Origin of the sequence: Phnomibacter sp., assembly GCF_036803085.1 — a bacterium.
GTDB lineage: Bacteria > Bacteroidota > Bacteroidia > Chitinophagales > Chitinophagaceae > Phnomibacter.
The window spans coordinates 473,263-588,605 of the sequence record NZ_DAIRUZ010000001.1 but is presented as its reverse complement, the minus strand read 5'-3'; the positions used below and the strand labels follow the sequence as shown (position 1 = coordinate 588,605).

Sequence of the window (115,343 nt, the reverse complement as noted above, 5' to 3'; positions counted from 1 at the left end):
GTACAATTTGTATGATAAACCTGATGCTGCGGCCTGACCCGTAATTTGGCTACTCAAAGGAGACAGGTTGCCAGCTGCATCTCGTGCCCGAACCTGGAAGTTGTAGGTCTGGAAACCATTCAGATTGGGTACTGTAAAGTAGTTTGAGCTGGTTGTGTAAGATTTCAGTCCGTCAACAAAGATGTCGTACTTGTCTACACCTACATCATCAGTAGATTCATTCCACTGAAGTGAGATAGAGTTTTGATTTGATGTAGTGATTACTAAGTTCTGAGGTGCATTGGGTGCACTGTCGTCCACCTGTGTTTTGCCTGTAGCTTCTGCACTATTTGCAGATGCACCATTTGCATTTACAGCACGAACGATATAATAGTAGTTGGTATTTGGATTCAAGCCCTGATCGAGGAAAGAAACCTGATCAGCAGCAGTTTTGCCAATCAGTGTGTATGGTCCCCCGGCAGTTGTACTTCTGTACACTTCAAATCCGGTTTCATTATTTACCGGTGTTGGATTATCGCTCCAATCTACCTGCATGGTTGTTTTAGAAGCTCCAAGTGCTAATAGGCCGCCTGCAGCATCAGGCAATCCGGAAACACCGTTTGCATTTACTACAGTATAATCTGCTGAATACTCTGAAGAACAACCGTACAATTCTGTTACCCTCAACCTGTAAGTTCCTGCAGGAGCTTCAAATACTTTTGCAGTTGATACAATAGCATTATCAGACACCCTACGCCATTCGTAACCAGTATAATCTCCGGCTACAGAAAGTGGTACAGTTGTTTTACCATCAGATGCAGGCAGCACATTGCTAAACATGCCTTGAATTTGAATTGGCGGGGTAAGTGTAGTTGGCTTAATACGCACGACTACAGGAGTAGGCGACCATGCAGACCAGTTGCCAGTTGCAGTGCGCCTAAACCTTGCACGATAAGTGCCATAAGTGGTTACTACCAATTTATTGGTAGTAGCACCAGGTATTACCACACCATCTTTCTCCCATTCATAAGCAGCAAATCCTGCTGTCAATCCAAGTGTAGTATTAACAGGATCTCCGGGGCAAAATTCGCTTCTTCCAAAATATACAATAGGGTTTGCTTTGTGAATGTTATTCATGAAAGGAACCCAGGCAGACTCTGCCCATGCGGTATTCCAACACCCGTGACCTTGGGTTGGATAACGGGTATGCACAATACTACCTCCCCTGTTTTTAAAAGAGTCAACCAATGCCACAGCCGTACCAGGTGCAGGGTTATTATCCTTATCACCTGTATACAATCGAATAGGAATTTCGAGGTACTTAGGGATACCAGGAATATAACCTAACGATGCACCACTAATAGGCTGAGCACCAGCAAATACTTTAGGGTACTCTTCAATAAACTTCCAGGCACCCTGGCCTCCAATAGAAAGTCCATGAACCATTACGCGGTCCACATCCACTTTCACATACTTAGCCATTGAATCAACAATCTTGGCCAAGGTGGCAAAATGCGAAGAACCCCAGCCAGAGTTGTTAGCTCCAAACTGTGGGTAAATCAAAAAGCCATCGTAAGTGCCATTATTTACACGGTCTCTAAAAGTCTGACCACCATGGAGCAGCTGATATTCGTTATCAAATGCAGAACCACGTTCGCCCAAGCCATGCAAAAAAACTGTTGCAGGATAAACCTTACCATCAGATACATTGTGCTGATAGGTTTTGGGGAACATAACCCGGAACTGAACACCCTGGAAGATGTAGCTCTTAAACTGAGATGCATCCCAGTTTACACGAGGAGTACGAACCCATTTTGTAATTCTACTCAACGTGGGATTGGGAGGTGGACTTGCGGCATTGTAATTTACAATAGGGTCATTGGGATCAAATACACCAGCCTGACCAAATGTAACCGTGCAAGAAGCAAGGATTGTGAGGAAGAGGATTAAGCGTTTCACTTGAGAAAGGTTTTAATGAAAAAGAGTAAGAAGGTGACTAAGGAACTATTTGAATAAGGAGAAAAAACACATTACACATTTGCATCTTGAAACATCGCTGAAGGGGTTTTGGCCATGATGCGTAAGTCGTAGAAAAAACCGAAATTTCTGGAATATTCAATATCAAGATCTACACGTTCATTCACAGACATATTTGCTTTTCCACGCTTGCTGATCTGCCATAAACCTGTAATACCAGCAGGGGCCAAAAATCTTTCAGCCCATTCATTGCAAGTAAGCGTAGCGGCTTCATAGAGCGGCAAGGGACGATTACCAACCAAAGACATATCTCCCTTCAATACGTTCAATAATTGAGGCAGTTCATCTAAACTGGTTTTACGCAAAAAACAACCCAATCGGGTAACTCTGGGGTCGTTGTCAATTTTAAAAAATTTGGGGCCTTCACAATTGTCTGCATCACCAGCATACTGATTGAGCTTTGCATACTCATCCAGTTTCTGATCTGCGTCTACCACCATGGTTCTGAACTTGTAAAAATTGAACACATCAAATCCACGACCAGCCCTTTTCGAAATGTAAAAAATCGGGCCCCGTGATTCGCAAAAAATGCATAATGCAATCAAAAGCATTAAGGGCATAAGAACCAACAGGGCAACAGAAGAAACAACAATATCTAAAGCTCTTTTAAGCACCAAATCAACATCAAGCTTGTTTTGCGATTTGTGCAATTCTGCAACAGGCGCAGCAGGAACACGCAAGCCAGCTTTCATCTCCTTCATGCTGCGCAAAATTTCTGCACCAGCCATTAAAGTTTGCGCATTTTCATTTTGACTAATGACATCATCAAACAAACGGCACTTTACCATCTCGTACAGTTCATCCTTGGTAAACACACCTTCGCCTACGTAGTGATAAACGAAGGGAATTTTGCGCAGTTCCTTTGTTGCTTCCAGAAAAGCATAAAACTGGCGGAGCTCTGCAAAACGTATCCGGCCCTCATACACGATGATCTTCGGGAGTTTTACACCGGCATGTACCATCTCCAAAAGCATGTTTTTCGATTCTGAAAGAGAGTGCATCACTTTCGATTCCGGAACTATACTCCAATCATCAGAATGAAGTAAGTAACCAGGTAAGCTAATGATGAGTGCATCTAACCCACGAACTGTTTCAGAAACATGAAATGACCGATTGCCAATTGCTTTGAATTGTACCACTGGTGATACCAGCAAATTGGAATGAATGTTGTGTGTAATCATACGTTTAGGGTTTGTTGGAGAAAGAAGAGGGTATTGATGAGTCGTTTGCACACTGAGCTTTTTTTTACTGAAGCGCAGTGCAGGTGTGTTAAGTCTTAGAGATGTTTATGTCAAGGATTCATTTGTTTTTAACTAGCCAGCAAATTCACAATGCAACCACGCAACTTTACCGGATCAAATGGTTTTTCCATGTACATGCTGATGGTTTCTTTCGGCACAAATGATTCGATATTACCAGCATCTTTTGTAAGTACTACTATCGGAATATGCTTAAATACAATACTGTTTTTGATGTACTGCATAAATTGATAGTCTTTAGAGTTTGTCGCCTCAGAAGGATCTATGATGATGACATCGGGTTTACCAACTTCTGAAATTTGATACAATGCGGTAGCACTGTCTGGTACGGTTACTACATCATAATCTTTCTTAAAAAGATTGTACAACAAAAGCCGGATTGGCTTCGAATTGTCGATGAAGAGAATTTTTTTCATGATAGGTAGGGTAAGGGTTTTTCTTAAGCGGAGAGTTTAGTTCGGGCAGATCGTTCCCAAACAGCTGACTGATTATTCTGCAAAAACTTTTTCAATCCGAAATAAACAGCCACGTTCATAAACAAGAAATAGTAGGGTACGTTTAGTATTCTATAACTGATATTCAATCGATTGAAAATCCCACCGGCAATGGCTAAAGAATAAAAAGCCACTTGAGCAATTAATAACAATTGGATAGGTAATGATGGGCTTAATAAAACAAGTAACAAATTACTCAGCAATATAACCGGCAACAAAAAAGGACACAATGCCCAACGCAAAACCCTGTGAGAAACATATTGAAAACTGAGCATTCCAAAACGCAATGGATTCATAAGTGAAGCAAAAATTTGCATGGCTTGAAAACCGCCAGCTGCTATTCTGATTTTTCGCTTCTCTTCTTCCTTTACATTTTGCGAAGGCAATTCCTCTCCGTAAGCAGTAGGTTCGTACTTTACCAAATACCCACGTTCACATACGCCCAACGAAATATAGAAATCATCCAAAATAATGTTGTTGCCTACAGCCTCGTAAAGGCTTTTCCGCACTGAAAAAAGCTCACCAGCAGCACCCACTACAGTGTGCAAATCAGAGTCGAGCTTTTTCAAGAATGATTCATACTTCCAATACAAACCTTCTTCAGCCACAGCACCAACACCAATGGCGGAAACAATACGTTTTTCGCCACTCACACCGCCCACTTTAGGATTGGAGTAATGTTTGGCAATGTTCGCAACTGCATCTTTGTTGAGCATCGTATTCGCATCACTAAAAATCAAAATTTCATTTGATGCATGGGCTACAGCACGATTCAATGCAGCTGTTTTACCCATTCTTGCTGGCTGATGCATGAGCTTGACCCGAGGTTCGAAACCCGAAACAATTGCAGGTGTAGCGTCATCAGAACCATCAGTAATTACTATGATTTCTAATTGTTCAGCTGGATATTGTTGCGATAGCGAATTTTCGATTTTGGCCTGAATGCAATCAGCCTCGTTGTAAGCTGCAATAATCAATGAAACGCTTGGCTGGAAAGGCTTTTCAGATAACTTATTGGCCTCAGTTTTGCCAAAAAATTGCTTTGCCCTTACGAGTAGGTATGTAATAACACCGTAACCGAAGTAGGTGTATATCACAATAGCCAGGCTAGACCAAAGAAGTATGTGAAGAAGTGTGTTCATGCGTTTAAGGGTTGCTTGCGTGGGCCACACCAGGGAAACTATTACCAGTCAGCTCATCAGCAGTAGAAGTGACAACAATAGTCACATCCACTTACGGATGGATGGCAACGTTGGAAACCAGCATTGTGATGTCATGAGTTAAGGGTAGACAACACAATAATTTAACTTGAGTTTTAACTACAAGTAATACTGGATAAAAAGGTAATAGAAAACCGGGTTTGGGAGAATTTTGTTGTTTAAGGGTGTTGGTTTAGGTTTTTTCTTTCGTTTAGGGGGTTTGTGATAAACATAGAAGTTTAACCACAGTTCGAAAGTACATGCAATTTGATAAAAAGCAAATTTTTTTTTGGGTTTCTCTACCAAAGTGGCAAATGAGTATACGAACCAGTCGAAATTCATTTTACGTAGCCTTTCATTCCATATTGATAACTAGGATTTTATATAAAAACTGAATGCATCATTTATTTTTTCTACTATTTTAGCGTGCCGACTTTGTTTTACCCTTAAACCCCTTTTTACAAGTCCGTACAGGACAACCTTTGCATTTTTCTATCATAATGCATCAAAATAATTGTTCAACCTTTAATTATTGTTAGCTTCGATTTCATACCCAATAGCCGGAAACGCTTATTCATTTATCCTATCTGCTTATGACCCACCAACCTCTCCCCTTCATTTCTATAGTCACACTCAATTATAATCAAACACCTATTACCATTGATTTTCTAAAATCAACAGAGTTACTGAAGTTTAGAAACTTTGAAACGTTGGTGTGTGACATGGGCTCCAACATTGACCCAACGGATGAAATTAATGCCTTGAATATTCCCAATACCCGGGTGCTGCGTAGCGAAGAAAACCTAGGCTTTACCGGCGGCAACAATTGGGGCATGCGCCAGGCAAAAGGTGATTATGTGTTTATAGTAAATAATGATACCGAAGTAACGCCCGATTTGCTCGATGAACTGTTGGCACCATTTCATAGTGACCCAACTATTGGCGTCACCTCTCCCAAAATCCGTTTTTACCATCACCCCAATGTGATTCAATATGCCGGGTTTAATGAAATCGATGTCTTTACCGGCAGAGCCTCGGCTGTAGGCAGTAAAGAAGAAGACAAGGGGCAACACGATACATCCGGCTACACTCATGGAGCCCACGGCTGCGCCATGTTGGTAAAAAGAGAAGTGATTGACAAAGTGGGCATGTTTCCAGAGAAGTTCTTTATCTATTACGAAGAATGGGACTGGAGTAGCCGCATAAAAAAAGCCGGATACAAAATTTATTATCAAGCGACGGCACTTATTTACCACAAAGAATCCATCACCATGGGTAAGCAAAGTGCTATCAAGGTTTATTATCATACCCGAAACAGAATATTGTATATGCGCCGTAACTCCAACGCATGGCAATTCCTTTGCTTCTCTTTGTTTTTCGCATTTCTCACCTTTCCAAAAACAGTGCTGCGCTTTATAACCAACGGGCAAAAAGAGCACCTGAAATCTTTCTGGAAAGGCATTGCCTGGAACTTCACAACATCAAAATATTCCCCCACCTAAATCAAACAATCACAATTATGATTACTTCATTAATTACCGGCGGTGCTGGTTTTATTGGATCACACGTTGCAAAGCATTGCATGGATATGGGCCACAAAGTAGTGGTACTCGACGACCTTAGCGGTGGCTTCGAAGACCATATACCCGAAGGTGCTATTTTCGAAAAAGGCAGTGTTGCTGACGCTGCGTTGGTTCAACAGCTTTTCAGCAAATACCAATTCACCTATGTTTACCATTTGGCTGCTTATGCAGCAGAAGGTCTCTCCCATTTTATCCGCAATTTCAACTATACCAATAACCTGATTGGAAGTGTAAACCTGATTAACGAATCGGTAAAGCATAAAGTAAAGTGCTTTGTATTTACGTCGAGCATTGCGGTGTATGGCAAAGGCCAACTGCCCATGACCGAGGAAATGACACCGATACCTGAAGATCCTTACGGCGTATCGAAGTATGCAGTAGAACTCGATTTGAAAGCTGCCCATGAAATGTTTGGCCTGAACTATGTGGTTTTCCGTCCGCACAATGTATATGGCGAAAACCAAAATATTGGCGATAAATACCGGAACGTAATTGGCATTTTCATGAACCAGATTATGCAGGGAAAGCAGCTTACCATTTTTGGCGATGGTACGCAAACCCGTGCCTTCAGCTATATCGACGATGTTGCAATTCCCATTGCTAAATGTGTAGACGTTGAAGCTTCTTACAACGAAACTTTCAATATCGGCGCCGACAAACCTTACACCGTAAATGAACTGGCAGAAGTGGTTTGTGCGGAATTTGGTGTAACACCAAACATTAACTACCTGAGTGCCCGCAATGAAGTGTTGCATGCCTACAGCAGTCATGCTAAAGCACATAAAGTATTTGGCGCAGGCCTCAACCTGTCGTTGAAAGATGGCATTGCTAAAATGGCTTCATGGGCCCGCAGAGTGGGTGCCCGCCAAAGCCAGGAATTTGGCAATATCGAAATCACCGAAAAACTGCCCGACGGCTGGCAGGTGATTACCAAATAAACACTTTCTCAAAAGCATCAAACAACCGGAAAATGAAGACCGGTAGTTTGATGCTTTTGCAACTACACACATGAATCAACCAATCAACATACTGCAATGCATACGCCAGGGACAGGTAGGTGGTGGCGAAACCCACTTGCTCAGCCTGATGGAAAACATTGACAGAAACAAATACAACCCCGTTGTATTGTCGTTTACAGAAGGTCCCATGGTTGACGCACTCCGTAAAATGGGCATACACACCGAAGTCATTTACACCGAAAAGCCATTCGATGTAAGCATTTGGGGTAAAGTGGCGGCATTTGCCAAACCCTATAAGTTTGCCCTTATACATGCACACGGCACCCGAGCTGCTTCCAACCTATTATGGACGGCCAAGAGGCAACACATTCCATTAGTATATACAGTACATGGCTGGTCTTTTCACAAAGAACAATCGCCATTGGTGTTCAATCTTCGGGTGATGGGTGAACGCCTTATTACCAATTTGTCAAGCACCAATATTTCTGTATCCAAAAGCAATCAGGAAAGCGGTCAGCAAGAAATCAGCAGTTTTCAATCAGTTGTCATTAACAATGGTATTGATCAACTCAAATTCAATCCGGCCACAGTTACATCAACTGTTCGGCAAGAACTGAACATACCCGACAACGTAACGCTTATCGGATTTGTGGCACGTTTTACAGAACACAAGCAACCATTGTTGTTGCTCAGGGCTTTTGCAAAAGCCATAGCCCAAAATACTCAACTGCATTTGCTAATGGTGGGCGAAGGCGACCAGCGACAGGAAGGTGAAGCCTTGGCCAAACAATTGGGCATTGACACACATATAACGTTCTCCAATTTCAGATCAGATGTGCCACAGGTGCTGGCAGCCATTGATGTGTATGTACTGCCTTCTATTTGGGAAGGTTTGCCCATTGGTTTGCTCGAAGCCATGGCCATGGCCAAAGCTGTTATTGGCACCAATGTAGATGGCACCCGTGAAATCATCCGGCATACACAAAACGGTTTGTTGGTGCAAGGCGCCGACATTTCAACTTCCCTCGCAGAAAGCATTTGCCAACTGGCTGCACAACCGCAGCTTCGTGATGCATTAGGACAGCAAGCCCGTGCTGATATTATTCATGATTTTAGTGCCGCAGAAATGACCCGCCAAATTGAGCAGGTCTATCAATCACTTATTTCAAAAAACTGAAACATACCCACCCATGAAAAATAATGCGCAATATGAATTCTCCCGTTACGCAGATATAAAACGCCTTCATTTTATATTGGATGCTATTCGCAAAAACATTGGCGATAGCGGCACCGTGCTCGATGTAGGTTGTGGCAATGGCGTTATCAGTCGCTTTATTGGCAGCCACGGATATAATGTATTGGGCGTAGACGTAAGCGATAAAACCATTGCCAAAGCATCGGCTTTAAACAAACTGCCAAACGTACAGTTTATGGTAAAAAGTGCAGAAGCGCTGACTGCCGAGGGCAAAACATACGACGTGGTAATTTGCAGTGAAGTGCTGGAGCACCTGAGTGAACCGACAAAGTTGCTCGCTGTGCTACACGAAGCCATTAAAGACAATGGCATTTTGGTGGTAACCGTGCCCAATGGCATGGGCCCCAGAGAAGTGTTGGTTACAAAACCTGTCATCAACATGCAGAAAAAACAGAATGCTACCTGGCGGTTTACCAACCGGGTAAAGAAACTACTTGGCTATAGTGGCACTACCACACAATCCAGCGCCGACAACCTTGATCACATTCAGTTTTTCACCCAAAAAGATTTGGAAAAAATGGCTGCCGAAACTGGCTTTGCCATCACTGCTTTTGGCAACAGCAATTTTATTGATGATGTATTTCCATTTTCATTGGTGACCAAAAAATCGGGATTGCTGCAAAAAGTAGATGGCAAGCTGGCCGACTATCTGCCACATGCTTTGGCAGGTGGTTTTTTCACTGTCTGGAAAAAACAATCCGCAGCTTAAGACGACAACCTCCTCATGCATATTTTACAACAGGTACTTCTTTGGCTTCTTTACCTTGTGCAAGGGCTGCTGGCCTTTTATTTGGTCACACCATTGTTCATGCTGGCTGTGTATTGGGTAAGAAGAATCGTGCTGGGTAAAAACTACCGCCATCCTTTGCCCGTGTTGCACAATCGTGATTTTTCTTTTGGACTTATTATTACGGCACATCAGGACACCCGATTTATAGACCCGCTTGTAGATTCCATTCTCAAGCAAACGCATCCTCATTTCAAAGCGTATGTAGTAGCCGATGATTGTGATATCAGCAACCTGCACTTTACTGATGAAAGAGTACAAGTACTTCGCCCCGCTCCTGCCCTGCATGCAAAAATTAAATCCATTCAATACGCATTAGATCATTTTGATGACAGCCTCGATGCTGTGATTATTTTGGATGTAGACAGCTTGTTGCACCCCAATTTTCTGGCAGAACTGAACCGCTTTTTTCAGGCGGGCTATCTGGCTGTGCAGGCCAATTTTAAAGCCAAAAACACCAATACATCTTTTGCTAAAATGGATGCCATTGGCGACATATTCAACTTCTTCCTCGAACGCAAAATGCGTATGGACATTGGCTTTTCGGCCGCCATTTGGGGTTCGGGCGTAGCGGTACACATTCCTTTGTACAAAGAAGTAGAGTACAAACATTTTCTTGGCGGCTTTGATAAAAAACTACAAGCCCATTTGGTGCAACGGGTACCACAAATTGGTTTTGCAGAACACGCTATTATTTATGATGAAAAAATAACGGATGGCAAGGCCTTGGAAAAACAACGTACCCGCTGGATTCATGCACAGTTTAAGTACATGAAATATGGATGGGAAGTGTTGATGACCGGCATGAAGCGATTAAATGCAAACCTCATCTACTTTGCATTGATGCTGTTGCGACCTCCTTTGTTTATGGTGGTTGGTGCTGGCTTATTCCTGACTGCCATAGCCGCATTTGTCAGCTGGACGATGTTTTTTGTGTGGGCTTCAATCATGCTGGCATTTTTTGTGGGCATTGCCGGCATTGTAGCCACACATACCAGTAACAGTGCCATGCGTAGGCATGTTTGGATGCTTCCTGCCTTTGCTTTTCGTCAGCTGCTTTCGTTGTTGAAAATAAAGCGGGCTTCTAAAAGTTTTTTGAAAACAGAACACACCAATGTAGTGTACATAGAAGAAGTGCTTGCTGCAGAAAAGCAACAAGCACTTTAAATGTTATTCGCCACCAGAAACGGCGTATCGTTTCAGTGTTGTCAAACTCAACGACTCATCTTTTACCGACACTTCTTTGTATTCTCTGTATACTCCGTCCTGATCATAAAAGCCAAGGATGCAACTGTATTCAGATTTGCCGGGTTTTATCTCCACTCTCGGCTCTTTGCCCAGGTTGGGAATGCGAAGTGTATCCTCTCCTTTTACTTCCTGATACTGCATCGACAGCTTGTATTGAAAGCGATTGGGTGTTTCATACAACTGCACCCTGAAGTACCAATTGTTCAATTCGTTCGGAATCTTTTTCTCGAAACTGGCAACAGGCTTTGGATTGACGTTGTCTCTAACGAGTGACAGCGCCGTTTCGCTGGGTGCGTTGGTAGAATCAGCTATATCCGCTGATCCGGATTGACTATTGCCGCCGCATGCAGCACAAACAATAGCAAACACAAATGGGATGGTGAGTTTCTTCATGTCTCAAAAAAAATAAAAAAACATGAAGTGCATCAGAGATTAACAATTCAGCACACACTGCTCAGGATGTGCATCGGCAAATCGAAACAACATGGCTCTTATGTATTCATTATCGGAACAGATATGCCAGTTGAAAGCTGTACGATCAATGGGCACTATATGCTGCGGAATGGTAGCCCATCCTGTAAACAATCCTTTTTCGATGGAATACAACACCGTGGCGGGTTCGCCTTTTTCTGTTTCGCCCCACTCGTACATCACGCAGGTGGGCAACTGCTCTTGCAAAAAATCAATGGCTGCTTCCATCTTGCCGTTGTGTTGTTCGTAATGTTCTGCCGGCTCTTGTACTTGCCCGGTTACAAACAAGAGTTGCTCGTTGATATCAAATTGCTGCATGAGTTTTCGGCCCAACATATAGCCTTCTTCAGAACGGTGAAAACTAGCAATGGCAGGTAAATTCTTTTTGCGTTTTTCTACGGCCAACCGCATAAATCCACGCTGGTCATGCAGGGCATACAAGCCATAGAGTTGCACCGGTCTTTTTTGGCTGCGGTTGTACAATGGCCAAATTCTTTTGATCTCCAGTTCTTCCAGCACCAATGCATGCATTTCAGTAAGGCAGGCTTTGTATTCAATGTTGTGGATGAGCCGGATGAAATCCTGCTTGCGTTTGCTACCGCTGTTGTTGGCAAAATGGCTGCGTACCCGGTATTTCAAATTTTTAGCCTTGCCTACATACACCACTTTGCCCTGCTGGTCTTTGAAATAATATACGCCGGGACAAAATGGCAACTGATGCAATTGCTCTGCGGGCACATGCATGGGCAAATACGTATCGGGTGTTTTGCCTTTCAGAAAATGTTGCAAATGCTTTTGCTCTGGGTCGTTGGCCAGCAAATGTTCGAACAGTTCTACCGTGGCCATGGCATCACCACCGGCACGGTGTCGGTTGCTGATGTCGATACCTACACTCCGGCACAAATTGCCCAAACTATACGATGGCAAACCCGGTACCACTTTGCGGGCATAGCGAACGGTACACAGCTTTTTTGCCTGCCACTGATAGCCGTTCATTTGTAAATGATGGTGCAGAAAAGAAAAATCGAAATTGACATTGTGTGCCACAAACACCCGCCCTTGCAACAAACGAAAAATGCGGTCGGCTACTTCGGGAAATGTCGGTGCATCGGCCAGCATGTAATTGCTGATGCCGGTAAGTGCTGTAATGTAAGCCGGTATGTGTTGCTCTGGATTGATGAGGGTTTCAAACCGGCCTTCTACCTCGAGGCCGTTGTGCAATACGATGGCTACTTCGGTAATACCGCCACTACTGGCATTGCCTCCGGTGGTTTCAATATCTACTATGGCATACATGTGCCACGAAGATAATGCTAAAGGTTTTAGTTTGTGGCTTATGCGTAGGATGAATAAATGGGGACGCAGATAATGGGACGCGGATTGAAAGGATGTAATGGATTTACGCAGATGAAAAATAAACTTCGAGCCCTCTGTGTCCTCTGTGCGAAATTGTTGCCATAAAGCGATGCAGATGAAGGGAGTGACACAACTTGGACGCCACAGGGCTCAACTGCTCGTACCCAAAAAAACTAAGCTTGCTTTTGCAGCCAGTACACTTGTGAGCTGCAGGTGCCGGGGTGGCGATACGCATGCCACACGCTGCGCAATCCCGCCAAAAATGCGGCGGGCAAATTGCCTTTGCCCTGCTGGTATTGTTCGCTGAGCATGGCGATGTAAAAAGCATCAAGCCACATGGGCTGTATTTTTTTTACCACAAAACCATGCTGACGAGCCAGCACTTCAATACTGGCTGGGGTAAAATGATAGAGGTGACGCGGCACATCGTAAGCAGCCCAATGGCGGCCATATTGCTGTGCGTCTTTACTGAGGTAGTTGGGCACGGCAATCATGAGGGTTCCATCGGCTTTGAGGCAATGCTGAAAAGCATTGAGATAGCCATGCAAATCATGAATGTGTTCGAGCACATGCCACATGGTGATGGCATCAAACTGCTGCGCCGGCATGTGGTACAATGCTGCTGGATCTTGCGGCTGCAGCTGGTATAAGCGTTGAGCATTGGCCCTTGCGGTGGCATCGGGCTCCAGACCGGTAACCTGCCAACCCGCCTGCTGCATGGCATGCAAAAAAGCACCGGTACCGCAGCCCACATCCAGCAATTGGCCGGTGCGCCGCTGTGTCGCCCGTTGTACATCTTTCCGTTTTTTGGCCAGTGTGTAAGTACGGGCCAGCTTGTAGAGTTTGCTGATGAGGCCTTTGTCGGTATCGCTGTGCGAAATGTAACTGTCGGATTGGTAGTAAGGACCGATATGCGCAGCATCGGGTACGGACTGCGTAAACCGCACGGTACAATCGGCACATGCTGCAATGGAAAACTGCTCGCCACTCACGGTGTAATCCTTGCAGGACATAACATGGGCAATGCGGCTGCTGCCACACACCGGACAAGAAGTATACTCAACTACAGATACAGACATGGTGCGCAAATGTAGGATTTGAGAGCACAGAAAAAGGCAATGGCCACAGGCAAATAATGTGCGGAATTGTACAAGCCAATTTGTTGCTTACACAACAGCAGGTTTTTACATTTTATTTGTGTGTATTTGGTGTATTGCGGGCATCTGTTGCAACGACTAACGTAGTATTTTGCGTACGCAATATTTATGAACCATCCCACCTGGCGCCAGCGCCTGTCATACTTCTCCCTTTTTGTACCGGTACGGCTCTATCTGTTGCTGTTTGTATTGGCCACGGCCATAGCCTGGTGGTGGCTGCAACGCCAGTTACCTACCGATCCATCTTTTACCGGCTCCTTGTTGCAACTGCTCATTAAAGCAGCTTTTAGTGCCGTGTTAGTGCTCATTGCTTTTTGCCTCACCACTACACTGCTGCCGTTTTTGTGGCTGGCATGGCACATCAAAAAAAGGCGGGTGCAGGTAAACATTGCCCATGCCGAAGATGGCGACGATTATGGTGGCCGTAAAATCACGATTCAAATTCAACCCTTATGGCAGCCGCTGTTTGGTTTTTTGAGATACCGTTTGTTGTACGATGGCATCAAATTGTCGCCCAAATTTTCGCTGGTGAGCAATAGCCAGCAAAAGGGTTGGTTTACTTCGCAAAAAGCCGGTTGGTATTATTGGCCTTTGCCCGCCATTCGGGAGTATGATATTGAGCAAATGCTGGTGTACTTCGAAGACCTGTTTCAGTTTTTCAGTTTCAGTTTGCGGATACCGGTGAAGCAATCTTTTTACACCAAACCCCGCCAGCGGGAGCAGGAAACAGCCATGGTGTCGCCACAGCGAACCGAGCAGGAAAACGTGCGGATAGAAGAACTGAAACGCATAGAAGGCGAATACATCAACTACAAAAACTTTGAAGACAACGACGATGTACGGCGCATTGTGTGGAAGATTTACGCCAAAAACAAAGAGCTCGTGGTACGCATACCCGAGATACTCGACCCATACGCTTCGCACATTTACATGTACACCAGTTTTTTTGACAGCCTTGGTATGGATGATAACTACCTCGTCAATACACGTGGGTTAGATCATTTCAAAATCAGCTGCTGGAGCCTGTACAGCCAGTTGCAAAAAGCGGGGCGTTTGGTAAAACTCATTCCCGACCAACTGCTGCCCAACCGCAATTTTGCGAATGCGCAGCAAGCCACGGAGTACAATTTATCGGCCAGCAACTGGCACCACGAATACGACCTGTTGAGTGTGGTACCTTCCAAAGGCCATGCATTGATTTGTTTTTCAAGCCTGAGCAGCCCGCAACAGCTGGACCAACTGCTGCAACGCCAACAACAAAAAGCGACGCTGGTGTTTGTAGAGTTGAGCAAAGGCATGCCCAAGCGGCAAATAGGCAAATGGTTGCGCTGGATTTTTATTAAACCAGAAGGCAATTTTGAGAAACAAGGTTTTACAGAAATTGGGAAATACAGTACGCTGAAACAACTAAAAGACAATGAAGCACTGCTGCTGCAAATACTGCAAAAGCATGGTGCCGATGCATTGAGAATTGGATAAGGCATGATGCAACTGAAACAATACACGTTTAGAAAAGAAGCTGCCCTGTACCTGCTGCTTGGCCTGCCGACAATTGCGGTAGTGGGCTATGCCATTTTCGAAGCCAACCAATATTTTTCTTTTTTGCAAAATGGCTGGCGCATGCAAACACTCGAGTTTGCATTGGGCATGCTGGCGGCCTTCTCTTTGTTCCTCCGCAGGTTTCGTTTTTTACCCATCAGCTTGGTATTGCTGGCCATTGTAGCCGGCACCGGCTTGCTGGTAGAAACCCAACTCACCGGCGAAATGGACGCGTATTTCTGGAGTGTAAAATTTTATACTGCAGCATTGTTTTTTGGTACGGGCTGGATAGCAGGATACGGTTTTGCCAGGGCCCGTTTTTTCAGCGTTGTGTGGTCGGTTTTGCTGTTGGCTGCAATGGCTGTGGTAGTAGCAACCACTGCATCATTGCAAAGCAACATGGTGATAGCCTTGTATGCCCCTACTTTGGCATATAGCTTTTACATCATTTACATCAGTGAGTTGCTGCGCAACATCAACACCCGAGAGCCGGCACTGTTTTGGAAAGTGGCCCGCCGCATGTTGGGTTTTATGGCCTTAATGATATTGCTGATAGCCGGTTTGCTCTATTGGCTGAAGCCGCAATATGAAGGCGTAGAAAAAGAATGGAGCCAGCAACAACCCAAAGAAGGCAACAACAAAGGCAGTGGCATGACGCACAACGATGGCAGCGGCACCACCACCAACCAAGGCATGGGATTGTCGGCTTTCAACAACAAAGCCAATAAAGACTCAGTGGTGTTTGTAGCCAAACTCGACAACTTTTTTGTAGATGGCAAAACACCCAACCCGCTGTATTTCATCACCGATTACTACAGCAAGTTTGATATAGAAACGCAAACTTTTGAAGTAGATAGCCTGCGGCCTTTCAATGACTTGTTTAGTCCGGATGTAAGCCAGATTCCGCTGTTCTTTACCAAGCAAGACACCAGCGTTTTGTACTCCGCAAACAATGGCAGAATGCGCCGCACAGCTACTGTTGAAGTGTACAAAAAACAACTCAGTGCCAGATTGTTTACCGCTCCATCCACCGCCTATTTTGTGCAGCCGATTTCGGTACCCGATGAAAACAAAGATGTGTACCGCAGTGCCTATCGGGCCAAGATGATGGTGAGTGAACTGAACAGCGCCTACTTTGTGTACAACCCCGCCGGTGCTCAATGGCTGGAGCAGTTTCAGGAAGAACGCTTCCGCATACTGCGGGAAGCGCCAGACTACAGCCAAACGAATGCTGCATTTATGCAGTATTATACCAGCATGCCCTATGGCGAAGAATACGACAGCATAAGAGCTCTGGCAGCAAGCATTGTAACTGAAACCGGTGCCAACACAACCGTTGATAAAGCCATTGCTATCCGTGACTTCTTTATGCGCAAAGACGAAAACGGCCAGCCAACTTTTAAATACTCCGACAACCCCGGCGTACCCGGCATTCCGAGTGCCAACAAACTCACCTACTTTTTATTCGACAATAAGAAAGGTTACTGTGCTTATTATGCAGGTGCCACGTTGTTTCTCTTGCGTTCACTCGGCATACCCAGCCGCATTGCTACCGGCTTTATGACCATTGACCGAAGCAATAAAAATCCTGGCTGGTATTGGTTTTATGAAGACCAGGCGCATGCCTGGGTGCAGGTTTATTTTCCGGGTTATGGCTGGATAGATTTTGATACCACCGTGCCCGATGCCGAACAACAACAGGCACCACAACCCGACCAAACACCACCACTGGCTACGCAAACCGCTTGGCTGGTAGCCAACGGCACTGTAGTGAGCAAAGATACTGCAGCTAAAAAAGTAACCATGCAATTGGAGAAGATGTTGTACTGGGACCAGCCCTACGAACTAAACCCCACACAGCCCTGGCTGATGGATGTGAGTATGGCAAAAATTACCCACGACACCGGTGTAGTGAGCCTGAGTGCATTGGAAAAAGGCCAACAGATTGTTGCGGTTTCTTATGCCAACACGTTCAAAGAAATTGAACCAACAGAAGCGGATAACGCAACTACATTGCTGCAACGTTTTCCGACACCAGCACCGATTGATGAAATCAAAATCATGCTGACAGAAGAAGAAAAAGCAGCGCTGGATAAACAAGCTGTGCCAGATAAACCCACCGACTGGAATGCCGTTTGGCGCAACCTTGCCATTGGCACCGTTGCCGCGATTGTATTGTTGCTGGCATTTCCCTGGCTCATTTTCCGATACCTGCGTTTGAGAGCAGCCACAGCCGGCAAGCCAGCCACTCAACAATACTGGCGTTACCTCAGCATGATGTATTACCTGCATCAAATGGGAATTGAAAAAACAGGTTTGTCACCCGTGCAGTTTGCCCGCCAACAAGTAGATGCACAATTTGGCACACAGCTCGAAAGCTTCATGCAGGTATATCAAAAATTGAAATACAGCAAGCAAGCACTCAACAGCCGCGACCTGGAAATAGCAGCAGCTTGCTATCCTTCTACCCTTCACACAGTGAGCAAACAATTGCCATTCAAGCATCGTTTCTCACACATGCTCAACCTGCGCCGAAGCATCAGTTTCTTTAGTAAACCATCATTATACGCATCATAACCACCCGCCAATAAAACACAACACCATGGAGCAAACTCAGGCAACCGAAATGGCCATGCAGCACCTGCAACAATTGGTTGATAATATTGAAACTGTTATAAGAGGCAAACGCAACCAAATCAAATACATCTTGACTGCCTTGCTGGCGAAGGGCCATATTTTAATGGAAGACAATCCCGGCACGGGGAAAACCGTAATGGCCAAAACGCTGGCACAAAGCATCAGCGGTGCTATGGGTGGCGATAGCAGCGTGGGTTTTAAACGCATTCAGTTTACCCCCGACCTGCTGCCGATGGACCTTATCGGTTCGCACATTTACGACGAAGACAAAAAAGAGTTCGTCTTCAAAAAAGGACCATTGTTTACCAACGTACTGCTGGCCGATGAAATCAACCGGGCATCACCCAAAGTGCAATCGGCATTGCTGGAGTGTATGGCTGAAAATCAAATCACCATTGGCGACACCACTTACAAACTCAATAAGCTGTTCTTCACCATTGCTACTCAAAACCCGGTAGAAATGGAAGGCACTTATCCGTTGCCTGCTGCACAACTGGACCGCTTCTCTATCAAAATTATTTTTGGTTATGTAGATGAAACAACAGAGTTGGAAATCTACAATAACTACTTAGGCATTGCCAACAACCTGCAGCACATTCAGCAAGTGCTGAGCATGCAAGAAATTTTGAATTTGCAAGAGCAGGCAGAGCAGGTAACGATTCACGAAGAGTTGGTGAAAGCCGTACGCAATATTGTGTGGGAAACACGCCGTCATCCCGAGATTATTCTCGGTGCTTCTACCCGAAGCGGCATCAACTTTTTGAAATGCCTGAAAGCATACGCATTGGTCAACGGCCGCACATTTGTGACCGAAGATGACATCTTCGACCTCACGATTCCGGTGCTGGACCACCGCCTGATGTATCGCAACAAAGAAGCCAAAGCCAATGCGTTGCCCGGCATCTTGAAAACAGAAATGGATCGTTTACATAAACTGCGCATTACACAGTAACGTACTTATTATGAAGTTGCTCATTCGTTACATATTCACTTTACAACTGCTGATGCTTATACTGAACAGCCATGCACAAAATGCTGCTGCCCGGTATGAGATAGATGCGAAGCGAATGGGCGTATCGCCAACGGAAAAAGATGCGTTGCCCAGAGGCAAGGAGTTTGTGCGCCTCGACAGCACGTATTATGTAGGCTGGATGTTTCAGGGCATGTATCTGCACGACAGATCGGCAGATGTGAGTGGTTTGCAAAAAGCATTGCCCATTTTGCGCAAATCGTTTTACCTGATAGAAAAAGATTACGGCGGTTTGCTGGCTACCATTTACAACGACCCGTACACGTACACGGTCAATAATTTGCGCTATGCCGATTATTTGAACATTGCTGGTGCACTACGAGAAGTGTATGAAAACCTTGAAATGCCTGATAGTGCATGGTGGGTTATACAACGGGTACAAACGAAAGATTTTCGAAAAGACCATTACAGTTTATTGTACAGCCGCATGTCGTGGCTGGTGCATCGCAATCGTTTTTATACCAAAAAGCAGTTTGCATTTTTACGCAATAGCGTGGCTGAAAATGAACAACTGGCTTTGCAGTTATGCTACGACGGTTTAGGTTTTATTGACCGCAATAAACCTAACAATGACCTTTGGTTTGGCGACTATCAAAGCATACCAGACAAACTGAGTATTTACCACAACTTATCGTTGATACATTCCTATCTGAAGAACTACGATAGCAGTGCCTATTATTATGAGCAACTGGCTGCAAACGGAAGTGTAAGCTGGAATAACTACGGCAGTTTAAAAACAGAAATGGGTGAGTTTGCGGCTGCTACTGAAATGTACAACCGTGATAAATACAAATACGGCGGCATCAAGTATTTGATGGAGCCCTACTACTACCTGCCCACACTCCAGATATATGCAGGCAAAACCGTTGCCGCCATGGATATTGCCCGGGAAGCCATTCAATATTCCAATTCATCGCCGGGCTTTGGTTGGTACAATATTGCACTGGCAAGAAGTTATTTGTACAACGGGCAACTGGACAGCGCATGGCTCACCTTAGATAAAGCGGCACATTTTAAAGAGATTCACATTGGCACTACCCTTACACAACCTCAATATGAGTTTACCATTGGTGTATTGAAACTGATCTGGTTCGAAAAACAAATAGCAGCCACCAAGTTTCTCCACCCCAATTGGTGGTACCATCCCAAGTGGTTGTACGAAGTAGCATCGCTGCAGGCACAGCAATATGTGCATGAATATTTACTCGCCAATCAGTTGATTTTAAATCCTGAAAGAAGCCGCATTATTTACGATTTGTTTTGTGGTGAAAGCACGGTGAGTTACGATGAAGTTTTTTCACTCATGCACCGGTTTAGTCCAAGGTATTTCGGCAAGCTCATGCATGAGTATGCCAGCCTGGACCCACGGGAAAAAATCAAGCCTTACTTTAAACTATACGAAGGCCGGTTGCTATGGACGCAAAAAAAATACCAGCAAGCTGCAGATACATACAAAACACTCACCAGTGCTGTAGTAGACACTGCCCATGAAAAACTGTTTATGGCCAGGTTGTACGAGGGGCTGTGGGAACAGGCTGTTCGTGACAATGACGAAGCAAAAGCCATTCAGTTTCAACAGCTGCTGTTTGAGCATTATCCAACCCTTATTCCATTCAGTAACCTGCCATTTAGCATGCAGGTTCAATTCAGTGGTTTAGCAGATAAAGTAACCAACCAGGTGCAAGCAGATATCCGACAGTGTAATATTACTTCCAATGACAACAGCAGCATTCCAAAAGCCGTAGTGCAATTCAGCAAAAAAGGGAGCAAGTACTCGGCCAATATTGATGTGTACAATCAAAAGGGCATTATTCTCTTTAGCAGAAAGCTGTTGTTTTCAACGGCCGAAAATGTGGGGGCCCAAATTGCGTTTAGCTTCTTTGGTACAGAAATTCCGCTGGAGATAGATGCCCCGGCTACTCAGGAAGCAACTACCACGCCGTAAGCTTTCGACGTAAATGCCTTTCGCATTCGTTATTTTTGCGCCCCGCTGCCCGGCAGCTTACATTATATAGATATGGAACTGAGCAAAAACTTTGACCACCAACAAGCCGAAGCCAAGTGGTATCAGCACTGGCTGAACAAGCAATATTTTCACAGCACCCCCGACCATCGGGAGCCGTATACTATAGTTATTCCGCCGCCTAATGTGACCGGTGTGTTGCACATGGGCCACTGCCTCAACAATACTATTCAGGACATTCTCATTCGCCGGGCTCGCATGCAGGGCAAAAATGCCTGCTGGGTGCCGGGCACCGACCATGCCAGCATTGCTACCGAAGCCAAAGTGGTGGGCATGCTCCGCGAAAGAGGCATTGCCAAATCTTCGCTCAGCCGCGATGAGTTTTTGAAATACGCCTGGGAGTGGAAAGAGAAATATGGCGGTATCATTTTACAACAACTCAAAAAACTGGGTTGCAGTCTCGATTGGGACCGCACCAGTTTTACCATGGACCCCGACTATTATCAGTCGGTAATTAAAGTATTCATCGACCTGTACAACAAAGGACTGATTTACCGCGGCAAACGCATGGTAAACTGGGACCCTGTTGGTTTGACCGCCTTGAGTGATGAAGAAGTCATCTTCAAAGAAATTGACAGCAAGCTGTACTACGTTACCTATCCTTTTGCCGATGGTACACCCGGTGGCATTACGGTGGCTACCACCCGCCCCGAAACCATTTTGGGCGATGTGGCCATTTGTGTAAACCCAACTGACGAACGCTATACTGCATTTGTCGGCAAAGAAGTTATCGTGCCCATCATCAACCGCCGCATTCCCATTATTGCAGATGAATACGTGGATGCTGAGTTTGGTACCGGTGCATTAAAAATTACACCGGCACACGATAAGAACGACAACATGCTCGGCCTCAAACACCAGCTGAAAGCCATCGATACCCTCGATGCATCGGGCAAGTTTACCACCGCCGAATTGATGGAAGAAAATCCTTCGGCACAAGTGCAGGCCTACAACGGTATGGACCGTTTTGAGCTGCGCAAAAAAATTGCTCAAGACATAGCTGCACTGGGCCAATTGGTAAAAGAAGAAGATTACCGCGGACAGGTTGGCACCAGCGAACGTACCGGCGCCATTATTGAAAGCAAACTGAGTTTGCAGTGGTTCATCAACATGACTGCGTTCATGGAGAAGAACCCGCAGGTGCTGGAAGATGTGTTGAACGACACTATTCAATTTCACCCGGAGAAACTGAAGAATACCTACCGCCACTGGTTGAGCAACATCAAAGATTGGTGTATCAGCCGCCAGCTGTGGTGGGGCCAGCGCATACCGGCTTGGTACGATGCTGACGGCAATTTTGTAGTAGCCGCTACAGCAGAAGAAGCAGAATCTGCCTATCAATCACAATTCGGTCGTTCGTCGTCGGAAAGCGGTGGTCTTTCACAAGATGAAGACGTACTCGACACCTGGTTCAGCAGCTGGCTCTGGCCCATGGAAGTGTTTAAGGGCATCAGCAATCCCGGCAACGCCGATGCGAAATATTACTACCCTTCTACCACGCTGGTAACGGGTCAGGATATCATTTTCTTTTGGGTAGCCCGTATGATTATGGCCGGCTACGAATACGAAGGAAAACGTCCTTTTAAAGATGTGTACTTCACCGGCATGGTGCGGGATAAGCAGGGCCGCAAAATGAGCAAGCAGTTGGGCAATAGCCCCGACCTGCTGGGCCTTATTGATAAATATGGCGCCGATGCTGTTCGCTTTGGCATCCTCATTGCATCGCCTGCCGGCAACGATTTGCTGTTTGATGAAAGCTCACTGGAACAGGGCCGCAATTTCAACAACAAGTTGTGGAATGCCATGAAGCTGGTGAAAATGTGGGAAGGCCGCCAGGCAGACAATGCCGCACAATTGGCCGACAGCCAGTTTGCGGTGGATTGGTTTGGTGCCCGCTTGCAACAGGTGAGGCAAGAGCTCGACGGCCTCATGAGCCAGTTCCGCCTGAGCGAAGCTTTGAAAACCGTGTACTCCTTGATTTGGGATGATTTCTGCAGCTGGTACCTCGAGTGGGTGAAGCCCGGTTTTGAGCAACCCATTAGTGCTGAAGTGTACAACAAAACCGTACAATATTTTGATGAGCTGTTGGAATTGTTGCATCCCTTCATGCCTTTCATTACCGAAGAATTGTACCACAACCTTGCACAACGCACCGACGATTTGTGCACTCATTTGTGGTCGCCTGCAGGTACCCCCAATGCTGCACTATTGCAGCAGGGCGAACTGCTGAAGCAAGTGATTTCTACCCTGCGAGAAGCAAGGGTGAAAAACAACATCAAACCCAAAGATCCCATCAAGCTGCACATTCAAACGGCAGTACAATCGAACTACGAAAGCATTGCTTCGGTATTGAAAAAGCAGGTGAATGCCACCGATCTTTTTTATACACAAGAAGCCGTGGCCAACACTGTGGTGGTTGCCATCGAAAGCGAAAAGTTTTTCATTGAATCGGAAAGGGAAATTGATACCGCTGCGCTGAAAGCAGAACTGCTCAAAGACCTGGCTTACCAGCAAGGCTTTTTGGATACGGTAATGAAGAAACTGGGCAACGAACGTTTTGTAGCCAATGCCAAACCCGAAGTGGTGGCCATTGAGCAAAAAAAGAAAGCCGATGCCGAAGCCCGTATCAAAACAATAGAAGAAAGTTTGGCAGCGTTAGGCTAAGCAAATACGAATCGCATGAAGCATTTCACGTTATGGATGTTCCTGATAGCTGTGCTGGGTGCTACCGGTTTGGCACAAACCAAGCCGGCAGCAAAACCCAAGCCCGCAACTGCAACGACTAAGCTCACTGCTGCCGATACCGCTATGCCCAAAATGCAGGTACGGTTTGGTCCTTACAAAAAAGGGATGCCTGTGCTCATCAGCGATTGGAAGCTGGCGTTAAATGCTCCCTTAGTAGTAACGGACACAGCCACGGGCACCGACATGCAGGTGGTGAGTTTCCGGTTTGGCTGGCGCAAAAAAGAAGCCTCCGATGATATCAAAACCGGCAAGCGAAAAATCATTGCCAACTTTCAGGCAGTAGATGTGTACGATAGCCCACGCATACCCGAAGCATGGCAGGCCGAAATGAAAGAGTACGTGCAAACGAAAGAAGAGCTGCTCTTTGAAGCCATTATTGTACAGCATCCCAAAACGAAAAAATTATACCAGGCACCTCCCCTGTTTTTGAAGTTGTTGTAAGCCATGCACATCCGACCTGCTACCACTGCCGACATTGCCAGCATCCAGCATTTGGCAGCCCTTGTATGGCCCACTGCCTACGCCGATATTTTATCGCCACGGCAAATGCAATACATGCTCCACATGATGTATAGTGAGGAAGTATTGCGGCGCCAAATGACGGAAGAAGGGCATCAGTTTTTGATAGCAGAAGAAGACGGAAAAGCCATTGGCTTTGCGGGTTTTGGCCCGGTGGAGGGCAGCGAATGGAAACTGCACAAATTGTATGTGCTTCCTTTTTTGCAACAAAAAGGTGCGGGTAAAACACTGATTACAGAGGTAGAAAATTTGGCAAAATCGCAAGGCGCCAAATCCCTCATTTTAAACGTGAATCGTAATAACAATGCGGTTGGTTTTTACCAACACCTCGGTTACCAGATTTACGACCAGGGCGACTACCCCATTGGTGCGGGGTTTTATATGAATGATTACAAAATGAGGAAAGCAATTAGCTGATGTGCTAATGATATAAGCAGGCTTCTATGTATGGCCTCAGCCTTAACCTTAACCTTAACCTTGACCTTAACTTTCCCCTTTCTTCCTCTCGACCTTAGCCTTTCTCTTCTGTCTTCTTTGGTTTCTCATTCATACTCATCATACCAATGATCAAATTGAGAATGGAAGCCAGCAGCATGATGTAAATGCCGGGTTGTTTTTCGGGCAGGTAGCCATCGTATGAGCTGGTAAACAGCAGAAATGTGCGGATGGCAAATGCCATGGCCAACCCCGAAGCAACCAGATTGAGGCGGTACAACCAAATTTTCCGGAGAGCATGTGCAGCCAGGCCAATCAATGCCATGGAAATGAGAAAATAGGCTGGCTTGCCGTAATAGTTTTTCTCTGTGAAAAAGCCCGTGAAGAATTTTTCAATATCCGGATACCAGGTCCAGTGCATAAAGCAGGAACCAATAATGGCCAGCGATGCTGCCAATCCGAGCCAGTTTCTCCAGGTACGTTGCATAATGTTTTGTCGTTTTTAGGCGGTTTGCCAAACAAGCAACACGCAGATATAAAAAATGATTACCCGGAGGTAATCATTTTCATTTTTAAAGCTTGAGGTACCGAGCGGATTCAAACCGCTGTACGAGCTTTTGCAGAGCTCTGCCTAGTCTCTCGGCCACGGTACCTTATTGTCAATTTCCCCACAGGTATCCCTGTTTTGGGATTGCGAAATTAGGGGAAACAAACTTTATGAAAAATTGAAAATTCAAAGTGCCGTTGTTTGCGGATATTGCAGTCGCAAAAATGGTGCACACACGGTATTCTTTTTTACCCAACGGGCACTTACTTTTTACCCCTTTGATTACTTAAAATGCCCAGTGGGTTTACACATGAAACGTATTGCTGAAAGTGAACTGATTATCAACAGCCGTGGCGCTTTGTACCATATCGATTTACGGCCCGAAGAACTGGCCGGCACCGTGATTACCGTGGGCGACCCCGACCGAGTGGCTGTGGTAAGCCGCTATTTCGATACCATTGAAGTAAGTCGTCAGCACCGCGAATTTGTATCTGCCACCGGTACTTATAAAGGCAAACGCATCACCGTTATCAGCAGCGGCATTGGTACCGACAATATTGATATTGTATTGAACGAACTGGATGCGCTGGTGAACATTGACCTGAATACACGAGAAGAAAAACCAGAAAAGACTTCCCTCAACATCATTCGGTTGGGCACTTGTGGTTCGTTGCAAGCCGACATTCCCGTGGATAGCTGGGTGGCAGGTACACATGGCCTCGGCATCGACAACCTGTTGCATTATTACGCTTTTGAACAAACCGAAGAAGAAGTGGGCCTGCTGCAGCAATTTGTAACGCAAACGCAGTTTGGCAGCCAGTTTTCGCAGCCCTACCTCGCAGCCTGCAGTGTGCAGCTGCTCAAGCATTTTGTAGAAGGCTATCATCAAGGCATCACCGTTACCTGTCCGGGTTTTTACGGACCGCAGGGCCGGGTGTTGCGCCTTGGACTGCGCAATCCGGGATTGATTGAAGCCTTTACCCATTTCAGCAGCGGTGCCCATCGCATTGCCAATTTTGAAATGGAAACCAGCGCCATTTATAGCCTCGGCCGTTTGCTGGGCCACCACTGCCTCAGCCTCAATGCCGTGGTAGCCAACCGGGTAAGCAAAACTTTCTCGTCAGATGGCGGCAAAGCCGTCACCAACCTGATTGAAAATGCGCTGGATAAAATAGCCGCCATCGACTGACCGATGTCAGGCTTTGCCCGGCAAACATTTCATCCTTTTGTGGTTCAGATTGACTGAGCCATTTGAAAAACTGAACGACAAGCTTTTCATGAACATTCATTTTTACAAGTACCACGGCACCGGCAACGATTTTGTGCTGGTTGATAACCGTGACGAAAAAATACAACTGACGACCGAGCAGGTAGCCTTTTTGTGCCGCAGGCATTTTGGCATTGGCGCCGATGGATTGATGGAACTACGCAATGCGCCTGGCTACGATTTCCGCATGGTGTACTACAATGCCGACGGCAAGGAAGGCAGCATGTGTGGCAATGGCGGCCGCTGCCTGGTGAAGTTTGCTCACCACATGGGCATTCACAAAAGTGAATTCAAATTCATAGCCATTGATGGCGAACACTACGCTTCTATTGAACTGAACGGTTGGGTACGCTTGAAAATGAAAAATGTGAGCAGCCTCGAACGCAATGGCAACTATGACCTACTCGATACCGGCTCTCCGCATTTTGTAAAAAGTGTAGACCGAATCACCGAACTGGATGTGGTAAGCGAAGGCCGCAGCATCCGCTACAGCGACCGCTTTAAAGCCGACGGTGTAAACGTAAATTTTGTAGAACCTCTGAGCAGTACCAAGCTCTATGTACGCACCTACGAACGGGGCGTGGAAGACGAAACCAACAGTTGCGGCACCGGCGTTACGGCAGCGGCTATCGCCAATGCCCACAACGACCGCGGCTTCAACCATGTAGACATTCGCACCAAGGGCGGCAAGCTCTATGTAGAATTTGACCGCAAAGACGATGATGTGTTTGAAGACGTATGGCTGGCAGGCCCTGCCGAAAAAGTGTTTGATGGTTTTATTGAGCTGAAATAGGCAAAAGTTCGGGGGCCGCAGATTCACAGATTATCCGGATAATAATTGCCATCCCCATCTGTGAATTCGTGGCTTATCAAAAAATTTCTTTACAGTGAATCCCTGCGTAAGCGGGGATTTTTTTTGGCCATTTGCCAAACACTTTAACAGCTTGTGTGTACTGGATAGCAACACAATCATCGTCCGATACAGCATGTTTTTTCAAATGACGCATTTTCACTCCCGCTCCATCGTTAGCCGCCGTTGGTTTTTCCTGTTTGTAATGTTGTGTAGCAGCCTGTTGGCCGTGGCTCAAAAACAAACCGTACTGGTAAGTGGTACGGTGAAAGGTAGCAATGGCAAACCACTGGAAGCCGCCACGGTGTCGGTGTACACACTTGTAAAAAATGAAACCAAGACTGATACCTTTTTTGCCGTAGGTATCAGTAATAAATTGGGTGAGTTTACGGTAAAAGCCGTGGCTTCCGAAGCCATGCAAATAGAAATCAGCCTCATTGGTTTTACCACGGTGCTCGAACCCATTGTGTGGCTCACGGGCAGCGGCCAGCTAAAAGCCGGCAGCTACACCCTTACCGAAGCCAGCAACCAATTGGGCAATGTGGTGGTAACCGCCAAAAAGCCGTTCATGCAGCTGGGCGTAGACCGCCGCATTTTTAATGCCGAAGCCAGCATTGTGAGCAAAGGCGGAACCGCTGTGGATTTGATGCGTACCATACCCGGCCTGAATGTGGATGTGAATGGCAACGTGCAACTGCGCAACAGCTCACCACAAATTTTTGTAGATGGCCGCCCCACTATTCTCACACTGGAGCAAATACCCAGCGACGATATTGAAAAAGTGGAAGTCATCACCAACCCATCAGCCAAGTACGATGCTGGCAGCACTGGTGGCATCATTAATGTGGTATTGAAAAAGAGCCGGCGCAATGGCATGAACGGCACAGCTTCTATTGGTGGCGGTGTTCCCAAAGTGTTCAACAGCAATGTGAGCATCAACTACCGCCAGGGCAAGCTCAACTTTTTTGCCAGCGGCAGTTACAACCGTAGCGGTGGTACTGCCATCAGCAAGGCCGACCGTACGAACAAGCAAAACGGACAAGCCAGCTCCTACTTCAACCAGCGTACCGAAAGTGACCGCAGCCGCAGGTTTACCTCCGGCCGCTTCGGGCTCGATTATTTCATGGATGATATGAACTCTATCAGTGTGAGCCAGGGTTTTGTAGATGGTCGTTTTGGTTTTGAAGAAATACAAGACCAAAACTACTACGATGCCAACCGGCAATTGACACAAACAGGCATCCGTTATAACAATGATTACTTTGGTTTTAAACGCCAAAACACACAGGTGAACTACCGCCGCACTTTTGCCAAAGAAGGAAAAGAATGGACGGCCGATTTCACCTACAACGGCGGTACCAATGGCGGCGCCAACGACATCAGCAACCAACTTTATTTTGCCGATGGCAATGCCAATGGCGCAGCAGTGCTGGTACGCAACGAAGGTGTGGGCAATGGCCGGCAGTACACGTTTCAAACAGACTATGTCAATCCCATCAGCGAAAACAGCAAACTGGAACTGGGAGCCCGCAGCTATCACAACATCAGCAACGATAAACTGGATGTATTTAGCGTAGCCAACAGTGGCAATACCAAACTGCCGCTGAGCAACAATTATGGTTTTAAAGAAATGATTAATGCCGTATATGGCAACTACAGCAATGCCTTGGGCAAACGCTGGAAATACCAGGCTGGTCTGCGTTTTGAATATTCAAAGTTTGATGGCGAACTGAAAGACAGTGCCCAAAAATTTGGCTATACCTATCCCAACAAAAGCAGCGGTATCTGGAATGCTTTCTTCCCCAGTTTGTACCTCACGTACCAACTGAAAGAAGGTCACGATTTGCAAATCAATTTCAGCCGCCGCATTCGCCGGCCCAATTTCTGGCAAATCAATCCGTACACCGATATCAGCGATCCGCAAAACATTCGCAAAGGCAACCCGGCATTGCGTCCAGAGTTTACCAACAGCTTTGAAGTAAACTACAACCGGGTGTATGAGAAAGGCAACTTTTTAATTTCGGCTTATTATAGAAACAACACAGAAGACATCACACAATACACCGACACCATTAGTGCTGATTTATTGTCGCAATTGGGCAGCGCAGGCATCACGCCAACTGCATTGGTGTCAACTTTTATCAATGCCGACCGCACCAACCGCAGCGGCCTCGAACTCACCTGGCAGCACAAGTTTACACCGGCCTTCGACATTTCGCCGAACCTCAATTTTCAGTACCGCGATGTAAAGGCAATTGTGAACAACCTGAACCTGAGCAATTATGGTTTTAACTGGAATGCCCGCCTGACCATGAACTATAAAATTGTGAAGCCGGAAAGTAAACTGCTCAACAATATTTCCTTTCAACTGATGGGCGAATATGAGAGCCCACGGGTGATACCCCAAGGCCGCATGAAAGCGCAGCAATCCATGGACTTTGCTATTCGCAAAGATTTCCTGAAGAATAACGCAGGCACATTGACGTTCAATGTGCAGGATGTATTCAACAGTCGCATTATGGGTACCATTACCGATACCGACCGTTTTTACCAAGACTCTTTTCGTCGTTGGAATGTGCGGACTATCCGCCTGACATTTAGCTATCGCTTTGGCAACAAAGACCTGCAGATTTTCAAACGCAAAGAAGGTGGCGATGGTGAAGGCAGGGAAGGATAGATTTGATGGGACGCGGATTTGCAGGATTAATAAGGATTTTCACGGATTATTTTTAGGTAGTTGTAAAGAATATAACGTGACTTACATAAAAAAAGATAGTCCCGTAAATTGCGAGGCTATCTTTTTTTAGTGCTCATGCAAAAATCATTGGTAGCGTCAATATTCAATGTTCATTTACTGCTTTACAACCCTCGCCTGCCAATGCTGTACACCATTGGTAATGGTTACAAAATAAGTACCGGCTGCAAGGCTTCGCACATCCAGTACAGGTTGGGCTGATGAGGTGGCGAAAACGAATTTTCCGCCAGCATCGTACACGGAAAACACCAACTTCTGATTACTGGCCGGAATAGCAAACCGCACCTGATGGCTGGCCGGATTGGGCATGGCTTGCAGGTTTGTGTTCGCTTGTGTATTTGCCAGTATCACCACATTGCTATACACAAATGCGCCATCCTCATCCAATTGCTTCAACCGGTAGTAACGTACACCAGCCTGTGCACTTTCATCAATAAACTGATATTGTCTTTTTTGCACACTATTACCTGCTGCAGGCACTTTACCAACCCGCTGATAATGGATAGCATCGGCACTTCTTTCAATGTCAAAATACCGGCTGTTGGTTTCGGTAAGTGTATGCCAGGTGAGCAATGCCTGTTTGTTTTGCCAGCTGGCTTGCAGTGTCATGCCAGTTACGGGCAATGCATTGTTCACCGTAAAAGTATCCATGGCATACATGCTCCAGCGTTGCTGCTCATCCTTCACCCGAACAAACAAAAAATGTTGTCCGTTTGAAAGCACTGCTGGAACAGCAACAGCAAAATTGCCGACAATGGTTGGTGTAGGTGCAGGCACTGGTAAATTAGCCGCCAAGCCAATTCCGGGGTCGGTATCAATAAAATATTCGGCAGCCACAATATTGCCCGTAGCCAAGGCCGATGGCGTAATGTAAAACAGCCGCTGTGAGTACGCACCCCATACACCGTCGGCATTTTTAAAACGCAAAGCCAGCGTATGAAAGCCTTCCGACAAACCTGCCACAGGAACATCGATTAACGTAGCCACTGTAGTACCAGGCGTAATGGTTACAGCTACAGGTGTAGCAATGCTTACTCCGGGGTCAGCATCTATCAGGTATTCACCTGCAACAATATTGGCTGCCGTGTTTGCATTGGTAGCCACATAAAACATCCGCTGTGAATACAACGCCCATTTTCCCGTGGCATCTTTAAACCGGATAGCCAGCGTATGAAACCCTTCACTCAAACCATTGAGTGAAATATTTAATAACGTGCTTACAGTGCTGCCGTTGCTTATAGCAAAGCTTTGTCCATTGCCCGAGCCTGGATCATTATCAATAAAATATTCTGCGGCTGCAAGATTGCTCACGGATGAACTACCTGTAGCTAACACGTACACCAACCGCTGTGTGTATTGTCCCCAGTGGCCGGCATTGGTTTTAAACCGCATGCTCAAACTGTGAAAGCCTTCTGGCAATGCTCCGATGGGCACACTTACTTGCTGATTGATTTGTGCAGCAGCAGTTACACTCACCGGCACGGCATTGCCCACTCCCGGATCTTGATCGAAAAAAAACTCACCGCCGACAATGGTTTGGGCTTGAGCAGTGCCTGTCCATAACAACAGCAGACACATGCTAATCCATTTATATTTCATCCTCAAAAATTGATGTGTGAAAAATGGATTAGTTGCTCACTTTGGCTTCTACCTGCACATTGAGTGTACCATTGGGTGCTACTGTAGGATTGAGAATATTCATTTTTGTAACCCTCGGTAATCGGCTGTTGCGGCTGTTGGCCCAGTTGGCTGTACCTGTAGCATCAAACAACAGGCCCATGTCTTTGCCATCGCTACCGCTGGCATTGGCAGGACCCGCTGCTATGGTAAAATCTAACACCGGATTATCGACCCCGTTATTAATATTGGTTTGATCGGCCATTTGCGGGTCGAGGTTGCTGACATTGCCGCCACCATCAACGTTGTTGTTTACCGCCCAGGGCGTATTGTTGGGGGTATTAAAAGTGAGGTTGTTGTTGAATACACTGTTGCTGGCTCCTGCTGCGTTTGATTTCAGAAATACATTATTCGTTACAAGAAAATTAGAACAGGTTACAAAAACAGTCAATGATGAATTGGATGTGTAAAACAGATTGTGATCAACCAACATGTTGGCTGTATTTTCAAAAAATCCGAAACAGCGACCATTGAGAGCATTGCGGAAAACATTGTTGCGCCAGATAAAATTGCTGAAGGTGCTACCCGACTGATTACCGTTGTCGACTCCAGAACCATTGAAGTAGTTGCCTTCGAATAAGTAGTTGCCATAGCCACCGCCAGCAGACCCAATTCGTAAAGTGCTTTTAAATTCACAGCGTTGAATCAGCAGGTTATTAACGGGCTGCGAACCTGAAAATCCATCGGACACATTAAGTTGTCCTGTCAGCACCAATCCATTTAGTTCTGTGCCACTAGAAGAGCCATCGGCGGCTGTATTGCGGATGGTAATGCCGGCAATTTTTGCGGTTGCTGTCAACTCTTTATCGGGGGCAAAACCCGGCCCTATAATTGCCAGCTTTTTATCGGCCCAGGTAACACCTGTGTAAATAGTAGGCGAACCATGTACAAAAAGCGTATCGCCGGAAGCGGCTGCATCTATTGCCGTTTGCAGATTACTGAATTGGGCTACTGTGGCAGGATCGTTGCTTACTGTATGCACCGTGGCCAGCGCAGTGGCGGCCATTCCAAAAAAAGAAAGTGAGAGGAGAATTGCTTTCATGAGGGAAGGAATATTTAGATGGCTAAAGTACCCTCACCCCTACTCCCCAACAATACGCCATTGGGGGTATAAAAGCATTCGATATTTCAGTTCAACTTATTCTTGATGAGATGCTTCCTACGTTAGCATGACTTCACAGGTAAGCTATAAACTTTGGAACTTGTAAACCTGTGAACTTCCCAACCTACCAACTCTCGCCTACACCAACCGGTGCGTTTGCTTAATAACCCCCATCACAAATACGCTTTGAATATTGCCCATGTTGTCTATTTCGCCCAACTTGTTTACATGGAAGTCGTAGTAGCTGTTCATATTTTCTGCCACAATCTTGAGCATGAAGTCGAACTCGCCGCTGATATTGTAGCACTCCACCACTTCGGGCATTTGTAAAATGGATTGAATGAATTTGCTACCAGCTTCTTTACTGTGTTGCTTTAAGCTTACATAGCAAATAACGGTCAGGCCTTTACGCACTTTTTCTGCATCCAGCAGGGTTACGTATTGGCGGATAACGCCGCTTTCTTCCATGCGTTTGATGCGTTCGTGCACGGGGGTGGTACTCAGGTGTATTTTCTCCGAAATTTCCTTTACAGTAATGCGGGCATTGTCTTGCAGCAACTGCAAAATGGCCAGGTCTTTGGCATCGAGCACTACGCTGTTAGTGGAATTTTCTGTTTTGTGGTTGATTGGCATATAAAACAGGTCAATTGTCCTGTAAATATCCGTTTCTAAACGCATATTGCCTTTATTATTCTACATCGTTGGAATATTATTCTACCAAATGTACTTTTGCAACACTAATTTAAAAACTATGTCAAGTTTAGCTTCTACTATTGACTTCAGCCTTCCGTACAAGGTGAAAGATATTAGCCTCGCAGAGTGGGGCCGCAAAGAAATCCGTTTGGCTGAGGCCGAAATGCCCGGTCTGATGGCCATCCGCGAAGAGTATGGCGCCAGCCAGCCGCTCAAAGGTGCCCGCATTGCCGGTTGCCTGCACATGACCATCCAAACTGCTGTACTCATCGAAACCCTGGTAGCCCTGGGTGCCGAAGTAAAGTGGAGCAGCTGTAACATCTTCTCTACACAAGATCAGGCTGCTGCGGCAATTGCTGCTGCCGGCGTGGGTGTATTTGCCTGGAAAGGTCAAACCATTGAAGAAGCCGATTGGTGTATTGAGCAAACCCTGTTTTTTGGTGGTGCCGATCGTCCGTTGAACATGATTCTGGATGATGGTGGCGACCTCACCAACATGGTGTTCGACAAATACCCTGAGCTCGTTGCCAACATCAAAGGCCTGAGCGAAGAAACCACAACAGGTGTACACCGCCTGTACGAACGTATGGCCAAAGGCACTTTGCCTATTCCTGCCATCAACGTAAACGACAGCGTAACCAAGAGCAAGTTCGACAACAAATACGGTTGCCAGGAAAGTCTGGTAGATGCTATCCGTCGTGCCACTGACGTAATGATGGCGGGTAAAGTAGCCGTTGTAGGCGGCTATGGCGACGTAGGTAAAGGTTCTGCCCTGTCGCTGCGTGGTGCCGGTGCCCGTGTTATCGTTACCGAAATCGACCCCATTTGCGCCCTGCAGGCTGCCATGGACGGTTTTGAAGTGAAGAAGATGAAGGATGCTGTAAAAGAAGCCGACATTGTAGTAACTGCTTCTGGCTGCCGCGACCTCATTACCGGCGAACATTTCAAAGCCATGAAGGACAAGACCATTGTGTGTAACATTGGCCACTTCGATATTGAAATTGATGTAGCCTGGTTGAATACCAACTACGGTCATACCAAAGACACCATCAAGCCACAGGTAGACCTGTACAATGTGGATGGTAAAGACATCATTTTGCTGGCAGAAGGCCGCCTGGTAAACCTGGGTTGCGCTACCGGTCACCCATCGTTTGTTATGAGCAACAGCTTTAGCAACCAAACACTGGCGCAAATTGAACTGTGGACCAACCACGCCAACTACGAAAACAAAGTGTATGTGCTGCCCAAGCACCTCGACGAGAAAGTAGCCCGCCTGCACCTGGCCAAAGTGGGTGCTGAGCTGGACGAATTGACCGACGCTCAAGCCGAATACCTCGGTATCAGCAAGGTTGGTCCTTTCAAATCAGACATGTACCGTTACTAAGCTAATTATCAGCTACAATCAAAGCCCGTTACTTTTTTGGTAACGGGCTTTTTGCTTTTAGACTGGTGCAAGAAGAGGTTAAGACAACGCATTACTTCGGTAGGCTATTTGAAGTAGAAATGCATACTTTTAAGTGGTCATCACTACCGTTCCTTATGAAAAAGTCTTCCATTATCGTTTTGGTAAACCTGCTGCTTGGCTTAATTGCCCAAGGTCAATTTAAGTATGGTTTAAAAGCAGGCCTGAATGTGGCGAATCAAACGAAGAACATGTCCATTCCTCAAGTGCCGAACACCATTCAAAATACCAAACCAATGCCGGGTTATCAATTGGGCGGTTTCGTAAAAGCAACGCTTTCAAAACACTTATCGCTTTCTGCCGAACCTGCATTTTCTGTTGTTGGCGCAGGTATGACTTTGCTAGACGACAATTTGAAAAGCTATAATGTTCGTGAAAAAATCGGGTATATAGAATTGCCATTAATTCTTCAATACAAATTGCAGCAACTCTATTTCGGAGCAGGTCCGAGTGTTGGTGTCAAAGTCTTTTCCAAATTATCAGGTTTTGAAAACCGCAGTTTTGATATTACCCATTACAAGGCTTTCGATGCAGCGGGTAATGTGGTGGTTGGTTATGCCTTATCAAAAAAAGTTGACCTGAATGCCCGGTACAGCCATGGTTTTACAAACTTGATCAAAGACCCGGGTAATGCAACCACCAAAAACAGGTTTTTCAATCTTTCGGTTTTCTTTTATCTGCAATAACCATTTCTATTTTCTTGATGCCGTTGCACCTATTTCACTGGCAACTCCTAAAGAATTTTGAAGTAAGTTCATAGTCCTCCAAACTACCCATAATCATTCGGCAGTTACTCACTTACCTTTAGGTAATAAAGCAATTGTATGCACATTCGCCCCGGTCAGTTTTTGCTGAGTACGCCCTTGCTCGATGATACTTTTTTTGAGCAAACTATATTGGTCATTACAGAAGTGAATGACGATGGATGCATTGGTTTCATCATCAACCAGCTGCATGGCCGTATGCTCAACGAGTTGGCTGAATTTCGGCAGGGCCCGGCACAACCCTTGTACAATGGTGGCCCTGTACAAAGCGACATGCTGTATTGCCTTCACTCCCGCCCCGATGTCGTGGCCAACAGTTTTACCATTTGTGAAGGTCTGGCTACGGGTGGCGATTTTGCAACCGTTGTTTCTTTACTAAAGGCGGGCAAACTCAGTAGCCACGAAGTAAAATGTTTGATTGGCTATTGTGGCTGGGATGCTGGCGAACTGGAAGCCGAAATTGCCGAAGGCAGTTGGCTATTAATTGAGGCCCCTGTTGCCAAAACATTTGCCAACGACGTACAAACTATATGGCAGCTATGGCAGTCCCAATATCGCTAAAACCCTTGTGTGCATTAAGTTTCCATTAATTACTCACTGTAATGATTTGCGGGGTATTTGGTGCAAAAAGGCGGGGTATATTCACCGCACCTTAATTTAAATACCCTCCTATGAGAAAACCTTTACTTTTTGTGATGGCACTTAGCTTGCTGTCTTCTTTGAGCTTTGCACAATCTATTTCCTTGCTGGCCGGCAGTACGTACACGCAAAATTTTGATGCGTTATCCAACACTGCTGGTTCTACTACAAACAATCTTACCATCAATGGTTGGTATATGACCGAAACAGGTGGCGGTGCCCGGGATAATGAACAATATGCAGTAGATGCAGGCGGATCAAACACTGGCGACACTTACAGTTATGGTGCTGCCGGCACTACAGAAAGAGCACTTGGCGGCTTAAGAAGTGGAACGCTGATACCAGTTATCGGCGCTTCTTTTACCAACAACACAGGCATTACCCTTACCTCTATTACCATTAACTACACCGGTGAGCTTTGGCGTTTGGGAACTGCTTCCCGTACCGATCAATTAGATTTTAGCCTTAGTTTAGATGCATCATCACTTAGCACAGGCACTTGGCCTGACATCAACAATCTTGATTTTGTAACCCCAAATACTGCAACTGCTGGTGCCAAAGATGGCAATGCCGCAGGCAACCGTACTGCCATCAGCTTTACCATTACCGGTTTGAGTATTGCCAATGGTGCAACTTTCTGGATTCGCTGGTCGGATGCAGACGCTACTTCAGCCGATGATGGTTTGGCGGTAGATGATTTCAGCCTTTCCACCAACGCTTCTATTTTACCGGTGAGCCTCAGCCATTTTGCTGTAGCCCGTGAGAAGCAAACGTATTAGCCAACTGGGCCACCACTACCGAAAGCAACAGCAAGCAGTTTGAATTGCAGCGCAGCAGCAATGGCAGCAGCAACTGGAACACCGTAAGCACGGTAGCAGCCAGTGGCAACAGCAATACTTTACGCAGCTACAAAGCGGTAGATGCTACACCAATTAATGGTACAAATTTCTATCGTCTGAAAAGTGTAGACCTTGATGGCAGCTTTACATACTCTGCTGTGCAGCAGGTACAGTTTGCAGCAACTACGGCATTGTGGGTGCGTATTTACCCCAACCCTGCCAGCCATACTCTGCAAGTACAGCTTGGACAGCAAGAAGGTTTCAACGGCCGCATACAAATTAGCAATGCTGCAGGTCAGGTACTCATTAGCCGCCAAATGAATAGCAGCAATGGCAACTTAGCAATTCCTATTCAGCAGTTGCGTGCCGGCTTATACACTTTGCAAGTGCAAGATGGCATGCAGGCAAAACCTACCACACTAAACTTTGTGGTACAATAAGCAGCATCAATCATTAGGATTTGGCAAAAGGGTATTGGTACATGGTGCCAAAACCCTTTTGCTTTTTGTGCTTGAACCTATTGCTACGCAACACAATGCCGTTCATCAAAGCATTCCAGGCAAGAGCAATGAAATGAGGATTGAAGTATGGCTGCTGACTGAGATCAACACAAAACCGCTTACGCATACGATTGCGCAAATAAAGTAGTGTTTTGACCGAAGGATTTTTTACCCGCATCAATGTGGCTCCGCGGCATTAAAACCCAATGTTTTAGGGCGTTTTAGAAAATTTGTTTTACTATATTTTCTTATTAATTACAGTACGGTGCAGGACAGTGTAGGAAAAGGCCGTTTTTACTTTAACATTCGATTTTAACCCAACACAACTGCCGTATGAAAAAAATTCCGTCTGCACGATGGGGGTTCCTCCTCTGCATGCTGGTGGGGAACTTTGCACCTGCATTGTATCCCTTCTCCACTGCACAAGCGCAAGAAGCTACCCAACAAACTATTTCGGGCAAAGTAGCCGATGAAACAGGAAAGCCGTTACAAGGCGTAACCATTACCATTAAGGGAAGTACCAAGGGTACACAAACAGATGCTTCGGGCCTGTTTACACTTACTGGCCTCACTGGTACTGAAACACTAATGTTTTCATACGTAGGCTTTGCTGCACAAGAAGTATCTATCGCCGGTAAAACCTCTCTTACTATTTCGCTGTTGCAAGATGCCTCAGCACTGAATGATGTGGTGGTTGTAGGGTATGGTACCCGTAAGCGTACAGAAGTTACAGGTGCTACTTCATCGCTTACCGGCGAAAAACTGCGTTCTGTTCCTTCTACCAATATCACACAAGCCCTGCAGGGCCAGGTGCCGGGTGTATTGGCTACTGCCAACTCATTTCGGCCGGGTGCAGGCAGCACCATTCGCATACGGGGCAACCGTTCGCTGAGTGCATCAAACGAGCCGCTGTATGTGGTAGATGGATTTCCGGTGAGCTACACCATCGACGACATGAACCCGGCAGATATTGAAAACATTGATGTGTTGAAAGATGCATCAGCAACTGCTATTTATGGTGTGCGTGGTGCTAACGGTGTTATTCAAATTACCACCCGCAAAGGCAAGGCGGGTAAAACATCTGTTAACTATCAAGGCAGCCGCTCTGTAGAACAAATCATTCGTCCATTACCCATTTTTAACGGTGCAGAGATTGCTGACTCTTGGCGGCAGGCGTTTTTTGCCGACAGAAGCTATACCCGTACCCGTGGTGTAGCCACTGCATCCAATCCATTATTTTACTACCCCACTGCTCTCAATGACATTGCGTTGTTCAGAGATCGTTTTGGTAGTATAGAGCAATGGAACGGCATAAAAGATGCTTACACATGGCGGGTGTACGACCCTGCTAATAACGTGTTTATTGCGCAGCGCCGGGCAACCACTGCAGAAGAACGTGCCTTGATGACCAACCTGGGTATTACATCTCAGATAGACAGTATAGACATGTACGATCCGTCGAAAGTACGTAGCTACGACTGGCAAAATAATGTTGGCCTTCGCCACGGCACAACCGATAACCACAGCGTAAGTGTAACCGGTGGAACAGACAAATTCAAATCGTCGCTCAACCTTGGGTATTTTAAGCAAAAAGGCATTGAGTATGCACAAGACTATACCCGATATACTGCGGGCACCAGTGTTGATTTTAAGCCTACCAAGTTTTTAAACTTTGGTACCAGCATGAGCTACATACATGCTATTACCAACAGTAGCACCAGCTCCTATGCCAATGCTTCTGGCATGATTCCATTGGTAGAACCATATGACAGTAACGGTAACTGGATTATGTTTCCCAACCGCGACCAGCAAATCATCAACGCTATTAACGACCGCAACACCGTGTTTGACCAAACAACAGCCAACCGGGTGTTTGGTAACATTTACGCAGAGCTTACACTGCTGAAAGGATTGAAGTTTAAAACCATGTTTGGTTTAGACAGAAGAAATTCTATCCGTGGTCAGTTCAACGGCGCACAATCATCGATAAGATTGGGTAGTGCGGCCAATGCTACACAAACCACCAACGAAGCCAGCTCATGGGTGTATGATAATATTTTAACTTACAACACCCGTATTAAAGATGACCACAGCATCAATGTAACCTTGTTGCAGGAGCTACAAAGTCTCAACCGCAGCAGCTCACTTACCATGTCGGCCAACAATCTGATTTTTGAACAACAAAAATGGTACTCGCTGCAGCGCAATACAGATGCCACTGTTACAGGCAATGGCACCTACTCTGCATCTCAATACCTGTCGTACATGGGCCGTGTAGAGTATGGTTACAAAGGAAAATATCTGGTAACCCTCAGCAATCGCTACGATAATTCATCAGTACTGGCCGAAGGCAACAAGGGAGCGTGGTTCCCATCGGCATCAATAGCGTGGCAGGTAGACCGTGAAAGTTTTTTCATGAACCAAAACCTGTTTAGCAGTGCCCGTTTCCGTATGGGTTATGGCCGAGTGGGCAATGCATCAATCGATCCTTATCAAACAGCAGGACCACTTGGATTTACCAACTACAACTGGGGAAACGGAACAGCTGCCATAGGCTCTGCTCCTACTACGTTTGCTACACCTAACCTTACCTGGGAAAAAACAGCTACCACTAATATCGGGTTGGAATTTGGTTTGCTGAAAGGTCGCATCAGTGGTGTGATTGATATGTACAGTTCTAAAACAACCGATCAGTTGCAAAACCGCACCATACCAGCAGCCAATGGGGTAAGCAATGTGTACTTCAACCTGGGCGAAGTAAGCAACAAGGGCATTGAAATTGCGCTGACAACTCAGAACATTATCCGGCCTAATTTTCGCTGGACAACCGACTGGATGTTTACCGCCAACAAAGAAAAAATTGTTGACATAGACGGAAGTGGAAACAGCAACTTTGCCAACCTGTGGATATTGGGTCAGCCATTACAAGTGTATTGGGGCTTTCAAAAAGATGGCATATTCCAATACACGGATACAGCAGCCAAAGGTTCACTGCCTTCTATTTACTGGGCCAAAAATGGTCGTAACAACAACAACTACCAGCCGGGAAGAATTAAGATTGTGGATGCCAATGGCGACAGCTCATTCAGCCCAGCCGACCGTATCATACTGGGCTCACACAATCCAAAATTCATAGCCAGTATCGGAAATACATTTACGTATAAAAACTGGGAGCTGAATTTTCTGGTGTACTTCCGTGTAGGTGGTATGTATCGTGTGCCACGTCCGGGTTTGGTTGGTCGTTATCAGTCGAACAAAGTAAATTACTGGACACCTTCTAACCCAAGTAATGAATACCAGCAGCCAACACAAACAAGTGATATACCGCTCAATTGGGAAGCCCTCACTTACCGTGAAGCAACACATGCACGGGTAAAGAATATTACGCTTACCTATCGCTTACCACGTGCTGTAGCCCAAAAGGTATTTATGAATAATGCGGCTGTGTATTTCAGTGCAGTGAATCCCATTTTATTTCATGGTGCCTCAGATTACGATCCGGAAACAGTGCCGTACCGTGAGTTTCCCGGTACCACTACCAATCAGGTTGGACCTACTTCATACAGCTTCAGAAGTTATGTAGTAGGTGTAAGGGTTGATCTGTAAGCAAACCTTCTAAATTAATTTTCATGAAAAAGCATTTGAAATATACCTCCTACATGTTGGTTGGCGCAGCATTGCTCGTCTTTACCTCTTGCAAAAAATTTATTGAAGAAGAACTGGTAACAACGCTTACCGAAGACTACTACAAAACCGACAACGGACTGGAAGATTTGGTAAAATCCGCCTACGCTCCTTTGCAATGGAAGTTTACTGGTGAACAATCGTACTGCATGTACAATTTTGGTACCGATGAATTTCGGGAGGGCGACCAGTTTAACAACGTTCGTTACAACGATTATGATGCCAACCTTAATGCCAATGATGCCTTTGTAAATGGATTGTGGATCAACAACTATTCAGGCATTCGTCGTTGCAATCAGGGCATTGATTTAATCAGCAAGTTTGATGACCCTACGTCAATAGTATTAGGCACTACTGCTCAAAAAAATCTGCGTATTGCAGAGTTGAAAGCCCTTCGTGCATTTTACTACCTGCAGTTGGTGCAGCAGTTGGGCGGTGTGCCATTGGTCACTACTGTTCCTACCGATCCACAGTACGAATTTCCAAGAGCAAGCATCGAGCAGGTGTACAATCAAATCATGACCGATTTTAAAGAAGCTGGTCCTGCTTTGCCCTGGCGGTACACCGGCGCCGACCGTGGCAGAGCTACCCGTGCCATGGCCTATCATTTTATGGCCAAAGCCTACCTTACCCGTGGCAGTGCTGTAACCGATAAGCGTGGCCAAAAGCCAACAGATATGGACAGTGCCGTGTACTATGCAAATGAAGTAATCACCAGCAGTGGCCATGCACTGGAAGCCGATTATGGCAACTTGTTTAATGCATCATATCCCGACGGGGTTATTCCACAATTGGGTGAAAACGGATCTGCTCCTTTGAGCAGTAAAGCTAAACTTGATGCCAACAATGCCAGCAATGAAATCATTTTTGCTGCACAGTTTAGCAGCAACCTGAACCTGGCCACCAATACCAACAACCAAACGCATTTGTTTTATCCTACACAGTACGATGCTGGTATGCCAGGCATGACCCGTGATTTTTTCAATGGCCGTCCTTTCCGCAGGTTACGCCCTACAGATTACAGCATCGATATTTTTGATAAGGTAAATGACTCTCGTTTTTTCAAAACATTTCAAACGGTGTTTTACAGAAACGTAGCTTCCAACACAGGCCTTGCTGTATGGACTGCTGCTAATGCCCCTACACCAAGTTTAGTAGGAAGACCACGTGTAGGTATTGGTGATACAGCTGCGTTGTTTATTGTAAATCCGAGGTCGAATCCTGTGTTGACAACCGACATCAGCAGAATGCGTTTCTATGCCATTTATGCCCGCTATAAAACTACCGCTCCCGGTGGCGCAATTACCGAAGATTTCTCAAACAACAAGTACCTAACCATGTGGAAGTTTGCGGATCCTGTACGCTTAACCAACACCAACAACGAAGCCCGTGGTATACGCAATGGTACATTTGCCCGCCTTGGCGAAACGTATCTGATAATTGCAGAAGCACATGGCAGAAAAGGCGATTATTCCACTGCACTCACATATGTAAATGCATTGCGCAATCGTGCAGCATACAAAACCAACGAAGCCCGCAGTCCGCAAATATGGCAATACCTCGGTGGTGCCAATACACTTAATGCAACGGCTGCCAGCAATCAGGCCACAACTGATTTGTTTACTACCAATGCAGCCAGCGAAATGTATCCTGCAAATGTGACATCAACTCCAGACAGGTTCATTCATTTTATATTGAATGAAAGAACCCGTGAGTTATGCGGCGAATTTTATCGTTGGGAAGATTTGGCCCGTACAGAAACCTTGTTCGACAGAACAAAACTGTACAATCCAGATATCAGTCCATCGTTTGCAACATTCCATAAACTAAGGCCAATTCCTTACTTGCAAATGATTGCACAAACAGTAAACGGCAAGCCTATGTCAGCTGCAGATATGGCGGCCTATCAGAACCCCGGATATTGATAGAGGTTTTTTTCTCATACATGCAAGAAGTTGTCTCTCCGGAGGCAACTTTTTTTATTTAACCAAATGGCTATAAGACAGAAAAGAAGAATTTAAAAAAGAAAACAGCGCACATTTATGCTACAGATGAATTCCATTTCACAAAGCATCACAACACCATTTCAATACCATCTTTCGCATTTGCCCAAAAGGCATCTAAAGCAATTAATCGTGGTTTAAAAAAAGAAATAATGGCAGGCCAATCTTCTTTTTTAAAAACATTTACCGCTGGCAGTACTATAAATATTCTTGACTGCTCAATACCGTATTGGTTGCTGTAGTTTGCTTCCCAGTTCCATGGTTCTCCTGTTTCAGCTTCCAGCATTTTTTTCATCATCAGTACTTGTTCAAATACTAGCTGACGGATGACTTCATCTGGAAAAGCGATTTCAATACCAATTGACGCTTCACTTTTGCTGGCATGCATTCGTATGAATACATCCTTGATGCCGGTTTTGTAGTTGAGCCAATTTACTTTCTCCTTCCATATACTGGGCACAGGTTTCATGTACTGGCCAAAACTTGTCCAGAAAGCGGTTGTAATAGCAGAAGCTTCTTGTTTGGTGTACATGGTTTAAAAAATAGACAGCTCGTTTTACGGATGCAAAAAGCCGGCACAATGGTGTCGGCTTTTTGCAGCAATGATGTGACATATTCACATTACCTGCAATAGAAAATAATTGCGTTTTCCTTTTTGTACCAACAGGTATTTGTTGTGCAGCAGTTTATCCATTCCTATAATCGCATCGGGGCCGTCAAGTTTTTGTTTGTTAATGCTTACACCACCACCCTGTAAGGTTTTGCGGGCCTCGCCCCTGCTGGGGAAAATGCCCGAATCGGCCAGCAAACTCACGGCATCAATACCGGCTTCTACTTTGGCTCTTGCTATTTCGTGGGCTGGTACACCTTCCATTACTTGCAGCAGTTGTGTTTCAGACAACGACAAGATGACTTCTGTTGTAGCGTTGCCAAACAAAATTTCAGAAGCCTGTACTGCAAAGTCATACTCCTGGCGGCCATGCACCAACACGGTAATTTCTTCTGCCAGCTTTTTTTGCAGCAGGCGCTGGTGCGGTGCTTCGGTATGTGCTGCAGTCAGGCTTTCAATCTCTTCCTTGGGTAAAAAGGTAAAAATTTTAATCCAGCGAACGGCGTCTTCATCGCTGGCGTTGAGCCAAAACTGATAAAACTGATACGGACTGGTACGGCCGGCATCCAGCCACACGTTGCCTTTTTCCGTTTTACCAAACTTGCCGCCGTCGGCCTTGGTAATGAGGGGGCAGGTAAAGGCAAAAGCTTCGCCTTCGCCATTGGTCATGCGGCGAATGAGCTCCGTACCGGTGGTGATATTGCCCCACTGATCGCTGCCGCCAAACTGTAGTTTGCAGCCTTCATTTTTGTACAAATGGTAAAAATCGTAGCCCTGCATCAGTTGGTAAGCAAACTCGGTGTAGCTGATGCCGGTTTCACCTTCGATGCGTTTACGAACACTGTCTTTAGCCATCATGTAGTTTACCGTCAGGTATTTGCCTACATCTCTCAAAAAACCAATAAAGCTGATGTCTTTAAACCAATCGTAGTTATTTACTAGCTTGGCAGCGTTTGCCTGTGTAGCATCGAAGTGTAAAAAACGGCTGAGTTGTGCTTTGATGCCCGCTATGTTTCGCTGCAATGTTGCTTCGTCCAGCAGGTTACGTTCATCACTTTTACCCGATGGATCGCCCACCATACCGGTAGCACCGCCAATGAGTGCCACGGGTGTATGGCCGGCCCTTTGCATGTGCATGAGCAATAAAATGGGTACCAGGCTTCCTATGTGCAGGCTTTCGGCTGTGGGGTCGAATCCTACATACCCCGTGGTGGGTTCTTTCAGCAGTTGTGCTTCGGTACCAGGGGTAATATCGGCCAGCATGCCTCTCCAGCGCAGTTCTTCTATCAAATTCATGAGCTAAATCTCTTTTTTAAATGGTAGGCAAAAATAGCCGATGCATGGCATTGGCACTAAGAAATTGATTATTAAGGAAAAACAATGTTCAACGGTTAATTCGATCCACACATATTACAGTTACTCGTAAAGCCACCGTATCTTTATAATCTGTTCTCAATTCTCATGAGGAAATTTTACTGCATACTAACCCTCTGGTGCTTAGTCACCACGGTGAATGGTCAGTCTTTTCGGAACGAATGGATAGACTATAATAAAACTTATTTCAAATTTCCGGTGGCTGAAACCCGGTTGTACCGCATACCACAGGCTGCTTTGGCTGCTTCAGGTTTGGGAAGTGTACCAGCACAGGATTTTCAGCTGTGGCGAAATGGAGAGGAAGTGCCATTGTACACCACACAGGCTTCGGGCCCGCTTGCCGCCGATGGCTACATCGAGTTTTATGGCAAAATGAACGACGGCTACCCCGACACTGAGCTTTTTGCCAGCCCTGCTGATCAGGTTGATCTTGACCGGAGTTACTTTTCTGATACAGCTTGGCTTTACCTTACTGTAAATGCGGGTAAACCGAACTTGCGCCTATTAGCTGCCCCCAACAATGTTGTTGGTACAAATCTGCCTGTTGAAGCTTTTTTTATACATCAGCAAAAGTTTCATTCAGATTATCAATGGAACCATGGCGCTGCTTCCGTTGTTGCAGGTCAAGCAGTCAGAGGATCGTTATTAAACGGAGGTGAAGGCTGGGCTTCTCCATCGTTTAACAATTACTATGTACAAAATTTTACTGTTGCAATACCTCAACTTCAAACTTCATTACCCGGAAATACAATTGAATTTTCCTACTCAATGTCGGGTAATTACCACAAAGACAGAAAGGCCTATGTACTATTGAATGATTCGCTGGTAGCCCGACCATTTCTTAGTGGTTACCAAATGATTTGGGACACTGTTAAAGGTATTTCTTCATCGGTTATCAGAAACAATGCGCTGGCATTTACAATGGCAAGCGATAATGGAGATTTTTGGGATAACTGCATCCTTAACATGGCAGTTGTAAAATATCCAAGAAAGTTCACTTTCGAGAATGATTTCATCTTTCAATTTGAATTACCGGCTAATATTGCTGGCAATCACCTCAGAATGAAGGGTTTCCGGTCGAATGGTAACAACGTAGTATTATATGATTTAAAAAATCTAAAAAGATACCAGTCTATTCAACAATCCGATAGTAGCTTGTTTCTACTGCAGCCTTCCGCAACTACACGACAGTTGGTAATAGCCGCACAGGGAAACGATATCCGGCTGGTAAATAATCTCGCAAGAAAGACTTTTACTAATCTTACGCTTAGCCAGCATCAGGGATCATTCGTGATTATTTCCAGTGATTTATTTTTATCAACGCCCGGCAATGCAGTTGAAAAATATGCTCAATACAGAAGTTCGCCAGAAGGAGGCAACTTTAAAGTAAAAATTTGGAACATAGAAGAATTAGCAGAACAATTTGCGTTTGGACAACCCCGTAGCCCTCTGGCTATCAGAAATTTTGTTAGGTATTCATATTACAAACAGCAGGAAGCTGCCAAATTTATTTTCCTGATCGGAAGATCTACATCCTATGCCGGATTACGCGTTACTGGCAATTTACCTCAAAACAGAATCATTGGCTCACTTCCAACTTTTGGCTCCCCCTCATCAGATAACCTTTTGGCCGCCGACTATTCAAACAACCCGATTCCGCTTGTACCAATTGGTCGCTTGAGTGCCATTAACAATGACGAGGTTGGAAATTATTTGGAAAAAGTAAAACAATACGAAAGCCTTATTGCCTCTAAAACTGCTACAGCTGCAGACAAGGACTGGAAAAAGGAAGCTATTCATCTGATAGGTGGCGATGAAGTTTTTCTGGCCAACATTATCAATAATTTCTTTAACCGTTACAGGCTCAGTATAGTAGATACAGCAATAGGAGGTTCAGTTAAAACATATAAGAGAATAAATAATCCTGCATTTGCCACTGATATGGCTGAAATAAAAAGCAGCTTAGATAAAGGCGTTGGGTTAATTACCTATTTCGGCCACTCATCAGCCAGTGGTATAGATTTCAACTTAAGTAATCCTCAGGAGTATAGCAACACAGCTGGTAAATACCCAATTTTTATTGCCAATGGATGCAGAGCAGGAAATATTTTCGATTTCAATTTTGATCGCCAATTCTCAACCAAATTGAGTATTTCCGAGAACTTCATTTTCGCTAAAAATAAAGGTGCTATCTCGTTCATTTCCAATTCAGATCTTGGGGTAATTAACTACATGCACCTTTTTACCAATGAGTTTTACAAGCATTTTGGCAGGCTCAGTTATGGTAAATCTATTGGTGAAATTCAACAGGAAGCCATTAAAAGCACCTGGGCAGTAACAGGGCCAAATGATCCGCTCAACAGATACAATCTGGAGCAGGTTATCCTCCACAGCGACCCTGCTGTTGTTCCCTACCCCTTTCCTACACCTGACTATACTACCAGCGAAGACATGGTAAGCTTTTTACCTGTTTCGCCCGATGTAAGCAACGACTCAATTTGGGTAAAAGTGAAGTTTGCCAACATTGCCCGTGCTGTAAAAGAAACAGTTGATGTTGCCATTTACCACGAAGCCAATGACGGCAAACGGACACTGCTCCTGCGCACCAGTTTCTCGAACCTTTTAAAAATGGACAGCATACAAGTGAAGCTGGGGTTAAAAGGTATGTTTTCGGCTGGTACCAACTATGTGGTAGCCACCATTGACCCCGACGGAAGTATTGCTGAATTTTCGGAGCAAAATAATACTGCCCGAAAGGCATTTGACTTGAACAGCAACGTGCTCATTCCTACTTACCCATACCATCTTTCTATTGTACAGGAGCCTGTGGTGAAACTCAGTGGCTCTACCGCAAACCCGGCCGCCAAACTGGCTACTTATCGCATACAGGTAGATACTTCAGCATACTTCAACTCTCCTTCTTTGGTAAGTAAAGACACCAGCTGTGTTGGTGGTTCTATCAGCTTTACACCTGCCGTTAGTTGGAAGGCAAATACAGTGTATTACTGGCGCTTGTCACCCGTAAGTATGGGCGTAGCTACCGATTGGAAGCAAGCTTCATTTCTGTATCAGCCTGCATTGGGCACCGGCTCCAATCAATCGCATTTTTTCCAGCACCAACAGTCGGCATTTACCAAACTTAAAATAGAAGAACCCACCCGTCAGTTGCAGTTTGTAGATGTGCCGCAAAACCTTTACGCAGAGCATGGCGTGTATCCAACAAGTGCTACAGAAGAAACGCATTTCAGCATTGTGGTAAATGGCCTTCGCAGTATTCGAAGTGCCTGTATTGGCAGCTCCATTATATTTAACGTGTTTGACGGACAGACATTTAAACCCTGGGATAACAGCACCGGAGGAAAATATGGCAGCGGCTATTACTGCGGTCCTGGCAGGGAATACAACTTCGAATTTTACTATTACAGCCATACCAACCGCAAGCTCATTATGGACTTTTTGAACCAGATTCCGAAAGGCCATTATGTAGCAGCCCGTTTGGTACTCGACCCGCCACACGACAGCAGCTTTGCACAATACTGGCAGCGAGATACCGTAATATATGGTAAAGGAAATTCCCTTTATCATGCGTTGGTAAATCAAGGGTTTCAAAATCTTGATTCGCTGAATAAACCCCGCACTTTCGCCTTCTTTTTTAAGAAAGATGACACCGTTAGTTTCAAACCCATCACTGTATTTAGCGAGGGTTTGTACGACCGTATTCAAACATCACAAAACCTCTTCACCAGCGATACCAGCGGTTACATTACTTCGCCCGATTTTGGACCGGCAAGTGCATGGCGTACCCTCACCTGGGCCAGCCAAAAAGACCTTGACCCGAACAGCAAAGGCACATCATACCTGCAACTGTATGCCAAAAACAATGCGGGCAATTACACCCTCATTCGTACCATGCCTGCTACCGAAACCAATGTAGATATCAGCGGGTTGAGCCCCGCCATTTACCCATACGTGCAATTGCGTATGTACAGCAGCGATACAGCCAAAGCAAAATCGGTACAGCTGAACCACTGGCGGGTAGCCTATGAGCCCGTGCCCGATGGAGCTCTCAGTGCCGCCGACTACTGGCGTTGGACTGCTGATACATTGATAGCCCTGAAAGATTCTTTGAAAATGGGCATTGCATTCAAAAACATTAGTAAGCAGCAACTGGGTGCTACCAGCTACAAGCTTACCATGGGCAATGCCAATGGACAGGAAATAACCCTCAAATCAGGCACTTTGAAAAGCATGGCTGCCGGCGATACAGCCCGTATTTATTTTGCTGGCAAAGCCGATACACTGTTTGGCCGGTACTACCTGCGCCTTGTGGTAAATGAACAACGCAACCCCGTAGAACAGGCATATTTCAACAATCTGGCCTACCTGCCATTTGTAGTAGATACATTGAAAGATGCCGTACAACTTGTCAACTTCAAAGCTGCCCCTTCACTAAATCAGGTAGCAGCCAGCTGGCAAGTGGCGTATGAATTAAAAGTGAAGCAATACGATGTACTGTTTGGAACCGATAGCAGCAACATGCAAGTGGTACTAACACAACTGCCGGTAAATAATGCGCAGCCATCGCAGCTATACCTGCTGGCACACGGCAACCCGGTGATTGGAAATAACTATTATCGTCTCCGCATCACAGATATCTACGGAAATGTAATTACAACGCCTGCCATTGAAATAAAGGTTCGGTTGATGGATTACAGCATGACCCCATCGGGCAATGCACTTTTACACAACTGGTCGTTTGAGCACGAAATGAAACTCAACAGCTACCGCATTGAGCATTCATTAAATGCTACAGGCACCTGGGCTACCGTGGGCACCCGCTCAGCCTCCAATACAGGAGCTCCATTATCAAGTTATACATACACCCACCTGCGGCCGTCATTGGGCACCAATAAATACCGACTTGCTTATAGCGATGTGTATGGCAATAACTACCTGAGTACAGAAAAAACGATTGACATCCAGTTGGTGAATTTTTCTGCCAACGCCACCAATAAAACTGTTGATCTGGCCTGGAACTTCAGCAATGAAATCAACATAGCAGATTATGTGATTGAATCTGGACAGGATTCTACCAAGCTTTCTGCTATTGCCACGCAACTGCCTACGGGCAATGGCGCCGGCTTGTTTGCTTATACATATCAGCACACTACGGCTCCGTTGGGATACAATTTTTACCGCCTTCGGGTAAAAGATGGCAACGGTAATATTGTATACTCTCCTACTTACAAGGTATTTGTAGGCGATGCAGCTACAGTTATTGTGTACCCTAATCCGTTTACCAATGAAATACGTATTGTAACAGGCGACCTTACCAACAGCTGGCAGGTAGAACTGATAGATGCGCTGGGGCGTGTGCTGGTAAGCAAAACGGCTATAGGCTCACTCAACATACCAGCGGGCACATTGCCACCAGGTATGTACTTCATTCGTTATAAAAAAGGCGATCAACAATTCACCCAGAAAATGCAGAAACAATAACCCACATTTGCAGTTATTATTACCTTAAATTCTATGCGGAGCAGTGATATGAGAAAGACAGGTCACCGGACCTGCGCAAGGCATCAATACATAGGCAAAAATATCTTCCACAATATCACCAGCCTGTTTGGGCTGGTGCTGTTGTTATGGATAATGAGCAATACCGCCAGTGCTCAATCTTTCAGAAACGAATGGATTAACTACAACAAAACCTACTACCGTTTTGCAGTAACGCCTACCAATACTGTTACTGGTGTTGCCAACAACCATACTCAGAAAGCCGACTACAATTTACTCCACCGCATTCCGTATGCAACACTCTTAGCCAGTGGATTGGCTAGCAGTCCGGTGGAGCATTTTCAACTCATTCGCAACGGCGTTGAAGTTCCCATGTATACTTATCCGGCTTCTGGCATTATGAGTAACGATGGCTACCTTGAATTTTGGGGAAAAGCCAACGATGGACAAACCGACAAAGATTTGTTTCGGAATACGGCTAACCAGCTCAACGACAGATGGAGCATGTTTAGCGATACAGCCTATTATTACCTTACAGTAAATTCAGAGACCGTTAATCAACGTATCATTTCTGTAGCACACAATCCGCTGGCATCTTCACTCACTCCCGACTCATTTTTCATGCACAGCATTTTGGTGAATCCGCGGTCGTCCCGCAACCTAGGGTTTGCCATTAATATTCAGGGGAAAGATGTACGTTCTTCCTCATTTGAAGCCGGTGAAGGATGGGCTGATGTACGCTTTGGTTCGGCACCTTTCAACCTTGGCTTGGGTAAACTTTTTGCCTTTAAAAATACCACTGAAAAAATATCGGCCAGTTACTGGGCTCAGGGCTTGAGTAATGTAAACAAGACCTACGAAATGCGCCTGAATGATTCTATTTTAGGCACCAGAGGATTCAGGAGATACAACCCCGATTCAGCCTTTTACAGCAATATTCCGCTCAGCCGTATCAATGCCAACGATTCTACTAACATCACTATACGGTTAAATGCATTGGATGGCGGTTACCGTCATGCCATTAGTAAAGTTCGTTTTACGTATCCCCGAAAATTTGAGTTCGATAAAACGACTGCTGCATTTGTGTTTTCATTACCGGCAAGTGCTGGCAACAAACTGTTGAAATGGGTAAATTTTGATACCAGCAACACAGAAAAAATATTGATTGATGAAACCAATAAGCAGCGGTATGTAGGTGTAAGAGTGGCCGATACTTTATGGTTTGAAATATTGCCTTCTGCCATCGAACGTCAACTTATTTTAACGAGTGTAGATGTAACACCTGCAAAAAACGTTGTACGAGAAATTGCAACCCTCACCCCACGCAATTTTATCTCTTATGCTAATGTAGCCAACCAGGGCGACTACCTTATTATTAGCAATAGTCGTTTGCATAACTACAACGGAAGTGACCCGGTAGAGGCATACAGAGCTTACCGGTCAACTCTGGCAGGTGGTGGTTACAATGCCAAAGTGTATGCCATAGAGGACCTTACCGAACAGTTTGGGTTTAATATTTACAAGCACCCACTGGCAATACGTAATTTTTTACGCTACAGCCGTTACGAATTTGGCATTCAGCCAAAAGCGATATTGCTCATGGGCCGCGGTTCCACTTACGATTACAGCTACACAGATACCAACATTGCAAGGCTCAATCTCGTTCCTACCTGGGGCCAGCCTGCCTCAGACAATCTGTTGGCTGCACCCGATAACGAAACCATTACGCCGGCTACACCCATTGGCCGCATTGCAGCTATTACGGGAGAAGAAGTACAAGATTATTTGAATAAAGTAGTTGCTTTTGAAACAGCACAGGCCGACGACAATCAATCGCAACTTTGGCAAAAAGAAACGCTGCATCTCATTGGTGGTAACGATCCTTTTATTGTAGACCCTATAAAAGGCTACATGCAGAAATACGAGAATCGTATTAAGGACACACTCATTGGTTCGAGGGTTCAAAATTTCATTCGTCTGAACGACCCAAACACTTCTGCCAACAATGTAGCTATACAGCAAAGTGTACAAGCTGGTACAGGTATCATTTCTTATTTTGGTCACTCATCGGCTACCAGTTTCGATTTTAACCTCAACGACCCCACCACGTTGAATTACACCCCGGGCCGCCTGCCGGTATTTTTGGCAAATGGTTGTAAAGCATCAGAATTTTTTGACCTCAATCCACGCCGATACAATCAGTCGCAACTCACCCTTAGCGAACGATTTGTAATCACAAAAGAAAAAGGCTCCATTGCATTTATCTCCAGCACCCACTATGGCATTTTGCAGTACCTCGATGTATTTACTGAAAAATGGTATGATGCCTTAGCTACTACTCACTATGGCAAATCAATAGGTGAAATACACAAGCAGGCTATTCAGAAAATGCTGGAAACAACCACGCTTTCTGACCCTGCTGCAAGATTAACTGCCGAAGAATATCACCTGCATGGCGACCCCGTATTGCGCATTCACACACAGTTGAAACCCGATTATAAAATTGATTCTAACAGCATCATTATTTCTCCTGCAGTTACAACTGCCAATACCGATTCTGTTTCGCTTCAATTTACAGTAGACAATCAGGGTATGGCTACTACTGATACTGCTAAGGTGAGTGTGTATCGCCGCTTTGCCGACAATCGTGAAATGAAAGTGGCCGACACATTACTCATTAACCTCAGCAATAGTAAGCAGCTGCAATTTCGCCTGCCGGTTGGCGGCAAAGGCGAAGCCGGCAACAATGCGTTTGTTATCAGAATTGATGAACCCAATGTTATCGACGAAGCATTGGAAACAAACAACAATGCCAGCAAACATTTTATAGTTGCCAATGAAGGCATGCAACCAATTTGGCCACTCAATTACGGTATTGTAAATACATGGCCTACTGCATTGTTTGCTTCTCCTTTCGATATCACTGCCGACTCTGCAACCTATCGCTTACAAATAGACACAACCACAGCATTCAACTCGCCAATCTTGTATCAATTGGATACGACCAGCCGTAATGGTGCTGTTCAGTTTTTGCCAGCAAATACACTACAAGCAGGCAAGGTGTATTACTGGCGTACTACTGTTGTAACCAATGGCAATCCTGGTATTTGGTCACAGGCATCATTCACTTACTTGCCAGGCAGTGGCGTTGGTTTCAACCAGGGGCATTATTACCAGCAGCTTCGCTCGTCTTACAACAATATGCTGCTCAATGCAAATCGTCAATACAAGTACGTTAATAAATTTAACAACCTGTACATTACGCATGGTATTTATCCGTACAGCGCTACAGAAGATTTGCATTTGAGCATTACGCCAAATGGCAATTCTAATATTTACAGTGCCTGTATTGGTCAAAGTATAATTGTGAATATTTTTGATTCACTGAGCTTCATACCCTACACCAACCCGGCACAGGTAAATTCAACTGTTGGTGGTTGTGCTCCCAATTATCCGGGCAGAACGTACAACTATGAATTCAAATATTTTCCTGCAGCCAACCGCAAACGCATCATGGATTTTATCGACAGTATTCCAACCGGACAGTTCGTTGCGGTTCGTTTGGTAGTCGATCCTCCCTACGATTCAATCAAAGTTGATTTTTGGAAAAGAGATACCACTCTTTATGGATCTGGCAATTCATTGTACCACACACTGCTGCGTCAAGGCTTTACAGAGTTAGACAGCCTCAATCGTACACGCACCTTTAGCTTTGTATTTAAGAAAAACGACTCCGTTGCATTCAAACCAACCTATCTGTTTTCTGAAGGGCTGAACGACCTGCCGGTACTCAGTGTTGACCTGCCTATGACCGATACTTTGGGCAGTATTACTTCGCCATGGTTTGGCCCCGCCAGCAGTTGGGATAGTTTGTTTTGGGCGGGGTTGAATATACCAGAACCAAACGGGCAGCAATCCGACACCGTTACCACTTCTGTCATCGGCAGAAAAAAAGATGGCACTACGCAACTCTTATTTACACTCAACAACACCCAACAGACACATGCCTTAATAGCTGCCAAAAGTATTGACGCGGCTGTGTACCCTTACATACAGTTGCGCCAAACTACTGCAGATAGTGACAATGCCACCCCCTATCCGTTGGATTACTGGCGGGTAATTTTCAATCCTGCTCCGGAAGGTGTAATGCAAACCGGCGAATATTTCAACTTTACCAAGGATGCGCAAACCGAATTGTTTAAAGACACATTGCTCACCAATATAGATACGTTACGTTTTGGCGTTGCCTTCCGCAACATAAGCACCGGCAGTTACACCGATAGCCTTGTAGCCCGTATTCATTTGGAAGACAGCCTTGGCAACAAAATGCAGCTGCTGCAGCAAAAGCTGAAACCACTGGCCGCTGGCGACAGTTTACACCTGTTTTTTGAAAGCCCTTTAGAAAATATTACCGGCCCATGGAAATTGTACGCCAGCATCAATGCTGATGGTGCACAATCTGAAATAAGCCTCGACAACAACTTTGTGTACCTGCCCTTTTATGCAAAATATGTATCGGTAGTACCGGGCAACTCAAGGGTGTTTGAAGGCACAGGCAACTGGAGCGATTCTGCCAGATGGACGCCTTATGGTTTGCCACAATGCAATGAAAAAGTGTACATCCGGGGCAACTGCGTAGTAGATATTGCCAATGCGGTTTCTGATTCTTTATTTATTGAAAAAACAGGCAGGCTCGAATTTGCCACTGGCAGCGCCATGCTCAATGTAGGCTGCAGTGCTGATGGTGGTGGTAAGTTGGCCACAATAAAAGGTACTCTGGTTGCAAGCGATGGTTTATTCCACATCAATGGTGGCTTATTGTTTGCCGACAGCAGCAGGTTTTACCAAAGTGGTGGTCGTATTGTGCTTGACCCTAACAATGGCGACGCTGCCACTTCTATGCGTTTTGGCAACCAGTTTGATGCACTCAACCGTGAACCTTTGGCGGTGCTTTCATTTGGCGGCCTGAGTGCTGATACCTCTGCTTACAAACCCTACGTGCAGGGCATCATTGAAGCTACAGGTGGCAGTATCGAAATCATTGATCCTCCCTTGTACGATTCCATGTTTACATTCTTCTTTTCGAATGTGGATGTAAACAACATCACATTCGATAGTGCCCACCAACTTGTGCTGGGTAGTACCAATGTCGCCATTACCGACAGCAGCCGCATAAACCAGTTCTTGATGCAGCTGGATGAAATGGGTGGCGATGGCTATGTGGCTTTTGGCAAACTCATCATTAAAGCCAATGCAATGCCCGGCAGAAAAGTGGTGCTGCGTGGCCCTACCGGAATTTTCCTCCGCATCAGGGGCGGACTAAGGCTGGAAGATGGCGCAATACTGGAACTGAAAGACGGACTGGAACTGAAACTGGAATACGAATAATCAACAAGTGCCCAAGGGCTGTGTATTGATATCGGGCAACGGGTAAAATAGTTGCCCGATATTTACGTTTATAAAGCAGCCGCATTGGCTGTTCAAACCACCATCACTTCTGCATGAACCGCATCGTTTTTATTACGATATCCACGCTGTTGCTCTGCCATTTTTCGGCAAGGGCACAGTTTCGCAAATACTCCAATGAATTTTTAAATATTGGTGCCGGAGCCCGTTCGCTGGGTATGGGTGGTGCCAGCATAGCCACTGCCGATGGTGCCACCGCCGGTTATTGGAACCCTGCTCGTCTGGCCGCCGTGAGAGACAACCCTCAACTCTCCCTCATGCATGCCGAATATTTTTCGGGCATCGGCAAATATGATTTTGCAGGCATTGCAATTCCCATGCAAGACAACCGTCGTACACTTGGCATTTCTTTACTACGCTTTGGTATTGATGACATTCCTAATACCTTGTTTTTGGTAGAGCCCGACGGCCGACCCAACTACAACAATATCGAAACATTTTCGTCGGCCGATTATGCATTGATGGTGGGCATGAACCAAATGCTGTACGAAACCGACGACCGTGAGTTATCCATTGGGGGCAATGTAAAAATCATTCACCGCAATGTGGGCAGTTTTGCCAAAGCCTGGGGCTTTGGTATAGATGCCGGTATAAACTATCGTGCCGAAAGGTGGTCGGTGGGTGCCGTGCTCCGCGATGCTACCAGCACCTTCAACATGTGGAGCTTTCGTTTTACAGAAAGAGAAAAACAAGCCCTCTATCTTACCAGAAACGATATACCACAAACATCAACCGAACTTACTGCTCCACGCCTGCTCATTGGCGGTGCATACGGTTTTATGCTTACAGAAAAAATAGAACTACTGGCAGAGTTGCAACTCGACAATACGTTTGATGGAAAACGCAACACCGTTATCAGTACAGATTTTATCAGTATCGATCCGCGGCTTGGCCTCGAACTGAATGTAGGCGAAGTATTTTCTGTACGTGGCGGTGTCAGCAATTTTCAGCAGGCACTCAAAGACGGCGACAGTACCAACACACAAAAAACATGGATTTTTCAACCGGCGCTGGGTGCTGGCTTTAAAATCAAAAACGTGAAAATTGATTATGCCTTTACCAACCTGGCCAACCAAACATCGCCGCTCTACACCCACATTATTTCTTTATCTGTTGACCTGAAAAGAAAGGAGAACTAATGAAAACATGGAAGGTCATACTCAGCATTTTCTGCATTACACTATTACACAGTTGGAGCATTACTCCGGCTGCTGCGCAGTACAACAACGAATGGATTAATTACAACAGAACGTACTATAAATTCACGATTGCCTCACCGGGCATTTACCGCATTACAAAAGCCACGCTGGATGCTGCAGGTTTAGGCAATGCACAGGCTCAACATTTTCAACTATGGCGCAACGGGCAAGAAGTGCCCCTGTTCACAAGCGTTACCACAGGCACATTTGGTGTAAGTGATTACCTCGAGTTTTTTGCCAACAGAAATGATGGCCTTGCTGATAAACCTTTGTATCGTACACAAACCGATCATTTAGACAACCGCAGAAGTTTGTTTACGGATACCGCTGCGTATTTTTTAACCATCAATACTAATGGCAGCAACCTCCGTGTCAATGCCATCAACAATGCTGCTGCAGGTTCAGCGCTTACGCCGGCAGCTTATGTATGGCACAATGCCCGGTTCGAGTATCAGAGTTTGGCTACGGGCACTCCACGCCCCTATGTCAATCGTGGCTTTGCTATCAACTTTGGAGAGTACGTGTATTCATCCGCATACGACCGTGGTGAAATGATGTCGTCGAACGATATTTTTCCTGATCAAAACAGTGTTGACTTTACAGACCGTACTGCCAAATTCAACAACCTGCTACCCTACACAGGTGCCGGTGTGCAAGCAAAAGTAAAAGTATCCATAGCGGGCAGTGCTCCCAATACCAGAACGGTTCGCATATTACTGAACAACATTACCCTCTATGACAGAAGCTATTCGCAGTTTGATGCCCGTATTGATTCTGTTACAACCGTAAGCCCTTCATTACTTAATGCCAGCATTACAGAAATTGGCATTAAGAACCTCAGCACCAATCCAAACGATCGTATAGTGGCGGGCTTTGCCGAAATAGATTACCCTCGCCTGCCCGATGCCGGCAATGCAACCTCGCTCAGTTTTTACCTGCCAGCCACTGGCAATAGTACGTTACTCGAAATCAGTGGGCTCAATCATGGTGGTATTACGCCATTATTATACAACCTTAGCAGCAATACACAAATGCCCGGCATTATTCAGGGCGATGGTAAAGTAAGATTCCTGCTGCCAGCTGCGGAACAATCAGAGCAGTTTTGGCTGACAGCCAATAACCCACAGGCTATCAGAAATGTAACCACACTTACGGCACGCAATTTTGTAAACTATGCGCAGCAAGCCAATCAGGGCAATTACATGATTGTAACCAATAAGCTGCTGCTGGGTGGTGCCAACAACCCGGTAGAAGCATATCGCCAATACCGTAGCAGTGCAGCAGGCGGTAGCTTCAATGCAAAGATCGTTACCATTGATGAGTTGGTCGATCAGTTTGCCTTTGGCATAAAAATGCATCCATCCTCTATCAAAAACTTCTTACGCTATGCCCGCAATTCTTTTTCACTTGGCATATCGCATTGCTTCCTCATTGGTAAGGGTGTAACCTATGATGAAATGCGGACCTACGAAAGCCATCCGCAGGCAAGCAGCTTGTTTTTATTACCAACATGGGGCTATCCCGCATCCGATATTATGCTGGCAACCGATGGCTTAAATACAAGCAACATTCCGGTAAATATTGGCCGCTTAAATGTGATACGCACCAGCGAAGTAACCGACTACCTGAACAAAGTAAAAGAATACGAAAACAGATACACACAAGCACAAACAACCACTGGAATACTGCAGCAAGACAAAGCCTGGATGAAAAATGTAGTGCATGTAGTGGGTGCCAATGATGCCGCCATTGAGCAACTGATTGGCCCGTACATGAATAATTATAAGCGAACCATTGAAGATACTTTGTTTGGTGGAAAGGTAACTACTTTCAATAAATTCAGCAGTACCACTGGTGCTGTTATCGAAAATGAACTGCTGGAAAAGCTGTTTGAGCAAGGCTTTAGTTTGCTCACCTACTTTGGTCACTCATCGGCTACAGCGTTAGATTACAACCTCGATGATCCTTCCCGATACAACAACCCCGGCAAGTATCCTGTGTTTTTGCTGAATGGTTGTAACGCAGGCAATTTTTACACTTTTGATACCACCCGTTTAACAAACATCAACACCATTTCTGAAAAATACATTCTGGCACCAAACCGTGGTGCCATTGCCATGATAGCCAGCACACACTTTGGCATAGTAAACGGTTTGAATGTTTACTCCACCGGTTTTTACAGATCAATGAGTGCCCTCAACTATCGCCAGAGTATTGGCCAAAATATGCGTGATGCCATCAACTATCAAAACACTCTGTGGGGCATCAACGATTACCTGGCCCGCATTCATACTGAGCAGCAAACCCTACATGGCGACCCTGCAGTAAAAGCCTACTCTTTCGATTTACCAGACTACAGTGTTGAACCAGCAAACATCAACATCAACCCCACTTTTTTATCCATTGCCGAAACGAATTTTAAAACCAAGGTTTTTTATTACAACCTCGGCAAAGCCATCAACGATTCTATTACAATCAACGTAACCCGCCAATACCCTCAGAGCAGCATTTATCCCAATGGCTTTACTGAAGTGGTTTTCAGCAGAAAAGTAAAAGCCCCACTGGCCATTGATTCGTTTGAAATAAGCCTGCCCATTTTTGCTGAAAGAGATAAAGGCAGCAATCGGATAACCGTTACACTCGATACAGAAAATAAAATAACCGAACTAACGGAGCAAAACAACAGCGCCATTCGTGACATTGTGATTTTTGAAGATGAACTGCGGCCGGTATATCCGTACAATTTTGCCATCGTTAATAAAGCCAACATCAAGCTGATGGCTTCTACCTCCAATCCGTTTAGCGAAGTGAAAAACTACCGCATGGAACTGGACACCACCGAATTGTTTAGCTCTGCGTTTAAGGTTGTTCGCAATGTATCAGCCAAAGGTGGCCTCATTGAGTTTGACCCCGGCACTACTTTACAGGATAGCACGGTGTACTACTGGCGGCTCGGCATTGTAAATAGTGCCGGCGAAGTGCCCCGCTGGAACAACGCCTCATTTGTGTACCTCAATGGTACGCAAACCGGTTTCAACCAAAGCCATTTTTACCAGCATACTAAAAGCGGTACCGAACGCTTGTACATTGATACTACCAGCCGTAGCTGGAAATACAACACCCGCTTAAACAACCTGTTCGTTAACCATTCTATCTTCCCCATTACAGGTACTGCCGATGGCGATTTCAGTATCAGTGTCAACAACAGCATCATTTCAGCCAGCTTTTGCGTGGGGCATTCTATAGCTATCAATGTGTTTGATCCCGTCACCTTCAAACCCATGCGCAACTATCCCGGTGGTTTGTACGGCAGTGGTATGAACAATTGTGTGCCCTTCCCCAACCTGAGCCGCCAATTCAATTTTGAGTGGGACGACCGCGATACCGGCAACCGCCGCAAAATTCTCAACTTCATGGACAACGGCATACCCAACGGTTCGTATGTGCTGGTGCGCAAAGTATTGGACGCACCTTATGACCAGGAAACCTTTGCCGAAACACTCAAAAATGATGAGCAGTTTTTTGGCGCCGGCAACAGCATTTACCATCGCCTGAAAACAGCAGGCTTCAATGAAATTGATTCTTTCAAACGGGCACGTATTTATATTTTCCTCTACAAAAAAGGCGACCCCACTTTTATCCCCGTGTTACGGATGAGTGAAGGCTTGTACGACCGCATTCAAATGAATGCCAACGCCCCTACTCCAGACTCGTTAGGTTTTATCACTTCTCCATTGTTTGGGCCTGCCAAAAGTTGGAAAGAAGTAAAATGGCGTGGCCGTGGCATTGACGCTGTACCCAGCGACATACCCATTGTAGATGTGATTGGTGTAGATGGCAGCGGCAATGAAACACTGCTGCGCAAATTGGCACTCAACCAACAAGACAACGACATTTCGAACGTGAGTGCCACTGCTTATCCTTATATCAAACTGCGAATGGAAAACATGGATCAGCTGAATGGTACGCCGTATCAACTGAGGTGGTGGCGCTTGTATTACACACCGGTACCCGAAGGTGCACTGGCACCCAATGTGCTGTTGCATTTCAAAGATTCGCTGACACTGGGCGAACCACTCGACTTTAAAATAGCGTTCAAAAACATCAGCGAATCGGCATTCGACAGCCTGCGGTTGAAAGTGTATGTGGTAGACAAAAACAATGTGCAGCACGACATTGTATTGCCCCGCAAAAAGCCACTCATCAGCGGCGATACCACTACCGTTTCCTTTACCATTGATACCAGAAATTACGGCGGCATCAATACGTTGTACGTGGCCGTAAACCCCGACAACGATCAGCCGGAGCAATACTTCTTCAACAACTTTTTGTTCAAAACATTTTATGTAGAAGAAGACAAATACAACCCGCTGCTCGATGTAACTTTTGATGGCGTTCGCATACTCAACCGCGACATCGTTTCGTCCAAACCGCAAATACAAATCAAGCTGAAAGATGAGAACCCCTTCCTCGCATTGAACGATACCGCCGGCGTTACCATTCGCCTGAAATATCCGCAGGAAAGCGTGGCCCGCACTTACCGCTGGAATACGGATACCCTCCGCTTCACCCCTGCCAATGTGAGTGGTGGCGACAACACAGCTACCATCGACTTTACGCCCACTTTGAACCAAGACACGGAAGGCAGCGAATACGAACTGACCGTAACGGGTAAGGACCGCAACAACAACCGGGCGGGCAACCTCGAATACCGGGTGACTTTCCAGGTGTTCAACAAACCCATGATCAGCAACCTGCTGAACTACCCCAACCCTTTCAGTACCAGCACCGCCTTTGTATTTACGATTACCGGTCAGGAAGTACCGCAGGAGTTTAAGATTCAGATACTCACCATCACCGGTAAAATAGTGCGGGAAATAACCCGGCAAGAACTTGGCCCCCTGCACATTGGCACCAACATTACCGAGTACAAATGGGATGGCACCGATACCTATGGCCAAAAGCTGGCCAATGGCGTGTACCTGTACCGGGTGGTAAGCAGCCTCAACGGCAGCCGCATGGAGCAGTTTAAACTCAACGACACTTTCGACCAAAACAGCCAGGACATCACCGATAAGTTCTTCAACAAGGGCTATGGCAAAATGGTGATTTTGAGGTAGGAAGAAAGACCGGAAGTCGGGAAGTCCGAAAGATAGGTGATGAAGCCCTGATCCCGATAGCTATCGGGATCTCGAAGGGCGGGAAGACGGGAAGTCCGAAAGTCCAGAGTCCGTAGACCGTAGAAGAGCAACCATAGACAACCACACTACTCTACGTCACCTCTCCTATGGAGAGGACGGGTGAGGTTGATAAATTCGAAAGACCGGAGTCGGTAGTCCGGAGACGGGTTTCTCCCCTCCTTGGAGAGCCTGCCCCGCTGCAAGCGGGGGGTGGCCTTCAGGCCGGGGTGGGCAATAAGTCCGAAAGTCTGGTCGTCGGTAGTCAGCCGTCCGTCCTCCCCACTCATTACCGCATTTCGAAAACCTTTTACGCATACTAAACACCCTGCTAGCTCAGGGTGTTTTACTTTTGCGCCCTTCTCAATAGTAAAAGCAACACAGTAGTATGGCAAAAATTGGCATCAACATAGCAACCGGTAGTTTACAACAGGCAGAAATGATTGTGGGTATCGACCTTGGCACCACCAACAGTTTGGTGGCCATCATTCACCCCGAAAGCGGCCGCCCCGTTGCCCTGAAAGAACACGACAGCAGTTCGCTGGTGCCATCCGTAGTGCATTTCGATGCTTTTGGCAATGCCAGCGTGGGCGAAAAAGCCCGCCAGTTTCTGGAAACAGAACCGCAAAACACCATCTTTAGTGCCAAGCGCCTCATGGGCAAAAGCTACAAAGACGTGCAGCAGCATGCCGACTTTTTTACCTACAAAGTGATAGACGACGACACCGAAAGCCTGGTGAAAGTGCAGGTAGGCGACCGTTTCTTCTCACCCATTGAGCTTTCTTCTTTTATACTGAAAGAACTGAAAAACCGGGCTGAGCACATCTTGAAAACGCCCGTTACCAAGGCCGTGATTACCGTGCCCGCTTACTTCAACGATGCCCAGCGCCAGGCTACCCGTGATGCGGGCAAGCTGGCTGGCCTTGATGTGCTGCGCATTGTAAACGAACCTACCGCTGCCAGCCTTGCCTACGGCATTGGCATCGACCCCACCGAAGAAAAAACCATTGCCGTGTACGACCTCGGCGGTGGCACTTTCGATATCTCCATTTTACGCATCAGTCAGGGTGTGTTTGAGGTGCTGAGCACCAATGGCAACACCTACCTCGGCGGCGACGATTTTGACCGGGCCATTGTGCAGCACTGGGTGCAGCAGAGCGGCCTCGATATGCAGGAAGTACAAGCCAACAAGCAGTTGCTGCAAAGCCTGCGCCTGGCGGCAGAAAGCGCCAAGAAACACCTGAGCAAGGCCGACCATTATCATGCCGATGTAAACGGCGATGTACTGAGCATTACCCGTGCCGAATTTGATGCGCTGATTGCGCCACTTATTGACGCCAGCATCCACTGCTGCACTCAAGCCATGAAAGATGCTGGTCTGCAGCCCAGCGATATACAGGAAGTGGTGATGGTGGGAGGCAGCACCCGTGTGCCTGCGGTAAAAGCCGCCGTGAGTGCCTTCTTTGGCCGCCCTGTGCACGACGAAGAAAACCCCGACGAAGTGGTGGCCCTCGGTGCTGCGGTGCAAGCCGATATTTTGGCGGGCAACAACAAAGACGTATTGCTGCTGGATGTAACGCCGCTGAGCCTGGGCATTGAAACCATGGGCGGTCTGATGGATGTGCTCATCCCCCGCAACAGCAAAATACCCACTGGCGCCGGCCGCCAGTACACCACGCAAAAAGATGGCCAGAGTGGTATGCGCATCAGCGTGTACCAGGGCGAACGTGACCTGGTGCAGGACAACCGCAAGCTAGCAGAGTTTAACCTCACCGGCATACCCGCCATGCCTGCCGGACTGCCCAAGGTGGACATTCGTTTTCTCATTAATGCCGACGGCATATTGCAGGTAAAAGCGAAGGAACTGCGCAGCGGCGTGGAAACCGCCATTGAAGTGCAGCCGCAGTACGGCCTTACCGATGCAGAAGTAGAACGCATGTTACTCGAAAGCATTACGCATGCCAAAGATGATATTGCTACCCGTGCCCTGGTAGAAGCCCGCACCGAAGGGCAGCAACTGCTGGAAACCACGGAGAAGTTTATTGGCAAACATGCCGCTCACCTCACAGTGGAAGAACTCACTGCTACTGCCGCTGCCATGCAGGCACTGCAGCTGGCGCTTACCATGAGCGACAAAGACCTGCTGCACAAAAAAATGGAAGAACTGAACGACATTAGCCGCCCCTACGCCGAACGGGTGATGGACATTGCCATTAGCCAAAGCATGAAGGGCCAGAAAATATAACCGCTTCTACCCCAACGGTAAAACGAGAACGGTCTTGCAGTGATGCAAGGCCGTTTTTGGTTTTGCACGTCTACATGAGGATTCCGGCGGCAGTGCCAAAGGGAGTTTATTGTAGCAAGCGGTGTTTTTTTCCAGCAACGTCTCCCGCAGGGGACGTTGCGTCAAATAAAAGCCAAGGTTAATTTTTACCTATCTGAAAAAACTTCGATACGCAACGTCCCTAAAGGAGACGTTGCTGGCAAACCAGTACATTTCAATTCGCATTTATAATTCATCATTCATCATTCAAAAAAAAGCCGCCGGCAATCGATGAGGATTCCGGCGGCAGTGCCAAAGGGAGTGTATTGTAGCAAGCGGTCTTTTAGAGTGGAATGTTCCCGTGTTTTTTACGGGGGCGCTTTACTACTTTATTTTCCAGCATGGCAAATGCTTTTATCAACTTGCGGCGTGTTTCTTTCGGTTCTATTACTTCATCTATAAAGCCTCTTTCTGCCGCCTGGTAAGGGTTGGCAAACAAGGCCGCATATTCAGCTTCTTTTTCCAACAATTTTTGTGCGGGGTCTTCGGCTTCCGAAATATCTTTTTTGAAAATGATTTCACTGGCGCCCTTGGCTCCCATCACGGCTATTTCGGCAGTGGGCCACGCATAGTTCATGTCGGCACCAATGTGTTTGCTGTTCATTACATCGTAGGCGCCGCCATAGGCTTTGCGGGTAATTACGGTACATCTCGGCACGGTTGCTTCGCTGAGAGCATACAGCAATTTGGCCCCGTTGGTAATAATGCCGTGCCACTCCTGATCGGTTCCCGGCAAAAAGCCCGGCACATCTACCAACACCAATAAAGGTATGTTGAAACAATCGCAAAAACGAGTAAACCGGGCACCTTTTCTCGAACTTTCTATATCGAGCACACCGGCCAAACTCATGGGCTGATTGGCCACTATGCCAATGCTGCGACCAGCCAGCAAAGCAAAGCCCACCACAATGTTGTCGGCGTAATCTTTCTGCACTTCAAAAAAGCTATCGGTATCGCAAATGCCGGCTATCACCTGCCGCATGTCGTAGGGCTGGTTGGCACTCTCGGGCACCACGGTTTCCAATTCTTCCCGCAGTTCATTGCCCAATTCATACGGATATTTTGGTGCAACATCTTCACAGTTTTGCGGCATGTATAGCAACAATCGTTTCACCTGATTGATGCAATCCTGATCGTTCATAGCTGTAAGGTGCGTTACACCCGATTTGGTGCTGTGCGTAGAAGCACCGCCCAACTCTTCGGCACTCACTTCTTCGTTGGTCACGGTCTTCACTACATTGGGGCCGGTTACAAACATGTAGCTGGTGTTTTCTACCATGATGGTAAAATCCGTCATGGCTGGTGAGTACACGGCACCACCGGCGCATGGCCCCATAATGGCGCTGATTTGTGGTATCACACCACTGCTCTGCACATTGCGGTAAAAAATATCGGCATAGCCACCCAGCGAACGAACTCCTTCTTGTATACGGGCCCCACCACTATCGTTGAGGCCAATCATGGGCGCACCGGTTTTCATGGCAGCATCCATCACCTTGCAAATTTTTTCGGCATGGGTTTCGCTCAGCGCACCGCCAAACACGGTAAAGTCTTGTGCAAATACATACACCAGCCGGCCATGCACAGTACCGTAGCCCGTTACTACACCATCGCCGTAATACTGTTGGTCTTCCATGCCAAACTCTTTGGTGCGGTGTGTTACCAATGCACCTATTTCTTCAAAGCTGCCGGGGTCCATCAGCAGGCTGATTCTTTCCCTGGCGGTGAGCTTTCCTTTTTTGTGTTGGGTAGCAATGCGGGCCTCGCCACCACCCAGTTTGCCTTGGGCAATTTTATCTCTCAGTATGTCTGCTTTCGATTTCATGTATGTTGTATTTATGCAGGAAAATAAATCAATGTGCCAGGCGGCGTTTCCAGCTGGTGGTTTTGTTATTTACCGGTTGCAATACCTGCTGCTGTTGTAGATAATGATGCAGCGCAATAATAGCCGCCAGCTTGGCATCGGCTTCTTGCCTCTCTTTCAGCAGGTAGGGTGTGTAGTAGTTTTTTACAAAATGTGTATCGAAGTTGCCAGAGAAAAACGCATCATGCTCAAACACAAATGTGCCGAATGGCAGCGTGGTGCTCACCCCTTCTATTTTGTATTGTTTAATGGCATCCAGCATTTTGGTGATGGCTTCAGTCCGGGTTTTGCCATGCACTACCAGCTTGGCTATCATGGGGTCGTAGTAAATGGGAATGCTCATGCCTTCTTCGTAGCCGTCATCTACCCGTATGCCTTCGCCCACGGGCTTTTGGTAGCGGGTAAGCGTACCAATAGAAGGCATAAAATTATTGAGCGGATCTTCGGCATACACCCTCAGTTCTATGGCATGTCCGTTGGCTTTGATATCCTCTTGCGAAATGCCCAACACTTCGCCCCGGGCTATGCGTATTTGTTGCTCCACCAAATCGAGTCCGATAATCATTTCACTCACCGGGTGCTCTACCTGCAGGCGGGTGTTCATTTCAAGAAAATAAAAATTGCGTTGGTCATCTACCAAAAACTCTACGGTGCCAGTGCTAACATAGTTGCAACTCTTGGCCACCATCACCGCAGCCTGTCCTATTTTTTCCCGCATCTCTGGGGTAACAATAGCACTTGGTGTTTCTTCCACCACTTTTTGGTGGCGTCGTTGTATGCTGCACTCCCGTTCGAGTCCGTGAATCACATTGCCGTATTTATCGGCCACCACCTGCACTTCTATGTGGCGGGGTGAGCTTACATATTTTTCAATAAACACTGAGCCATCGCCAAATGAAGACGTGGCCTCGCTGATGGCCCGTTCCATTTGCTCCTGCATGTCTTCGGGGCGTTCTACAATGCGCATGCCCTTGCCACCACCACCAGCCGAAGCTTTGATGAGAATAGGATAGCCAATCTTTGCGGCTACTTCTATGGCGAGGTTCACATCTTCAATGGCTTTATCGATGCCGGGCACCATGGGTATGTTGTATTGCTTCACACTTTCTTTGGCGGCCAGCTTGCTACCCATAATGCGCATGGCTTCGGGCGTAGGGCCAATGAACTCAATGCCTGCTTCTGTTACCTTTTGGGCGAAGTCGGCATTTTCACTCAAAAAACCATAGCCGGGGTGAATGCCATCTACACCGAGCTCTTTGCAAATGGCAATGATTTTATCGCCGTTGAGGTACGATTGATTGCTGGGTGCGGGGCCCAAACAAACCGCTTCATCAGCATAGCGTACATGCGGACTATTACGGTCGGCTTCGGAGTATACGGCTACAGCTTTGATGCCCATTTTACGAATGGTACGCATGATGCGCAGAGCAATTTCGCCACGGTTGGCTACAAGTATTTTTCGCATGCAAAATGTTTTTGCGTCAATGAAAGAAACGTTATTCGAGCACTACGAGAACCTGCCCTTTGTCTACGGCTTGTCCGGCTTTTACCAATACTGATTTGATGGTGGCTGCAGCATGTATCATGATGCTGTTTTCCATTTTCATGGCTTCGAGTATCAGCAGGCGGTCGCCTTCCTGCACTTGCTGGCCGGCTTCAACCGACACACTCAATACGAGGCCCGGCATGGGTGCTTTTACTTCTTTGATGTGCTTGCTGCCGGCAGCGCTGTACCCCATGCTGTCGAGCATTTGGTCGAGGCTGTCTTTGATGTTCACATCGTAAGTATTGCCGTGCACTTCTACCTGCATGGTTTTGTGGTCGGCAGCGGCATCCAGCACTTTGCCATTCACCGACTGATGCTGGTATATAAGATGGTACACATGGTTAGCTTCCGCCACAATATCGGCTTGTGCCATGTCGCTTTCGGTAAGCGTAAATACAAATCCGTTGGCCTTTACCAGAAAGGCCTGTTGTTGGTCAGACATAAGCGGGGTGATTTGAATAAATGATGCGACTGCTTGCTGTGCAGCAGGCGGTTTTCCGACAGGTCATGGCAATCGTTGCAAGTGTGATGGTGAACACGATGTTGCAGTATTAAAATTGGTACAATCTCACCGCTGTCTGTATGACAACAATCATGCGGATGCGTGGCAGAAAATCGTACCATTTACTTAGGCCTAAACAAGATACAGCCCTTGCGGGGCAAATGCAATGGGACGCGAAAAACAGGACGCGGATGCAAACGGATGGGTTCGGATTTTCACGGATGCATAGCTGTCGCAGGCCTCCCGGCCTGTGACGGTGCGTTACTAATGCAGCAAAACCAAGAAGGCAAAATACATTAGCCGCAGATGCACAGATTTTTTCGGAATCGAACAGCTGTCGCAGGCCTCCCGGCCTGTGACGGTGCGTTACTAATGCAACAAAACCAAGAAGGTAAAATACATTAGCGCTGATGCACAGATTTTTTGGTTACTGATTGACAAAGAGAGTAACCCTTTGTCACAGGCCGGGAGGCCTGCGACAGAAAATGCAAACCAACAAGGCAAAATAGATTAGCCACAGATACACAGATTATTTAGGTTAATCGTTGACTACAATTAGAGAGCAACTTTTTTGTCACAGGCCGGGAGGCCTGCAACAGAAAATGCTGCCCACATCAGACATCCTACATCTCCTCCTATCTTCGCCCTCCTAAAAAATGGTTGTATGATGCGTCGTGGTTTGTATGGGTTGCTTTTTCTGGCAGTGTTGACATTGGGTTGCAGCAGCAGCCGCAAGAGCAGCAACACGCCGGCTGATTTTTTTCAATACCAACCAGGTAAAGCAGCAGCCATTAGTGCCCACCGCGGTGGCGGCGATTACAAAGGCTACCCTGAAAACTGCATCGAATCGTTTGCCTGGCTGGCAGCACAAATGCCCGTGACCATTGAATGCGACATCAGCATGAGCAAAGACAGCGTACTGCTGATGATGCACGACGACAGCTACAACCGCACTACCACCGGCAGCGGTAAAATCAGCGACTCCCTGTTTGCCTACAGCCAAACCCTGCTGCTGAAAGACAACATGGGCAACCTCACCAACTTTCGCATTCCTACATTGGAACAAGTGCTGGCATGGGGCAGCAACAAAGTGACGTACACTCTCGATGTAAAACGCAGTGTGCCGTTTGAAAAAGTGGTGGCGCTGGTACAGCAATACAAAGCCCATCGCTATGCAGCCATCATTACCTACAATGCACAGGATGCAGCCAAAGTGCACCAGCTGGATAAAGACGTGATGATATCCGTAACCATCCGCAACGAAGAGGAATACAACCGCCACAAAGCATTGGGCATACCCGACAACCGCATGATTGCTTTTGTGGGTACCCGAGAGCCCAACAGTGTATGGCTGCAAACACTGCACAGCAAAGGCATCCGCTGTATACTCGGCACCTTGGGCAACCTCGACAAAATGGCTGCTGCCAAAAGCGACACCCTCTACCAAACATGGTACAAAGCCGGTGCCGACATGATGAGCACCGACCGGCCACTGGAGGCATGGAAAGCCCTGCAGCAATAACCAAAATACCCGCTACACGGTATGCGGCTACTAAGTAAAATCCATTTTATTTGAACCTCATTCAACCGACTTTACTGTATTTGACATGCACTAAGTAATGCATTAATGCATACACCTAATTGACCTGACCCCTACACCCACCATGAACAGCGGAGCCCTTCGGGGCTCTGTTTTTTTGAGGGATCAATATCCCTTGTTTATTCCATCGAAAAAATGAGCAATTGCTACACATGCAGGTTATTTAAACTTAACTTAGAGCAAACACTTTATATCCCCTTTTTCGAATGTTTTTTTTGAGTGCTTGACATTCCTGATGCAGTTTTTTTATTGAAGTAAGTAGCCACGGTAACCCCCTAAACCTTCATACCAATGTCTAACACATTTTACCTGCAACAGCAGAACCCCAACCAGTTCAATCCGGCTGAACATCCGGCAGTGTTCACAGAAATTGGCAGACTCTTTCGTAGCTTATTTCCGTTTGCTGCCCAAAACAAAGCCAGCCTGCTGGCCCGGTTTCTTCGCCACCATTCCATTAACAGGATGATTGCCAGCACCAATCCGCCGCTGTTTCACAACATTGTGAATGGCACTACGAGTACTTCGGCCACAGAGTCGCTGTTTGCGGTGAATGAAGGCAACCAATCTTTTTGCAACGATTTGGAAGCATACATTGGCAGACTCCTTCGCTAAGGCATTGCGCAGCATATTCTTCTGGCAAAAACTTTACATTCGCCGCCAGAAAAAATAACCAACAGTTATGAAGCCAGAAGCCGTAGCGCAGCAGCGCAGCCAGGGAAAATGTGAGATGTGTGCCGCCAGCAGCCCGCTGAAATTGTACGAAGTGCCGCCGCAAGACATTCCTTCGGCCGACACCGTGATGATGATTTGCGACACGTGCCTACAGCAAATAGAACAAAAAGCTGAACTGGACCACAACCACTGGCAATGCCTGAGCACCAGCATGTGGAGCGAAGTGCCTGCCGTGCAGGTAGTAAGCTGGCGTATGCTCAACCGGCTGCGCAACGAAAGCTGGGCCGCCGACCTGCTTGACATGCTCTACCTCACTGATGAATGGCTGGCCTTTGCCAAAGCCACCGGCGACCACGAAAGCGATGGCACCGTAAACCTGCACCGCGACTGCAACGGTGCCCAACTCTTTGGCGGCGATACCGTGGTACTCACCAAAAGCCTCGATGTAAAAGGCAGCACCGTGAATGCCCGGGTTGGCACCGTTATCCGCAACATTCGCCTGGTACCTGATAATGTAAACCAGATTGAAGGCCGTATCGAAAACCAGCAAATTGTGATTTTGACGCAGTACCTGCGGAGGCAGCATAGTTAGGGTTGGTAGGTTGGTAGGTTGGAAAGTTGACGAGTTGACGAGTTGATGGGTTGACGAGTTAATTGGTTGATTGGTTGATTCGTTAATTAGGTTTCACATTCAACTAACAGGCTCCAACTTGTGAACTCGTGAACTCTTAAACTAGTCCACTCGTAACCACGTGAACCAGTCACCTCGTCAACTTGTTTCATCTACCTTTATCGCCTCCATTTTTACAAATAACTATGATTAAGACTTCCGCTTTTGCCAGCCTGGCATTGGTTTTTGCAATGGCATGTACCGCCCAGCCCAAGCCAGCAGCCCCCGGCGCACCGGTAGAAACCGGCAAAGCCAACAGCAACTACAAACCTGCATTTGAAGGCCAAACCCGTGGCCCCGGCATGACCTCCGCCACTGCTTACGAAGCCGTGAAACTGGCCGAAGGACTCGGCCGCCCCTGGGCCGTGGTGCCCCTGCCCGATGGCCGCTTGTTGCTCACCATCAAATCGGGCTACATGGAAATTCGCGGTACGGATGGTCAGCTGCAACATAAGATCACCGGTCTGCCCGCCGTAGCCGATCGTGGTCAGGGTGGCCTGCTAGATGTAGTGCCCGATCCTGATTTCGCCAGCAACAAAACCCTTTACTGGGCATACAGCGAGCAGCAGGGCGACTCCAACCTCACGGCCGTGGCAAAAGGCCAGTTGGCCTCCGATGAAAACAGTATTCAAAACATCAGCGTTATTTTTCGGGCTACGCCCAAACTCAAAAGCAGCCTGCACTTTGGCTCTCGCCTGCTGTTTAGCAAAGAAGGTTATTTGTTTGTAACTACCGGCGAACGCAGCAACCTCGATGGCCGCAAACAATCGCAGTGGCTCAACAGTGGTTTGGGTAAAGTATTTCGCATCACCAAAGAAGGCAAACCCGCTCCCGGCAATCCCTTTATCGGTAAGGCCGATGTAATGCCCGAAATATGGAGCTATGGCCACCGCAACCCGCAAAGCCTCGACATGCACCCTGTAACCGGCGAATTGTGGGAAGCCGAATTTGGCCCCCGTGGTGGCGATGAACTCAACCTCATTAAGCCCGGCAAAAACTATGGCTGGCCCATTATTACCTACGGTATTGAATACGGTGGCCCAGCCATTGGCGACGCCATTCAGCAAAAAGATGGCATGGAGCAACCCGTGTATTATTGGGACCCCGTGATATCGCCCAGTGGCATGACTTTTTACAAAGGCAATACCATACCTGAGTGGGAAAACAACCTCATTATTGCCTGCCTGAGCGGCATGCACCTCAACCGCCTGAAACTGGAAAATGGTCGTGTGGCTGGTGAAGAACGTTTACTCTCTAACCTGAATGAACGCTTTCGTGATGTGGCTTACCTCGATGGTAAGTTGTACACGGTTACCGACTCGGGCAAGTTGTATGTGGTAAAAAAGAAATAACGCTTGTGCAGTTGCGCAGCATAAAAAAGGGAGCCGTTTGGTTCCCTTTTTTTATTCGTTATCGCTTTCTGTTGTTCAACTCATCATCAATAGGTCTGAGTTGCGAAGCATTGAAAAGTAAAGCTGGCAAAAGGGCGAAGAGGGCAACAAAACTGGAAGAAAACAACCGCTCCACCACCGACAGGTACAACACCGAAGCCAAGATGGCCAACGCAAAAGCAATGCAAACACCAAGCATGGTTTTGTGCAATTGCTTCTTTTTGAGCAAGGCTTGTGTAGTGAGTTGCGAAAAGTCCTGATGCGTTGTCATGACTGAAGTATTGAGCAGTGAAAACGGGTGTGTGATTTGTGGTAAAACTAATCTGGGATAGCATTTCATAACAGGTCTTTGGGCTAAATGGTTCTAAAACATGTCGGATTTGTACCACCAACTGGCTAAGCGGTTGTTGCATTTTAGCGGTATCAAATCCATCCGTCATGAAACGCAAACAATTTTTACTCAACAGCCTGCTGGCCGTGCCGGCATTGGCCCTTGCCAAAACGGGCACCACAGAAAACCCGCCTGCTTCCAACCCCAAACCCTTTGTTGTACGCAGCGGCCAATCGAGGTTTGGCGATGTGGTGAAGTTTTTGGGCGTTCACCCTAACGATTTAAAAATCAGCAGCAAAGACACCGGCGGCCAGCTCAGCATGTTCGACTACACAGGCCTGGGCAAAGTAGGCCCCATGCTACACATTCACTTTAGGCAAGATGAAATTTTTACCGTAATTGAAGGTGAATACCGATTTGTGGTGGGCAGCGAAACGCATGTACTCGGCCCCGGCCAAACCATTTTTCTGCCCCGTGGCATTCCGCATACCTGGATACAACTGAGCGACAAAGGCCGCCTCATTTACCTGCTGCAACCAGCCGGCAAAATGGAAGAGTTTTTCCAAATCATGAACAAGATGACTACCCGCCCCACGCCCGAAGAAATGGACCGCATACATGCCGAACACGACATGAAAGTGGTTGGCCCACCCCTCACTTTGTAACACGCTTACCCTGATGGTTTGGCAGTTGGCTGCATAATTTTCATATCAGCTTTCTGCCAAACTTTTTATCTTCCTCATTGCATCCATCGCCCTTGCTACTGAAAGATTTTATACCTGCCCCCGATGTGCAACAGTTTGTACAACTGTACCGCATAGTACACCTCCGTTTTGAGGCCGGGCACCCCATACCACCAAAGGCTTACCCACCCCGCCCCGAGCATTGCCTCGCCTTTTATCCATTCGATACAGAAACCGTATTGTTCGATCAGCAGGGCACCATGCAGCAACATTTGCCCGTGGTGCTCTATGGCCAGCTTTCTGAAGTAACGCACCGCATCATCGGGCACAACTTCCTTGTATTTCAGATTATCTTTTACCCCGGTGCCTTGTACAACCTCACGGGTATGCCTGCCTCCGAAATTTGCAATCAATACCTGTCGGCACAGCATTTTTTTTCCATCGATGTATTGCAGGTGAATGAACAACTGCGGGAAGCAGACTGCTACGCCAGTATGCTGGATATCGCCAACGATTTTGTTCGCCAGCTCATACGCCGGCAGCGGCGCAGTTTGCTACCGGTAGACGATGCCTGCCGCTGGCTACTCCAGCAAAACGGTTTGGTATCGGTAGATGCCTTGGCCAAAGCAGCCTGCCTCAGCAGCCGACAACTGGAAAGGTGTTTTGCCGAACGCACCGGCATCAATCCAAAAACGTACGAACGAATCATTCGCTTTGATAAAGCATTCCGGCTACGCAACAGCAAGCCGCAATACAGCTGGTTGCGCATTGCGCTGGAAAGTCATTTTCACGACTACCAGCATTTGGCCAAAGCCTACAAAACTTTTACAGGATTATCACCCAACGCCTTTCACGCCATTGAAAACAATGCGCCAGAAAGGCAATTTGGTTTGAGTGAAGGGTTCTACCAAAACTCGCTGGCCTGAGCCAGACAGCGTATTCCCTAACAATTATCCATTGTAAAATTGGCCGCTGCCAACGGGCGTACATTTTAGCTACATTGCGGCCCTATCTATTAACTGCCCGCACATGAGCATACACATAACCGCCCCCGAAGGAAGCATTGCTCCCGTAGTACTGATGCCCGGCGATCCGCTGAGGGCCAAACTCATAGCCACCGAATTTTTAACCGATGCTGCACTGGTAAGCAGCACCCGCAACATATTTTACTTCACCGGTTTGTACAAAGGCCAGCGCATCAGCGTAGGTGCCAGCGGCATGGGTTGCCCCTCTATCGGTATTTACAGTTATGAACTGTATAGCAATTACGATGTGCAACACATCATTCGCATTGGCACCTGTGGTGCATACCACAACAACCTGCAGTTGTTCGATATCATCAACGTGAACAAAGCGGCTAGCGAAAGCACATTTGCCAAAGAAGCATGGGGCTATGCAGAAGAAGTGATGCTGCCGCAAGGCAACGCATATACAGTCATTAATGAAACAGCTGCTGCACGTCAGCAAGCTGTGCACGATACGGCCGTACATACCAGCGATTATTTTTACCGGGCCAACCCAGAACTGCCCGCAATTGCAGCAGCACACAAGTGTGAAGTGGTAGAAATGGAATCCTTTGCGCTGTTTGCCAATGCCCGCTATCTGGGCAAATCGGCCGCCTGTCTGCTCACTGTGTCCGACATTATTCCAACGCAGCAAAAAATATCGCCCAACCAACGGGAGCAATCGCTGTTGCCCATGATTGAGCTGGCGCTGGAAGCAGGTATAAGGTTATAAGAATTCAACTGTTGTGCTGTTTAGAGATGTACTATTTAGCCAACTATTGCAACAATTGAAAAGGCTTAAGACAATGTGGATTGCCTTAAAAAAAAGATTGGTTATCAATGCGGAAAATGTGGCGAGTGTCGTCTATTTTTGAGTTATGTGCAACCCTAGCGACAACCTCATAACTTAAAGCTAACTAAGTAATAAAACTTAACTTTATACCACTAAAGACAAATAAACACTAGACAAATGGACCGTTACAGAGAAATAGAAGTTAAACTTGCCGAAAAGCATGGCGCCGTTGCCAAAGGAACTAGAAAATCAATAGGTGACTTCTTGTTAAATAATGATCCACAGAAACCTGTTAATGTTAAAAGTACCAATTTGGCTAATAATAACTATTCGCCGAACATTATATCAGCCATGAGATTAATCAAATGGCTAAAACAAGATGGGAATGAGCTATATTTTATCTTCGTAGATTACAACGTAACTAAAGCTGGACTTGAAATCGTCAAAGATTCTGGCATAGTGGCTGTTCATAATATAAGTTGGAATTGCTTAACTATCGAAGCTCAAGGTTGGGGAGTCATACAAATGTGTAAGCCTTTAGAAGTAGATTTGAAGCAGGATTTAAAAGGGTTCTTAAAAGGGATGAAAAACGCCTATGAAATTTACATGCGTAAAGAGGCGAAGAAGGTAGAAATTATAAAGGAAATGATAAAAGATTTTTAACTTCATGTACTCAAACATTGTAGATATAATAAACTAAAAAAGTGATGAAAGTATTTGAGGCAAATATTTCAATTCAGGTTTCGAATTTCTTTCGCACCAAATTGAATAGGACAACTACACTGTCAACAGCCAATCAAAAAATGTTTGATGCCTGCGGCATCAAACATTTTTTTGAGTCTGAGGAAGAGTTTGAAGCATTGAAAGAAGCAATTTACTTTAGTGAAAATTTAGTCGAAGAACCCGACAGAGCCGAATATGGTGACTTTCAAACTAATTTTGATTTAGCAACTAAAGTTTCTAATTTTTTAAAACAAGGCTTATCCAATCCAAAAATTATTGTTGAGCCAACTTGCGGAAAAGGAAATTTTATTGTTGCGTGTCTAAGCACTTTTAAAGAAATTAAAAAAATATTCGGAGTCGAAATCTATAAGCCTTATGTGTGGGAAACTAAGTTTAATATTATTGAATTCTTTATTAAAAATCCTAAAACTAGAAAACCTGAAATCGAAATCAATCATTTCAATGTTTTTGATTTCGATTTCAGCAAAATATCTAAGGAACATTCCTTAGAAGAAATTTTAGTTATTGGAAACCCGCCGTGGGTTACAAATTCTAAACTTAGCAGTTTATCATCAGGCAACCTGCCAACAAAATCTAACTTTAAAAAACACAGTGGTCTAGATGCAATGACAGGTAAAGGGAACTTTGACATTAGCGAGTATATAACACTTATGATGTTTGATGCCTTCCAAAATTCTAAAGGACACTTTGCATTCCTTGTAAAAAACTCTGTAATAAAAAATGTTGTGTACGACCAACGGCAACGTAATTATAAAATTGCCGATCTACAAAAACTAACAATAGACAGCAAAAAAGAATTCAATGTATCAGTTGAAGCATCTTTACTGTACTGCAAACTTAACCAAACCGCTGAATTCGAATGTGAGGAATTTGATTTTTATAACCCTTTAAAATTAGTTAACCGATTTGGATGGGTTAATGAAAAATTTGTTTCCAGCATTGAACTTTATAAACTCAGCAACGACATTGACGGAGTTTCTCCTTTCATGTGGCGGCAAGGAATTAAGCATGACTGTTCTTCAATTATGGAGTTTGACAGAGAGAACGGACATTTTATAAATGGACTTCAACACAAAGTTAATTTAGAGGAAGATTTAGTTTACGGTTTATTGAAAAGCTCAGATCTCAAAGAAACCGTAATCGACAAGACTAGAAAATTTACAATCATCACTCAGAAAAAAGTTGGGCAAGACACCTCTTTTATCAAAAAAGAATTTCCTAAAACTTTTACCTACCTATACAAGAACAAGAGCCAATTCGATTTACGCAAATCGAGTATTTATAACAATAAGCCCGATTATTCAATTTTTGGAATTGGTGATTATTCTTTTACTCCCTTTAAGGTTGCGATTTCAGGCTTATACAAAAACTACTCTTTCAATTTAGTTTTGCCTCAAAATGACAAACCAATAATGCTTGACGACACTTGTTATTTGTTGGGCTTTGACAATTTGGAATTTGCTGCTTATACTCTTATTCTTTTAAACTCTGAAAAATCAAAAGAACTTTTACAAGCTATTACTTTCTCTGATGCAAAACGAACTTTCACAAAAGACATTCTAATGCGAATTGACCTTTTAAAACTTGCTTTGCAATTTCCAGAGCGAACAATGCAGAGCGAACTTAACAAAATCAACAAGCAATTCAAATTGAATATTAAACTTGATAAGTTCAACGAATTCATTAAAGCAATGAAGCCAGTTAATTCACAACAGTTGACCCTTCTAGAACCAGAAGTAAAATATAAAAAACAAAGAAAGCAAATTTTAATACCTGCATAACATAGGCTGACACAACTTCAACTTAACCGGGCTGCACATAACAAAAGGTTTGCCGCAAGGCTGGCGGACGGAATAACAATCGGCAGTTGTACTACTATCAGCTAATATCGGGCTTGACCTAATTCTATTTGGCTTTTAGTTATTAAATTCATCATCAGTTTTTCAATCGGCTTCAGTTGCCGGGCTGACACAGCAACAATTCCAGCCCTGCGGCAAGCCTCGAACGTTAGCTTTTCATTTTTCCCATCAGTGTTTAGGCCACATCTCCGGCCCAATGGCCGGGTTGGGGAAATGGCTTCCATGCTTATCCTGTTACTCCCGTCATTTCTGGCATAACATTTTCGTTTCTAGTATCAGCAGCTGCATCGCTTTCGCTTTGGTCTTCCCGGCTCCGTTTCATCCGTTACCCCCAACGCTGCGGTCGGGGCATGTAGCTTCGTTTCTCAGCATGCCTTTACCCACCAACACAAAAAAAGCTGAAGGCGAAAACCTTCAGCTTTGTTGGCGGAACATATCACCCGCCGATGTACAGGGTTTTATCCCTTCTGTTGATGTACTAAAGTTACTACCGCCCCGGGTGTAACCACAAGTATTTGCATCAAATTATTTTTGCACACAACTTAGCTGTGCAAACGGTCTTTTTTCGCCATCAGTTCGTCTACTGCTTCTACATACGCTTCGTCGGGTACGCAGCAGTCTACAGGGCACACTGCAGCACACTGTGGCTCTTCGTGAAAACCCTGGCACTCGGTGCACTTGTTGGGTACAATGTAGTAAGTATCGGTGCTGATGGGTTCATTTTTCTGATTGGCATCCATGGTGCTACCATCGAGCAGGGTAAACGTACCGCTTACAGTAGTACCATCGGCCAGTGCCCATTCCACACCGCCTTCGTAAATCGCATTGTTCGGACATTCAGGTTCGCAGGCACCACAGTTGATGCATTCTTCGGTTATTTTAATTGCCATGATGAGAACTGTTTAGTTTCGTTTCAAATTAGTTTTGTCCCTTCAAAAATAACGACCAATCCGTGAATCTACATCAACGCATAGAAATACTTGTAAAGCTGGGTGAATATCTTTTATCGGACGACGCAGCATGGCAGGAAGCCAAGACAAAAGCCGGTATTGAAAACGGCTGGTTTGTGCCCCAATTTGTAGATGCTGCAGCTGCAGGAATTGCCCACGGTTTTTTGCAGCCCGATGCGCTGAAAGCCTTTGCCCATCAGTATTTGCCGCAAGGCATTACCTATGCCCCACAGCGCCTCGGCATAGTAATGGCAGGCAATATTCCCATGGTGGGTTTTCATGATATGCTGTGCGGTATTTTGGCCGGTCATCAGCTGGTTTTAAAGCCTTCCTCAAAGGATGAAACACTGATGAAACACATTGTAACCACCCTGCAACAATGGGCGCCTGATTTTGGTCATGAAATTATTTTTGCAGAACAGCTAAAAGGCTGCGATGCCTACATAGCTACCGGCAGCAACAACAGCAGCCGCTACTTCGATTATTATTTCCGTAACTATCCCAGCATCATCCGGCGCAACCGCACTTCGGTAGCCGTGCTCGATGGCAGCGAAGATGCCGCCACCCTCGAACTACTGGCCGATGATATGATGCTGTACTTTGGATTGGGCTGCCGCAACGTATCGAAGCTCTACGTGCCCCGCAACTATGATTTTGTGCCGCTGCTGCGTGCCCTCGATAAATACAGTTGGATGGCCGATCATTTTAAATTTAAAAACAACTACGATTACAACCTGAGTATCCTTTTGCTTAACAACAAGTTTTACATGACCAACGGCACCGTACTGCTCACGGAAAACGAAGGTTTGTTTTCGCCCATCAGCCAGGTACACTACAGCTTTTACGACAGTATAGATGAAGCTGCCCTGCTTCAAGAACAGGCCGACAACCTGCAATGCCTGTGTAGCAAGCAGCACATTCCTTTTGGCCGGGCTCAGCAGCCAGCCCTCAGCGATTTTGCCGACGGTGTAGACACGATGCAGTTTCTGACAACATTGCCGCAAAAGCAGTAAGCAGTGCTGTGCAATTGTCAGCCGGCTGCTGTCAAAACATCAGCCACAACCAAGCGGCACATCTATTGTTATTGCTGTTAAACGGCGGTTAAACAAAATGGTATTTGCATTTTCTTCACCACAAGTGAGTGGCATTTACTATTAGATTTACGAATCATTTCGTTTGAACATAAACAGAAAAAGAAAAGCTATGAATTGGAAGTCCGTATTTGCGATTGCAGGCGTTAGCGTCGTTACCTCGGTGCTGAGCGTTTGGGGTCTGGGAAAAATCTACAGTAGCAGCAACTCAAACGGTTACCAGGAAACTGGAAAAATGCCTGCCAACTATGCCTCTTTTGTAGAAGGCAACGGGGTGCAGGGCAATACCCCGGTTGATTTTTCGGCGGCAGCCGGTGCAGCTACCCCAGCAGTGGTACACATCAAAACCAAAATAAATGCCCGTCAGGTAACCACCCAACGGCAGCGCAGCCCTTTTGCCGATTTGTTTGGCGATGATTTCTTTGGCGACATGTTTGGTGGCGGCGGCTCTCGCAGCATGACCATTCCTGAGCAGCGGGCCAGTGGCTCCGGCGTTATCATTACCAAAGACGGTTACATAGTAACAAACAACCATGTTATTGAAAATGCCGATGAAATAAACGTGACCATGCCCAATAAAAAATCGTACAAGGCCGAGCTCATTGGCGCCGACCCCAGCAGCGATTTGGCAGTGTTGAAAATCACCGGCGAAAACCTGCCCTACATTGTTTGGGGCAATAGCGATGATGTAAAACTCGGTCAGTGGGTACTGGCCATTGGCTACCCCTGGAGCCTTGACGTAACTGTAACAGCAGGTATTGTGAGTGCTAAAGCCCGTTCGCTTGGCCTCAACAGCCGCAAGAGCAATACGCCTATTGAAAGCTTTATACAAACCGATGCTGCCGTAAACCAGGGCAACAGCGGTGGCGCCCTGGTAGATGCCGAAGGCAAACTGATTGGCATCAACTCGGCCATTGCTTCGCAAACAGGTTCTTACGCTGGTTACAGTTATGCCATTCCTGTAAACATTGTTCGCAAAATAACCGGCGACCTCATTAAGTATGGTGCTGTGCAGCGGGCTTACCTTGGCATTACTTACATGCCAGATGATGCACCCGAAGAAGAATTCCGCAAGGCAGGTATAACACAGGGCGAAGGCGTGTATGTGCGGGAAGTGCCCGAAGGTGGTGCAGCCGCTGCAGCAGGCATTAAGCCCGGCGATTATATCACTGCCATCAACGGAGTGAAAGTAACCAGCGGTTCAGAAATGGTGGAGCAGGTAGCCAACTACAAGCCCGGCGATAAAGTCACCATCAGTTTTAAAAGAGATGGTGCCGCCAAATCGACCACCGTTACCTTGAAAAACCGTGCCGGTAATACCGATGTGGTGAAGAATGATGCCAACGCCGATCTGAAAGAAAAACTGGGTGGTCAGCTGGAAACAGTATCGAAAAAAGACGCAGAAAAATTTGGTATAGCCGGTGGTGTAAAAGTGAAAGAACTGGGTGAAGGCCTGCTGAGCAATACCCGCATGCAAAAAGACTTTGTAATTACGAGTGTGAACAGCCAGCCTGTGAAATCGGTAGAAGAACTAATGAAACTGTTGGGCAGTGCCCGCGGTACCGTTCGCCTTGAGGGTGTTTATCCCGGTTTTGAAGGCGTGTACGGTTATCCGCTCAACCTGAACCCACAGCAGGAAAACGGCGGCGGAAGACAGTAATCAAATAATTGGATGAATTTTTAAAAGACGGCACCTCAAACAGGTGTCGTCTTTTTTTGAGGCAGCCCCCTGGCCCCCGGTGGGGAATGAAAAACTGTTGCAAGCCTACCGGCCTTTGTTAGCCCGTTACTCCTCTTAAACTTCAACCAATGAAATGATGGCACCCCTTCTGGGCTTGGTACATCTTTCTGGTATTGTATACCAAAGGCGTTGCCAGTGGCTGATGGATTTTCGCCCTTTCAGGGCTAAACGGGTTAGCAATTTGGATTCCCGCAATTTATCTGGCCGGCTTTCCGGCTATGTACAAAAAACCACCCCGCCCAAAAGGGCACCCCACAAAGGGGAGAAAACTTACTGTCTTTCGGTCTTCCCGACATTCCAACTATCCGACTATATTAACCTATCCCACCCTCTCCAAAGGAGAGGGAACGTAGAGTGATGTGGTACATATTGGCATTTTTCTACTGACTTCCGGCTTCCCGTCTTTCGGACTTTCTCCCGACTCCCCGACTCCGGACTCCCGACTCCCCGACTCCGGACTCCCAACTTTCAGTCTTTCGGTCTTTCGGTCTTCCCGACATTCCAACTCACACCACCCAACATCCCGCTATTTTCCCTGATATTTGGAAGCACTACATTTTGATATTGCTTATGAAGAAGATACTTAGCCATTTGGCTCCTGCTTTTCTGTTGGTTGGTTTTTGTGTTGCATTTGCACTGCCTGCTGCGGCACAGCCCAATGGGTACAAATACCAGTTGGTAAAACAGGCCGAGTACAGCAAAGCGGCGGTGAGCAGTGCACATCCGCTGGCCAGTGAGGCTGGTATGTATGTAATGCAACACGGCGGTAATGCAGTTGATGCAGCCATTGCCACCCAGTGGGCGTTGGCTGTGGTGTACCCAACGGCGGGCAATATTGGTGGTGGCGGTTTTTTGGTGGCCCGCTTGTCGTCGGGCAAAAATATTTCCATCGACTACCGCGAAATGGCGCCCGGCAAAGCCACCGAAAACATGTATGTAGATCCGAAAACGGGCAAGGCCAATACCAGACTATCGCAAAGCGGCCACCTGGCCAGTGGTGTACCCGGCACACCGGCTGGCTTGTTTGCCTCTTTGAAGTATGCCAAACTGCCCATGAAAAAATTGATTCAACCGGCTATTGATTTGGCAGAAAAAGGATTTGCCATTACAGAAAGAGAAGCCAACCGCCTCAATAATTTACAGCAGCAATTGGAAAGGGTAAACACCAGCCTCCCCGTTTTTTACAGAGAAAAAAAATGGCAAGCCGGCGATACCTTGATACAACCCGATTTGGCCAACACACTGAAACGCATCAGAGACAAGGGCCAGCCGGGTTTTTACGAAGGAGAAACTGCCGACTTGATTGTGAATGAAATGGAACGTGGCGGTGGTATCATCAGCAAAGCCGATTTGAAAAATTACAAAGCAGTAGAAAGAACGCCTGTTGTATTTATGTACAAAGGCTATGAGATAATTTCTATGCCACCCCCCAGCAGCGGCGGCATACTCATTCATCAAATGCTGAAGATGCTGGAAAACCGGCCACTGGCCAGCTATGGTTTTCAAACGGCAAAAAGTGTACAGCTTATTACCGAAGTTGAACGCCGTGCCTATGCCGACCGTGCAGAACACTTAGGCGATCCTGATTATTACAAAGTGCCGATGAAAGGCTTGGTGGCACCGGCTTATCTGCAGCAGCGCATGGCCGATTACGACAGCACCAAAGCATCGGTGAGCACCAACATTACACCCGGTGTAATAAAAGAAAGCATGGAAACCACCCACCTGAGTGTGATGGATACCGATGGCAATGCCGTAAGTGTAACCACTACCCTCAACGGCGGCTACGGAAGTAAAGTGGTTGTGGGCGGCGCCGGCTTTTTCCTCAACAACGAAATGGATGATTTTAGCGTTCAACCCGGTGTACCCAACATGTTTGGTGCCATTGGTGGCGTGGCCAATGCTATTGCCCCCGGCAAGCGTATGCTCAGCAGTATGACGCCCACCGTAGTGCTCAAAAACAACAAACCTTTTATGGTGGTAGGTACACCCGGTGGCACCACCATTATTACATCAGTATTGCAAAGCATTATTAATGTGGTGGACTACAACATGAATGCTTTTGATGCAGTGAACAAACCAAAATTTCACCACCAGTGGCAGCCCGATGAAGTGCGGGTGGAAAAAGATTTTCCCATGGATGTACGCAAACAGCTGGAAGCGATGGGCTACAAAATAGTGGAAAACGGGGCCTGGAGTGCTACCGAAATGATACTGGTAAAACCCAATGGCAAACTGGAAGTAGTGGGTGATAAACGTGGCGATGATAGTGTGGCTGGCTGGTAAGTGTCGAGCCGCTATAAATTATCCGCCATACAGCATTTCCACTTCCCGTACATACCCTTCCATTTCGGCATCTTCGCCGGTGGGGTCGTAAGGTTGCTTGAGGCTGCTGCCAAATACAAACGCCACCGTTTGCCACAGCCGGGCATTGGCGCCGCCTTTGTATTCTTTTAAAATAGCGTACACATCGGCACCGGTTTGGCGGTTGATGAGTTTCATGAGCACTTTGCCCTGGTACACACTCAGGCTGGTAATTTTATCGCCAAAGGCTTCTTTGAGTTGCTTTTCCTGCGATTTGATAAACTGCCTGCGGGCACTTTCATCTTTCATGCCTGCCATGCGGCGGTTCATAAAGTTGATGATGCGACTGGCCTCCCGTGCATAAGGATAGGTAACGTACACAGCATTTTTAAGCCGGGTCATTTTCTTTTGTTGCCTGGCCAGGTGGCGGGGCATTTTGCCCAGCACTTCTACCGGCAGCAGCCACGAGGTGGGCACCAGTGTACCATCTTCCATCACCGTGGCATACACTACCAGTGTATCATTTACTCCATAGTCGGGGTGCTTTACCACCGGCGGCTGGGTTTGTGCCGCAGCCAGTAAGCTGCTGCAACAAATGATAGTTATGATGAGGATGCGCTGCATTGTAAGCATGAATATACTTACCAAAAACGAAAGACCCGGTTATTCATTGTATCGTTTGGCGGCTTTGCGGCGCTGAAACATACTCATGATAAAACCAATTACCGTAACCACAATACCCAACCACAGCACATTGATGGCAGGAAATTCATACGCCTTCAGCGTTACAAAATCCAGAATGGCGTTGCTTTCTTTCAGGCCTATTTCCACTTCCCGCTTCTCCATATCGCCAGGCTTATTAATGGTAAATACGAGGCTCTGACTCATCACCGTATCGGTAATGATATCGAGGGTATTGTTTTTGAGTCGAAATGCCGGCCGGGCTTTGTAAATACGGCCGTCTTTGGCAATCACCGAAATATCGGCAGCCAGCAAAGTGTCGCCTTTGTAGGCAGCAAACTTTTCATCGGGCGGGTTTACTTCAATCTGGTTTACCGTCCACATGCCATTGCTGTAAAAACTGGTATCGCCAATCACCACCATTTTTTTTGCAAACTGCGTAGTGTCTTTTTGCTTGGCGGTGGGGTCGCTCAAAAAGGTGAGATAAATAAAAATATCCTTGTTCCAATAGTGCTTGGCATCGGGGTTGGGTGTAAGGCCTTCCCCACCCTTGTTGTTTTCAATTACGTCGGGATAGAGTTTGAAATTTTCCTTGGTTTGCTTGTGCTGAAAATCAATTTCAAAATACCGCTTCTGGTCACGGGGGCTCAGCGTGTCTTTGGTGTAAGTCACCATGTATTTACCCATATCAGTTGCCACGCCTTTTATCAGGGTCAGGTTTTCCTGCGGGTTGTTGTTTACATCGCTGGCATCTTTCATTTGCAATGGAGAAATACCGGTGGTATTGTAGCTCAGTGTAACCTTATTGCTGGCAGAAATGAGGATGCCCAACAGCACCATACCAAAGCCAATGTGGGCAACAGAAGCACCCGCCAGTTTCAGTTTGCCCTTCATACCCGACCAAATGTAACCAGCGTTGGCCACAATGGCGTACACTGCAGCAGTAATGGCGATGTGCAGGGCCAGCCAAAAGCCGGGACCTTTTTTATCGTAAGCCACCCCTACAAAATAGCTGATGCACAAACCAATGGCCAGCGAAATAGCCGTAGGCCACAGCAGCTTGCTGTAAAATGTTTTCTTCGGCGTGTCTTTGTATTTCAGGTATTGGGTTACAGCGGTAAGCAGCCCCACAATAATAGCCACCCATACCTGAATTTGGTTGTGGCTATACTCCACATCCTGAGGCGGGGCTATACTGGTGCCAAATATTTTATTGAATACCGGCAGTGATGTTTTACCAATAATTACCAGCGACGAAAAGAAAAACACCAGCGAACCGATAAACATCCAAAACTCACGGCTGTACAGGTTTTCTTCTTTTTGAATGCTGGGTATTTGCTTGTACTGACGGGCAAACATAAAGCCGGCAGGTATCAGAAATGCAAAGATGAACAGCAGCAGCTGCACATTCATACCCGAGCCGGTAAAGGAGTGTACAGAAGTATCGCCGAGCACACCGCTACGGGTAAGGAAGGTGCTGTATAAAATGAGCAAAAACGTAAGGATGTAAAACAAATACGTAGCCCGGAGCGAATAGCCGCTGCTTTTGTAAATAAGATTGGTGTGCAAACCGCTGATAAGGATAAGCCAAGGCACAAGGCTGGCATTTTCCACCGGATCCCATGCCCAATAGCCACCAAAAGTGAGGCTCTCATAAGCCCATGCTGCACCCATCATAATACCAAGGCCAAGGGCGGCGGCACTAAACGATGCCCAAGGCAAAGCAGGTGCGGTCCAGCCTTTGTGGTCTTTGGTAAGCAGGCCACCTACAGCATATGCAAACGGTACAATGGTAGAAGCAAAACCTAAAAACAATACCGGCGGGTGAATCACCATCCAATAGTTCTGCAGCAGGGCATTGAGGCCGTTACCATCCGTCACAAATTCGAGGTAGTTAGGCGTACTGAAAATGGGTGCATCCATTTCGTTGCGCAGCAGCACAAAGGGACTACTGCCTACTTTTTGGCCAAAGAAATAAACGCCGAGTACCATAGTAGCCAGCGCAAACTGTGCAAAGCTGATAACCGACATCACCGGGCCTTCCCACTTGCCGCTACGGGCTATAATAAACCAGCCCAGCACGGCATGCCAAAAGCTCCAGAGCAAAAAACTACCCTCCTGGCCTTCCCAAAAACAGCTGAGCAAATACTCCATGGGCAGGGCCTTGCTGCTGTGCTGCCATACATATTTGTACTCAAATAAATGGTTGTTGATGATGTGGTACAAAATGTAAAACGACACCAGTACCGAAATGCTTTGCACCGCAAAACCAATGCGGGCCAGCTTCATCCAGGTGGGGCGGCTGCTTGCATCGGCAGCCTTAAAACCCATGTAAAAACTAACGCTGGCAAACAGGGCCGACATCAGCGACAACACAATCATGAAGTGCCCAATCTGACCGGGCAACAAATTTTCTCCTACAAATTCCATACTGCTGGCAGTTTGCAATTATTTGGTTGCAAAGCGTGGCAAAAGTACGGGTATGCACCTCATGGCAATGAAACGTGAAAGCACTGTTTGTTGGGGAAATGCGAAAAAAGAATCACTTTAAACACGAATGATACGAATAAAGCGAATGACACGAATTAAACGGATTGCTTGAATGGAATCATTTGAGTTTGATGCCAACAAAAAGCGACACCCGTTTGGATGTCGCTTTGTATTGGTAAATATCGATTTCTTATCCTTCTTGCTTGCTGCCCGGGTGGCGGAGGCCCTTGGCTTGTTCATCTTTATACTTGCTGGGGCACTTCAGCAGTATGTCGTCGCAATGAAAACCGTCTTCTTTCATGCGACCTTTCAGCACTACCCTTTCACTCATTTCCAAATCGGCCGGCTTGGGTTTGTTGCTGATGACTTTGGTAACCGAGCCCAAAGAATCTACCACTGTAAAAGAACAATAATTGGGATTGGTTAATGGATTGTACTCAATAGGCTGAGCCTTATCCAGCTTGGCTATCAGGTGTACGTAGGTTCCTTCTTTTTGCTTTGCAGAAGCAATGGTATCATACGTGGTAAGATCGGTGGTGAAACTAATCATCACGGCTATGGCCACTGCCACACCAACCAGCAAAAAAATGTGCATCTTTTTCATTCGCTACTCCGGTGATTTTGGGCAAATGTACAGCGATTGCGCTGCAGACGCTGCATTGCTGCATTGTTAAATAAAACAGCGTATCCACATTTTTTCATTGAAAATCAGGCCGCTGTTTACAGCATAAAGCTTTGTGGCGAGGCATGCCTGCACAGCAGGGTGGTTGCGTGTAGAATGTTTGTACTTTCGCCACCCTTTATACAAAGCCACATGGCCGATTTATCAACTTTCGACGTAAACAGTGCAGGCAATCCCAACAACAATATTTTTGGATTGCCCTTTTCTGAAACCGATGCCCAATTAGTAATTGTACCAGTACCATGGGAGGTTACGGTAAGCTCCACAGCAGGCACCGCCCGGGCTTCAGAGCAGGTGTTCAAAGCTTCTTTGCAGGTAGACATTTTTGATTTGGATACCCCCGACGCCTGGAAGAAAGGGTTTTACATGCGCCCCATCGACAGAAAGCTGCTGCTCAAAAGCGACTTTTTGCGCAAAGAAGCCGAGCTCTTTATCGACTTCATTTCCAGAGGCGAAGACATAAAGGCCAACCGCTTTATGTGCAAGAGCATTAAAGACATCAACGAGGGATCGGACCATATGAACAGCTGGGTGTACGAGCAAACCAGCGACCTGCTAAAAGCAGGTAAACAGGTGGGGCTGCTCGGTGGCGACCACAGCACATCGCTGGGCTATTGGAAAGCACAGGCCGAACAACACGAATCGTTTGGCATATTGCAGATAGATGCCCACTGCGACCTGCGCCCTTCTTACGAGTTTTTTAAATATAGCCACGCCAGTGTGGTATACAATGGTTTGGAAGAAATACCACAGCTGGAAAAAGTGGTGCAAATTGGTGTTCGTGATTTTAGCCAGGGCGAATGGGAATACCTGCAACAGCACAAGAACCGCATCCATTGTTTCTTCGACCGTGACCTGAAAAGGCGCCGCTTTGAAGGCGACAACTGGCAGCAGATTTGCGACGACATTATTGCACAGCTGCCACAAAAAGTACACCTCAGCTACGATATAGACGGCCTCAACCCCAAGCTTTGCCCCCGCACCGGCACTCCGGTGGATGGCGGTTTTGAATCCGAAGAAATCATTTACCTGCTTCGGCGCCTGCTGGCCAGCGGCCGCCAGCTTATTGGTTTCGATTTGGTAGAAATAGGCATTGGCGAAAGCGGTTGGGATGCTAACGTGGGGGCCCGTCAGCTTTGGAAAATTTGCAACATGATGGTAAGCCAACCGAAGGCGTAATCTGTTGGTATAGCAGGTACATTTGCAACCTTATGCAGCAAGAGGAAACCGCAACAGCATCATCGGGCGACTTTGACTACGTCATCACCCTCAAATCGCCGGGGTACAAACATGTGAACATCGTGAGTCAGGTGTTGCTGCTCATTTTCTTGACAGCCTACTTTTACTATCTCATAAGGCTGGGCATGTTTGGCACCAACCTTTGGCTGGTAGTGATTCCCCTACTTATTATTGGTTTGTGGTTGTACGGCTGGGTGCGCAGCGCCGACAAATCTTTTCAGGTAAACTACCGCATGGAACTGATGGTGGCTGCCATGGCCTGGATGCTGCTGCCGTTGGCCAAATATCATGTGTGGTTTGGCGTGGGTTACGCCATCATGTCGGTAATAGAGCGTTGGGTAAAATTTCCTGACGAGATAGGATTTACAAAAGAAAAAGTGGTGCGCAATTCTTTTCCCAAAAAGAAATACGAATGGTTTGAAATTGATAACGTGATGATCAGGGACAACATTTTTACCCTCGACCTGCGCAACAACCACATCATTCAAAAAGAATTAGACGAACCTGTTTCAGCAGAACTAATTGCAGAGTTTAATGCGTATTGCAAAGAGCAATTGCATTTTCGTATATAACCCCTTTTTTTGAACCATAAAGCACACACTAAGGAGCACAAAGGGTTTGCTATTACTTAATAACCCATTGCCTAATTATTCATTTCCCATTCAATTTTTCATATGACTCCATATTTACTATACAGCGACGGCAACGGCAACATTTTTGAAGACCAAACCCTCTACGCCATTGGCCGTAGTGGATGGGATGCGTTTGAAGTGCCCGAAGAAAGCTGGATTGTATTGCCCGATGGCGGCAACCTATACGAACTGCCCGGCCGCAAAGGCATTGGCATAGATGTGGAAACGGGAGAAATGCGCCTCTGCGACAAAGGCTGGGCGGTAGCGGCTTTCATTCCGCCGGCACATACCAACCTGTTTTTGGCCGCTTACGAAACCGCACCCGATGCACCAACACTACCCTTGTTTTGCTACACGGCAGCCGGTTGGTACAATGATCAGTTTTATGTTACAGCTGTACGGGTAGAAAGAGATGTGCGTCAGGAATGTGCGGGATACGATGATGATACCATTGCCAATGGTGCCACGCATTTGATGGAAGCATATTCGCACAACAGACTGGTAAAGCACCTGATGGAAAACTGTTGCAATACCTACAACTGCCCCGCTGCCCGCAACATGGCCATGGGCCGTTGGGAATGCCCCGTGCCAAGCTCTCCTGCCTGCAATGCCAACTGCGTAGGTTGTGTAAGCTTTCAGCCGGAAGATGAAACCATTACCAGCCCGCAAGACCGCCTCACTTTTAAGCCCACGCCTGAAGAGATTGTGGAGTTTACCGTACCGCATCTGGAAACTGCTCCCTACCCCATCATCAGCTTTGGGCAAGGCTGCGAAGGTGAGCCGCTGCTGATGTGGGAAACCATCCGCGATGCTATCATCGAAATTCGGAAGCATACCAAAAAAGGCTCTATCAATATCAACACCAACGGTAGCAAGCCGGCTGCGGTAGAAGCCTTGTGCCAGGCGGGTTTAGACAGTATTCGGGTAAGTACCAACAGTGCCCGAAGCGAAATTTATACGCCCTACTATCGCCCCAATAATTACCAGTTTGAAGACATAGTTGAAAGCCTGAAAGTAGCCCGAAAATATGGTGTGTGGACGAGCATCAACTACTTCGTTTTCCCCGGCATGACGGATAGCGAAGCAGAATACGAAGCGCTGCGCAAACTGATAAAGGAAACAGATTTATGCATGATTCAGTGGCGTAATTTCAATATTGACCCCGATTGGTATTTGGGTAAAATAAATGTAGCCGATGCCGGCGAATGCATGGGCGTACAGCAAATGATGAACCTGATTCATGAAGAGTTTCCAAACTTGAAATTCGGCTACTTCAATCCGCCTATCGAACGCATCAAAGGCGATTACAACAACGACTTCGCCCATTGGAAAGAAGAGTTGGGAGGCTATGTTGTAACAAATGAAGTATGAGCTTATGAATGATGAATTGGGAATGATGAATGATGAATGATGAATGATGAATGATGAAATTCATCATTCATCATAAGATGCAGCCCCAATCAACTCATTAACCAATCAACTAATCAACCTCTCCACTCCATCCTTTGGCCAGTTCTCTTATTATCGTTTGCATAGCAGCATTTGCCGCCGGCTTTATTGATGCTGTGGTAGGGGGTGGCGGACTGGTGCAAACACCGGCCATGCTCATCACTTTTCCCAATGCACCGGTGGCTACCCTGCTGGGTACGGTAAAGATTCCATCCTTTTGTGGTACGGCGGTATCGGCGTATCAATACAGCAAACGCATCGACATCCGCTGGAAGCTGATTCTATGGGTAGCACTGGCAGCATTTAGTGCGGCCATGTTTGGCTCGTACATGGTGAGTGTGCTCAACAATGGCATTCTCAAACCCATTATACTGTGTGTGCTGGTGTTGGTGGCATTGTTTACCTACACCCGCAAAACCCTGGGGCAGCAGCATGACGAAATCCCGTATACAGAAGCGTTATGGAAAGGGATTGTTGCTGGTTTGCTCATTGGTTTTTACGATGGCTTTATTGGCCCCGGTACCGGTAGCTTTTTGGTATTGGTGTTCATCACCATTATTGGTCATGATTTTATGCATGCCAGTGCCCATGCCAAAATGATTAACCTTGCTACCAATCTGGCATCCATTATTTATTTTTCATTTACGGGCAATATCATGTTTGAGCTGGCCATCCCCATGGCCATTTGCAATATGGCCGGCGGTTGGGCTGGCACCAAAATGGCCCTGCTCAAAGGCAACCGCTTCATCCGTATTTTCTTTTTACTGGTGGTGACTGGTACCATCATTCGCTTTGCGTATGATATTTTCTTTCGGTAAAAGCACAGCAAACCTTCCTGTACATTTGCCAGCGTTTTGAGCAACAAGCAACATACTATTGAAGGCATTGGATTGGCTGTATTGGCCACGCTGGTGTGGAGTGGCAACTTCATTGTGGCCCGTGCCATCAATCAGGATATACCTCCTTTTATGCTGGCTTTTTTGCGTTGGGGTACGGCGTCCATCATCATGTTGCCCATTGGCTGGGCGGCTTTCCGGCAAGATTGGGCGGCCATTAAAAAAGCCTTGCCCATTGTTACGTTTGCAGCATTCACGGGCATCAGTTTGTTCAACACCTTTATTTATGTGGCAGGACATTTTTCTTCTGCCATTAGCCTGGCGTTGATTGGCACCACTTCTTCTCCTGTATTTTCATTTATACTGGCCCGTATTTTTTTAAAAGAAAGAATACCGGCATGGCGCATGCTGGGCCTGCTCATTTGCATCAGCGGCATTTTGCTGTTGCTCAGCCAGGGCAGTTTGGAAGTGCTGTTGCATTTCAGGTTTACACAAGGCGACTGGTGGATTTTAGCAGCAGCATTATCCTTTGCCTTGTACAATATTGCCACCCGCAAAAAGCCAGCCACCATTTCACCCAAAGCCTATCTCTTCAGCACCTTTTGGATAGGCACCATCATACTGCTACCCTTTGCATTATTAGAGGTGGGCATGGGGGCCACAATAAACTGGAGCTGGTCTTTGGCAGGTATCGTGCTCTACCTTGGTGCAGGTGCTTCTGTTATTTCATTCTTGTGCTGGAACATAGCCATAGCAAGGCTTGGCGCAGCCCGCACCGCTATTTTCGGCAATCTCATTCCTGTATTCAGCAGCATTGAAGCCGTGCTGATTTTACACGAAAAAATTACCTGGATTCACATCCTCGGCATGACGGTGGTAATTGTTGGCCTCATCATTGCCAACCTCCGTGCAACTGCAGCAATCCCCAAGCGTTAGCTCAGGGCTGCTGTATCTTTTTCTGTAGGTATTTCTTTTATTTCGCTAATGGCGGTGAAGCCACCCAATACATTCCGCACATTGTGCAGGCCCTGGCGCTTAATGAGCGAAGCAGCAATAACACTGCGATAACCAGCAGCACAATGCAGGTAAATATTTGCTTCTTCGGGCAGCGTAGCAATGCGCATAGTGTCGTTCATTTCGCTGAGTGCAAGATGGGTGGCACCTACAATATGACCTTCCGAAAATTCAACTTCGTTGCGTACGTCTACTACCAATAATTTATCGTCGTGTGGTAAGTCCATGGCCAGTTCATCGGCTTCAATATCGATGATAATATCGAGTTGCTTTCCTGCATTTAGCCAGCTATCAAAACCACCTGCCAAATGACCGGCAAATTGCTCAAAACCAACACGGGCAAGCCTTGTAACAGATTCTTCTTCTTTACCGGGTTCGGTAATCAACACGATTGGTTGATCGAAGGGTAGCATACTACCAGCCCATTCTGCGAATCGACCTTCGAGGCCAATGCTCACCGAACCAGGGATAAAGCCATTGGTAAAAACAGTAGCCGCTCTGGTATCCAGTAAAATGGTATTTCCTTCTTCCATCAACGCTTCTACTTCGGCCACAGTCAGGGCTTTCATGCCTTTGTCCAACACTTCTTCAAATGGTGCATAGCCTTTTTGATTGATGGCTGCATTCACCGCGAAATATACAGGTGCATCTTTCAAACCTGTAGTAACGGCTGTAACGAAAGCAGCTTTGCTTTCAGCCTGTAGCGCATAATTGGTTTGCTTTTGCTGACCAATGGTGCTGAAGGTTTCGGGGCCAAGATTTTTGCCGCAGGCGCTACCGGGGCCATGGGCAGGATACACCAATACCTCATTGGGCAGGGTGGCCAGTTTTTGTTGCAACGAATCGTAGAGCATGCCCGCCAGTTCTTCGCTGCTCAGGTTGCCGCTGCTGAGGTCGGGGCGGCCTACATCACCAATAAACAACGTATCGCCGGTGAACACAGCATGTGCACTACCATCTGCATTGCGCAGCAACCAACAAGTGCTTTCCAAGGTGTGGCCGGGTGTATGCAGGGCTTCTATGCTGAGTTCACCCAGTTGAAAACTTTCGCCATCTTTTGCTATTTGCACCGGATAGCGGGTTTGAGTACCGGGACCATACACAATGGGGGCACCGGTAGCTTTCGATAAGTCGATGTGTCCACTAACGAAGTCGGCATGAAAATGCGTTTCGAAAATGTATTTGATGCTAGCCTTGCGATCGGCTGCCAACTGCGTGTAGGTTTGATAGTCACGCAGTGGGTCGATGATGGCGGCTTCGCCATTGCTTTCAATATAATAAGCGGCCTCACTCAGGCAGCTGGTGTACAATTGCTGGATATACATGCGTATAAATATTAGGCTGCAAAAGAATGACGAAAAATGTTTATTAAATACTAATGCAGGCCTTGAGGACCTGCATTAGCCAAATTATTGCTAGAGATAGCTTATTATCGAGAACAAGTGCTTTTAGAACTTGCCGACCAACGATTTTGAAATCTTGAAAATTTCTTCGATGCGGGCAGCACTCACGGAGTAAAAAATAAACTTTCCTTCACGACGGGTTTCTACAATACCTGCCCGGCGCAACAGTGCCAGGTGCTGCGAAGCAACTGACTGCTCCAACCGCAGCTTTACATAAATTTCAGTAACGGTCAATTCCTCTTTGTCGTGCAACAACCGGATGATTTGTAAGCGAAGCTTATGGTTCAATGCCCGGATGATTAAATCTGCTTTTTTTAGTGTGAGTAACTCTACAGTAATTTCTTTTCGAGTGCCAGAGAAAAGCACCAGATGGTGTTGATTGCTTGTCGCCATGTTTCTTTCGTGATTAAAGTGTAAAATGCAGTGAGTGGGGAGTGAATTCCATTTACCTGAAACAGCTGCAAATTACTTTTTTATCGCATCCATCTTTTACCACATATATAAAAAAAGCCTAAATCTATTTATAAATAAAATGAACAATACTCCTTTAAATTAGCCTTTGTTCACAAAGGATTGCAAGGTTATATACAAATGTTAAGCTACTGCTGAAATAAAGGCGAACAGCCGGTCTTGACTTAAACAACAGTTCGAACTGGCTGATAGAAAGCTTTGCAATAAAAAGGCTCTGCATAGGCTACATCTGCAAAATGCTCTTGCTGAAATATCTGAGTAGAAATACGGGCAAAAGCTTGCAACAAACTATCAGTTGATAATACTATTTCATCGGTGCTACTAATCAGTTGCACCCACTTGGCAGCACCAGAGCCAGCAAAACAAATGGCCGAAGACGCTCTTTCTTGTTGAAGCCATTCTGGAGTAAGCAACACTGCAGTATCTGGCAAAACCGATTGCAGTTGAGCGTTGTACAACCCCGCAAAAACTTCCATTCTGCGGGCATCTATCATGGGGCAAAACAAAGTAGCTGTTGGTTGCTGTAACTGCATAGCAGTAGCCATCAATTGCAAAGTCGACAGAGTAATCAACGGTATTTGCAAGGCAAAGCAGAGTCCTTTTGCTGCAGCCAAACCTACCCGCAAACCGGTATAACTTCCTGGCCCGTTGCTTACCGCCACAGCACACAATTCTTTCAATGAAATGTTTTCTTGCTTCAATATGTCAGCAATGGCAGGTTGTAAAAATGAAGCATGGGTTTGTTGCTCATGGTTTACCCTTTGTGCAAGCAGTGCGCCATTTTTTACCAACCCTACCAAACCAATTTCGGTGGCGGTATCAATACACAAAATATAACTCATGAGGCAACACTTTTTTGCAGTAAAGGGTGTGGCAAATATCGCTTGTCGGCTTCACTCATTTTTTGCAGCAATGCCCATACGTTATACGCTCCAATTGTATCCAACCATTCCCAAGGTCCTTTGGGATAATTGGTGCCGAGTTTCATGGCAATATCCATGTCATCCGCCGAACTGATATGATCTGCCAAACCATAAAATGCTTCATTAATAATGCTGCATACCACCCTTGGTGCCACTAACCCCGGCTGTGCTGCCACCTGTGTGAGTTGCTTGCCCAGCAAGGTTTGAAGGTGTTGCATTTCTTCGGAATGAATGGCTTCGGATTGGTCTGTACTGATTTCCCACAAAGGCCGTTGCCAAAAACTATTCCATCCGCAAAAGCGGGCATGTGTGGGCTGATGTTTCAGTGCATAATCACCCAATGGATCATTAACCAATACCCAACTACGTAAATGAGCAATGGGCACAGGAGGAATTTCCATGCAAATCAACAATGCCGCAATTTCCAGCGGAATGGAGTGCCAATCTGCACTCACCTTCCAATGCGCAGGCACATCGGCAAGGGGCTGCAGCAGGCCATGAGGATCGTAAGCATAAACAATATCAGACATGTTGGCAAAATTGAAGGATTGCAGTCAAAGAGCTACATTCGTTTTTCTTCAAACTGAACTAGTAGTATGAACAAAAAAGTAATAGAAACCAATGCAGCCCCTGCTCCCATTGGTCCTTACAGCCAAGCCGTAATGGCCGGCAACCTGTTGTTTCTGAGTGGTCAGGTTTGTTTTGACCCCACAACTGGCGAACTGAAAAACACCGATGTAACAGAAGAAACGCACCAGGTAATGGCCAACCTGAAAGCGGTGCTGGCCGAAGCCGGTATGACCTTCGACAATGTGGTGAAGACAACGATTTTTCTGAGTGATATGTCGTTGTTTGCAACGGTAAATGAAGCATACAGCCAATATTTCAGCAGTGCTTTTCCTGCCCGTGAAACCGTGGCTGTAAAAGGCCTGCCCCGCAGTGTGAATGTGGAGATAAGCATGATAGCAACCGCATAACTTTTTGCGTAGTTGATTTGTTAAAGGCATCCAACCCGCCCGATGTGTGAACTAAGGCAGGTTGGATGCTTTATTTTTGCCCCCCTAAAATTGTTGCTGCCTGCCATGACTGATATTCAACCCAAGATCAGAATAGTTACTGCTGCCAGTTTGTTCGACGGACACGATGCAGCCATCAATATTATGCGCCGCATTTTGCAATCGAAAGGCGCAGAAATCATTCACCTCGGCCACAACCGGAGCGTTCACGAAATTGTAGAAGCCGCTATTGAAGAAGATGCCCACGGCATTGCTATTACGAGCTATCAAGGGGGTCATGTGGAGTTTTTCAAATACATGAAAGACCTGCTCGATCAGAGCGGTTGTGGTCACATCCGCATTTTTGGCGGCGGTGGCGGCACCATTTTGCCCGAAGAAATTGCGGAGCTTCATGCCTACGGTATTACCCGTATTTACAGCCCCGATGATGGCCGCGAAATGGGCCTCGAAGGCATGATTGAAGATTTGCTGGAGAAGTCGAAAGCCCCCAATTATTTCAATAGCACAAATGATACACTGAACTTTTGGAGTGCAGAAAAAAACTGGAACGGCCATACTCCTTTGAGTAAAGCCCAAGACATCAGGAAAGTGGCGAGAGCTATCACAAAAGCGGAACTGGGTTTGGTAATTGAATCCGAAAAAGTTACCTCCTCATCCTCCCCCTCCGGGCCATTGGCACCGGCCGAAGCGTCGGTGGGCCGGGGGGCTGTCCTCGGCATCACCGGTGTAGGCGGAGCAGGCAAGTCTTCTGTAACTGATGAAATTGTACGACGCTATCTCAGCCTTACCGAAAACAGTGGTCAAACCATTGCGGTTATTTCGGTAGATCCTTCTAAAAAGAAAACCGGTGGTGCCTTGTTGGGCGACCGCATTCGCATGAACAGCATTGCCCACCCACGGGCATACATGCGTAGCCTGGCTACCCGTGAAGACAATGCCGCCCTCAGCCAACATGTGCAGGATGCCATTGATGTGTGCAAAAATGCAGGGTATGATTTCATCATTCTCGAAAGTGCTGGTACGGGTCAAAGCGATGCATCGATTCTGGATTACTGCAACCTGAGTTTGTACGTAATGACGCCGGAATATGGAGCCGCATCGCAGTTGGAAAAAATCAATATGCTCGACTATGCCGACATCATTTCCATCAACAAGTTTGACAAAGCCGGTGCTTTGGATGCACTGGCCGATGTACGCAAGCAGTACAAACGCAACCACGGTTTGTGGACGGCCAAAGATGAGGAGCTACCCATTGTAGGTACCATGGCCAGCAAGTTCAACGATGAAGGCATGAACCACCTCTTCGACAAACTGCTACACAGCCTGCAAACCAAACTGGGCGTAAGCTTTGGTGATGCTCAGTTTGGCCAAACAGCGAAGATTTCTCAAGCCGTTATTCCCCCATCCAGAGTACGTTATCTCAGCGAAATAGCCGACAACAACCGCCAGTACGATGCCTGGGCCAAAGAACAAGCCAACATTGCTACCAAATTGTATCAACTGAATGGTGTGTTGCAAGATGCGCCTGATAATGCAGCACTGCTACAACTACAGCAGCAGTATCAGGATAAGCTGAGCAAAGAATGCCACAAGCTGTTGATCGATTGGCCCAATATGGTGAAGAAATACAGTAACGAGTTTTTTGAATATCAGGTTCGGGACAAAGTCATTAAACAAGCCATGACCACTACTTCGTTGAGTGGCACATCTATTAAAAAAGTAGTGCTGCCCAAGTACAAAGACTGGGGCGATGTGTTACAATGGCAATTGCAAGAAAACGTACCGGGCGAATTTCCGTACACTGCTGGTGTGTTTGAATTGAAACGTGCCGGCGAAGATCCTACCCGCATGTTTGCCGGCGAGGGCTGCCCCGAACGCACCAACAAACGCTTTCACTATGTAAGCCACGACCAACCAGCCAAGCGTTTGAGTACAGCGTTTGATAGCGTCACACTCTACGGCGAAGATCCGGATGCCCGCCCCGACATCTATGGCAAAATTGGCAACAGCGGTGTAAGCATTGCAACAGTTGATGATGCAAAGAAATTGTACAGCGGTTTCGACTTGTGCGACCCACGCACTTCTGTCAGCATGACCATCAATGGCCCGGCGCCCATGCTGCTGGCGTTTTTCATGAATGCAGCTATCGATCAGCAGTGCGAAAAATGGATTACGGAAAACAACCAATGGGAAAAGGTGCAAGCCTATGCAGCGGAGAAATACCGACACGTGCCCCGTCCGCAATACATACATGATAATGCCGCAGGTCATTTGCCAGCAGGCAATAACGGACTTGGATTGCAGCTGCTTGGCCTGAGTGGCGATGAAGTGCTACCTGCAGAGGCGTATGCACAATGCAAGCAAACGGCCTTGCAACAAGTGCGTGGTACCGTGCAGGCAGATATTCTGAAAGAAGACCAGGCCCAAAACACCTGTATTTTCAGTACTGAATTTGCGCTGAAATTGATGGGCGATGTGCAGGAATATTTTATTGAAAACAAGGTGCGGAATTTTTACAGTGTGAGCATCAGTGGCTACCACATTGCCGAAGCAGGCGCCAACCCCATTACGCAGCTGGCATTTACACTGGCCAATGGTTTTACCTATGTAGAATACTACCTGAGCCGCGGCATGCACATCGATGATTTTGCACCCAACCTCAGTTTCTTTTTCAGTAATGGCATGGATCCCGAATACAGTGTGATTGGCCGTGTGGCCCGCCGCATTTGGGCCAAGGCCATGAAGTATAAATACAAGGGCAACGAACGCAGCCAAAAGTTGAAATACCACATTCAAACCAGTGGCCGCAGCCTGCATGCACAGGAAATAGATTTCAACGATATACGTACCACGCTACAGGCATTGTATGCCATTTACGACAACTGCAACAGCCTGCATACCAATGCGTATGATGAAGCCATTACAACACCTACAGAAGAGAGTGTACGCCGGGCCATGGCCATACAACTCATCATCAACCGTGAGTTGGGAAGTGCGAACACAGAAAACTTCATTCAGGGCTCATTCATCATTGAAGAACTGACTGATTTGGTGGAAGCCGCCGTACTGAAAGAGTTCGACCGCATCAGCGAACGTGGCGGTGTATTGGGTGCTATGGAACGCATGTATCAGCGCAATAAAATACAGGAAGAAAGCCTGCATTATGAAATGCTGAAACATACCGGTGAGTTGCCCATTGTAGGTGTAAATACCTTCCTCAACAAGCAAGGCAGCCCTACACAAATACCCGGTGAAGTCATCCGTAGCACTACAAAAGAGAAGGAACAACAAATCACGAACCTGCAAGCGTTTTGGCTGCGCAACGAAGACAAGAGTAAAGCTGCTTTGCAACAATTGAAACAAGTAGCCATCAATAATGGCAACCTGTTTGAAGCGCTGATGGAAACCGTGAAGTATTGTTCATTGGGACAAATCACCAAAGCCTTGTATGAAGTGGGTGGCCAATACCGGCGCAATATGTAAAAATCAATCTGCATTAAGATAAGCAAGGGAGCCACTATGGCCCCCTTGCAGTTTGTCCACACACGCATCACTCCACAGCTATTGCTGCACCACCGCATTGTAACGGTTGATGTACATTGTTTTTTCGCCTTTCATTACTTTGGCTACACCATCGCTGAAATAATCAGCGTAGTGGTATATAAAAGGAATCACCAATTTACCATCAGTATCTATAAAGCCCCAGTAACCTTTGGCGTTAGAAACAGCCGCCAATTTTTCTCTGAAGCCACGGGCATTGTCATACATCATAGGAATCACTTCTTTTCCATCATAATTAATGTAGCCCCATTTTCCATTTTGTTTTACTGCAGCAAGGCCATCGTGATAGCACAATGCATCTTCATATTTTGGTTCAATGGTTACTTTTCCAAGACTATCTACATAGCCCCAGGCATTGCCAGTTCTTACAGGTGCATAGCCCTCACTCATGGTAGAAGATTCATCATACTGAAGCGCCACCACTACTTTACCATCTTTATTGACGAAGCCGTATTTACCGTTCTTTTTTACAAGACTTACACCATTGGATAAATCGTTGACGAAATCGTAATCTTTAGCCCATTTTTGTGCAAATACCGGCATGAAAACAGGCAACATCAAAATGAGGAATAGCTTTTTCATGGCAAGAAAATTTAAAAATGAATTCAATGAACTGACTCCTGTTAAGTTACCATAAAAAGTAGCCGGTAAACATGACCAAAGTCACTGATAGCGGGGTCTGATGCACCGCATTATTATCGCCGGAAAAAGCCTGCACATTGACTTAAAAGATTATTTTGACAAGCCCCTGCAATCCTTACCTTGAGCGGGCAACTTTTTCACCGCTTTATTTTGATTGTATGCTGAGGTTAGAAAATCAATACTTGTCGATTGGTATAAAACCAATGGGAGCAGAACTCTGTAGCGTACGCCACACCAATGGTATAGAATACATGTGGCAGGCAGAAGCGGCATGGCCCAAGCATTCACCGGTGTTATTTCCCATAGTGGGCACACTGGTTAATAACACCTATTATTACCAGCAGCAAGCTTATCATTTACCCCGGCATGGCTTTGCCCGAGAAATGAGATTTATGCCCACCTTGCTCAGCGAAACAGAAGCGCTGTTTACACTTTGCAGCAATGCAAACACGTTAGCTGTTTATCCCTTTCATTTTCGTTTGCATTTGCACTACCACTTGCACCACGATACACTCGCCTGTACGTATATGGTGGAAAATACGAGTGACACAGAAATGTATTTTTCGATAGGCGGACATCCGGCATTTGCAGTTCCATTGCTATCAACAGAGCAATACAGCGATTATCAATTGAGGTTTAGTGAAACAGAACCATTGCTACGCTGGAAACTCAACAATGGCTTACTGCGTAACGATACTGAACCCGTGACCGGTCAGGTGGGCAATTCATTGCCACTGCAACCATCTCTTTTTTATGAAGATGCCATTGTATTGAAAGACTTGCAAAGCGACATTGTAAGCCTGTTGAATACCGACGCATCACATGGCATTGATTTTCGCATCAAAGAATTTCCGCACCTTGGTATTTGGGGCGCAAAAGACGCTCCATTTGTATGCATAGAGCCGTGGTGCGGTCATGCCGACCCGGTCAATCATGCGCAAGACATTACACAAAAGCCAGGCATTGAAAAACTGGAAGCCAATGGTTTTTGGCAACGCGGTTGGACGGCTCGTTTTTTCTAATAAACTATCGCTTAAAATCGAGCACTGCAGTAGTGCCATATTCTGTATGGCTGGCCATGGCAATACCTACTTTTTTGTAGTTGCCCAACAGCATGGTTCGGTGCCCGAGTGAAGGCACATCTTTATCAATCAATAAACTTGTAACGATGTCAATGGCATTGTTGTATCCGTAGTGGCAGCTTTCTGCATCAAACTGTTCCACCTTTTCACAATCAGCAGTAATACGTTCGTGGCCTACAAAACCCGCTTGCCCGCTACTAATGGCATGACAACGGGCACTTACCCAACTCAACGAATCTGGCTGAAGTACAGGCATAGGTTTCATGCTCATCAGCGTAGCATACAAACTTTTATACTCAGCAGATTGAGCTATATCAAACTGATGAGAACGCTTGGGAAATTGTGGCAAGACAGTGGTTGCATACAATACCGGATTCATGCGGACAAGATTGAGCACCTGCAATATTTCTTTCTCTATTTTATTGAGGTAAATGGCTTTTGCGCCAGTATTTGCTTTTGTATACAAAGCAGCACTCCACGATTTTGAAAATGCTGTAAAGGGATTGGCAGGAGGTGCAGCTACAACGGGTTTAAGCAGCAATACAATGCTGCAAAGCAATGAGATAAATATTCGTTGCATACAGGTTGGGTTTTGTGCACAAACGCATAACCTGATAATGCTATTGCAAATGGTAAAACAAAAAAAGGGCCAGGCGAAGAATCGCCCGGCCATTCAATTGTGATTTGATTTATAAATACACCATTGTCGCCTTAGTGAACTACCACAAACTGCTTGTTGATTTGCAGGTGGCCGCTGTGCAATTGTATGAAGTAAACACCTGCAGGGAGCTGGGTTACGTCTACCAATTGCTGATTTTGTCCTTTGTATATCTGAACGGGTTTATTACTGATGACTTTACCGGTTGCACTGGTAATAGTCACGGTTGCTTTTTCTTCTATCGTACTCTCAAATCGCAAACTCATGTTTTTGCTGGCGGGGTTGGGGTAAACGGTTGTACCGTTGATGTTTTCATCACCAGCCATAGCAGCACCCAACTGAGGAGCCCATGCGGTGGCATTTGTTTCGGCCATTAAACCGTAGCAACTGCTATTGTTGTAGCGGCTGTCTTTACCAGCAATTTTTACGTAGTACGTAACCCGCTTGTTTATTGAGTTGAAAATGATGACATCATTGTTGTTTCCGGTGTTGGTAGAAGCGCCCACCATACGGAAGTTTTTATCATATAGGTACATATCGTAATCATCTGGCAGCTGTGACAGGGTGATACGAACATTTGTCAAATTATCATTACCCACAGTAAACTTGAACCAATCTTCATCGGTGCTGGTACTTATTCCGGCAGTTATAGCAGTACCCGGAGTAATCAGTTTGGCTTGTTTAGAGCTGTTACTTGGTTCGTAATTATCGTTGCAAACTATTGGCGCTGCTGTTGAAAACTGAGCTTCGCTATAGCTGCTGATTGCACCGGCAGTACAATTTGTTTTTACCCGCCAGCTGTACGCAGTAGCAGCAGTAAGACCAGACAGCATATGAGATGTAGTGGTAGTAGCCGCCGGTACAGTAATCCAGTTTGTAGCAGTTGTTTCTTTGTAAGCTACTTCATAACTCTGTGCACCGATAACGGCTGTCCAGCTAATGGTAGCGGTGGTGGTGGTAATATTGCTGCTTGCCAAACCTGTAGGTGCATTGCAGCTTACCAGTGATTGAAACTGACTAGCAGAAAAAGTACCGGTAGTGCCGCCGCAAATAGCAGCTACCCGCCAATTGTAGTTGGTACCAGATTGCAGGTTGGCCATATTTACAGAAGTAGCAGCGAGGTTGCTGGCAGCTACACTCCAAGTGCTGGCACCGGCTACCTGAAACTCTACAGTATAAGCACTGGCGCCATTTACAGCATCCCAAGATACCGTAGCAGATGTAGTGGTAACAGCTGTGACGGTTAAATTAGCCGGAGTACCGCAGCTTTCAGCCACGGCACCAATCAATGTACGTTCCCAAACGCCTCTGCCGTAAGTAGCCACTCTCAGCAATTGTCCTTGTTGGTGAATTTTTACATCGTTTACAGCAGTAAGCGGCAAATTGTTGGTAATGTCTACCCAACCTGTAGTGGTATTGCTTTTGTAGAAAAGCCCAATATTCATACCTACATAGATAGTTTCATCACTGTTGTCATCAACAGCGATGGATCGGGCTATTACACTTGGCAGGTTGTCGGAAATGTTGGTAAAAGAAACACCGGCATTGGTTGATACGAATACGCGATTAAAAGTACTGTTACAAGCTACATATACTTTTGTGGGATCTACAGGACTTACTTCAATGTCGTTGATAGCGGCAGGCAATGTAGTTGTAGCCCATGTAGTGCCACCATCTGTGGTTCTGAAAAGTGTTGTTCCTTTTGAAGCATAAATGTAATTAGCGTTAGTGGATGCTACATCCATAGCAGTAAGGCTAACATTAATACTGCTTCCTGAAATCTTTGTCCATGTGTCACCGTTATTTGTGCTTTTGAAAATGCCAGTCCAGCCACCATACATGGTACCGGTTGCATCATCAATATCCAATGGAGTTACCCATTCGCCAGCAGAAGGTCTGTTGAGTGTGGTATAACTTAAACCACCATTGCTACTGCGGTAGATAGATCCGTTTTGGCTGGTACCAATCATCAGGTTGGCATTGGCAGTAGAAATAATGCCGTCCATACCATCAGCACCCAGCCAATCAGTCCATGCGCCATTGTTAAATACACTTGAGCCGTTGTCTTGTGCACCACCAGTAAAAACTTGAGCGTTTGTTTTGCTATTGGCAATGCGGTAAAACTGCCGGATGCCAAGGCCTGCACTCAAATCAATCCAATTATCAGCAAAATCTACTGATTTAAAAATACCGCCATCACTACCAGAGTAAATAGTGCTGCGAGACCACTCCATAGCATGCACATCGGCATGGTTGTAACCAATGCTATTGGGGTAAGACCACGCAGTTACAGGTGCAAAGGTTTTGCCGGCATCGGTCGATTTGAATACGATGATTCCTGCAAGATAAATTTCGTTTGCATTTGAGGGATTGGCCACCAACGCCATGTCATAGCCAGCTTGTCCACCAGTACCGCAACCAGTTGTTTCATAACCAAAAAAGTTTGTACAACCGGCAGACGAACCTTCTACAGCAACAGTGAAGGAAATACCGGCGTCGTTAGAAATGTATAATTTACCAAATTCGTTGCCATTTGCTTGTGCTATATATACTCTTTCAGGATTGGCAGCAGATACTGCAACCAAGCTACGGCCACTGGCAGTAATACCCTGAGTAGTAGATAAAGTCGTCCATGTAAGTCCTGCATCTGCACTGCGCAACACTACTGAACTACTGGTTGCATAAATAACAGATGAGTTACCGGGTTTAAATTCCAAATCTTCCATTGCAGTGCCGGTAAAAGTTCTGGTCCATGCACCACCACCGTTGGTACTACGCCAAATACCGTTTGCTGCGCAAACAAATACATTGTTTGAGTTAGCGGGGTCAACTACAATTTTGCGGATGATACCAGTCATGCCGGTATTAATGGGTGCCCATGTAGCACCAGCATCCAATGATTTTATAACGACGTTTGCATTGCTGCCAGCGTAAATAGTGTTGGGATTGTTTGGATCAATTGTAACAGCAAACATGTTCATCCACAAACTATTGAAGTCTGTAAGTGGATACCAGCTACCACCACCTGTGATTGTTTTCCATATACCACCACCGGGAGATGCTATGTAAATTGTATTTGTATCTGTAGGATGAACCGCTAAAGAAGTAATGCGGCCTACACCAGGGTTCCAACCACTGGTTCTGTTCCAATTGTGAGGTCCTTTTTCAATCCATGGTCCTGCATTGGCAGGTACAGTTGCGTTGGCACTGGTAGCACCATTGTTGGTATTAGTTTGAAAACTTTTGTAGGCAATCCAATCATGCTCCGGTGCTAAGCGGAAACCATTTTCATCAAGGTGATATTGTACCTCATATAACCAACGCTGGTATTGCTTGTAGCCGGTACCACGTTCGGTACCCGTACTATCAAAGTATTTTTTTGCTAATTGTTGAATTTGCTGAATGCTCAAATCCCTTCTCTCCATGAGAGAAAAAATATCAGTCTGAGCAAATAAAGAGGTTACAATAAGGACAAAGATTCCTATAACCCCAATCCGGCGAAGGATGAGCGTCAACATCACAAATGAATTAAAATGGTGAGTAAATGCGCTATAACCCGATGGGCACCATAGCGATTGCTACCTGTTTAAGAAGTCGGGGGCGGTTTTTTACACCCAAGCCGTGGTGCGGATGGGTAAGTTGCGACGATGGTTAATCGTTGTGGCAGTCAGTTCGCGACAAAGCTGAAAGCCAGAAAGTCAATGGTGTGTTTTTGGTTCACTTCGCAGCTCTTAAAAAGGTCAGCCATGTCCGTTTTTCAAGCCGCTTCAGCCATTAAAGTGTAACCTTCAATGTTTATACAATATTAATGCCAATTTTCCACACCCTTTGTAGTTCAGCATAGGACTATACCGTTTTTTTACTACTACAAAGCCTGTCATTGTTGCTACATCCATGTCGTAACCAGACAACTACATGCTGTAAATCAACTACTTATAACTTTTGAAATATGTTGCCTTACTCCATGCCAAAAAAATCTGGCAGCTTGTAGTTATCCACATACAATTTATTCATCCCGGTTATACAGCCGGGTTTCAGCCCTCATTTACCGTCAAACCACCGACCTTCCGGAACAAATCCGGAAACCGCCATTACTCCATGAAATATTGCATCCTGTTTCTGAGCTTGCTGGCTTTTGCTTGCACAAAAGCCCCCTACTCCGCCACCAACAAAACTTATAAGCAGCAAGCCAAACGATATGCCAAGCTGCTCAAAACCTATCCCCTGCAAGACAGCTTTGCTACTTCCCCCGATTTTGTAGGCACCACCAACTTCAGCATGCGCAAACCCAATTATGTTATCATTCATCACACGGCGCAAAACAGTTGTGAGCAAACCCTCAAAACCTTTACGCTTACCCGTACCGCAGTGAGTTCACATTATGTGGTGTGCCGTACCGGAACGGTTTTTCATATGCTGAATGATTACCTGCGGGCACATCATGCCGGTGTAAGTTTTTGGGGCGGCGCCACCGACCTCAACAGCAGTAGTATTGGTATAGAAATAGACAACAATGGCAGTGAGCCATTCAGCACCGAACAAATCAATAGTTTACTGGAAGTATTAGGTAAACTGAAAAAATCGTTTGCCATACCGGCCCGCCACTTTATAGGCCACGCCGATATAGCACCTGGCCGTAAAGTCGATCCCAGCCGTCATTTTCCGTGGAAGCAACTGGCCGATGCCGGCTACGGCATTTGGTACGATACCACTAATATTAATGTACCGGCCAACTTTGATGCGATGACGGCCCTCCGCATCATAGGCTACGACATTAGCAAACCCGCAGCAGCCATTCAATCGTATAAAATTCATTTTGTACCACAAGACACGCTGAATATCATTGGCCCGGCTGATGAAAAAATTCTCTACAGCCTGATGCAGAAAAGTCTGTAATCAAACTCAACCATTTGAAATGGTTGCAGTTATAAGTACATGCTGCATTTGAATAAGGAAGAATTGCAAAACATGGAACGGTTTTACCGGGCCAATTTGCTGAGTAGTATGAGTGGCATTAAGCCCGCCATGCTGGTTGGAACCAAAGGCACCAATGGCGTCGCCAATCTGGCGTTGTTTCAAAACATTGTACATCTTGGTGCCGATCCGGCGCTGATCGGACTCATCAACCGTCCGGTGGCGGCTACCCCGCATACCTTGGCCAATATTGAAGCCACAGGTTGGTTTACCCTCAACAGTGTACACAGTAGTTTTACTGATAAAGCCCATCAAACCAGTGCTAAATATGACGCCGCCGTAAGTGAGTTTGATGCCGTGGGCCTGATGCCCTTGTACGAAACCTTTTGCCCTGCACCGTTTGTGGCAGAAAGTAAACTCCGGCTGGCTTTACAATTGGTAAAAATTGTTCCGATCAAACACAACGGTACATTCCTCATCATTGGTTCGGTAGAGCATGTGGTACTACCCAAAATGCAATTGCAAAAAGATGGCTCAATCGATTTGGAAGAGCTCTCGCTAGTAGCCAGTGCCGGGCTCGATACCTATTTTAGTATCCATCAGCTGGCCCGCTTTCGCTATGCCAAACCTGATGCCGATATGCAGGAAATTCTACCTGTATCAAAAGGTTAAGCAAATGCGGGCAATGGCATCAAGCTGCCACTGTCCGCAGTATTTTTTTTACCACGCCTACCAATGGCAAGGGCTGGTAAAACGGCCATTCAAAAGAGGCCAATCCGCTATGCAATGGCAGCAATTGCCAGGCATGTTGCTGCTGTCCCAGTCTTCTTAGCAAAAACTTTCCATCCAGCTCCAACAACACTATAGCACCGGGCACAGGCAATGCTTTCCGGTCAATAAGCAGTTCATCGCCGGGCAAAAATCCTGCTGCAGCAAGGCGGCTACTATGCACCATGAAATGATGATTATCAAACAGTTCGTCTTTCCGCCTCATTTCATCAATCAAGTTTCTGGCCTGTATTTTTTCCTGCACCATAAAATTATTTTGCTCAAAGCTAAATGTTTTAGTATTTTAGTGCTAAATATTGTGGATAACAATTCTGAAAGCCTACAACTGAGCAACGATGGAAAAACAGACACTAACCCCTTGGGACAATTGGCTACGCTACAAGCTGGTAGCCCAGCCCGATGCCAATGCCATGCAGGCCTTGGAACAAAGCCGCCAATCGTTTAGAGAAGCCTACCCCGAGGAGGCTCTTTACCCCCAGCCCGAAATCTCTTTTTTCGAGCAGCGGCTACCCGAATCGGCCGAGCCCTTGCTATGCCAGTGGCTGCAGCAGTTGTGTAAAAACGAGACCGCATTTCCAGTGGTCATCAACAATGTGTCGGGCAAGCCGCCACACCTCGTGTATGCCCGGGTACAGAGCACCGGCGCCCATGCCCTGTTTGTAATAAAACTCAAAGCCTTGTTGCAGCAGCTGGCAGGTTTTACGTCAGCCGGTATCAGTCATCAGCAAATCAGCTTGCTGCCACTCGTATCCGAACTGCCGGGCATGTTGTTTCACAAAGCCATGCAGGAATTTTCGACTACCGAACTGGCTGCACAAACTACTGTGCAGCATTTGCAACTCATGAAGCGCCTGCCCGATGGCAGCTGGCAGCTGGTGCAGCGCTTTGCATTGCTGCAATGCAGCTGCGCCGTTCCGGGTATCCAACATTGGTTTTCACCCACCGCATTTGTTCATCCCAATTAGTTTGTTGCCGCCATGACCATGCATTTGTCAACCGCTCCTTTGCAGCCCATTACCGCTCTGGTGTACGATTACCAGCTCATCATTCGCCCCAACGAAAAAGTGCGGCGCCGCCTTGATGCAGCCCGCAGCAAAGCCCGGGAGCAAATGCTGCCTTTTGGCAACTGGCACCCCGGCAAAAACCACATTCCCGTAGCCAGTTTTTCACAGCTGGCCTCGCTGGAAAGCCGCCTCACCAGCCGTCTCGAAACACTGGCCAAAAGTCTGCCACCCTTCCGGCTGCAGGTACAACATTTTGGTGCCATATTGCACCACACCATCTTTTTCCGCATTGCCGAAAATGCCGGCTTCAACCAAATGGTCCGATTGCTGCATGCCGAAAAAGCAGCACTTACGGTGCTCAATCAGGAGCCCCGCATTGCCAGCATGGCTAAAATAAATGTGGCCTACAAACTCACCGCAGTCGATTTTGAAAACGCCTGGCATGCGTTCAAATCAAAACGCTTTCAGGTAGATTTCATTGCCGACAACATGCTGCTGCTGCGCAAACGCCCCGGCGAAACCCACTGGCAAATCCTCTCCGCCCTCCATTTTGAAAACCTCCCCATCGAAATCCAACAGGGACAGCTGTTTTAATCAATAGGACGCGGATGGGTAGGATGAAAACGGATTTTCGCTGATTCTCTCAATTTTAAACTCCGTGCTCTCTGTGTCCTCTGTGCGAAAACCATTAGCACATTTTCACAGTAGAATTTCTGTTAAACCTCCCCTTATGCACATGGAATGAGTAATTAATGCGCATCTCAGTCGTTACAGCAATTAAAAACACGGCTATTTTTACCATGATGGCACTGGCACAACACATTCAGTTTGAAAAAGAAAAGAATCTGAAAGCAGCAGGTATCACCATGGTGACCACCGCTTTCATTGTGGCATTACTGTTTATCATAAACTGGTCCATTCCATACCCACCGCCACCCTTGCTCGATGAAGGTGTGGAAGTAAACCTCGGCAACAGCGAAACCGGTTTTGGAGATATTGCCCCCATGGTACCCGGCGACCCCGCCCCCGAAGCGGCCGAGCAGGTAGCCAGTGTACCGCCTTCAACGCCACCCGCCCCCGAACCAGTGACTGCCGAAGAGGAAGCCGACGCCAACGACGAAGTAGTGGTACCCAAAAAAGCCACCGTTACCAGCCCCAAGCCCAAACCGGTAACCAACCAAACCGTGGCCAACAAGCCCGTAAACAATACACCTCCTGCCCCGCCACAGCCCAAGCCCAAGGCCCAAATGGGTGCTTACAAAGGCGGCACCGGCACCGGTGGCAACAGTCAGGATGGATTCAACAATGTACGCAACCAAGGCATAGCCGGCGGCACCGGCGATCAGGGTAAACCCAACGGCAACATCAACAGCGACAATTATAAAGGCGACGGTGGTACCGGCAAAAGCGGCGTAGCCATCAGCCATGGCCTCACCGGCCGCAGCATCATGCGTACCCCCAGCTTCGAAGACGACTTCAACGAAAACGCCAAAATCGCCATCGATGTACGGGTAGACGAAACGGGCAAAGTCATCAGCGCCACTTACCAAAGCCGCGGCAGCACCAGTTCCAATTCCAACCTCAAGGCCATTGCCATCCGCAAAGCCAACCAAATCAAATTCAGCCCCGGCGATGGCGAAAGCCTCGGCACCCTCATTTTCAATTTCCGATTGAAGAATTAATGCAATTGGGGGCTCTCAGCCACTGTGCATACAGCAGTTGTAGTCCGGCGTGTTCCGGCTCCGCTGCGCTCCGGTGCTGCGTTACACTCCGCACCAAGCCTCCACCCACCGCAGCCCATCAGCTCCTGTGCATGGCTCAACAGTGCAGCACAGGTCGGTGCATTTCGTTTTCTTTGCAGCCGCATTCATCTTCATGACTTATCAGCAAACCATCGACTATCTGTACGCCCGGTTGCCCATGTTTACCCGCATTGGCGCCGCTGCTTACAAAAAGGATTTACATAATACCATTGCGCTGCTCAATGCCATTGGCAATCCGCAGCAGCAATTCAAGAGCATTCATATCGCCGGCACCAACGGCAAGGGCAGCACCAGCCATATGCTGGCGGCCATTTTGCAAACGCATGGCTACAAAACCGGCCTTTACACCTCACCTCACCTTGTCGATTTTCGGGAACGCATCAAAATCAATGGTGACTGGATTGATGCAGATTTTATCGTCGCATTCACGGAGCAAATCAAACCCGTCATCGAAGCCATTGAGCCCAGCTTTTTTGAAGTGACCGTGGCTTTGGCTTTTGCATGGTTTGCACAGCAGCAGGTAGACATTGCCGTGATTGAAACCGGACTCGGTGGCCGCCTCGACAGCACCAACATTATTACCCCCGAACTCAGCATCATTACCAATATTGGCTGGGACCACATGAACCTGCTGGGCAATACACTGCCCGAGATAGCAGCAGAAAAAGCAGGCATCATCAAACCCGGCATACCTGCTGTAGTGGGCGAATACCTGCCCGAAACGAAAGACGTATTTGTGCAGCAAGCCAGCCGATGCAATAGCCCCCTGGTTTTTGCAGCCGATGCTTTCAATATTACGCAGGTAGCATCAACACCACAAGCACTTACGGTATCGCTGCACAACATCGCAACAGATGAAACCATCTCGCTGACCACCGACCTTGGTGGTTTGTATCAGCAGTACAACCTGCGGACGTTGTACAGCAGTTGCCTCGCTTTGCAGCAAGCCGGATGGCCGCTGCAATTATCACTTATTCAGGAAGCCTTGCAAGAGGTAAAAAAAAGTACCGGTTTGCATGGCCGCTGGGAAGTGTTGCGGACATTGCCTCTGCTGGTGCTGGATGTAGCCCACAATGTAAACGGCATTCAGCAAGTGCTGCAGCAACTCCAACACTGGCAGCAACAATACAGCGGCATGCAGGTACACATCGTCATAGGTATGGTGCGGGATAAAGACATTGACCAGGTGCTTACATTACTACCCAAGGAATACCACTACTACTTTACGCAAGCCCAGCTACCCCGTGCCCTGCCCGCCCCCGATATGCAGCAGCAGGCCGCACAGCATCACTTGCACGGAGAGGTATTTACGCAAGTGAACGACGCCATTGCCGCCGCCATGCATGCCGCCCAACCACAAGATTTGGTGTTGGTATGCGGCAGTGTATTTGTTGTGGGAGAAGCAGACCTTGCCCGGTGGGAGGAAAAACAGATTGTAAGCTGACGAATTCACTGGTTCCTGTTTTCGAGGACCAATAACAACAGCGCCCCACTTTCGTGAGGCGCCGTTCGATATTATAAGTTGAGTCAGACGTATTACACCAACATCTATCAACTATCATCAATTTATTACCTTAAGCTTTTTCCGCCATATCCGGAATGGCTTCTGCCTTGTACGCACCGGCATCCAGTTTTTCTTTGGTTTCGGTAAAAGCTTTCAATGTCAGCTCAATGTCTTCATCGGTATGAGCGGCACTAGGTATAAGTCGATAAATAATGTGCCCTTTAGGAATAACAGGATACACCACAATAGAGCAGAATATTTTGTAGTTCTCCCGCAGGTCCATCACCATGGCGGTAGCTTCTTCAATACCACCCTTCATGTACACCGGCGTTACTACCGAATCGGTTTTACCAATGTCAAAACCACGGGCTTTCAAACCTTCCTGCAGCTTGGTCGCATTTTCCCACAACTTGTTTTTCAGTTCGGGCATGGTTTGCAACATGTGCAGGCGCTTAAGGTTGCCCAATACAATGGGCATGGGCAGGCTTTTGGCAAAAATCTGACTGCGAATGTTGTAGCGGATATAATCGATAATGGCTTTAGGACCGGCAATAAACGCACCAATGCTGGCCATTGATTTGGCAAATGTGCTGAAGTACAAATCGATACCATCCTGGCAGCCTTGTGCTTCACCAGCGCCGGCACCTGTTTCGCCGAGGGTACCAAAACCATGCGCATCATCTACCAGCAGGCGGAAGTCATATTTGCCTTTGAGGGCTACGATTTCTTTCAGTTTACCCTGGTCGCCGGCCATGCCAAACACACCTTCGGTAATCACTAAAATGCCACCGCTTTTTTGCTTTTCAATCAGCTGTGTAGCACGTTGCAATTGCTTTTCGCAATCTTCAATATCGTTGTGCTTAAAAACGTAACGATGACCGGGGTGCAAACGCAACCCATCAATAATACAAGCATGGCTTTCGGCATCGTAAACTATCACATCATGACGGCCACACAACGTATCAATGGCACTCATGATACCCTGATAACCGAAGTTGAGCAATATGGCATCTTCTTTATGTTCAAATGCAGCCAGTTCGGCTTCCAAACGTTCGTGGTGGTTGCTGTTGCCGCTCATCATGCGAGCACCCATGGGGTAAGCCAAACCATATTCGGCAGTGGCTTCGGCATCTACCTTGCGTATTTCAGGATGGTTGGCCAGGCCCAGGTAGTTATTGAGGCTCCATACAATCATTTCCTTTCCGCGAAACTTCATGCGGGAAGCAATTTCTCCTTCCAGTTTGGGGAAGGCAAAATATCCGTGAGCACGTTCACGGTGCTGACCAAGAGGTCCGTAATTCTTCAACAGTCTTTCAAAAATGTCGGCCATAGCGCTGATTTTCTTGTGGTACAAATCCAGCCAGACAGCTGGTTTTTCGGGCGCAAATGTACATTTTACACACGGCACAGCAAGTAAAGCTTCTCCAAAGTTGAGCACACCCTGTGCATCTGTGCCTTGGTCAAAGCTTTGGAGCATTGTCTTTCCAGTGCCACAAGTGCAGGCAGGCGTAGGTTTGATACGGGTGCCATTTGGCGGCAATGGCTTGCATGCGGGCCTTCTGGCGGCGTAGGTCTTTGCTGCGAATGCCGTACAGTAGCAGCATGGCTTGCCGTATGCCCAAATCATCTACCGGAAATACATTGGTGCGGGCAAGGCTAAACATCAGCAGCATTTCCACCGTCCA

The 115,343-nt window shown here is 46.5% G+C and carries 84 protein-coding genes (2 of these 84 only partly in view); 53 read left to right on the top strand and 31 right to left on the bottom strand.

Annotated elements, in window-relative coordinates:
• The 4 genes from V7Q13_RS02510 to V7Q13_RS02495 all read right to left on the bottom strand — a co-directional run.
• On the bottom strand, positions 1 to 1,938 hold the 5' end (the start) of the coding sequence (locus tag V7Q13_RS02510; protein WP_333799109.1) for a fibronectin type III domain-containing protein. Its footprint begins 5,040 nt before the window's first position; only the first 1,938 of its 6,978 coding nucleotides appear in the window; it begins with the start codon at positions 1,936 to 1,938; the stop codon falls past the left edge of the window.
• Between the two features lie 71 nt (positions 1,939 to 2,009).
• Positions 2,010 to 3,248, bottom strand: a complete 1,239-nt coding sequence (locus V7Q13_RS02505; RefSeq protein WP_333799108.1) for a sugar transferase — start codon at positions 3,246 to 3,248, stop codon at positions 2,010 to 2,012.
• A 77-nt stretch (positions 3,249 to 3,325) separates the two neighbouring features.
• Positions 3,326 to 3,691 carry a response regulator gene (locus tag V7Q13_RS02500; protein WP_333799107.1) on the bottom strand — a complete coding sequence of 122 codons (366 nt, stop codon included), beginning with the start codon at positions 3,689 to 3,691 and terminating at the stop codon, positions 3,326 to 3,328.
• 23 nt (positions 3,692 to 3,714) lie between these two features.
• Complete coding sequence (locus tag V7Q13_RS02495; protein WP_333799106.1) at positions 3,715 to 4,911, bottom strand: glycosyltransferase family 2 protein; 1,197 nt, start codon at positions 4,909 to 4,911, stop codon at positions 3,715 to 3,717.
• 650 nt (positions 4,912 to 5,561) lie between these two features.
• Between V7Q13_RS02495 and V7Q13_RS02490 the strand changes: the two genes are divergently transcribed.
• From V7Q13_RS02490 to V7Q13_RS02470, 5 genes are all read left to right on the top strand, one after another.
• Positions 5,562 to 6,470: a glycosyltransferase family 2 protein gene (locus V7Q13_RS02490; RefSeq protein ID WP_333799105.1), complete on the top strand. Its 909-nt coding sequence runs from the start codon at positions 5,562 to 5,564 to the stop codon at positions 6,468 to 6,470.
• Between the two features lie 17 nt (positions 6,471 to 6,487).
• Positions 6,488 to 7,489 carry an NAD-dependent epimerase/dehydratase family protein gene (locus tag V7Q13_RS02485; RefSeq protein ID WP_333799104.1) on the top strand — a complete coding sequence of 334 codons (1,002 nt, stop codon included), beginning with the start codon at positions 6,488 to 6,490 and terminating at the stop codon, positions 7,487 to 7,489.
• Between the two features lie 70 nt (positions 7,490 to 7,559).
• A complete protein-coding gene (locus V7Q13_RS02480) occupies positions 7,560 to 8,687 on the top strand; it encodes a glycosyltransferase family 4 protein (protein ID WP_333799103.1) in 1,128 nt (375 codons plus the stop codon).
• Positions 8,688 to 8,700: 13 nt separating this feature from the next.
• Positions 8,701 to 9,474, top strand: a complete 774-nt coding sequence (locus tag V7Q13_RS02475) for a class I SAM-dependent methyltransferase (RefSeq protein WP_333799102.1) — start codon at positions 8,701 to 8,703, stop codon at positions 9,472 to 9,474.
• Positions 9,475 to 9,573: 99 nt separating this feature from the next.
• Positions 9,574 to 10,719, top strand: a complete 1,146-nt coding sequence (locus V7Q13_RS02470) for a glycosyltransferase family 2 protein (RefSeq protein WP_333799101.1) — start codon at positions 9,574 to 9,576, stop codon at positions 10,717 to 10,719.
• 3 nt (positions 10,720 to 10,722) lie between these two features.
• Here V7Q13_RS02470 and V7Q13_RS02465 read toward each other — a convergent pair whose 3' ends face one another.
• The 3 genes from V7Q13_RS02465 to V7Q13_RS02455 all read right to left on the bottom strand — a co-directional run bounded on the left by V7Q13_RS02465 (position 10,723) and on the right by V7Q13_RS02455 (position 13,706).
• The gene (locus V7Q13_RS02465) at positions 10,723 to 11,193 is read right to left on the bottom strand and encodes a hypothetical protein (RefSeq protein WP_333799100.1); all 471 of its coding nucleotides are present in this window, start codon (positions 11,191 to 11,193) and stop codon (positions 10,723 to 10,725) included.
• A 39-nt stretch (positions 11,194 to 11,232) separates the two neighbouring features.
• A complete protein-coding gene (locus V7Q13_RS02460; RefSeq protein WP_333799099.1) occupies positions 11,233 to 12,567 on the bottom strand; it encodes an exonuclease domain-containing protein in 1,335 nt (444 codons plus the stop codon).
• A gap of 233 nt (positions 12,568 to 12,800) precedes the next feature.
• A complete protein-coding gene (locus V7Q13_RS02455) occupies positions 12,801 to 13,706 on the bottom strand; it encodes a class I SAM-dependent methyltransferase (RefSeq protein ID WP_333799098.1) in 906 nt (301 codons plus the stop codon).
• 186 nt (positions 13,707 to 13,892) lie between these two features.
• Here V7Q13_RS02455 and V7Q13_RS02450 point away from each other — a divergent pair, with 186 nt between their 5' ends.
• The 7 genes from V7Q13_RS02450 to V7Q13_RS02420 all read left to right on the top strand — a co-directional run bounded on the left by V7Q13_RS02450 (position 13,893) and on the right by V7Q13_RS02420 (position 24,694).
• Positions 13,893 to 15,263 (top strand): DUF58 domain-containing protein, encoded by a 1,371-nt coding sequence (locus V7Q13_RS02450; RefSeq protein WP_333799097.1) that lies wholly within the window; start codon positions 13,893 to 13,895, stop codon positions 15,261 to 15,263.
• 3 nt (positions 15,264 to 15,266) lie between these two features.
• Complete coding sequence (locus tag V7Q13_RS02445) at positions 15,267 to 17,900, top strand: transglutaminase domain-containing protein (protein WP_333799096.1); 2,634 nt, start codon at positions 15,267 to 15,269, stop codon at positions 17,898 to 17,900.
• A gap of 25 nt (positions 17,901 to 17,925) precedes the next feature.
• Complete coding sequence (locus V7Q13_RS02440) at positions 17,926 to 18,912, top strand: AAA family ATPase (RefSeq protein WP_333799095.1); 987 nt, start codon at positions 17,926 to 17,928, stop codon at positions 18,910 to 18,912.
• 10 nt (positions 18,913 to 18,922) lie between these two features.
• Positions 18,923 to 20,935 (top strand): hypothetical protein, encoded by a 2,013-nt coding sequence (locus V7Q13_RS02435; RefSeq protein WP_333799094.1) that lies wholly within the window; start codon positions 18,923 to 18,925, stop codon positions 20,933 to 20,935.
• Positions 20,936 to 21,007: 72 nt separating this feature from the next.
• Complete coding sequence (locus V7Q13_RS02430; protein WP_333799093.1) at positions 21,008 to 23,677, top strand: valine--tRNA ligase; 2,670 nt, start codon at positions 21,008 to 21,010, stop codon at positions 23,675 to 23,677.
• A 15-nt stretch (positions 23,678 to 23,692) separates the two neighbouring features.
• Positions 23,693 to 24,199 carry a hypothetical protein gene (locus V7Q13_RS02425; protein ID WP_333799092.1) on the top strand — a complete coding sequence of 169 codons (507 nt, stop codon included), beginning with the start codon at positions 23,693 to 23,695 and terminating at the stop codon, positions 24,197 to 24,199.
• A 3-nt stretch (positions 24,200 to 24,202) separates the two neighbouring features.
• A complete protein-coding gene (locus V7Q13_RS02420; RefSeq protein WP_333799091.1) occupies positions 24,203 to 24,694 on the top strand; it encodes a GNAT family N-acetyltransferase in 492 nt (163 codons plus the stop codon).
• Positions 24,695 to 24,788: 94 nt separating this feature from the next.
• Here V7Q13_RS02420 and V7Q13_RS02415 read toward each other — a convergent pair whose 3' ends face one another.
• On the bottom strand, positions 24,789 to 25,199 hold the full coding sequence (locus V7Q13_RS02415) for a hypothetical protein (RefSeq protein ID WP_333799090.1): 411 nt from the start codon (positions 25,197 to 25,199) through the stop codon (positions 24,789 to 24,791).
• A gap of 370 nt (positions 25,200 to 25,569) precedes the next feature.
• On the opposite strand from V7Q13_RS02415, the gene V7Q13_RS02410 reads away from it, so the two are divergent.
• From V7Q13_RS02410 to V7Q13_RS02400, 3 genes are all read left to right on the top strand, one after another.
• Positions 25,570 to 26,448 carry a nucleoside phosphorylase gene (locus V7Q13_RS02410; protein WP_333799089.1) on the top strand — a complete coding sequence of 293 codons (879 nt, stop codon included), beginning with the start codon at positions 25,570 to 25,572 and terminating at the stop codon, positions 26,446 to 26,448.
• Between the two features lie 37 nt (positions 26,449 to 26,485).
• Positions 26,486 to 27,319 (top strand): diaminopimelate epimerase, encoded by an 834-nt coding sequence (dapF, locus tag V7Q13_RS02405; RefSeq protein WP_333799088.1) that lies wholly within the window; start codon positions 26,486 to 26,488, stop codon positions 27,317 to 27,319.
• Between the two features lie 193 nt (positions 27,320 to 27,512).
• Positions 27,513 to 30,053, top strand: coding sequence for a TonB-dependent receptor domain-containing protein (locus tag V7Q13_RS02400; protein ID WP_333799087.1), 2,541 nt, complete (start codon positions 27,513 to 27,515; stop codon positions 30,051 to 30,053).
• A gap of 174 nt (positions 30,054 to 30,227) precedes the next feature.
• Here V7Q13_RS02400 and V7Q13_RS02395 read toward each other — a convergent pair whose 3' ends face one another.
• From V7Q13_RS02395 to V7Q13_RS02385, 3 genes are all read right to left on the bottom strand, one after another.
• The gene (locus tag V7Q13_RS02395) at positions 30,228 to 31,730 is read right to left on the bottom strand and encodes a T9SS type A sorting domain-containing protein (RefSeq protein ID WP_333799086.1); all 1,503 of its coding nucleotides are present in this window, start codon (positions 31,728 to 31,730) and stop codon (positions 30,228 to 30,230) included.
• Between the two features lie 28 nt (positions 31,731 to 31,758).
• Positions 31,759 to 32,850, bottom strand: a complete 1,092-nt coding sequence (locus V7Q13_RS02390; RefSeq protein ID WP_333799085.1) for a hypothetical protein — start codon at positions 32,848 to 32,850, stop codon at positions 31,759 to 31,761.
• A 198-nt stretch (positions 32,851 to 33,048) separates the two neighbouring features.
• Entirely contained in the window at positions 33,049 to 33,588 is a 540-nt protein-coding gene (locus V7Q13_RS02385; protein ID WP_333799084.1) for an Lrp/AsnC family transcriptional regulator, read from the bottom strand.
• A gap of 73 nt (positions 33,589 to 33,661) precedes the next feature.
• Between V7Q13_RS02385 and ahcY the strand changes: the two genes are divergently transcribed.
• The 7 genes from ahcY (at position 33,662) to V7Q13_RS02350 (ending at position 43,416) form a co-directional block, all read left to right on the top strand.
• Complete coding sequence (ahcY, locus tag V7Q13_RS02380) at positions 33,662 to 34,987, top strand: adenosylhomocysteinase (protein WP_333799083.1); 1,326 nt, start codon at positions 33,662 to 33,664, stop codon at positions 34,985 to 34,987.
• Positions 34,988 to 35,142: 155 nt separating this feature from the next.
• Positions 35,143 to 35,751, top strand: coding sequence for a porin family protein (locus tag V7Q13_RS02375; RefSeq protein WP_333799082.1), 609 nt, complete (start codon positions 35,143 to 35,145; stop codon positions 35,749 to 35,751).
• Between the two features lie 138 nt (positions 35,752 to 35,889).
• Positions 35,890 to 36,390: a YqgE/AlgH family protein gene (locus tag V7Q13_RS02370; protein WP_333799081.1), complete on the top strand. Its 501-nt coding sequence runs from the start codon at positions 35,890 to 35,892 to the stop codon at positions 36,388 to 36,390.
• A 110-nt stretch (positions 36,391 to 36,500) separates the two neighbouring features.
• Positions 36,501 to 37,247 carry a hypothetical protein gene (locus V7Q13_RS02365; protein ID WP_333799080.1) on the top strand — a complete coding sequence of 249 codons (747 nt, stop codon included), beginning with the start codon at positions 36,501 to 36,503 and terminating at the stop codon, positions 37,245 to 37,247.
• Between the two features lie 44 nt (positions 37,248 to 37,291).
• On the top strand, positions 37,292 to 37,747 hold the full coding sequence (locus tag V7Q13_RS02360; RefSeq protein WP_333799079.1) for a T9SS type A sorting domain-containing protein: 456 nt from the start codon (positions 37,292 to 37,294) through the stop codon (positions 37,745 to 37,747).
• 393 nt (positions 37,748 to 38,140) lie between these two features.
• The gene (locus V7Q13_RS02355; RefSeq protein ID WP_333799078.1) at positions 38,141 to 41,413 is read left to right on the top strand and encodes a SusC/RagA family TonB-linked outer membrane protein; all 3,273 of its coding nucleotides are present in this window, start codon (positions 38,141 to 38,143) and stop codon (positions 41,411 to 41,413) included.
• A gap of 23 nt (positions 41,414 to 41,436) precedes the next feature.
• A complete protein-coding gene (locus V7Q13_RS02350) occupies positions 41,437 to 43,416 on the top strand; it encodes a RagB/SusD family nutrient uptake outer membrane protein (protein WP_333799077.1) in 1,980 nt (659 codons plus the stop codon).
• Between the two features lie 148 nt (positions 43,417 to 43,564).
• On the opposite strand, the gene V7Q13_RS02345 is transcribed toward V7Q13_RS02350, so the two are convergent.
• Positions 43,565 to 44,026, bottom strand: coding sequence for a DUF4268 domain-containing protein (locus tag V7Q13_RS02345; RefSeq protein WP_333799076.1), 462 nt, complete (start codon positions 44,024 to 44,026; stop codon positions 43,565 to 43,567).
• An 84-nt stretch (positions 44,027 to 44,110) separates the two neighbouring features.
• Positions 44,111 to 45,400 carry a tyrosine--tRNA ligase gene (tyrS, locus tag V7Q13_RS02340; RefSeq protein WP_333799075.1) on the bottom strand — a complete coding sequence of 430 codons (1,290 nt, stop codon included), beginning with the start codon at positions 45,398 to 45,400 and terminating at the stop codon, positions 44,111 to 44,113.
• A gap of 165 nt (positions 45,401 to 45,565) precedes the next feature.
• Here tyrS and V7Q13_RS02335 point away from each other — a divergent pair, with 165 nt between their 5' ends.
• The 5 genes from V7Q13_RS02335 (at position 45,566) to hscA (ending at position 65,082) form a co-directional block, all read left to right on the top strand.
• On the top strand, positions 45,566 to 50,977 hold the full coding sequence (locus V7Q13_RS02335; RefSeq protein WP_333799074.1) for a C25 family cysteine peptidase: 5,412 nt from the start codon (positions 45,566 to 45,568) through the stop codon (positions 50,975 to 50,977).
• Positions 50,978 to 51,025: 48 nt separating this feature from the next.
• Positions 51,026 to 56,383, top strand: a complete 5,358-nt coding sequence (locus V7Q13_RS02330; RefSeq protein ID WP_333799073.1) for a C25 family cysteine peptidase — start codon at positions 51,026 to 51,028, stop codon at positions 56,381 to 56,383.
• Between the two features lie 113 nt (positions 56,384 to 56,496).
• Positions 56,497 to 57,600 carry a PorV/PorQ family protein gene (locus V7Q13_RS02325; protein ID WP_333799072.1) on the top strand — a complete coding sequence of 368 codons (1,104 nt, stop codon included), beginning with the start codon at positions 56,497 to 56,499 and terminating at the stop codon, positions 57,598 to 57,600.
• Positions 57,600 to 62,780, top strand: coding sequence for a C25 family cysteine peptidase (locus tag V7Q13_RS02320; RefSeq protein WP_333799071.1), 5,181 nt, complete (start codon positions 57,600 to 57,602; stop codon positions 62,778 to 62,780). Before V7Q13_RS02325 ends, V7Q13_RS02320 begins: the two co-directional genes overlap by 1 nt.
• 445 nt (positions 62,781 to 63,225) lie before the next feature.
• A complete protein-coding gene (hscA, locus tag V7Q13_RS02315; RefSeq protein WP_333799070.1) occupies positions 63,226 to 65,082 on the top strand; it encodes a Fe-S protein assembly chaperone HscA in 1,857 nt (618 codons plus the stop codon).
• 361 nt (positions 65,083 to 65,443) lie between these two features.
• Here hscA and V7Q13_RS02310 read toward each other — a convergent pair whose 3' ends face one another.
• Genes V7Q13_RS02310 through V7Q13_RS02300 form a run of 3 tightly spaced genes read right to left on the bottom strand, consistent with a single transcriptional unit; the run spans position 65,444 to position 69,012 of the window.
• Positions 65,444 to 66,985 carry an acyl-CoA carboxylase subunit beta gene (locus V7Q13_RS02310; protein WP_333799069.1) on the bottom strand — a complete coding sequence of 514 codons (1,542 nt, stop codon included), beginning with the start codon at positions 66,983 to 66,985 and terminating at the stop codon, positions 65,444 to 65,446.
• A gap of 28 nt (positions 66,986 to 67,013) precedes the next feature.
• Positions 67,014 to 68,489: an acetyl-CoA carboxylase biotin carboxylase subunit gene (locus tag V7Q13_RS02305; RefSeq protein WP_333799068.1), complete on the bottom strand. Its 1,476-nt coding sequence runs from the start codon at positions 68,487 to 68,489 to the stop codon at positions 67,014 to 67,016.
• Positions 68,490 to 68,520: 31 nt separating this feature from the next.
• The gene (locus V7Q13_RS02300; protein WP_333799067.1) at positions 68,521 to 69,012 is read right to left on the bottom strand and encodes an acetyl-CoA carboxylase biotin carboxyl carrier protein subunit; all 492 of its coding nucleotides are present in this window, start codon (positions 69,010 to 69,012) and stop codon (positions 68,521 to 68,523) included.
• Between the two features lie 724 nt (positions 69,013 to 69,736).
• Between V7Q13_RS02300 and V7Q13_RS02295 the strand changes: the two genes are divergently transcribed.
• From V7Q13_RS02295 to V7Q13_RS02280, 4 genes are all read left to right on the top strand, one after another.
• Positions 69,737 to 70,594, top strand: coding sequence for a glycerophosphodiester phosphodiesterase family protein (locus V7Q13_RS02295; protein ID WP_333799066.1), 858 nt, complete (start codon positions 69,737 to 69,739; stop codon positions 70,592 to 70,594).
• Between the two features lie 369 nt (positions 70,595 to 70,963).
• Entirely contained in the window at positions 70,964 to 71,284 is a 321-nt protein-coding gene (locus tag V7Q13_RS02290) for a hypothetical protein (RefSeq protein ID WP_333799065.1), read from the top strand.
• A 67-nt stretch (positions 71,285 to 71,351) separates the two neighbouring features.
• Complete coding sequence (locus V7Q13_RS02285) at positions 71,352 to 71,936, top strand: PhnA domain-containing protein (RefSeq protein WP_333799064.1); 585 nt, start codon at positions 71,352 to 71,354, stop codon at positions 71,934 to 71,936.
• A gap of 224 nt (positions 71,937 to 72,160) precedes the next feature.
• Positions 72,161 to 73,366 carry a PQQ-dependent sugar dehydrogenase gene (locus tag V7Q13_RS02280; RefSeq protein WP_333799063.1) on the top strand — a complete coding sequence of 402 codons (1,206 nt, stop codon included), beginning with the start codon at positions 72,161 to 72,163 and terminating at the stop codon, positions 73,364 to 73,366.
• Positions 73,367 to 73,424: 58 nt separating this feature from the next.
• Here the strand turns inward: V7Q13_RS02280 and V7Q13_RS02275 are convergent, their stop codons facing one another.
• Positions 73,425 to 73,676 (bottom strand): hypothetical protein, encoded by a 252-nt coding sequence (locus V7Q13_RS02275; RefSeq protein ID WP_333799062.1) that lies wholly within the window; start codon positions 73,674 to 73,676, stop codon positions 73,425 to 73,427.
• 167 nt (positions 73,677 to 73,843) lie between these two features.
• On the opposite strand from V7Q13_RS02275, the gene V7Q13_RS02270 reads away from it, so the two are divergent.
• From V7Q13_RS02270 to V7Q13_RS02250, 5 genes are all read left to right on the top strand, one after another.
• A complete protein-coding gene (locus V7Q13_RS02270) occupies positions 73,844 to 74,401 on the top strand; it encodes a cupin domain-containing protein (protein WP_333799061.1) in 558 nt (185 codons plus the stop codon).
• A gap of 92 nt (positions 74,402 to 74,493) precedes the next feature.
• Positions 74,494 to 75,345, top strand: coding sequence for a helix-turn-helix domain-containing protein (locus V7Q13_RS02265; protein WP_333799060.1), 852 nt, complete (start codon positions 74,494 to 74,496; stop codon positions 75,343 to 75,345).
• Positions 75,346 to 75,448: 103 nt separating this feature from the next.
• The gene (locus V7Q13_RS02260) at positions 75,449 to 76,156 is read left to right on the top strand and encodes a purine-nucleoside phosphorylase (RefSeq protein WP_333799059.1); all 708 of its coding nucleotides are present in this window, start codon (positions 75,449 to 75,451) and stop codon (positions 76,154 to 76,156) included.
• A gap of 237 nt (positions 76,157 to 76,393) precedes the next feature.
• A complete protein-coding gene (locus tag V7Q13_RS02255) occupies positions 76,394 to 76,879 on the top strand; it encodes a hypothetical protein (protein ID WP_333799058.1) in 486 nt (161 codons plus the stop codon).
• A gap of 44 nt (positions 76,880 to 76,923) precedes the next feature.
• Positions 76,924 to 78,741 (top strand): hypothetical protein, encoded by a 1,818-nt coding sequence (locus V7Q13_RS02250; protein WP_333799057.1) that lies wholly within the window; start codon positions 76,924 to 76,926, stop codon positions 78,739 to 78,741.
• A 620-nt stretch (positions 78,742 to 79,361) separates the two neighbouring features.
• Here the strand turns inward: V7Q13_RS02250 and V7Q13_RS02245 are convergent.
• The gene (locus V7Q13_RS02245) at positions 79,362 to 79,709 is read right to left on the bottom strand and encodes a 4Fe-4S dicluster domain-containing protein (protein WP_333799056.1); all 348 of its coding nucleotides are present in this window, start codon (positions 79,707 to 79,709) and stop codon (positions 79,362 to 79,364) included.
• 62 nt (positions 79,710 to 79,771) lie between these two features.
• Here V7Q13_RS02245 and V7Q13_RS02240 point away from each other — a divergent pair, with 62 nt between their 5' ends.
• The 3 genes from V7Q13_RS02240 (at position 79,772) to ggt (ending at position 84,887) form a co-directional block, all read left to right on the top strand.
• Positions 79,772 to 80,782: an acyl-CoA reductase gene (locus tag V7Q13_RS02240; protein ID WP_333799055.1), complete on the top strand. Its 1,011-nt coding sequence runs from the start codon at positions 79,772 to 79,774 to the stop codon at positions 80,780 to 80,782.
• A gap of 190 nt (positions 80,783 to 80,972) precedes the next feature.
• A complete protein-coding gene (locus tag V7Q13_RS02235) occupies positions 80,973 to 82,520 on the top strand; it encodes a trypsin-like peptidase domain-containing protein (protein ID WP_333799054.1) in 1,548 nt (515 codons plus the stop codon).
• A gap of 651 nt (positions 82,521 to 83,171) precedes the next feature.
• The gene (gene ggt / locus V7Q13_RS02230; protein ID WP_333799053.1) at positions 83,172 to 84,887 is read left to right on the top strand and encodes a gamma-glutamyltransferase; all 1,716 of its coding nucleotides are present in this window, start codon (positions 83,172 to 83,174) and stop codon (positions 84,885 to 84,887) included.
• An 18-nt stretch (positions 84,888 to 84,905) separates the two neighbouring features.
• On the opposite strand, the gene V7Q13_RS02225 is transcribed toward ggt, so the two are convergent.
• The 3 genes from V7Q13_RS02225 to V7Q13_RS02215 form a co-directional block, all read right to left on the bottom strand.
• A complete protein-coding gene (locus V7Q13_RS02225) occupies positions 84,906 to 85,538 on the bottom strand; it encodes a DUF4294 domain-containing protein (RefSeq protein ID WP_333799052.1) in 633 nt (210 codons plus the stop codon).
• A 30-nt stretch (positions 85,539 to 85,568) separates the two neighbouring features.
• The gene (ccsA, locus tag V7Q13_RS02220) at positions 85,569 to 88,016 is read right to left on the bottom strand and encodes a cytochrome c biogenesis protein CcsA (RefSeq protein WP_333799051.1); all 2,448 of its coding nucleotides are present in this window, start codon (positions 88,014 to 88,016) and stop codon (positions 85,569 to 85,571) included.
• A 250-nt stretch (positions 88,017 to 88,266) separates the two neighbouring features.
• Positions 88,267 to 88,680: a cytochrome c maturation protein CcmE domain-containing protein gene (locus tag V7Q13_RS02215; protein ID WP_333799050.1), complete on the bottom strand. Its 414-nt coding sequence runs from the start codon at positions 88,678 to 88,680 to the stop codon at positions 88,267 to 88,269.
• A gap of 210 nt (positions 88,681 to 88,890) precedes the next feature.
• Here V7Q13_RS02215 and V7Q13_RS02210 point away from each other — a divergent pair, with 210 nt between their 5' ends.
• The 5 genes from V7Q13_RS02210 (at position 88,891) to V7Q13_RS02190 (ending at position 93,850) form a co-directional block, all read left to right on the top strand.
• Positions 88,891 to 89,937 (top strand): arginase family protein, encoded by a 1,047-nt coding sequence (locus tag V7Q13_RS02210; protein WP_333799049.1) that lies wholly within the window; start codon positions 88,891 to 88,893, stop codon positions 89,935 to 89,937.
• A 32-nt stretch (positions 89,938 to 89,969) separates the two neighbouring features.
• Positions 89,970 to 90,569, top strand: a complete 600-nt coding sequence (locus V7Q13_RS02205; RefSeq protein ID WP_333799048.1) for a hypothetical protein — start codon at positions 89,970 to 89,972, stop codon at positions 90,567 to 90,569.
• A gap of 102 nt (positions 90,570 to 90,671) precedes the next feature.
• The gene (locus V7Q13_RS02200) at positions 90,672 to 92,000 is read left to right on the top strand and encodes a radical SAM protein (RefSeq protein WP_333799047.1); all 1,329 of its coding nucleotides are present in this window, start codon (positions 90,672 to 90,674) and stop codon (positions 91,998 to 92,000) included.
• Positions 92,001 to 92,134: 134 nt separating this feature from the next.
• The gene (locus V7Q13_RS02195; RefSeq protein WP_333799046.1) at positions 92,135 to 92,896 is read left to right on the top strand and encodes a sulfite exporter TauE/SafE family protein; all 762 of its coding nucleotides are present in this window, start codon (positions 92,135 to 92,137) and stop codon (positions 92,894 to 92,896) included.
• Positions 92,897 to 92,932: 36 nt separating this feature from the next.
• On the top strand, positions 92,933 to 93,850 hold the full coding sequence (locus V7Q13_RS02190) for a DMT family transporter (protein ID WP_333799045.1): 918 nt from the start codon (positions 92,933 to 92,935) through the stop codon (positions 93,848 to 93,850).
• Here the strand turns inward: V7Q13_RS02190 and V7Q13_RS02185 are convergent.
• From V7Q13_RS02185 to V7Q13_RS02170, 4 genes are all read right to left on the bottom strand, one after another.
• Positions 93,847 to 95,253: an MBL fold metallo-hydrolase gene (locus V7Q13_RS02185; protein WP_333799044.1), complete on the bottom strand. Its 1,407-nt coding sequence runs from the start codon at positions 95,251 to 95,253 to the stop codon at positions 93,847 to 93,849. The genes V7Q13_RS02190 and V7Q13_RS02185 overlap by 4 nt on opposite strands.
• Positions 95,254 to 95,376: 123 nt before the next feature.
• Positions 95,377 to 95,724, bottom strand: coding sequence for an ArsR/SmtB family transcription factor (locus tag V7Q13_RS02180; RefSeq protein ID WP_333799043.1), 348 nt, complete (start codon positions 95,722 to 95,724; stop codon positions 95,377 to 95,379).
• Between the two features lie 242 nt (positions 95,725 to 95,966).
• Positions 95,967 to 96,644: a tRNA (adenosine(37)-N6)-threonylcarbamoyltransferase complex dimerization subunit type 1 TsaB gene (gene tsaB / locus V7Q13_RS02175; RefSeq protein WP_333799042.1), complete on the bottom strand. Its 678-nt coding sequence runs from the start codon at positions 96,642 to 96,644 to the stop codon at positions 95,967 to 95,969.
• Positions 96,641 to 97,255 carry a 3-hydroxyacyl-CoA dehydrogenase family protein gene (locus tag V7Q13_RS02170; RefSeq protein ID WP_333799041.1) on the bottom strand — a complete coding sequence of 205 codons (615 nt, stop codon included), beginning with the start codon at positions 97,253 to 97,255 and terminating at the stop codon, positions 96,641 to 96,643. Before V7Q13_RS02170 ends, tsaB begins: the two co-directional genes overlap by 4 nt.
• Positions 97,256 to 97,321: 66 nt before the next feature.
• Between V7Q13_RS02170 and V7Q13_RS02165 the strand changes: the two genes are divergently transcribed.
• Together V7Q13_RS02165 and V7Q13_RS02160 are read left to right on the top strand one after the other, a co-directional pair.
• On the top strand, positions 97,322 to 97,702 hold the full coding sequence (locus V7Q13_RS02165; RefSeq protein WP_333799040.1) for a RidA family protein: 381 nt from the start codon (positions 97,322 to 97,324) through the stop codon (positions 97,700 to 97,702).
• Between the two features lie 105 nt (positions 97,703 to 97,807).
• Complete coding sequence (locus V7Q13_RS02160) at positions 97,808 to 101,224, top strand: methylmalonyl-CoA mutase family protein (RefSeq protein ID WP_333799039.1); 3,417 nt, start codon at positions 97,808 to 97,810, stop codon at positions 101,222 to 101,224.
• A 78-nt stretch (positions 101,225 to 101,302) separates the two neighbouring features.
• Here the strand turns inward: V7Q13_RS02160 and V7Q13_RS02155 are convergent, their stop codons facing one another.
• The gene (locus tag V7Q13_RS02155) at positions 101,303 to 101,884 is read right to left on the bottom strand and encodes a WG repeat-containing protein (protein ID WP_333799038.1); all 582 of its coding nucleotides are present in this window, start codon (positions 101,882 to 101,884) and stop codon (positions 101,303 to 101,305) included.
• 218 nt (positions 101,885 to 102,102) lie between these two features.
• On the opposite strand from V7Q13_RS02155, the gene V7Q13_RS02150 reads away from it, so the two are divergent.
• Positions 102,103 to 102,966 carry an aldose 1-epimerase family protein gene (locus tag V7Q13_RS02150; RefSeq protein WP_333799037.1) on the top strand — a complete coding sequence of 288 codons (864 nt, stop codon included), beginning with the start codon at positions 102,103 to 102,105 and terminating at the stop codon, positions 102,964 to 102,966.
• Positions 102,967 to 102,970: 4 nt separating this feature from the next.
• Here the strand turns inward: V7Q13_RS02150 and V7Q13_RS02145 are convergent, their stop codons facing one another.
• Positions 102,971 to 103,606 (bottom strand): hypothetical protein, encoded by a 636-nt coding sequence (locus V7Q13_RS02145; protein ID WP_333799036.1) that lies wholly within the window; start codon positions 103,604 to 103,606, stop codon positions 102,971 to 102,973.
• A 131-nt stretch (positions 103,607 to 103,737) separates the two neighbouring features.
• The gene (locus V7Q13_RS02140) at positions 103,738 to 107,109 is read right to left on the bottom strand and encodes a VPS10 domain-containing protein (protein WP_333799035.1); all 3,372 of its coding nucleotides are present in this window, start codon (positions 107,107 to 107,109) and stop codon (positions 103,738 to 103,740) included.
• A 673-nt stretch (positions 107,110 to 107,782) separates the two neighbouring features.
• On the opposite strand from V7Q13_RS02140, the gene V7Q13_RS02135 reads away from it, so the two are divergent.
• Positions 107,783 to 108,580: an N-acetylmuramoyl-L-alanine amidase gene (locus V7Q13_RS02135; protein WP_157478846.1), complete on the top strand. Its 798-nt coding sequence runs from the start codon at positions 107,783 to 107,785 to the stop codon at positions 108,578 to 108,580.
• Positions 108,581 to 108,619: 39 nt separating this feature from the next.
• Positions 108,620 to 109,270, top strand: coding sequence for a flavin reductase family protein (locus V7Q13_RS02130; protein WP_333799034.1), 651 nt, complete (start codon positions 108,620 to 108,622; stop codon positions 109,268 to 109,270).
• Between the two features lie 19 nt (positions 109,271 to 109,289).
• Here the strand turns inward: V7Q13_RS02130 and V7Q13_RS02125 are convergent, their stop codons facing one another.
• The gene (locus V7Q13_RS02125) at positions 109,290 to 109,592 is read right to left on the bottom strand and encodes a LexA family protein (RefSeq protein ID WP_333799033.1); all 303 of its coding nucleotides are present in this window, start codon (positions 109,590 to 109,592) and stop codon (positions 109,290 to 109,292) included.
• A gap of 130 nt (positions 109,593 to 109,722) precedes the next feature.
• Here V7Q13_RS02125 and V7Q13_RS02120 point away from each other — a divergent pair, with 130 nt between their 5' ends.
• The 4 genes from V7Q13_RS02120 (at position 109,723) to V7Q13_RS02105 (ending at position 113,598) form a co-directional block, all read left to right on the top strand.
• On the top strand, positions 109,723 to 110,352 hold the full coding sequence (locus V7Q13_RS02120) for a hypothetical protein (protein ID WP_333799032.1): 630 nt from the start codon (positions 109,723 to 109,725) through the stop codon (positions 110,350 to 110,352).
• Positions 110,353 to 110,364: 12 nt separating this feature from the next.
• Complete coding sequence (locus V7Q13_RS02115; protein WP_333799031.1) at positions 110,365 to 110,985, top strand: 2'-5' RNA ligase family protein; 621 nt, start codon at positions 110,365 to 110,367, stop codon at positions 110,983 to 110,985.
• Between the two features lie 158 nt (positions 110,986 to 111,143).
• Positions 111,144 to 112,073 (top strand): hypothetical protein, encoded by a 930-nt coding sequence (locus V7Q13_RS02110; RefSeq protein WP_333799030.1) that lies wholly within the window; start codon positions 111,144 to 111,146, stop codon positions 112,071 to 112,073.
• Between the two features lie 193 nt (positions 112,074 to 112,266).
• Complete coding sequence (locus tag V7Q13_RS02105) at positions 112,267 to 113,598, top strand: bifunctional folylpolyglutamate synthase/dihydrofolate synthase (RefSeq protein ID WP_333799029.1); 1,332 nt, start codon at positions 112,267 to 112,269, stop codon at positions 113,596 to 113,598.
• A gap of 130 nt (positions 113,599 to 113,728) precedes the next feature.
• Here V7Q13_RS02105 and V7Q13_RS02100 read toward each other — a convergent pair whose 3' ends face one another.
• Both V7Q13_RS02100 and V7Q13_RS02095 read right to left on the bottom strand, forming a co-directional pair.
• Positions 113,729 to 114,988 (bottom strand): aminotransferase class I/II-fold pyridoxal phosphate-dependent enzyme, encoded by a 1,260-nt coding sequence (locus V7Q13_RS02100; RefSeq protein WP_333799028.1) that lies wholly within the window; start codon positions 114,986 to 114,988, stop codon positions 113,729 to 113,731.
• A 130-nt stretch (positions 114,989 to 115,118) separates the two neighbouring features.
• Positions 115,119 to 115,343, bottom strand: the final stretch of a protein-coding gene (locus V7Q13_RS02095; RefSeq protein ID WP_333799027.1) for a DNA-3-methyladenine glycosylase family protein. 387 nt of this gene lie beyond the right edge of the window; only the last 225 of its 612 coding nucleotides appear in the window; the start codon falls outside the window, past its right edge; the stop codon is at positions 115,119 to 115,121.

What these genes read in the sequence shown, in the direction of transcription:
- V7Q13_RS02335 (WP_333799074.1), top strand. Translation starts at nt 45,566, where the DNA reads ATGAGGAAATTTTACTGCATACTAACCCTCTGGTGCTTAGTCACCACG.
- V7Q13_RS02390 (WP_333799085.1), bottom strand. Translation starts at nt 32,850, where the DNA reads ATGAAAGCAATTCTCCTCTCACTTTCTTTTTTTGGAATGGCCGCCACT.
- V7Q13_RS02420 (WP_333799091.1), top strand. Translation starts at nt 24,203, where the DNA reads ATGCACATCCGACCTGCTACCACTGCCGACATTGCCAGCATCCAGCAT.
- V7Q13_RS02460 (WP_333799099.1), bottom strand. Translation starts at nt 12,567, where the DNA reads ATGTATGCCATAGTAGATATTGAAACCACCGGAGGCAATGCCAGTAGT.
- V7Q13_RS02140 (WP_333799035.1), bottom strand. Translation starts at nt 107,109, where the DNA reads ATGGAGAGAAGGGATTTGAGCATTCAGCAAATTCAACAATTAGCAAAA.
- V7Q13_RS02325 (WP_333799072.1), top strand. Translation starts at nt 56,497, where the DNA reads ATGAACCGCATCGTTTTTATTACGATATCCACGCTGTTGCTCTGCCAT.
- V7Q13_RS02150 (WP_333799037.1), top strand. Translation starts at nt 102,103, where the DNA reads ATGCTGAGGTTAGAAAATCAATACTTGTCGATTGGTATAAAACCAATG.
- V7Q13_RS02385 (WP_333799084.1), bottom strand. Translation starts at nt 33,588, where the DNA reads ATGCGTTTAGAAACGGATATTTACAGGACAATTGACCTGTTTTATATG.
- V7Q13_RS02435 (WP_333799094.1), top strand. Translation starts at nt 18,923, where the DNA reads ATGAAGTTGCTCATTCGTTACATATTCACTTTACAACTGCTGATGCTT.
- V7Q13_RS02430 (WP_333799093.1), top strand. Translation starts at nt 21,008, where the DNA reads ATGGAACTGAGCAAAAACTTTGACCACCAACAAGCCGAAGCCAAGTGG.
- V7Q13_RS02480 (WP_333799103.1), top strand. Translation starts at nt 7,560, where the DNA reads ATGAATCAACCAATCAACATACTGCAATGCATACGCCAGGGACAGGTA.
- V7Q13_RS02100 (WP_333799028.1), bottom strand. Translation starts at nt 114,988, where the DNA reads ATGGCCGACATTTTTGAAAGACTGTTGAAGAATTACGGACCTCTTGGT.
- V7Q13_RS02110 (WP_333799030.1), top strand. Translation starts at nt 111,144, where the DNA reads ATGCGCATCTCAGTCGTTACAGCAATTAAAAACACGGCTATTTTTACC.
- V7Q13_RS02255 (WP_333799058.1), top strand. Translation starts at nt 76,394, where the DNA reads ATGGACCGTTACAGAGAAATAGAAGTTAAACTTGCCGAAAAGCATGGC.
- V7Q13_RS02425 (WP_333799092.1), top strand. Translation starts at nt 23,693, where the DNA reads ATGAAGCATTTCACGTTATGGATGTTCCTGATAGCTGTGCTGGGTGCT.
- V7Q13_RS02350 (WP_333799077.1), top strand. Translation starts at nt 41,437, where the DNA reads ATGAAAAAGCATTTGAAATATACCTCCTACATGTTGGTTGGCGCAGCA.
- V7Q13_RS02455 (WP_333799098.1), bottom strand. Translation starts at nt 13,706, where the DNA reads ATGTCTGTATCTGTAGTTGAGTATACTTCTTGTCCGGTGTGTGGCAGC.
- V7Q13_RS02270 (WP_333799061.1), top strand. Translation starts at nt 73,844, where the DNA reads ATGAAACGCAAACAATTTTTACTCAACAGCCTGCTGGCCGTGCCGGCA.
- tyrS (WP_333799075.1), bottom strand. Translation starts at nt 45,400, where the DNA reads ATGAATTTGATAGAAGAACTGCGCTGGAGAGGCATGCTGGCCGATATT.
- V7Q13_RS02165 (WP_333799040.1), top strand. Translation starts at nt 97,322, where the DNA reads ATGAACAAAAAAGTAATAGAAACCAATGCAGCCCCTGCTCCCATTGGT.
- V7Q13_RS02130 (WP_333799034.1), top strand. Translation starts at nt 108,620, where the DNA reads ATGCTGCATTTGAATAAGGAAGAATTGCAAAACATGGAACGGTTTTAC.
- V7Q13_RS02275 (WP_333799062.1), bottom strand. Translation starts at nt 73,676, where the DNA reads ATGACAACGCATCAGGACTTTTCGCAACTCACTACACAAGCCTTGCTC.
- V7Q13_RS02330 (WP_333799073.1), top strand. Translation starts at nt 51,026, where the DNA reads ATGAGAAAGACAGGTCACCGGACCTGCGCAAGGCATCAATACATAGGC.
- V7Q13_RS02170 (WP_333799041.1), bottom strand. Translation starts at nt 97,255, where the DNA reads ATGTCTGATATTGTTTATGCTTACGATCCTCATGGCCTGCTGCAGCCC.
- V7Q13_RS02310 (WP_333799069.1), bottom strand. Translation starts at nt 66,985, where the DNA reads ATGAAATCGAAAGCAGACATACTGAGAGATAAAATTGCCCAAGGCAAA.
- V7Q13_RS02145 (WP_333799036.1), bottom strand. Translation starts at nt 103,606, where the DNA reads ATGCAACGAATATTTATCTCATTGCTTTGCAGCATTGTATTGCTGCTT.
- V7Q13_RS02440 (WP_333799095.1), top strand. Translation starts at nt 17,926, where the DNA reads ATGGAGCAAACTCAGGCAACCGAAATGGCCATGCAGCACCTGCAACAA.
- hscA (WP_333799070.1), top strand. Translation starts at nt 63,226, where the DNA reads ATGGCAAAAATTGGCATCAACATAGCAACCGGTAGTTTACAACAGGCA.
- V7Q13_RS02115 (WP_333799031.1), top strand. Translation starts at nt 110,365, where the DNA reads ATGACCATGCATTTGTCAACCGCTCCTTTGCAGCCCATTACCGCTCTG.
- V7Q13_RS02185 (WP_333799044.1), bottom strand. Translation starts at nt 95,253, where the DNA reads ATGTATATCCAGCAATTGTACACCAGCTGCCTGAGTGAGGCCGCTTAT.
- V7Q13_RS02260 (WP_333799059.1), top strand. Translation starts at nt 75,449, where the DNA reads ATGAGCATACACATAACCGCCCCCGAAGGAAGCATTGCTCCCGTAGTA.
- V7Q13_RS02295 (WP_333799066.1), top strand. Translation starts at nt 69,737, where the DNA reads ATGATGCGTCGTGGTTTGTATGGGTTGCTTTTTCTGGCAGTGTTGACA.
- V7Q13_RS02345 (WP_333799076.1), bottom strand. Translation starts at nt 44,026, where the DNA reads ATGTACACCAAACAAGAAGCTTCTGCTATTACAACCGCTTTCTGGACA.
- V7Q13_RS02415 (WP_333799090.1), bottom strand. Translation starts at nt 25,199, where the DNA reads ATGCAACGTACCTGGAGAAACTGGCTCGGATTGGCAGCATCGCTGGCC.
- V7Q13_RS02210 (WP_333799049.1), top strand. Translation starts at nt 88,891, where the DNA reads ATGGCCGATTTATCAACTTTCGACGTAAACAGTGCAGGCAATCCCAAC.
- V7Q13_RS02205 (WP_333799048.1), top strand. Translation starts at nt 89,970, where the DNA reads ATGCAGCAAGAGGAAACCGCAACAGCATCATCGGGCGACTTTGACTAC.
- V7Q13_RS02365 (WP_333799080.1), top strand. Translation starts at nt 36,501, where the DNA reads ATGAGAAAACCTTTACTTTTTGTGATGGCACTTAGCTTGCTGTCTTCT.
- V7Q13_RS02475 (WP_333799102.1), top strand. Translation starts at nt 8,701, where the DNA reads ATGAAAAATAATGCGCAATATGAATTCTCCCGTTACGCAGATATAAAA.
- ahcY (WP_333799083.1), top strand. Translation starts at nt 33,662, where the DNA reads ATGTCAAGTTTAGCTTCTACTATTGACTTCAGCCTTCCGTACAAGGTG.
- V7Q13_RS02470 (WP_333799101.1), top strand. Translation starts at nt 9,574, where the DNA reads ATGCTGGCTGTGTATTGGGTAAGAAGAATCGTGCTGGGTAAAAACTAC.
- V7Q13_RS02400 (WP_333799087.1), top strand. Translation starts at nt 27,513, where the DNA reads ATGTTTTTTCAAATGACGCATTTTCACTCCCGCTCCATCGTTAGCCGC.
- V7Q13_RS02105 (WP_333799029.1), top strand. Translation starts at nt 112,267, where the DNA reads ATGACTTATCAGCAAACCATCGACTATCTGTACGCCCGGTTGCCCATG.
- V7Q13_RS02120 (WP_333799032.1), top strand. Translation starts at nt 109,723, where the DNA reads ATGGAAAAACAGACACTAACCCCTTGGGACAATTGGCTACGCTACAAG.
- V7Q13_RS02225 (WP_333799052.1), bottom strand. Translation starts at nt 85,538, where the DNA reads ATGCTTACAATGCAGCGCATCCTCATCATAACTATCATTTGTTGCAGC.
- V7Q13_RS02370 (WP_333799081.1), top strand. Translation starts at nt 35,890, where the DNA reads ATGCACATTCGCCCCGGTCAGTTTTTGCTGAGTACGCCCTTGCTCGAT.
- V7Q13_RS02320 (WP_333799071.1), top strand. Translation starts at nt 57,600, where the DNA reads ATGAAAACATGGAAGGTCATACTCAGCATTTTCTGCATTACACTATTA.
- V7Q13_RS02280 (WP_333799063.1), top strand. Translation starts at nt 72,161, where the DNA reads ATGATTAAGACTTCCGCTTTTGCCAGCCTGGCATTGGTTTTTGCAATG.
- V7Q13_RS02290 (WP_333799065.1), top strand. Translation starts at nt 70,964, where the DNA reads ATGTCTAACACATTTTACCTGCAACAGCAGAACCCCAACCAGTTCAAT.
- V7Q13_RS02155 (WP_333799038.1), bottom strand. Translation starts at nt 101,884, where the DNA reads ATGAAAAAGCTATTCCTCATTTTGATGTTGCCTGTTTTCATGCCGGTA.
- V7Q13_RS02465 (WP_333799100.1), bottom strand. Translation starts at nt 11,193, where the DNA reads ATGAAGAAACTCACCATCCCATTTGTGTTTGCTATTGTTTGTGCTGCA.
- V7Q13_RS02125 (WP_333799033.1), bottom strand. Translation starts at nt 109,592, where the DNA reads ATGAGGCGGAAAGACGAACTGTTTGATAATCATCATTTCATGGTGCAT.
- V7Q13_RS02485 (WP_333799104.1), top strand. Translation starts at nt 6,488, where the DNA reads ATGATTACTTCATTAATTACCGGCGGTGCTGGTTTTATTGGATCACAC.
- tsaB (WP_333799042.1), bottom strand. Translation starts at nt 96,644, where the DNA reads ATGAGTTATATTTTGTGTATTGATACCGCCACCGAAATTGGTTTGGTA.
- V7Q13_RS02200 (WP_333799047.1), top strand. Translation starts at nt 90,672, where the DNA reads ATGACTCCATATTTACTATACAGCGACGGCAACGGCAACATTTTTGAA.
- V7Q13_RS02445 (WP_333799096.1), top strand. Translation starts at nt 15,267, where the DNA reads ATGATGCAACTGAAACAATACACGTTTAGAAAAGAAGCTGCCCTGTAC.
- V7Q13_RS02160 (WP_333799039.1), top strand. Translation starts at nt 97,808, where the DNA reads ATGACTGATATTCAACCCAAGATCAGAATAGTTACTGCTGCCAGTTTG.
- ggt (WP_333799053.1), top strand. Translation starts at nt 83,172, where the DNA reads ATGAAGAAGATACTTAGCCATTTGGCTCCTGCTTTTCTGTTGGTTGGT.
- V7Q13_RS02235 (WP_333799054.1), top strand. Translation starts at nt 80,973, where the DNA reads ATGAATTGGAAGTCCGTATTTGCGATTGCAGGCGTTAGCGTCGTTACC.
- V7Q13_RS02245 (WP_333799056.1), bottom strand. Translation starts at nt 79,709, where the DNA reads ATGGCAATTAAAATAACCGAAGAATGCATCAACTGTGGTGCCTGCGAA.
- V7Q13_RS02375 (WP_333799082.1), top strand. Translation starts at nt 35,143, where the DNA reads ATGAAAAAGTCTTCCATTATCGTTTTGGTAAACCTGCTGCTTGGCTTA.
- V7Q13_RS02500 (WP_333799107.1), bottom strand. Translation starts at nt 3,691, where the DNA reads ATGAAAAAAATTCTCTTCATCGACAATTCGAAGCCAATCCGGCTTTTG.
- V7Q13_RS02215 (WP_333799050.1), bottom strand. Translation starts at nt 88,680, where the DNA reads ATGAAAAAGATGCACATTTTTTTGCTGGTTGGTGTGGCAGTGGCCATA.
- V7Q13_RS02180 (WP_333799043.1), bottom strand. Translation starts at nt 95,724, where the DNA reads ATGGCGACAAGCAATCAACACCATCTGGTGCTTTTCTCTGGCACTCGA.
- V7Q13_RS02495 (WP_333799106.1), bottom strand. Translation starts at nt 4,911, where the DNA reads ATGAACACACTTCTTCACATACTTCTTTGGTCTAGCCTGGCTATTGTG.
- V7Q13_RS02285 (WP_333799064.1), top strand. Translation starts at nt 71,352, where the DNA reads ATGAAGCCAGAAGCCGTAGCGCAGCAGCGCAGCCAGGGAAAATGTGAG.
- V7Q13_RS02490 (WP_333799105.1), top strand. Translation starts at nt 5,562, where the DNA reads ATGACCCACCAACCTCTCCCCTTCATTTCTATAGTCACACTCAATTAT.
- ccsA (WP_333799051.1), bottom strand. Translation starts at nt 88,016, where the DNA reads ATGGAATTTGTAGGAGAAAATTTGTTGCCCGGTCAGATTGGGCACTTC.
- V7Q13_RS02250 (WP_333799057.1), top strand. Translation starts at nt 76,924, where the DNA reads ATGAAAGTATTTGAGGCAAATATTTCAATTCAGGTTTCGAATTTCTTT.
- V7Q13_RS02410 (WP_333799089.1), top strand. Translation starts at nt 25,570, where the DNA reads ATGAAACGTATTGCTGAAAGTGAACTGATTATCAACAGCCGTGGCGCT.
- V7Q13_RS02450 (WP_333799097.1), top strand. Translation starts at nt 13,893, where the DNA reads ATGAACCATCCCACCTGGCGCCAGCGCCTGTCATACTTCTCCCTTTTT.
- V7Q13_RS02300 (WP_333799067.1), bottom strand. Translation starts at nt 69,012, where the DNA reads ATGTCTGACCAACAACAGGCCTTTCTGGTAAAGGCCAACGGATTTGTA.
- V7Q13_RS02395 (WP_333799086.1), bottom strand. Translation starts at nt 31,730, where the DNA reads ATGAAATATAAATGGATTAGCATGTGTCTGCTGTTGTTATGGACAGGC.
- V7Q13_RS02355 (WP_333799078.1), top strand. Translation starts at nt 38,141, where the DNA reads ATGAAAAAAATTCCGTCTGCACGATGGGGGTTCCTCCTCTGCATGCTG.
- V7Q13_RS02135 (WP_157478846.1), top strand. Translation starts at nt 107,783, where the DNA reads ATGAAATATTGCATCCTGTTTCTGAGCTTGCTGGCTTTTGCTTGCACA.
- V7Q13_RS02305 (WP_333799068.1), bottom strand. Translation starts at nt 68,489, where the DNA reads ATGCGAAAAATACTTGTAGCCAACCGTGGCGAAATTGCTCTGCGCATC.